The organism is Paraplanobispora takensis (genome assembly GCF_016863195.1).
GTDB lineage: Bacteria > Actinomycetota > Actinomycetes > Streptosporangiales > Streptosporangiaceae > Planobispora > Planobispora takensis.
Map to the genome: position 1 here is coordinate 57485 of NZ_BOOK01000032.1, position 115081 is coordinate 172565.

Below are 115081 nucleotides of genomic sequence, written 5' to 3' on the forward strand. Positions count from 1 at the left end.
AGGCGCGTGAGGAGGGCTTCACGCCCTGCACCACCTGCCTGCCCGAGTTCACCGCCGGGGCCCAGGACACCCCCGTCCGCGCCCAGGAGCCCGCCCGGCCCCAGGGCGTCCGTGAGCCCGGCCCCGCCGAGTCCCGCTCCCAGGCCTTCGGGGAGCCCGGTTCCACCGCTGCCGAACTCCGGCAGGTCCCCGGGGAGTCCGGTCCCGCCGAGTCCCGGCCCCAGACCTTCGGGGAGCCCGGCTCCGCCACCGCCGAACCGGCCGCCCACGAGGCCACCGCCCGGTTCAGTCCCCCGTACGGGCCCGTCACCCCGGCCGCCCGGCGCCCCGGCGCCCAGACCCCCGCGCCGTCCGAGGCGGTCACCTCCTCTCAGCAGGCCGGTGCCGTACCCCCTCCCCAGCCGTCCGGGACCTCCGGCGCCGGCGCCTCCGAGCAGTCGCAGCCCGGCTCCTGGGCGTTCACGCCCGCCACGCAGGGTTCCGCGTCGCCCGACGCCCCGGAGCCCGAGACACCGGTCGCCCGGCCGTACGTCCACAGACCCGAATCGGCGGACGAGACCCCGAAGGAGCCGCCGCGCTCCCAGGAGCCGGCGAGCCCCTCCGCCTCCCCGTCGTTCCCGGTCCAGACGCCCGCGTCGTCACCCGCACCGGCCACGGAGGACCCCGGGGCCACCAGCTGGTTCAGCCGGGACCTCGTACCGCCCCCGGCGTCCGCACCGCAGCCGCCGGCCACGCCGGAACCCGCGGTGACGCCGGAGCCCGAGGCGGCCCCGGCCGCTGAGGACTCCACGGACCCGGCCGAGCCCGCGACCGCCGAGCCGGCCGTGGAGCCGGAGAGCCCCGCCGCGCGGGAACGCACGGCGGCGGAAGTCACCTCAGAAGATCAGCAAGACCCCACCGAGCCGGTGGGGCCGACCGGGATCGTGCCCGGGCGCGCCGGGCAGCCGGTGCCGGTCGGCCCCACCTCTGGGACCACGGACGCCCCGGCGGCGGCCGAGGCGTCCCCCGCCGAGGAGGAGGCTCCCCGGCGGAGTCCCGCTTCCGCACCGGAGGTTTCCGAGCAGGCTTCTCCCGCCCGGGAGGAGACGCTCGCCGAGACCCTGGCCGAGGACGACACGGACACCCCGCCCGAGGGCATTCCGGTCGTCAAGCCCGCCGAGCCGCCGCAGGACGAGGCGCACACCTCCCCCGAGGGGATCCCCGCCGTCCCGGCCGAGCCCTCCCCGGACACGGTGAAGGTCATCGCGGGCACCCGCCGCTTCCACAGCTCCGCCTGCCCCCTCATCAAGGGCGTGGACGACGGCGGCATCGAGACCATGTCCCGGGCCGAGGCCGAAGAAGCCGGCCTGAGCAGCTGCTCGGTCTGCGAGGGCACCACCCCCTGACCGGCCGCCCGCCGCCCACGGCGCCGGGCCTCGCCGTACCCCGTCCCGCCGTACCGGCGTGAGGTGGTGTGCCCTGTCGGCGCGAGAACGGCTCGGTCTGTGCGGGGCGGCACCCCGGTCGTCGTCCACGGCGTGGGGGTCCTGCCGTGCAGATGAGGAAGGGCCCCGGGGAGAGATTCCTCCGGGGCCCTTCGCCGGTGGGGTCAGGCGGTGGTACGGCGGAGCTGGAAGGTGAGGCCGAGGTCGGGGTCCTGGTGGGACGGGACGTCCTCGGCGGTCCCCTCGGTGACGGACTGGGCGAGGACCTCGTCGGCCACGGTGCCGCCCTGGGTGCGCAGGGCCTCGGCCAGGTCGGCGTCGGCGGTGGACCACCACAGGTCGATCCGGTCGGTGATGGACAGGCCCGTGGACTTGCGGGCCTCCTGGACCAGCCTGATCACGTCGCGGATCAGGCCCGCCCGGCGCAGCTCGTCGGTGATGGCCAGGTCGAGGGCGACCGTCTCGCCGGTGCCGGTGTCGACGGCCCCGGTCTCCACCGCCCAGCCGGACTTCGGCTGCTCGGTGACGATCACGTCCTCGGCGGTCAGCTCGACCGTGCCCAGCTCGCCCGCCTCCAGCGAGACCGGCGACCCGCTCCGCAGGGTGCGGGCCAGCTCACCGGGGTCGGCGGCGGACACGGCGGCGGCCACCAGCTTCGTCTGCGACCCGAACCGCTTGCCCAGCGCCCGGAAGTTGGGCTTGACCGTGAAGGAGACCAGGTCGGCCGAGAAGCCCGACAGGTCCTCCAGAGCCTGGACGTTGAGCTCGTCGGCGATCAGCTCGCGCAGCTCGGCGGAGAGCCCGGCCCAGCCGGGGGCGCCGACCAGGGCGCGGCCGAGCGGCTGGCGGGTCTTGACCCCGCTGGAGGCGCGGGCCGAGCGGCCCAGCTCCACCAGGCGGCGCACCAGCGCCATCTGCTCCGACAGCGCCGGGTCCAGCAGGGCGGAGTTCGTCTCCGGCCAGCCGGTCAGGTGGACCGAGACGGGGCTGTCGTCCCCGCGGAGCACGTCCCAGACGTAGTCGGTGGTGAACGGCACCACCGGCGCCATCAGGCGGGTGACGGTCTCCAGGCACTCGTACAGGGTGGCGAAGGCCGAGACGTCGCCCGACCAGAACCGGCGGCGGGAGCGCCGCACGTACCAGTTGGACAGGTCGTCGAGGAACTCGGCCAGGCGCCGTCCCACCCGGGCGGTGTCGAACTCGTCCATCGAGGCGGTGACCTCGGCCACCGTCCGGTGCAGCTCGGCCAGCGCCCAGCGGTCGATCAGCGGGCGCTCGCCGTACGCCGGGGCCTGGCCGAGCATGGACGGGCCCCAGGACTCGGCGCCGGCGTACAGCGTGAAGAACGAGACGGTGTTCCAGTAGGTCAGCAGGACCTTGCGGACGATCTCCTCCAGGGCCGCGTGACCGACCCGGCGGGCCGCCCAGGGCGAGCCGGAGCAGGCCATGAACCAGCGCAGGGCGTCGGCGCCGTGCTGGTCCATCAGCGGCATCGGCTGCAGCACGTTGCCCAGGTGCTTGCTCATCTTGCGGCCGTCCTCGGCCAGGATCAGGCCCAGGCACAGCACGTTCTCGTAGGAGGAGCGGCCGAAGACCAGCGTGCCGACCGCCATGAGCGAGTAGAACCAGCCGCGGGTCTGGTCGGTGGCCTCGCAGATGAACTGCGCCGGGTAGGCCTTCTGGAGCATCTCGCCGTTCTGGTACGGCGCGCCCCACTGGGCGAACGGCATCGAACCCGAGTCGTACCAGGCGTCGATCACGTCGGGCACGCGGCGCGCCTCGGCCCCGCAGGAGGGGCAGGGCAGCGCGACGTCGTCGACGTAGGGCCGGTGCGGGTCGAGCCCGGAGACGTCCTGGCCGGACAGCTCGCTCAGCTCGGCCAGCGAGCCGACGCAGGTGATGTGCGACTCGTCGGCGGAGCAGACCCACAGCGGGAGCGGGGTGCCCCAGTAGCGGGAGCGCGACAGCGACCAGTCGACGTTGTTGCGCAGCCACTCGCCGAAGCGGCCCCACTTGATCGTCTCGGGATACCAGCTGGTCTTCTCGTTCTCGGCGAGGAGCTGGTCCTTGATCGCGGTGGTGCGGATGTACCAGGCGGGCAGGGCGTAGTACAGCAGCGCGGTGTGACAGCGCCAGCAGTGCGGGTAGCTGTGCTCGAAGTGGCTGCCCCGGTACAGCAGGCCGCGCTCGCGCAGGTCCGCGGTCAGGCCCTCGTCGGCGTCCTTGAAGAACTGCCCGCCGACCATCGGGACGCTCTCCAGGAAGCGGCCGTCCGGGCCGATCGGGTTGACCACCGGCAGGCCGTAGCGCTTGCAGGTCGTCATGTCGTCGGCGCCGAAGGCGGGCGCCTGGTGGACCAGGCCGGTGCCGTCCTCGGTGGTGACGTAGTCGCCGAGCACCACGTAGTGCGCGCCGGGGATGTCGACCAGCTCGAACGGCCTGCGGTAGGCGGTGTGCTCCAGCTCGGCGCCCTGGAAGGTGGCCAGCACCTCGGCGTCCTCGCCCAGCGCGGCGTGCAGCAGCGGCGCGGCCACGACCAGCACCTCCTCGGACCCGGCCGGGCGCGCCGCGACGTAGGTCACCTCGGGGTGCACGGCCACCGCCGTGTTGGACACCAGCGTCCAGGGCGTGGTGGTCCAGATCAGCAGGGAGGCGCCCAGCTCGGCCAGCGGGCCGGAGACGACGGGCATGCGGACGTAGACCGACGGGCTGGAGACGGTCTCGTAGCCGCCGGGCTGGCCCAGCTCGTGGTCGGACAGGCCGGTGCCGCAGCGCGGGCAGTACGGGGTGATCCGGAAGTCGCGGAACAGCAGGCCCTTGTCGAAGATCGTCTTGAGCGACCACCAGACGGACTCGACGTAGGAGGGGTCCATCGTGCGGTAGGCCTGGGACAGGTCGATCCAGTAGCCCATCCGCTCGGTCATCTCTTCGAAGGCGTCCACGTGCCGCAGCACCGACTCGCGGCACCGGGCGTTGAACTCGGCGATGCCGTACGCCTCGATGTCCTTCTTGCCCGACAGGCCGAGCTCTTTCTCGATCCCGACCTCGACGGGCAGGCCGTGGCAGTCCCAGCCGGCCTTGCGGGGCACGCTGTAGCCCTGCATGGACTTGTAGCGGGGGAAGACGTCCTTGAAGACGCGGGCCTCGACGTGGTGGACGCCGGGCATGCCGTTGGCCGTGGGCGGGCCCTCGTAGAAGACCCAGGTGGGACCGCCGGCGTTCTGCTCAACCGAGCGCTCGAAGACCTTGGCGTCCCTCCAGCGCTCGAGCACCTCGTGCTCGATCGCGGGCAGGTCGACCTGTGCGGGAAGGGGTCGGAAACGGGCGGACATCGGGACGGAACCTCCACGCTGGCACGGGCACTGGCGTGGAGGGACGAGACCTCGCGGCCCCGCGGTACCACCCTCCTTGACCCCCGCACGGCGGAGGCCCTCTTCCTTCTCGGTCGCTGCCGGGTCTACTGGGCCGCTGGATTCCGTTGGATTCCCGGCCGTTCTTCCGGCGGCTCAGGGGTGATCTTCTCTCCGGGCCCCGCCCCGGGCTCGCACCGTCCCCGGGTCGCTCCTGCGAGGGGGATCGGAGGTACTCGTCCCCATCAACGCCTTGCGAACTCAAACGATAACGCACACACGGCGCCGGAGGCTTCCCGATATCGGGGCGTCGGACGGAATGAGATGAAAGAGAGGGGATAGTACGGGATTAGTAAACAGACCGGTGTGGCGTTTGCCGTTTTGTTATCGGCGACCTAAGCTGCCCGCACCGTTTACCGCCCGGGTAGGGGTCCGATCGAGTGAGGAGGCCGACATGGCCACGACCGTACGCGCAGATAAGAGCGCGGTAGTGCCGGCACAGAACGGTCCCACCGTAATCTGGACGGCGGAGGAGCTGGCGGAGGTCCGCGAGCGGCTGTCCGCGGAGATCGGGGAGCTCACCGCCGAGATCGCCAGGGCGGAGTCGGAGATCGCCTCCAACGACGTCACCGACGGCGCCGGCGACGACCAGGCCGACGCCGGGGCCAGGACCTATCAACGCGAACGCGAGATCGCCCTTACTCTGAATGCGCGCGACTTGGTCGCGCAGAATGAGCGAGCGATCGCCCGGATCGACGCGGGGACCTACGGAGTGTGCGAATCGTGCCACCAGCCGATCGGCAAGGAGCGCCTGCAGGCGTTCCCGAGGGCGACGCTGTGCGTGGCCTGCAAGCAGCGGGAGGAGCGCCGCTGAGCGGTGAGGCGGAGGGCGGGGAGGCCCCGGCCGCCCCGCTCCCGGCGCGGCGGATCGCCGTGCTGGCGACGATCGTCCCGATCGTCTACGTGCTCGACCTGGTCACGAAGACGATCGTGTTGCAGACGCTGGAGGACCGCGATCCGCTGGTCCTCATCCCCGGGTTCCTGCAGTTCAGGGTGATCTTCAACTCCGGGGCCGCGTTCAGCATCGGCGCCGGGATGACGATCGTCTTCACGTTCGTGGCGGCCGGGGTGGTGATCGCGATCCTGCGCACGGCGCGCAACCTGCGGAGCCTGCCGTGGGCGATCACGCTGGGCCTGCTGCTGGGCGGGGCGCTGGGCAACCTGACCGACCGCGTCTTCCGCTGGCCCTCGGGCTTCGGGCGGCCCTCGCCGTTCCAGGGGCACGTGGTCGACTTCATCGAGACCTTCCCCGGCCACTTCCCGGTCTGGAACGTCGCCGACGCCTCGATCGTCTGCGGGGGGATCCTCGCCGTCCTGCTGGCCTGGCGGGGCTACCAGATCGACGGAACGCACGACACCGGGCAGAAGGAGCACAAGGACCGGAAGGGGCGCGAGAGCGATGGCTGAGCGACGGAGCCTGCCGGTTCCCAACGGGCTGGAGGGTGAGCGCCTCGACGCCGCGCTGTCACGCCTGTTCGGACTGTCCCGCACCCGCGCCGCCGAACTGATCGCCTCCGGCGACGTGCTGGTGGACGGCTCACCCGCCGCCAAGTCCGACCGGGTGCAGGGCGGCGAGTGGCTGGACGTCGTCCTGCCGCCCCCGCCCACCGCGCCCATGCCGGTGGCCGAGCCGATCCCCGGGATGGCGATCGTCTACGAGGACGACGACATCGTGGTCGTCAACAAGCCCGTCGGCGTGGCCGCCCACCCCACCACCGGCTGGACCGGGTCCACCGTGATCGGCGGCCTGCTGGGCGCCGGGCACCGGGTGGCCACCAGCGGCGCCGCCGAGCGTCAGGGCATCGTGCACCGGCTGGACGCCAACACCACCGGCGCGATGGTCGTGGCCAAGAGCGAGCACGCCTACTCCCACCTGAAGCGGGCCTTCAAGGAACGCACCGTGGACAAGCGCTACCACGCGCTGGTCCAGGGCCACCCCGACCCGCTGCGCGGCACCGTGGACGCGCCGATCGACCGCCACCCCTTCGGGGACGGCCGGTTCGCGGTCGTGGCCGGGGGCAAGCCCTCGGTCACCCACTACGACACGATCGAGGCCTTCCGTGCGGCGTCGCTGCTGGACATCAAGCTGGAGACCGGCAGGACCCACCAGATCCGGGTCCACATGTCGGCGCTGCGCCACCCGTGCGTCGGCGACATGCTGTACGGCGCCGACCCGACGCTGGCCTCGCGCCTGGGGGTGACCCGCCAGTGGCTGCACGCCGTCTCGCTGGCCTTCGAGCACCCGTCCACGGGTGAGTGGGTCTCCTTCACCACCGACTATCCCGCCGACCTGGCGCACGCCCTGAAGGCCGTCAGAGGCGACTGAGGCGGCGCCCGCGCGTCCCGCCCGGGGCAGCGACCCGTACGGCGCTCAGCGCGGGCCGTCCGTGCGGCGGGCGCCGGCGGCCCCGGGCCGATGAGCCCGGGAGGGACTCACCCCTTGCCCTTCCCCTTGCCCTTGCCCTTGGTCAGGGCCTTGACCGCCTTGGCGGGCTTGGCCTTCTTGCCCTTGGCGGCGCCGGGGCTCAGGGCGTTCACCCCGCTGCCGGGGTTGACCTGGCCGGGGGAGTCGTCGCCCGAACCCGGGTCGGACTCCTGCTCCGAACCGCCGGAGTCGTCCTCCGGCGCGTCGGAGGAGCCGTCCGAGCCGCCGGGGTCCTCCTGCGAGGGCTTCGGCTTCTGGGAGGGCTTGTCCGACGGCTTGCCGGTGGGGGCGTTCTCGCCGCGGTCGTCCCGGGTGGGAGAGGCGGAGGGACGGGTGTCGGCGGGCTCCGGATCGGTGCCGCCGGTCAGCTCCGTCGACTCGGGCTCGCCCGGCGCCTCGTCCTCGGTCGCGGGGACGCTGCTCACCGAGGTGGGCGGCTTGGCCGGATCGGTGCCGGAGGACTTGGAGGTGATCCAGGCCATCCCGCCCGCGCTCAGGGCGATCGCCAGGGCGGCGGCCGTCGCTGCGGTCAGCATGGAGCGGCGGCGGGAGCCGGGACCGCCGGAGGCCGACCACGGGTCGGGGCCGGAGGCGGCCGCCAGCGGACCGGGGGCCGGGACGCCGGGCGGCGTCCCCCCGTCGGCGAGGGCGGGCGCGACGACCGCCGCGGCCGCGGCCGCGGGCGCCGTGTCCCGTGGCGGGAGCGGTGCTCCCGCGACCGCGGCGGGTGGCGGGGCGGCCACGTCCACCGGCATGGTGGGCTCCGGGGCGGTCCCGGCCACGATCGCCGCCAGGTGCGTCTGCACCTCCTGGGTGGACATCCGATGCGCGGGATCCTTGCGCAGCAGCCCGTGGATCACCGGCCCCAGCGGCCCGGCCAGCCGCAGCGGGCCCGGGGCCTCGTGCATGACCGCGGAGAGCGTGGCCAGCGGGTGGGCGCGCTGGAAGGGGGAGTGTCCCTCGACCACCATGTACAGCGTCACGCCGAGCGACCACAGGTCGGAGGCGAACTGCGCGGGCCCGCCCATCGCGCGCTCGGGCGCGATGAAGGCCGGGGTGCCGATGAGCGCGCCGGTCCTGGTCACCGAGGAGTCGCCCTCCAGCACCGCGATGCCGAAGTCGGTCAGCACCGCCCTGCCGTCGGTGGCCAGCAGCACGTTGTCCGGCTTGACGTCACGGTGCAGCACGCCCACGCGGTGCGCGGCGACCAGCGCCCCCAGGACGTCGAGTCCGATACGGGCCACCTGGACGGGCGGCAGCGGCCCGTCCTCCCTGATCACGGCGCCGAGCGTGCGCGAGTCCACGAGCTGCATGACGATCCACGGCCGCCCGCGCTCCTCGATCACGTCGTAGACCGTCGCCACGCCCGGGTGGCCGATCCGCCCGGCCGCGCGGGCCTCCCGGAGCGTGCGGACGGTGAAGACCTCGCGTTCGGGGCCGGTCAGGTCGGGGGAGGGGATGACCTCCTTGACCGCCACCTGGCGGCCCAGGACCTCGTCCCGCGCCCTCCAGACCGTGCCCATGCCCCCTTGGCCGATGTGCTCCAGCAGCCGGTACCGGTCACCGATGAGCTCCTGAGAATCGGACATGCGAATCCGGCTACCCCGGATCGTTCCGGGTAATCCGGACCAGTCAGGCTATCTGCCGCGGCTCCGCTTCCCGGGAGGTCCGTACCGCCGCGGGCGCCCCCTCCCGCCGGGGGAGCGAGGGCTCCACCCGCAGCGGCCGGGCCGCCCAGGCGGGCAGCCACCAGTTCCACCGGCCCATCATCGCGACCGTCGCCGGGACGAGGACGCCGCGGATGAGGGTGGCGTCCAGCAGGATGCCCAGCGCCAGGCCGCTGGCGAACACCTTCACATCCAGCTCGGGCGTCATGGCCAGCGCGGCGAAGGAGACGAACAGGATCAGTGCGGCCGAGGTGACCAGGCGCCCGGTACGGCCCACGCCCTCCACCACCGCGTGGACGGTCTCGCCCGACCTGTCGTACTCCTCGCGCATCCTGGCCAGGATGAACACCTCGTAGTCCATGCTGAGGCCGTACAGGAAGGCGAAGATCGTCAACGGGACGAACTCGCCGATCGAACCGGTCGGCTGGATGCCGAGCAGTTCCCGGGTGCCCCAGCCGTACTGCCACAGCAGCACCATCGCCCCGACCACCGCGCCCAGCGAGAGCAGGTTGAGGGCGATCGCCTTGAGCGGCAGCAGCAGGGAGCGGAAGGCCCGCGCCAGCATCACGAACGTGACCAGCGCGATCAGCGCGAGCATCCACGGCAGGGCTCCGTAGGCGTGCTCGCGGAAGTCCATGCTCTGCGCCGCGGCGCCGCCGACCCTGATCTCCGCGCCGCCGGCCCCGGCCTCCGCCCCGGCGGCCCGCCTGACCCGGGTGACGGTCTCCTGCCCGGCGTCGGTGCCGCTCTCCGCGACCGGCAGCACGGTGACGACCGCGGTGTCGCCGCGCCGCCAGGACGGGTCGTCCGGCGCCAGCACGGCGGACACGCCCTCGACGCCCCCGATCCGCGCGACGGCCCGCGCCGGATCGCCCACGACCAGGACGTCGAAGGGGGTGATGGAACCGGCCGGGACCTCCGCCCGGCGCAGCGCGCTCAGCCCCTCGTACCCCGGGCCCGACGTGCGCAGGTGACCGCTCTCCGGCAGGCCCAGGTCGGCCTCCAGCGCGACGGCGCTCAGCGCGACCAGCAGGCCGCCGGTCAGCAGCGCGGCCGGGCGGCGCAGCCGTACCACCCCGCGTGCCCACGACGACCAGACGCGCCCGGCCCGGGCCTCCCGGCGGTACGGCGGGGCCGCCGCGGCGCCGCGCCCGCGCTCCAGGCGCCGGCCGGTGAGGGCGAGCAGGACCGGCAGCACGGTCAGCGTGACGGCCACGCTCACCGCCGCGATGACCATCCCGGCCAGGCCGAGGCTGCGCAGGAACGGCACCGGCAGCACCACCATGGTCATCAGCCCGGTCGCGACCGCGGCGCCGCTGAACAGCACCGCGCGCCCGGCCCCCCGCATCGCCCGGTGCACGGCCTCCTCGCCGCGGTGCCCGCCTGCCTGCTCCTCCCGCCAGCGGGCCACCAGCAGCAGCGAGTAGTCGACGGCGATGCCCAGGCCCAGCAGCGGCATGGTGGTCAGCGCCACGTCGTGCACGGTCGTCACCAGCGTCAGCAGCAGGATCACGATGAAGGACACGAAGGTCGCCAGGACGGAGACGAGGATCGGCACGAGCGCCAGGGCCGAGCGGAAGACCACCAGCAGCACGGCCACCGCGGCGGCCACGCCGATACCGATCTTGGCGGGGACGTCCACGCCGCCGGCGTCCACGCTCGGAGCCAGGGTGTCCAGGCCGGTGACGTGGACGACGCTGCCCGGCGGCAGGACGGGGGCCATCGCGGCCTTGATCACCGGGCTCTCGTCGGGGACCTCGCCCAGGCCGCCGCCCGGCGGGCTGCCGTCGGAGTAGGTGCCCGGGAAGACCAGGCCGAAGGTGGTGCGGCCGTCGGAGCCGACGAGCCGCGGGTCGCCGGTCCCGGCGTAGGAGACCACCCGGGCCCCGGGCAGCCGCTCCGCGACGGCCGCGAACGCTTTCCCGATCACCTCCCGGTGCTCCTGCGCCCGCATGCCGCCGGGCAGGACCACGACCGGGACGAACGGCCGCTGGTGACCGCCGTTGCCGTAGATCCTGACGATCTCCCGGTTGGCGTCGAAGGCGGGCATCCCGGGGTGGGCGTACTCCTCGGAGAGCCGCTGGATCGCCAGCGGTGTCGCGGCCAGGCCCGCCAGGAAGGCCAGTACGGCCAGCACCATGACCGTCCGCCCGCGCCGCAGTACGAAGAACGAGAGTCTCTGCATGCCGCCAGTGCAGCAAAGCGATCTTCAGCGGCCGTGTGACGGCTCTCAGAGATCTGTGGGAGGCGGGCTTCACAGAGTTCTCCCAGAGCTTTTCAAGATCGGACAGGGGAGACTGGAGGGGTGAGCCGCATACTGGTCGTGGACGACGAGCCCTACCTCGCCGATCTCGTCGCCACCGCGCTGCGATACGAGGGCTTCGAGACGGTGACCGCGGGCACGGGCGCCGCGGCGGTGGCGCAGGCCGGCGCGTTCCGTCCCGACCTGATCGTCCTGGACGTGATGCTGCCCGACGTGTCCGGCACGGAGGTGTGCCGCCGGATCCGCACGGGGGGCTCCGAGGTGCCGGTGGTGTTCCTCACCGCGCGCGACGCGACCGAGGACAAGATCGGGGGCCTGGCGGCGGGCGGGGACGACTACGTCACCAAGCCCTTCAGCCTGGAGGAGCTGATCGCCAGGATCCGGGCGGTGCTGCGGCGGACCAACCCCCCGCGGAGCGGCCGGCTGACCTTCGCCGACCTCGTCGTCGACGAGCGGGCCTACGAGGTACGGCGGGGCGGGCGGCGCATCGACCTGACCCCCACCGAGTTCAAGCTCCTGAGCTTCCTGGCCGCCAACGCCGGCCGGCTGGTCTCCAAGCGGCAGATCCTCGACCACGTCTGGGAGTACGACTTCGGCGGCAACGACGGCGTGGTGCAGACCTACATCAGCTATCTGCGCCGCAAGGTCGACTCCTGCGGCCCGCCGCTGATCCACACCGTGCCCCGGGTGGGCTACGTCCTGCGCCTGCCCCGGGAGGACGACTGATGCCCTCCCGGACCCGCCCCGCCGCCGCAGGCCGCACTCATCCCGCCGCGGGCCGCACCCGCCGGTCTCCCGGGGTTCCGGACGGCTCCCGCCGCCTTCCCGGCCTGCGCCCGCCGGCGTCCCTGCGCGGCCGGCTGGTCGTGACGGTCGCCGGCCTCGTCGCCCTGGCCCTCGGCACGGTCGCCGGGGCCACCTTCGGAGCGCTGCAGGACTGGCGCGGGCACGAGGGCGCCCGGCTGCTGGCCATGGACACCCCGCAGGCCCTGCTCGCGGCCTCCGACGAGCTGACCGGGCGCGTCGCCAACGTCATGATCATCTCATCGGCGGTGGCCCTGGCCGGGCTGACCCTGCTCGCCGCGCACCTGGTCGGCCGGGGCCTGCGGCCACTGGACCGGATCGTGGAGGCCGCGGCGGACATCGGCGCGGGCGACCTCGACCGCCGGATCGAGACGGCCCCGGACGGCAGCGAGGTGGGCCGCCTCGGCCACGCGCTCAACGCGATGCTCGGCCAGATCGAGAGGGCCTTCCGGCAGCGGGAGGAGTCCCAGGACCGGCTGCGCCGCTTCGTCGCCGACGCCTCCCACGAGCTGCGCACGCCCATCGCGACCATCCGGGGCTACGCCGAGCTGTTCCGCCGCGGCGCGGCCGGCCGGCCGCAGGACCTGGCCACGGCCATGCGCAGAATCGAGGCGGAGGCGGCCCGGATGGGGGCGCTGGTGGACGAGATGCTGCTGCTGGCCCGCCTGGACCAGGGGCGCCCCCTGGAACACGCCCCGGTCGAGCTGACCGGGATCGCGGCCGACGCGGTGGCCGACGCCCTGGCCGTCGAGCCTGACCGGCCGCTGTCGGTCGAGCACGACGGGCCGGTCGAGGTGCGGGGCGACGCGGCCAGGCTCCGCCAGGTGGTCGGCAACCTGCTGGCCAACGTGCTCGCGCACACCCCGCCGGGCACCCCGGCCGTGGTGCGGGTGAGCATGACGGCCGGGACCGGGCCGGCGTCCGGGACTGCGTCGGCGTCCGGGACCGGGCCGGTGGACGCCGCCGGTGCCGTGGGCCCGGCCCGGCGGGCGGGGGAGCCGCTGATCGAGGCGGGGGAGGCGCTGATCGAGGTCGCCGACGAGGGGCCCGGCCTGACCCCGGAGCAGTGCACGCTCGTCTTCGAGCGCTTCTACCGCGCCGACCGCACGCGCGAGGGGTCCGGGGACCGGGGCGGAGCCGGTCTCGGACTGTCCATCGTGGCCGCGGTCGCCGCCGCCCACGGCGGACGCGCCGAGGCGGTCGCGCGGCCCGGCAGGGGAGCGGCCTTCCGGGTGCGGCTGCCCGCCGGTGCCGGGCGGCCGGCGCCGCCCGGCACCGTCCCATGACAGGCCGGGGCGGGCGCCGGTATGCGGAGCCGGACCGCGGCGCCGTACGGCCACCGAGCCCGTGCGGTCACCGTGGTCGCGTGATCCGGATCCGCGCGGTCACAGGCCCGCCAGGCGCAGCAGCGCCGTGACGAGGGCCGCCGCGGCGAGCACCACCAGGAACGGCGCGCGCAGCAGCAGGGCCACCACCGCCGCCCCGAGCCCGGCGGTGCGCGGCCAGTCCAGCACCAGGGACTGCCCGTGCGTGAAGGTCTGCACCGCGATCAGTGCGGCCAGCAGCGCCACCGGGACCAGCGCGGCGAAGCGCTGCACGCCCGGGTGGTCGAGGATCCTGCGCGGCGCCGACAGCCCGGCCAGCTTCAGTGCGTAGCAGCCCGCGCAGACGGCGACGACGGCCCACCATGTGGCGCTCACCTCGGCCTCCTGAGGATCACGGCGAGCACGACCACGGAGGCCAGCAGCACGGGCACCCCGGCGGGGGTGAAGGGGGTGGCGGCCAGCGCGACCGCCGCGCCGCCGATCGCGATCGGCCGCAGGGTCCGGGCCTCGGGGTCGTCGCCGGTCAGCCGGGGCCACAGGATCGCCAGGAAGGTGGCCGGGCCGACGGCGTCCAGGCCGAACACCGCGGGGTCGGCCACGCTGGAGGTGCCCAGCGCGCCGAGCAGGGTGGTGGCGTTCCAGGTGAGATAGAGAGTGACGAAGGTGACGAAGAACCCGGTCCTGGCCGACTCCTCGTCCGGCTGGGACATCGCCACCGCGGTCGTCTCGTCGATCACCCCCTGTGCCACGGGAATGCGGCGCCAGCCCCTGATCCCGAGCAGACCGGCCAGGCGCAGGCCGTACAGGCTGTTGCGGACGCCGAGCAGCAGCGCGCCCGCGGCGCCCGCGACGAGGTTGCCGCCGCCCGCCACGACTCCGGCCAGCGCGAACTGGGAGGCGCCGGTGAAGGCGAACAGGCTCAGCACGCACGTCTGGGCCACGCTCAGCCCGGCGGTGACCGCGGCGGCGCCGAAGGCCACTCCGGAGAGTCCGACGGCGATGCCCACCCCCAGCCCGTCCCTGGTCGCTGAGGAACGAGTGGTTGTTTCCATGGAAGTGAGGCTATGTCCGATTCGATAGTGCGGTCTTGTACGTTCCTGCGCGCTGGTACGCGGCCGGGGGCACGCCCACGATCCGCTTGAAATGCCTGTTCAGGTGGGCCTGGTCGGTGAAACCGACCTCGGCGGCGACCTGCGCGGCGGGCGTTCCGGAGTCGAGCAGGCAACGGGCCCGCCGTACCCGCAGCGTGTTCAGGTAGGTGTGCGGGGGGAGGCCGGTGGCGGCCTTGAAGGCGCGGATCAGCGTGAAGGGCCGCACCTCCACCGCCCGCGCCAGGTCCTCCAGCGTCGGCGGGTCGAGGAGGCTCTCGTGCAGGATCTCCCTGGCCCGCCGTACCGCGTCGTCCCCCGCGGACCGCTGCGGCCGGGGCGGGCGGTAGGCGGCGTGGTGGCGCACCAGCGCGCCGAACGCCGTGCGGGCCAGGCTGGAGGACGCCAGGTCGTCGCCGCGCTCGGCGGCCAGATGGGCGGCGCGCAGCAGGGGGGCCGCCTGCGAGCCGGGCACGACGGTCTGCGGGAAGTACGGCGTGCCCCGGCCGGCGAGCAGCTCGTCCGCGATGTCGGCGATCACCTGGACGGACGGGTAGAGCATCCGGTAGGACCAGCCGTCCGGCACGCCCGCGTGACCGGTGTGCACCTGCTCGGGGTCGACCAGGACCACGGACCCGGCGCCGGCGCGGTGCCGGGCGCCCCGGTAGTCGAACTCCTCGACCCCGGACAGGATCACCCCGATCGCGTACTCCTCGTGCACGTGCCGGGTGAAGCGGTGCGTGACGTAGCGGGCCTTGAGCAGGTCCACCCCCGGCAGCGCCGGGTTCCGCCAGAACCGCGCCGCCTCCGCCTCCTCTTTCCCCGCCTCGGGCGTCATGGCCGGAACGTTCTGGTGAACCTGTCGAAGAACGCCCGGTTCCAGGTGGCGTCGGCGCTCTCCCAGTAGATCGCGTACGGCTTGCCGGCGGAGGTGCGGAACCCCCGGTCCAGCACGTGCCTTCGCTCGCCGGCCTTGTCGTAGGTGAACTCCCAGTCGGCGGCGGGCCGGTCCAGATACGTCAGTCCGGTGATGCCGAGGCGCCGGTAGCCGGGCCAGAGGTCGTCCTCGTTACCGCCCTGCTCGACCTTCTCCCAGTGCCTGACCGGATCGGTCTCGGAGTCCTCCGTCGACTCGATCCACAGGAAGCGGTCCGTGCGCGGATCGCGGAACTCCACCCGGTCGCGGCCGGAGGACCGCTTGACGCTCCAGGTCCGCGGCACCGCGACGCTGAAGCCCAGCGGATCCTCGTGCAGCCGCCAGCCCCGCGGGATCACCCGGCCGTCCGGGAGCGTGGCCTCGGGGGTCGCCCGAGTGGCCGAGGGGGTGGGCTCGGGGGTCGGCTCCGGCGTGCTCTGCGGGGTCTGCCCGGGCCCGGTCGTGCTCGTCAGGGAGGCGGAGATCGTGGGCGGGTTCCCCCCGCCCTCCGTGCCGCGGTTCTGGAGCACGAACCAGCCACCCGTGCCGACCGCGAGCACGAGCACCGGGATCCCGACCGCCAGCGCCAGGCGCACTCCCCGGCGCGAGCCCTGCGACGGGCCGCCGGGGTAGGTGTACTCCGGCCGGGCCCGGCGCCCCTGGTAGGGGGGCTCGCCCGGCCGCGTCGCCCGCGCCGGGTACGGCTCGTGTCCGGGGAGGGAGGGGCCGCCGGGGTACGGCTGCTGCCCGAAGGCCGCTCCCGCGGGCAGGGGGTCCTGCTCGGGACGGGTGGGCTGCGCCGGCTGGGGCGCATGGCCGTACGGGACGGGAGGGGCGGGATAGGGGTGCGGCTCGCCGTACCGGGTCTCCTGGGCCGGTGCGAGGGGCGGGGCGGGATGGGGGTGCGGGGGCGCCGGCGCGGGCCCGGCGGGCGGCGGGAGGTCGTCGGGGATCGCCGGCCCGGCGGCGCGGACGAACAGGGCCTCGGCCTCGCCGGTGCTCATACGGGCCGACGGGTCGGTGGACATCAGGCCGAGGATCGCCGTGGCGAGCGGGCCGATGTGGGTCATCGGGCTGGGCTCGCCCCGCAGGACGGCCATCATGGTCGCCGCGGGTGTCGCGCGCTCGAAGGGCGGACGGCCCTCCAGCGCCGCGTACAGCGTCGCGCCCAGTGACCACAGGTCCGACTCCGGGGTGGCGGGCAGTCCGTGCAGGCGCTCCGGCGGCAGGAAGGCCGGGGTGCCGACCATCCCGCCGGTGCGGGTGATCCGGGGCTCCTGCGTCATCGAGGCGATGCCGAAGTCGGTCAGCACCACCCGGCCGTCATCGGCCAGCAGCACGTTCTCCGGCTTGACGTCGCGGTGCAGGACCCCGGCGGCGTGCGCGGCGCGCAGCGCCCCCAGCAGGCTCAGGCCGATGGCCGCCACCCGCTCGGGGGGAAGCGGCCCCCGCTGCCGGACGACCTCGCCCAGCGAGCGCGAGCGCACCATCTGCATGACGATCCAGGGCCGGCCGTCCTCCTCGACCACGTCGTGCACGATGATCACAGAAGGGTGGTCGAGCCGCCCGGCGGTCCTGGCCTCCCGGATGGTCCGCCGGTTCAGATCGGCCCGCGAGGCATCGTCGACCCCCCGGTAGCGGACCTCCTTGACCGCCACCGTGCGGTCGAGAAGCTCGTCGTGGGCACGCCAGACGACGCCCATCCCGCCCTCGCCGATGGGTTCGAGCAGGTGATACCTGCCCGCGACCCTCCGTTCGGTCATCGTTCTCCACCCCTCCCCGGCCCACGAATCGTAGCCCTTCGGGTGGGACTTCACTTTTTCGAGGAAAACGTCTCGGTGAATCCCTCGAACAGCTTCAGGTTCTGCTCCCACTCGGACGCGTAGGTGTGCCAGTAGATGGCGTAACCCCGGCCCTTCCCGGTGAGGAACCCCCGGTTGACCACGCGGGCCCTGCCCGACCTCGCCTGCCAGGTGAACTCCCAGTCGGCCGCGTCCGCCATGTAGTCCACCCTCTTGATCCCGATCAGCTTGTAACCGGGGAAGTTGGCGCGGGCCTGGGGCTCGTACTCGTCCCAGTCCTTCTTCGCGTCGGAGCCGGGGGTGTCGGTGTACTCGATCATGAGATAGCTGAACGAGTCGTCCGGCCCGCGGAAGCGGACCTGCGTGCCCTGGCGCCTCTCGACCTCCCAGCCCTTGGGCAGGCCGACCGAGAAGCCGTTGGGGTCCTTGTGCGTCTTCCAGCCGCTGGGCAGGGCGCCCTTGTCCCCGCCCTCCTTCTTCTTCTCCTTCTCCCCGCCCTTGTCCCCGGCGGTCTCCGACGGGTCGGCGGAGGGGGAGTCGTCCTCCGAGGGCGTGGCGGACTGCGGGGACTCGGAGCCCCCACCGGACGACGAGCCGTCACCGGTCCCGTCCTCCGTGGTCGCCGGGCTCGGGTCCCGGCCGCTCGCGCCGGTCTCACCGCTGTTCATGCCGATCCAGATGCCCAGCGCGCCCACCAGGAGCAGCGCCCCGATGACGACCGGCAGGGCGCGCCGCATGCCGGAGGAGGACAGCAGCGCCGACAGCTGGGTCTGCTCGGCGGGCGTCACGTCCTCGTACGGGACCGCCGGCAGCGGTCCGGGTTCCGGCACGGGGACCGGCTCCGGCGCGGACGGGCGCGCGGAGGACGCGGGAGTGGAGGGAGCGGGACGTGCGGGGGCCGCGGGCGGGGGCGTGGAGGACGCGGACGGGCGCACGGAGGGCATCGGCGGCGTCGGGTCGGCGGCGTCGGCGCCCAGGCCCTTGACGTACTGCCTGGCGGAGGAGGCGGGCGCCTCCTCCGCCGGGGACGGCGTCTCCTGCGCGGGGGCGGGCGTCTTCCCTGACGCTGCTTTCCCGGACGCTGCTTTCCCGGACGCAGTCTTGTCCGCCGGGGTCTTCTCAGCCGGGGCCTTCTCCGAGGGCGTCTGGGCGGGGGACTCCACGGCCGAGGTCTGCGCGGCGGAGGTCTGCGCGGCGGAGGTCTCGGACGGGGCGGGCGGCCTGGCGACGTGCCCGGTCTGCGGGATCGCGGCGGCCGCCGCGGCGCCCGCGGCCTCGGCGGCGTCCTGCGGGCGGGACGCCGGCTCGGCGGGGGCGGCCTTGTCGCCCGCGGGGGCGGCCGGCGTCCGCTTGCCCGCCGGGCTCCCCTCGTCCGCGGGCGCCTTCCCGCCGGGCGCGGCGCCGTACGGCTTGCGCCTGTCCACCCCGCCCGCGGGCGGGGTGGAAGCGGGCCACTCGCCGGCAGGGGAGGGCAGCTTGCGGGTGGCCGCGACGGGGGGCACCGCCCACGGCTGGGTGGAGGAGTGCCCCTCGGCCACCCGGCGCAGCATGGCCGCGGCCTCGGAGTAGGTGAGCCGCTGGATGGGCTCCTTGCGCAGCAGCCCTTCCAGCACCGGCAGCAGCGGGCCCGCGTTGTGCGCGGGGTCCGGCGGGTCGGTCATGACCGAGTGCATGGTGGGCAGAGGCAGCTTGCGGTCGTGCGGGGAACGCCCCTCCACCGCCGCGTACAGCGTCGCGCCCAGCGACCACAGGTCCGACTCCCTGCGGGCGGGCAGGCCGCGCAGCCGTTCCGGCGCGATGAAGGCGGGGGTGCCCGCCACGCCGGTCATGGTCAGCGTGCTCTCCGAGTCCAGCGTGGCGATGCCGAAGTCGGTGAGGACCACCCTGCCGTTGTGGGCGAGCAGGACGTTCTCCGGCTTGACGTCGCGGTGCAGCACGCCGGCGTCGTGCGCGCTGTGCAGCGCCTCCAGCAGGGCCAGCCCGACCTCGGCCACCCGCCGGGGCGGCAGCGGCCCGTCCTCGCGCAGCACCTGTCCCAGCGAGCGGGAGGGCACCAGCTGCATGACGATCCAGGGCTGCTCGTTCTCCTCGATCACGTCGTAGACGATCACGACGTTGGGGTGGGTGAGCCTGGCCGCGGCGCGGGCCTCGCGCATCATGCGCCGGTTGAGGGTCTGGACGTCCTCTCCCAGGGCAGCGGAGTAGCGGACTTCCTTGATGGCGACCGTACGGTCGAGAAGCTCGTCGTGGGCCTTCCAGACCGTGCCCATCCCGCCCCGCCCGATGGGTTCCAGGAGGTGGTAGCGGCCTGCGACACGTCGCCCTTCCTGGGGTCCATCAGACTGCATCACCAGCTTCAAACCTCCCTCACAGTGAAGGAGATCCTCCCATAAACAAGGATCCGCCCGGACCTGTCGCGCGGTTCAGGGTGCCGTGCCCCGGAGGAACGCCCGGCTTGCGCAACTCGTGTCCGATATCTGAGACACCTGTCCGCCAGATGGCGCCTGTGGAGGTGATGGCCTATGGTGGACCGCATGGATCGTTGTTCCGTGTTTACCGAGCCGGCTCCGGAGGGCCGGTCGTGACGACGTGACCTGACGACCATCCGGAGCCGGCTGAGGCAGAGACACCCCGTCTCTGCCTTTTTGTTTCTTACGATTTCGCCGGTTCGCGGGACACGCGCCGGCTGATTATGGGGAGCCGAGATGTCGTTGACCGCACGCGCGGAACGCGGGGCCGTACAGCTGGGGACGCTGGAGGTGGGCGGCGGCCCGGCCGTGGTGATCGGCGGCGCGGGCGCCGACGCCCGCTGGATCAGCCTGCGCGAGCGCCGGGTGCGCGCGGCCGAGGCCGTGGCCGCGATCCGGGCGGAGTGGGCCGGACCGGTCCTGGTGGAGCCGTCCTCCGTCGCAGACCTGCCGCGGATCGCCGCCGGGGCCGAGGGCGTGGTGGTCGGGGAGGCCTGGACGCGTGACCCCCGGCTGGTCGGGGAGGCCGCCCGGCCGGGCCTTCCGGTGATCGTCCGGCGCGGCCCGGCCGAGACCCTGGAGGAGTGGCTCGCCGTCGCCGATCTCTGCGCCGCCGGGGGCAACGACCGGGTGGTGCTCTGCGAGGGCGGGCAGGGCTCGCCCGGGCGTCCCGCGGTCCTCGACCTGCCCCTGCTGCGTGCGGCCCGGGAGAGGTCCGGGCGCCCGGTCCTCGCCTGGCCGGGCGGCGACCCCGCGCTGGCCGCGGCCGCGGTCGCCGCCGGGGCCGACGGGCTGCTCCTGGACCCCGACTCCACGCCGGAGGCCGTCGCCGCGGCCCGGGACGCGGCGACGATCGTCGGCGCGGTCACCCGCAGGGAGGAGCCGGGCACCGTGCTCGCCGCGCGCGCCGCCGTCGACCGCGTGGACGCCGCCCTGGCCGTCCTGCTGGAGCGCCGCGCCGAGCTGGCCGGGACCATCCAGCGCCTCAAGCCCGTGGGCGGCTTCGCCGGCCGCGACATGGACCGCGAGCGCCGCCTGGTCGCGGAGATGGCCCGCCGCGCCCCGGCGCTGGGCGAGGAGCGGCTGGCGCCCATCATGAACGCCGTCATCGAGGCGGGGCTGCGGCTGGCCGAGGAACGCCGGGCGACGCGCCGGGACTGACCTCCAGGAAACACCCGGACCGGCCGTGACGGGATCATTCGCAGAACGCGCGGCGGCACCGGCCCCGGAGTCCGGCAAACGCGCGTAAGCTTCCCTCGCCGACGCGTGACAAGGGGGAGGACGAGGCCGGATGTCAGACTCGTTTGTGCATCTTCACGTTCACACGGAGTACTCCATGCTCGATGGAGCCGCCCGTTTGAAGCAGATGTTCAAGCAGGTCGGAGACCTGGGCATGCCGGCCATCGCGATCACCGACCACGGCAACATGCACGGCGCCTACGACTTCTACAAGCAGGCCACCGGCGCCGGCATCAAGCCGATCATCGGCATCGAGGCCTACGTCGCGCCCGCCTCCCGCCACCAGAAGAAGCCGGTGCTGTGGGGCGAGCCGCACCAGAAGAGGGACGACGTCTCGGCGGGTGGCTACTACACCCACATGACGATCTGGGCGCGCAACGAGCGCGGGCTGAAGAACCTGATGAAGCTCAGCTCCCGCGCCTACACCGAGGGCTTCGTGCGCAAGTGGGCCCGGATGGACGCCGAGATCCTCGCCGAGCACTCCGAGGGCCTGATGGCCACCACCGGCTGCCCCTCGGGCGAGGTGCAGACCCGCCTGCGCCTGGGGCAGTACGACGAGGCCCTGGCCGCCGCGGCGAAGTTCCAGGAGCTCTTCGGCAAGGACAACTACTACCTGGAGATCATGGATCACGGCCTCGACATCGAGCGCCGGGTCCGCGACGGGCTGACCAGGATCTCCAAGGAACTTGGCATCCCCCCGCTGGTCACCAACGACTCCCACTACACCTACGAGTCGGACGCCACCTCCCACGACGCGTTGCTGTGCATCCAGACCGGCAAGCAGCTGTCCGACCCCGACCGCTTCCGCTTCGACGGCTCCGGCTACTACATCAAGACCGCCGACGAGATGCGCGCGGTCGACTCCTCGGACCTGTGGGCCGAGGGCTGCCGCAACACCCTCCTGGTCGCCGAGAAGGTCGAGCCCGAGGGCATGTTCAAGTTCAAGAACCTGATGCCGACCTTCCCGATCCCCGAGGGCATGACGGAGGAGGAGTACTTCCGCCAGCAGGTCTGGGAGGGCATGGCGCGCCGCTTCCCCGAGGGCGTCGACGAGGAGCACCGGGCCTGGGCCGAGAAGGAGCTCGGCGTCATCATCCAGATGGGCTTCCCGTCCTACTTCCTCGTGGTCGCCGACTTCATCATGTGGGCCAAGCGCAACGGCATCCGGGTGGGCCCGGGCCGAGGCTCGGCGGCCGGTTCGCTGGTGGCCTACGCGCTGGGCATCACCGACCTCGACCCGATCCCGCACGGCCTGATCTTCGAGCGGTTCCTCAACCCCGAGCGCGTCTCCATGCCCGACGTCGACATCGACTTCGACGAGCGCCGGCGCGGCGACGTGATCCGCTACGTGACCGAGAAGTGGGGCGCCGACAAGGTCGCCATGATCGCCACCTTCGGCACCATCAAGGCGAAGGCGGCCATCAAGGACGCCGGTCGCGTCCTCGGCCACCCCTACGCCCTGGGCGACAAGGTCTCCAAGGCGTTCCCGCCCGCGGTGATGGGCAAGGACATCCCGCTGGCGGGCATCTTCGACAAGGAGCACCCGCGCTTCAACGAGGCGGGTGAGCTGCGCCGGCTGTACGAGGAGGACGTCGACGTCAAGGCGACGATCGACCTCGGCAGGGGCCTGGAGGGCCTGATCCGGCAGACCGGCGTGCACGCCGCCGGCGTCATCATGTCGTCGGAGGTGCTGACCGACTACATCCCGATCATGCGCCGCGACTCCGACGGCGCGATCATCACGCAGTTCGACTATCCGACCTGCGAGACGCTCGGCCTGCTGAAGATGGACTTCCTGGGCCTGCGCAACCTCACCATCATCGACGACTGCCTCAAGGCCATCGAGGCCAACACCGGCAACAAGATCGAACTGCTCGACCTGCCGCTGGACGACGTCAAGACGTACGAGCTGCTGGCCCGCGGCGACACGCTCGGCATCTTCCAGCTGGACGGCGGCGGCATGCGCTCGCTGCTGCGGCTGATGCGCCCGGACAACTTCGAGGACATCTCCGCGGCGCTCGCGCTCTATCGCCCCGGTCCGATGGGAGCCAACTCCCACACCAACTACGCGATGCGCAAGAACGGCCAGCAGGAGATCACTCCGATCCATCCCGAGCTGGAGGAACCGCTCAAGGAGATCCTCGACACGACCTACGGCCTGATCGTCTATCAGGAGCAGGTCATGGCCATCGCGCAGAAGGTCGCCAACTACTCCCTGGGCGGCGCCGACCTGCTGCGCCGGGCGATGGGCAAGAAGAAGAAGTCCGAGCTGGACAAGCAGTTCGAGACCTTCGAGCAGGGCATGAAGGACAACGGCTTCTCCGCCGCCGCCATCAAGGCCCTGTGGGACATCCTGCTGCCCTTCTCCGACTACGCCTTCAACAAGGCCCACACCGCCGGGTACGGCCTGGTCTCCTACTGGACCGCCTATCTCAAGGCCAACTACCCGGCCGAGTACATGGCCGGGCTGCTGACCTCGGTCAAGGACGACAAGGACAAGTCGGCGCTCTACCTCAACGAGTGCCGCCGCATGGGCATCAAGGTGCTCCCGCCGGACGTCAACGACTCCGACTTCGACTTCACCCCGCGCGGCAGCGACGTGCGCTTCGGCCTGTCGGCCATCCGCAACGTCGGCGGCAACGTCGTCGACGGGATCATCTCCGCGCGCAAGGAGAAGGGGCGCTTCACCGACTTCAAGGACTTCCTGCGCAAGGTCCCGGCGGTCGTCTGCAACAAGCGCGTCATCGAGTCGCTGATCAAGGCCGGCGCCTTCGACTCCTTCGACCACGTCCGCAAGGGCCTGGTGATGATCCATGAGCAGGCCGTCGACGCGATCATCGACATCAAGAAGAACGAGGCGATCGGGCAGGACTCCCTGTTCGGCGCCGTCGACGGCGCCGAGGACCAGACCTTCGACGTGCAGATCCCGCCGGGGGAGTGGGACAAGACCACCCTGCTGGCGTTCGAGCGGGAGATGCTCGGCCTGTACGTCTCCGACCACCCGCTCTTCGGCGTCGAGCACATCCTCGCCGCGGGCGCCGACTGCTCGGTGGCCGCCCTGCAGGACGAGAGCCGCCCCGACGGCCAGATCGTCACCGTCGGCGGCATCCTGAGCGGCGTCCAGCGCAAGGTCACCAAGAAGGGCGACACCTGGGTCCTCACCCAGCTGGAGGACCTGGAGGGCGCCATCGAGGTGATGGTCTTCCCCTCGGCCTACCAGCTGTGCTCGACGATCCTGGCCGAGGACGCGATCGTCTTCGTCAAGGGCCGCCTGGACAAGCGCGAGGACGTCGGGAAGATCATCGCCATGGAGGTGACGGCCCCCGACCTGACGGCCGAAGCGGGCGGCCCCCTCCTGGTCAGCGTTCCCCTGGCCCGGTGCACCCCCCCGGTGGTCGGCCGCCTCAAGGAGGTCCTGACCACCCACCCGGGCACCACCGAGGTCCACCTCCAGGTCCACAACGGCCCCAAGACCACGGTCATGCGCCTCGACGACCGCCTCCGCGTCTCCCCGTCCCCGGCTTTGATGGGCGACCTCAAACAACTCCTCGGCCCCGCCTGCCTGGGCGCCTGAGTCCCGCGCCGGGCACGGGGTCGGCGCCGGGTACGGCGCGGGTTCGAGTCAGGGCATCGGCAGCGGTACGGGGTCGGCGCCGGGTACGGCGCGGGTTCGAGCCGAGGCATCGGCGCCGGTGCGGCGGGACGGGGGGCGGTGGTGGTCGGCGCCTTCGTACGGCGGCCGGGGTGGGTGGTGTGGTCGTGCTGGGCGGGTGGGTGTTCCGGCCGGCCGTCTCAGTTGCTGTCTCGTGCCTTCAGGCCTCCGGCCTGTCCGGGTGCGCGGGGTTGCGGTCCTTTTTCCACGCCGGCCTGCACACCCGCCCGCGCCGCACTCCTGGCGCTCCGCCGTACCCATGCGGGCCGTATGGTGCGGGTCTTTCCCGGACGACCGGGGTGCGGTGGGTGGCTGAAGCGCGGGTGCGGGGCCGTTCAGGGCGGGGCGCCGTCGCCTTGCGGCCATGCTGGCGGGAAGGAGCTCAGGGCGGGCCGCCGTACCCGGCGCCCGACCTTGAGGCGTACCTCATCGGCGGTGCCCTGGGGCCGGGGCGGCAGCGGCGATGACGGGATCGGATGCGAATTCCGGGTTCAGATCCGTTTGATTGTCGCGAGCCAGGCCGGTGCGCCGTCCTCGTGGTATCTCGTTCGGATCCGGGCCGCTTCGACGGCGATGACGTTCCATCCATCGCCGGGGCTGAACGACGTTCTCAACTCTTCCTGGCTGACGGGGTGCGGGCCGGTATCCGGACCTTCGTCGCTGAAGCACAACACATACAGGGTTCCGCCGCGCTCGGTCACCGACGCCAGACTCGTCACATATCCGGACCGCTCGTCAGCGTCGAAGGTATGGAACAGGCCGCAATCCAGCACCGTCTCGAATTTACGCTCCAGACGCTCCAGCCGGAAAGCGTCGGCCACAGCGAATTCGGCCGCGATCCCGCGCCCGTCGGCCTCCGCACGGGCGGTCGCCAGCGCGGTCTCGGCCACGTCGACGCCCAGAACCGGTAATCCCAGCGAAGCGATGTGAAGAGCGTTCTCGCCGGTCCCGCAACCCGCGTCGAGTACCGCTCCGGTGAATCCGCCTTCGGAGGCCAAACGCGCTATCACGGGCTGAGGCCGGCCGATATCCCAAGGTGCGGGCCCGTCGTGGTAGGACGCGTCCCAGGACAGTCCCGTCATCCGTTCGTGGCTGGTCGGGTGCCGATCGCCGAATGGGTTGCCCGCAGGGTTTTCCGGTCGCTCCGACACCATCGCACCCCCGTAACGGATCGTGCCGCCTCGTCGCGGCCCGTCAATTCACGGATCTCGGCTATTCCTATTTCGGTCACCACGTCAGGTCGTTACACGGGCCCCACCCTACTGCTACATGTTTGACTTATATAAGTGGACCTTCGCTGCGAGCCGCCCCGCCTGCTGAAGGTCAGCTGGCTGTACGGCGAGGACCCCGGTTTCTCCGAGGTGGAGGTGCGCCTGTCGAGCCAGGACGGCGGCACCTTGCTGGAGTTGCGCCACACCGCCGAGGTGCCGCCGGAGATGTGGTCGGGTTACGGCCCCGGTGCCGTCGGCGTGGGCTGGGACCTGGCCTTCCTGGGTCTCGGCCTGCACCTGTCGGGTGCGCCCCAGATCGACGAGAACACCTTTCACCGGACCGACGAGGGCCGGCGCTTCATCACCGCCGCCTGCCGGGCCTGGGGCCGGGCCCACGAGGCCGCAGGCGGCCCGCCCGACCAGGTCGCCGCCACGGTCGCCAACACCATCACCTTCTACGCCCCCGAAGGGGAACCGGTCTGACCCGGCAGATCGCGGACAGAGGTTTTCCGGATATCAGCCCGCGCTGCACCAGTAGGCGAGTTGCCTGCTCGTGCTCTTGACCACCCGAGGTACGGACTCCTCTGTGGCCAGATCTGCAGCAGGTAGCGGTCGATGATCTCCCTTGAGACGTCCGTCGTCGCAGCGTCCTCGTAGCCGTCGGTGTCCGCTCCGGGATCGTGATCGGCCACCGTCACGGAGAAACCCACGGTGCCCGTGTGCCGACCCGTGATCAGGAAGGCGCTGTCGTCTTTCACCCGGATGATCCCGACGGGATGCGCGGGGTGGTCGTCGAGCAGATCCCCGGGCCCCACGGCATCGTCGATCTCGTCGATGAGATACGCCTGCCCATAGTGGACGCCGAGATCGAACGACCTGGTCTGTATGGCGGTCATGGTCGGCAGACCTACGGCCGCGGACCGACATCTCCTTCGCCCTTTGCCGAGGTCCCGCCATCGGGCGCCGGGTACGGCGGCCCGCCCTGAGCTCCTTCCCGCCAGCATGGCCGCAAGGCGACGGCGCCCCGCCCTGAACGGCCCCGCACCCGCGCTTCAGCCACCCACCGCACCCCGGTCGTCCGGGAAAGACCCGCACCATACGGCCCGCATGGGTACGGCGGAGCGCCAGGAGTGCGGCGCGGGCGGGTGTGCAGGCCGGCGTGGAAAAAGGACCGCAACCCCGCGCACCCGGACAGGCCGGAGGCCTGAAGGCACGAGACAGCAACTGAGACGGCCGGCCGGAACACCCACCCGCCCAGCACGACCACACCACCCACCCCGGCCGCCGTACGAAGGCGCCGACCACCACCGCCCCCCGTCCCGCCGCACCGGCGCCGATGCCTCGGCTCGAACCCGCGCCGTACCCGGCGCCGACCCCGTACCGCTGCCGATGCCCTGACTCGAACCCGCGCCGTACCCGGTGCCGACCCCGCCGTGTGAATCAGCGGTTCAGGATGTTCTGCCAGGGGCGGAAGCGGGGCTTCTTGCGGAACGGGGACCCGGGGCGGTCGGCGTGGGGGCCCTTGGCCGTGCGGGGTGGGGTGAGGACCGGGGTGTGGCCGCCGCCGAAGCGGGACATGTCGGGGCGCTGGAAGGCCGAGGCCGGGACGCCTTTCAGGGCGGCGGACATGGAGGCCACCCAGATCGGGCCCGGCAGGGCGGCGCCCTCGACCCGGCCGTAGAACCGGTCGCCGATCTTGACGTTCCGCAGCGGATGGCGGTAGGAGCCGCGGATGTCACCGACGCTGACGGCCGCGGCGAGGTCGGGCGTGTAGCCGGCGAACCAGGCCGAGGTGTAGCCGTTGTTGGTCCCGGTCTTGCCCGCGGCGGGCCGGCCGATGCCCTGGCCGCTCATCGTGCCCCGCTGGAACACCCCGGTCAGCACGTAGTTGACCGCGTCGGCGACCTTCGGGTCGATCGCCTGGCGGCAGACCGGCCGGACGGGCACGCGGACACCGTTCCGGTCGGTCATCTCGGTGATCGCGACCGGGCGGCAATAACGACCCCGCGCGGCGAACGCGGCGAAGGCCCCGGCCACCGTCAGCGGGTCCATCTCGTTGATCCCGAGGGTGAAGGTCGGCACCTCGCGCAGCGGCGTGCCGTCCGCCCGGGCGATGCCGAGCACCCGGGCGGTCTTCACCACGGGGCACAGGCCGATCCGGCGCTCCAGCGCCATGAAGAAGATGTTCACCGATTTCCACGTGCCGCTGGAGAGGCTGTACGCGCCGGGGTGGCGCCTGCCGTCGGAGTTGAAGATCTTGGCGTTGGGGGCGTTGACCGGGCGGCCCGCGCAGTCGGCGAAGCCCTTGGCGGGGACGAACACGCCGGGGGTGACGAAGCCCCGGTTGAACCGCCAGCCCTTCCTCAGCGCGGCGGCCAGGGTGAACACCTTGAAGGTGGACCCGGCCTGGAAGCCCATCCCGCCGCCGTGGGCGACGTCGGCGGCCAGGTTGAAGGTGGTGCGCGGGCCGAGGTTGCTGTTGCCGGGGTTGCGGCCGTATTTCTTGCTGGTGGCCAGGGCGCGGATGCGCCCGGTGCCGGGTTCGATCATGGCCTCGGCGGCGACCTCGGTGTCGCGCGGGTCGACCCGTGCGGAGATGGCGCGCTCGGCGGCCCTCTGGGCGGCCGGGTCCAGGGTGGTGCGCAGGATGATGCCGCCCTTGGCCAGACGGGCCTCGCGTTCCTCGCGGGTGCGTCCGAACAGGGGGTTGCCGAGCATCTCCCGCTGGATGTAGACGCAGAAGTAGGGATAGGCGCTGCCGGCGCAGCCGCCGGGTTCGGGCTTCAGCCGGATGCCCAGGGGCGTGCGCCGGGCGGCGTCCGCCTCGGCGCGGGTGACGGCCCCCGTCTCGGCCATCCGGCTCAGTACGAGGTCCCTGCGCTGCTTGAGCCGCTCGCGGTGTCCCGCGCCCAGCGACGGGTCCGTCCCGTACGGCGTGCGCACCGCCCCGGCCAGGGCCGCCGCCTGCGGAAGGGACAGCCTCGAGGCCGGGACCGAGAAGAACCGCTGGGCCGCGGCCTCCACCCCGAACGCGCCGGCGCCGAAGTAGGCGATGTTGAGATAGCGCTCCAGGAGCTCGGCCTTGGTGTACTTGTCCTCCATGGCCAGCGCGTACCGCAGCTCGGTGATCTTGCGCTTCAGGTTGGGCGCCCGGGCCTGGTCGCGTTCGGCGTCGGTCTCGGCGTTCTCGACCAGGATGTTCTTCACGAGCTGCTGGGTGAGGGAGGATCCGCCCTGCCGTACCCCGCCGGCCTGGGTGTTGGTCACCAGCGCGCGCAGCGTCCCCTTGACGTCCAGGCCGGCGTGCTCGTAGAAGCGGGAGTCCTCGATCGCCACGATCGCCTTGCGCATGATCGGCGCGACCGCGTCGAGGCTGACGATCTTCCGGTTCTGCGAGTAGAACTGGGCGAACGGCTTGCCGTGCCGGTCCAGCAGCACCGTGCGCTGCGGGAGCGGGTTCTCCGGCGGGGCGGCCGGCAGGTCGGTGAAGACGCCCGCGACGTTCTTCGCCGTGATGCCCGCCGTGCCGACGACCGGCAGCACGATCGCCGCCGCCAAGAGCCCGCCGGCCGTTCCGCACACCGTCAGGGTACGAAGGCAGGCGACGGGCCCGCGCCTGGTGTCACGTCGGGAAGTCACGCATAGTAAGGTGCAACCGGATGATCAGGTACAAACACCTGATTGCCAATCCTTACCCGTTCCCGACCTTCTCTCGACTGATCTTCAGTCCGAGGGAGGCGAACTGCTCGAACGGCCGGTGGTAACCCCGCTCGATGTGGTGCACCCCGCGCAGCGTGGAGGTGCCCTCCGCGGCGGCGGCGGCGAGCACGGCCGAGAAGCCCGCCCGGATGTCGGGCAGCGTCACGTCGGCGCCGCGCAGCTTGGACACCCCCCGCACGACCGCGGAGTGCTTGGCGTTGGTGTCGTGGTAGCGGCAGGCGGGACCGCCCAGGCACACGTCGAAGACCTCGATCTCGCAGCCCATCTTCTGCAGCGCGGGCACGTAGACCAGCCGGTTCTCGAACACGGTCTCGTGCAGCACCGACATGCCCTGCGCCTGGGTGAACAGCACCATCAGCGGCGTCTGCCAGTCGGTCATGAAACCGGGGTGGGTGTCGGTCTGCACCGCCGCGGCGCGCAGGCCGTCGGGGGCCGAGGCCGACAGGTAGTCGTCGGTGATGTCGAGCTGGGCGCCCATCCTGGCCAGGGTGGTGATGGCGGTGACCAGCCGGTCCTGCGGGCAGCCGTGGACCCGCACCTCACCGCCGGTGATCAGGCCGGCCGCCAGGTAGGAGAACGCCTCGATGCGGTCGCCGTTGAGCCAGGTGGAGGCGCCGTGCAGCTTCTCCACGCCCTCGATCACGATGCGGCGGTCGGGGCTGAGCTCGATCAGCGCGCCCATCCGCTGCAGGAACAGGGCCAGCTCCACCACCTCGGGCTCGGTGGCCGCGCCCTTGAGGACGGTCTTGCCCTCGGCCAGCACCGCCGACATCAGGATCGTCTCGGTGGCGCCGACGCTGGGGTAGGGCAGCTCGATCCGGGTCCCGCGCAGCCGCTTGGCCTTGGCGTAGACGCCGGTGTCGCTCACCTCGATCTCGGCGCCCATGGAGCGCAGCGCCTCGACGTGGAAGTCGACCGGACGCCGGCCGATCGGGTCGCCGCCGACCAGCGGCACGAACGCCTCGCCCGCCAGGTGCAGCAACGGGCCGAGCATCAGGATGGGGATGCGGTTGAGACCGGTGAACGCGGAGGGGACGTGCGGGTTGATCTCGGGCCCGCGCTCGATGGAGATCTCCTTGGGAGTGATCTCCACATTGATGCCGAGCGCCCGCAGCATCTGCGCGGTGATCCCGACTTCGCCCACGTCGGGGGCGTTGTGGATGACACTCTCCCCGGATCCCAGCATGGCCGCCACCATGTGCTTGGAAACGCCGTTCTTGGATCCGCGGACCTCGACGTCCCCGCGCAGCGGGCCGGAGGGCTCGATCAGCCATACCTCTTCGTTCACCCCGACAGAGTAAGGGATCGGATCGATGCCTTGATATTGCGAAAGCGGATGAACGGGTAGCATCGGGCCGGTCCAGGTGAAGTGAGGTGAGACGCATAGTGCGGTACGCGCGCGATGCGGCCGTGACCGTCCTCGTCCTCGCCGTCCTGGGGGCCGCCGCCGGTGTCCTGTGGTCGTTGCTGGCACCCCGCCCGCCGTACGTCGTGACGGACAGGGGCCCGCTGCTGGCCGATCCCTCGACCCAGGCGCTCATCGCCGCCGACGGCTGGTTCGCGCTCGTCACGGGCGTGCTGGGGCTGGCGTGCGGCGCCGTGGGCCACCGCCTGTCGCGCCGGACCCACCCGGCCGTCATGCCACTCGCGCTGACCGCGGGCGGCCTGCTGGCCGCCTGTCTCGCCCTGTGGGTCGGCGGGGCGGTGAGCATCGGCGCCGTGACCGTGGCCGCGGCCGGTGTGCAGGTCCCCGTGGTGCCGGGGCCGCTGCGGCTGACCGCGCAGGGCGTCCTCGTCGCCTGGCCGCTGTTCGCCGTCGGCCTGTGCTTCGCCCTGGAGGGGATCGCGGGCTACCGCGACTCGCCGCTGCGCCGCCCGTTCGGCGGGCACGACCACTTCGGACCGCCCTCCCAGCCGCCGCCCGGACCGCCCTCCCAGCCGCCGTCCGGACCGCCTTCCGCGCCGCCGCGGGAGCCGGACGCTCCCTAGGCGGTCACGGCCGTCACGTCAGGGCGGGCCGGTGGGAGCCGTGCCCGGTGGCCCGCTCGAAGGCGTGGGCCAGCCGCAGCACCCGCAGGTCGGCGAAGGGGCGCCCGACGATCTGCACGCCCACCGGCAGCCCCGCGGAGGTGAAGCCGCACGGCACCGACGCGGCGGGGGCGTGCAGCACGCTGACCCAGTAGGCCGAGCGCATCCACGCCAGATAGTCGGGCAGCTCCTCGCCGTTGATCTCGGTGACGTACGGCGCGTCCACCGGGAACGGCGGCACCTGGCTGACCGGTGCGATCAGGAAGTCGTAGGCGTCGAAGAAGTCGCTCATCCGCCGGTAGAGGCCGCTGCGCAGCCGTTCGGCGCGGGCCAGGTCCGCCCCGGTCACCGCGCGGCCCCGCTCGACGTTCCAGCGCACGTTCTCGCCCAGCTCCTCCTGCGGCAGGTCGCCGTAGGACAGCAGGTAGTACCACGCCCGATAGGTGCGGAAGGCCTCCTCGGCGTCGGACAGGTCGAGGTCGACCCGCTCGACGTGGGCCCCCAGCCCGGCCAGCACCGCCGGGGCGCCGGCGGTGACCTTGGCCGTCTCGGTGTCCACCGGCAGCCCGCCCAGGTCGGGGCTCCAGGCGATGCGCAGCCCGGTCAGGTCCAGCAGGTCCAGCGACTCGGTGAAGACGGCGCCGCTCTCGGCGATCGACAGCGGGGAGGACGGGTCGAAGCCGGCCACCACGCTCATCAGCAGGGTCAGGTCCTCCACGGTCCTGGCCATCGGCCCGGACACGCCCAGGGTGAACCAGGCGGCCGTCGGGGTGGGGGAGGGGACCCGCCCCGGGGTCGGCCGCAGCCCCACCACGTTGCAGAAGGAGGCCGGGTTGCGCAGCGACCCGCCCATGTCGGAGCCGTCGGCCAGCGGCACCATCCCGCAGGCCAGCGCCGCCGCGGCCCCGCCGCTGCTGCCGCCGGCCGAGCGCGACAGGTCGTAGGGGTTGCGGGTGGCGCCGAAGATCTCGTTGACCGTGTGCGAGCCGGTGCCGAACTCGGGGGTGTTGGTCTTGCCGACCGTGATCGCCCCGGCCTCGCGCATGCGCCGGACGATCAGGGCGTCCCGCTCCGGCACGTGCCCGGCGAAGATCCGCGAGCCGTACGTGGTGCGGATGCCCGCGGTGTCGGTCAGGTCCTTGTAGGCGACCGGCAGCCCGTGCAGCGGCCCGCGCCACATGCCCTTGGCCAGGTCGCGGTCGGCGGCCCCGGCCTCGTCGAGGGCGCGCTCGGCCGTGAGCGTGACGATCGCGTTGACCCGGGGGTTGACCTCCTCGATGCGGCGCAGGTGGGCGTCGAGCAGTTCGGTCGCGCAGATCTGCCGGGTGCGCAGCAACTCCAGCATCTCGACGGCGGTCAGGTAGTGCATCCGTCCTCCCGATCCGTACGGCCCGCCCAGTCTGGCCGGGCGGCGGCGGCCGCGCCTCGGCAACCTTCGACAGAACTACCCGGAAGGCACTACCCGGTACGGCCGATGGAAGCCGTGACGGCCTGCGTGAGCCGTACCAGCTCGGCCGGGGCGGTCTCGATCTGCAGCCCGCGCCGCCCGGCGGAGAAGTAGACGGTGGGGAACTCCAGCGCGGAGGAGTCGACCACGGTCGGCAGCCGCCTGCGCTGCCCCAGCGGGCTGATGCCGCCCACCACGTAGCCGGTGACCCGCTCCACCTTGGCCGCCTCGGCCATCGCCGCCCGCTTGCCGCCCAGCGCCGCCGCGAACGCCTTGAGGTCCAGCTTGCCCGCCACCGGCACCACCGCGACGGCCAGCCCGCTCTCCACCTCGGCCACGAGCGTCTTGAAGATCCTCTCGTACGGCACGCCGAGCGCGTCGGCCGCCTCCTCGCCGTAGGCCTGGGCGCCCGCGTCGTGCTCGTAGGGGTGCAGCGTGAACTCCACCCCGGCCTGGGTCAGCGCCACCGTCGCGGGGGTGCCCTGGCCCTTGGTGCCCTTCTTGCTCATGGAGGGCAGGGTAGAGCATCCGGTGAATCTACAACGTAAAGGGCATGGTTCGTCACTCACGACGAATGTCCGGATAGTGGACAAGACCAGACCCGGTGCCCCGGCTCCGTAGACTGTACGGGTGATTTCCCGTACCGACCTGCGCGGTGCCCTCCCCGAGGACCTGCGCGACGTGCTGCCCCGTGCCGAACTCGACGTCGAAGCCGCCCTGACGATGGTCCGGCCCATCTGCGAGGACGTGCATCATCGCGGGGTGGCCGCGGTCCGGGAGCTGACCGCCCGCTTCGACGGGGTGGAGCTGGAGTCCACCCGGGTGCCCGCCGAGGCGATCACCCGCGCGCTGGAGGAGCTCGACCCCCGGGTCCGCGCGGCCCTGGAGGAGTCCATCCGCCGGGCCCGCCTGGTCCACCGCGACCAGCGCCGCACCGACGTCACGACCCGGGTGGTGCCCGGCGGCACCGTCACCGAGCGCTGGGTGCCCGTCGAGCGCGTGGGCCTGTACGTCCCCGGCGGCCAGGCGGTCTATCCCTCCAGCGTGGTCATGAACGTCGTGCCCGCCCAGGAGGCGGGGGTGACCTCCCTGGCGGTGACCTCGCCGGCGCAGAAGGAGTTCGGCGGGCTGCCGCACCCGACCATCCTGGCCGCGTGCGCGCTGCTCGGGGTGGAGGAGGTCTACGCCGTCGGCGGCGCCCAGGCCGTGGCGATGTTCGCCTACGGCACCGAGGAGTGCGCCCCGGTGACCATGGTCACCGGTCCCGGCAACATCTGGGTCGCCGCGGCCAAGCGCCTGCTCAAGGGCCGCATCGGCATCGACTCCGAGGCCGGGCCCACCGAGATCGCCGTCCTGGCCGACTCCACCGCCGACCCGGCGCACGTGGCGGCCGACCTGATCAGCCAGGCCGAGCACGACCAGATCGCCGCGGCGGTGCTGGTCACCGACTCGGTCGAGCTGGCCGAGGCCGTGGAGAAGGAACTGCCCGGCCAGGTGGCCGCGACCAAGCACTCCGAGCGCATCGCCACGGCCCTGTCGGGCCGCCAGTCGGGCATCCTGCTGGTGGACGACATGGAGGCCGGGCTGCGCGTCGTGGACGCCTACGCCGCCGAGCACCTGGAGATCCACACCGCCGACGCGCCCGCGCTGGCCGCCCGGGTCCGCAACGCCGGGGCGATCTTCGTCGGCACCTACGCGCCGGTCTCGCTCGGCGACTACCTCGCCGGGTCCAACCACGTGCTGCCCACCGGCGGCTGCGCCTGCCACTCCTCGGGACTGTCGGTGCAGACCTTCCTGCGCGGCATCCACGTCGTCGAATACACCCGCGAGGCCCTGGCCGGCGCCGCGGCCCACGTGTCGGTCCTGGCCGACGCCGAGGACCTGCCCGCGCACGGCGCGGCGGTCCGCGTCAGGTTCGCCGAGGGCGAGCTGGCCGAGCTCGGTGACTGGGAGGGGCGTTCATGAGGCTGCAGGACCTGCCCCTCCGTGAGGACCTGCGGGGGCGGACGCCGTACGGCGCCCCGCAGATCGACGTCCCGGTGCGGCTCAACACCAACGAGAACCCCTACGGCCCCTCCGCCTCCCTGGTCACCGACCTGGCCGAGGCGGTGCGGCACACCGCGGCCGAGCTCAACCGCTATCCCGACCGCGACGCGCTCGGCCTGCGCGCGGAGCTGGCCGCCTATCTCGGCCACGGGCTGACGACCGGGCAGGTGTGGGCCGCCAACGGCTCCAACGAGGTCATCCAGCAGATCCTGCAGGCCTTCGGCGGCCCGGGCCGCAGCGCGCTGGGCTTCGAGCCGTCCTACTCGATGCACCCGATCATCGCCGGTGGCACCTCCACCGAGTGGATCTCCGGGATGCGCGAGGAGGACTTCGGGATCGACCCGGACAAGGCGGTCGCCGTGATCGCCGAGCACCGGCCCGACGTCGTCTTCCTGACCTCGCCCAACAACCCCACCGGCACCGCGCTCGACCCGGCGGTGATCGCCCGTGTCGTCGAGGCCGCGCCCGGCATGGTGGTGGTGGACGAGGCCTACTTCGAGTTCGCCCGCACCGGCACGCCGTCCGCGCTGACGCTGCTGCCGGACAACCCCCGGCTGATCGTCACCCGGACCATGTCCAAGGCGTTCGCGATGGCCGGCACCCGGCTGGGCTACCTCGCCGCCTGCCCGGCGGTGATCGAGGCCCTGCTGCTGGTGCGGCTGCCGTACCACCTGTCCACGCTCACCCAGACGGCGGCGCGCGTGGCGCTGGCGCACCGCGACGAGCTGCTCGGCACCGTCGACATGCTGCGCCGGGAGCGGGACGCCACGGTGGAGTGGCTGCGGGGCAGGGGACTGACGGTGGCCGACTCCGACGCCAACTTCGTGCTCTTCGGGCGTTTCCCCGACCGGCGCGCGGTGTGGGAGGGCCTGCTGGAGCGGGGGGTGCTGATCCGCGAGGTCGGCCCGCCCGAGTGGCTGCGGGTGTCCGTCGGTACGGCAGAGGAGATGGCGGCGTTCCGCGCCGCCCTGGAAGGGATCTTGTGATGAGTCTTGCCGGAGGCGGGCCGCGCGTCGGCCGCGTCGAGCGCGCCACCAAGGAGACCTCGGTGCTGGTCGAGGTGAACCTCGACGGCACCGGCGTGGTCGAGGTGTCCACCGGCGTCGGGTTCTACGACCACATGCTGAACCAGCTCGGCAAGCACGGGCTGTTCGACCTGACGGTGAAGACCGAGGGCGACCTGCACATCGACTCGCACCACACGATCGAGGACACGGCGATCGCGCTGGGCGTCGCGTTCCGCGAGGCGCTGGGCGACAAGTCGGGCATCCGGCGGTTCGGCAGCGCGTCGTGCCCCCTGGACGAGTCCCTCGCCCAGGTCACCGTCGACCTGTCCGGCCGGCCGTACCTCGTGCACAGCGAGCCCGAGAACATGGCCCCGATGATCGGCCCCGACTACGACACGACGCTGACCCGGCACATCCTGGAGTCCTTCGTCGCGCACGCCGCCATCTGCCTGCATGTGCACGTGCCCTACGGCCGCAACGCCCACCACATCGTGGAGGCGCAGTTCAAGGCTCTGGCGCGGGCGCTGCGCGAGGCGTCGGAGCCGGACCCGCGGGCCAGCGGCGTGCCCAGCACCAAGGGCGTGCTGTGAGTGGCGACGGGTGACGGATGACTGACAACTGGACGGCCATCGCGATGGCCTTCGTCGCCCTGTTCCTGGTGGGCGGCATCATCTCCTTCCTCAAACAGGGCCTGAAGAAGGGCGCGGTGCTGCTGGCCGCCCTCGCGGCCCTGGCGACCACGGCGGCGGTGCTCTGGTGGTGAAGAACATCACGGTCCTGGACTACGGTTCGGGCAATCTGCGCTCTGCGGAGCGCGCGCTGGCCCGGGTCGGCGCGAACGTCACGGTGACCGCCGACTACGAGGCGGCGATGGAGGCCGACGGCCTCGTCGTGCCGGGGGTCGGCGCGTTCGCCGCGTGCATGAGCGGGCTGAAGTCGGTGCACGGCGACCGGATCGTCGGCCGCCGCCTGTCGGCGGGGCGGCCGGTGCTCGGCATCTGCGTGGGCATGCAGATCCTGTTCGAGACCGGCGTGGAGCACGGCGTCACGACCGAGGGGTGCGGCGAGTGGCCCGGCACGGTCGAGCGCCTGGAGGCCCCGGTCCTGCCGCACATGGGCTGGAACACGGTCAAGGCGCCCGCCGAGTCGGTGCTGTTCGCCGGTCTCGACGCCGACGCGCGGTTCTACTTCGTGCACTCCTACGGCGTGCGCAACTGGGAGCTGAAGGCCGGCCCCGGGTTCACCGACCCGCTGGTGACCTGGGCCGAGCACGCGGTGCCGTTCGTCGCCGCGGTGGAGAACGGCCCGCTGACGGCCACCCAGTTCCATCCGGAGAAGTCAGGTGACGCCGGGGCCCAGCTGCTGGCGAACTGGCTGGGGACCGTCGGGTGAGCACGCGTCCGTGAGCGTCCCGACGAACCCGGCCGAACCCTTCCGACGTCCGATTGAACGCTGTGAATTGCCGATGAGTCCCCGATGAGTCTCCGATGAGCAAGGAGCGGGCCCGCAGGCGGGCCGAGCGGGAGGCCGAGCAGGCCCGCCAGGCGGCCGTGCGCGCCGGGCGTGAGGCCCGGCGCGCCCGGCGGCGCGAGCGTGCGGGCCGGCTGGCCGCCCTGTTGCCGGGGCGGCCGGTCCGGATCGCCGGTCAGCGTGGCATCATGGCCCGTCGCCGCCGCACGCAGAACGGGGTCGTGGCGGTCCTGTTCCTCATCGTCCAGGTGATCGCCTGGCTGCTCTGGTCCTCGTGGTCGGCGCGGCTGGGCGTTCTCATCCTGTCCCTACTGCTGGTGCCGGTGCTGGTCACCGTCGCCTTTGACCGGAGGTCCTGATCAGATGTCGCTAGAGCTGCTGCCCGCCGTGGACGTCGCCGACGGCCAGGCGGTCCGCCTGGTGCAGGGCGAGGCCGGCACCGAGACCTCCTACGGCGACCCGCTGTCGGCGGCGCTGGCCTGGCAGGAGGCCGGGGCCGAGTGGATCCACCTGGTCGACCTCGACGCCGCCTTCGGCCGGGGGTCGAACCGGGAGCTGCTCGCCTCGGTCGTGAAGGCGCTCGACATCAAGGTCGAGATGTCCGGGGGCATCCGCGACGACGCCTCGCTGGAGGCGGCGCTGGCCACCGGCTGCCGCCGGGTCAACATCGGCACCGCGGCCCTGGAGAACCCGGCCTGGTGCTCGAAGATCATCTCCGAGTACGGCGACCGCATCGCCATCGGCCTGGACGTGCGCGGCACCACCCTGGCCGCCCGCGGCTGGACCCAGGAGGGCGGCGACCTGTGGGAGGTGCTGGAGCGCCTGGAGGCCGACGGCTGCCCGCGTTACGTCGTCACCGACGTCACCAAGGACGGCACCCTCCGGGGCCCGAATCTGGAGCTGCTGCGCGAGGTCTGCGCCCGTACCGACAAGCCCGTGGTCGCCAGCGGAGGCGTTTCCTCCCTCGATGACCTGCGCGCTCTCGCTTCCCTGGTTCCGATCGGCATTGAGGGGGCAATCGTGGGCAAAGCCCTGTACGCCCAGGCCTTCACACTCGAGGAGGCCTTGGCGGCGGTTTCCTAGCTTTCCGCGCGCACAGAGGAGACAGGGTGATTCACCGGACGGGTTCCAGGGTGTTCAGCGGGGGCGTATGGGAGGAACGGTACGGCTACGCCCGTGCGGTGGTCGCCGGCCCATGGGTGATCGTTTCCGGCTGCACCGCGACCGTCGACGGTGAGGTCCTTCACGTCGGTAACCCCTACAAGCAGGCGCTCACGGCGTTCGGCGTCGCGCTGGACGCCATCGAGAAGGCGGGCCTGACGCGGCACGACGTCGTCAGGGTGCGCTACTTCGTGGTCGACGACGACCACTACGACGAGGTCGGCCGAGCCCATGCGGAGCTCTTCGGCCAGGTCCGCCCGACCTGCACCGGTGTGCGGGTGGCGGGCCTGATCGATCCCCGGATGCTGGTCGAGGTCGAGGTCGAGGCCTACAGAGAACGATAGACAACGATGAGGAACCCCACGTGAGCGTCGCTGTACGAGTGATCCCCTGCCTGGACGTGGACGCCGGGCGGGTGGTCAAGGGCGTCAACTTCGAGAACCTGCGCGACGCGGGCGACCCGGTCGAGCTGGCCCGGCGCTACGACGCCGAGGGGGCCGACGAGCTGACGTTCCTCGACATCACGGCGTCGAGCTCCGACCGCTCCACGATGTACGACGTGGTGCGCCGTACGGCCGAGCAGGTGTTCATCCCGCTGACGGTCGGCGGCGGGGTGCGCTCGGTGGAGGATGTGAACCTGCTGCTGCGGGCGGGGGCGGACAAGGTGTCGCTGAACACCGCCGCCATCGCCCGCCCGCAGCTGCTGACCGAGGCCTCGCGGCGGTACGGCGCGCAGTGCGTGGTGCTGTCGGTGGACGCCCGCCGGGTCGTGGACGGCCCGCCGACGCCCTCGGGCTTCGAGGTGACGACCCACGGCGGCCGGCGCGGCACCGGCATCGACGCGGTCGAGTGGGCCCGCCGGGGAGAGGAGCTGGGCGTGGGGGAGATCCTGCTCAACTCCATGGACGGCGACGGCACCCGCGACGGCTACGACCTGGAGATGATCCGCGCGGTGCGCGCGGCCGTCTCCGTCCCGGTGATCGCCAGCGGCGGCGCGGGCGCGCTGGAGCACTTCCCCCCGGCGGTCGAGGCGGGGGCGGACGCGGTCCTGGCGGCGTCGGTGTTCCACTTCGGCCAGCTCAAGATCTCCGACGTGAAGGAGACCCTCCGCGCGGCCGGTCACCCCGTCCGCTGAGCGGGACCCGGCGGCCCCGCGGCCCGGGACCCCGCGAACCGGTCCCGGGCCGCGAGGGGTCTCAGGACGTCAGGGAACGGCCGAGGTCGGCGATGAAGCGGGCCAGGCCGGCGCGCTTGCGGAACAGCTCGTGCAGGCGCGGGGTGGGCTGCTCCTCCAGGTGGTCCAGGGGCAGCGCCGTCCAGGCGTTGCGCAGCACGAGCGTGGCCGCGTAGCCGAACGCCACCTGGTCCGGGGCGGCGTCCACCTCGGCCGCGTAGGCGGGCTCGATGGCCTCGTGGATCGCCGGCAGCTCGGCGGGTTCGGTGAGGCCCGCGTGGGCCAGGCCCACCAGGAGCTGGCCCAGATCGAAGCCGATCGCCGCCGGGCAGCCCCAGCCCCAGTCGACGGCCACGAACTGCGCGGAGCCGTCGGCGGGGACCAGCAGGTTCTGCGGGCTGGCGTCGCCGTGGCCGAGGGCGTGCGGGAGCCGTTCGACCGCCGCCAGCAGCGGCCCGATCCGGTCGCCCAGCGCCAGCAGGTCGGCCCGGAGCAGGTCGTCGGCGTAGCGGGCCACCAGAGGATGCCGCCACGTCGCGGGATCGCGAAGGATCGACAGGAAGTGCTGGACCGGCCCGGCGCAGTAGACCCGCAGCCCCGGATCGGGCGGGGTGCCCGGTCCGTCCGGGGGGCCGGTCGCCGGCCGCATGGCGGCCAGGGCGCCCAGCAGCCCGGCCGCGCGGCGGTAGCGGTCGAGGTCCCAGGCCGCCGGCGCGGTCCGCACGTCCTCCAGCCACAGCACCAGGCGGTCGTCGCCCAGATCGTCGACCCGGTACAGGCGCGGCAGCCGGAGCCCCTCGGGCAGCGGGGGCCCGGCCAGGTAGGTGTCGGCGTCCGCCCGCCAGGGGAAGCGCGCGATGATCTCCGCCCGCACGGGTGCGGGGACCGTCCCTATCAGCGGCCAGTGCTTGAGCGAGTGGATCGACTTGACGAAGAACGACCACGGCCGTCCGTCGGTCGTGGTGCCCCGGACGCGGTGGAGCCCGGTGGTGGAGATCGACGTGGTGTCGTGGCCGACCGGCTCGACGTACCGCCGGGCGATGTCGGCCAGCGGGTCGCCCAGGCTCTCCCGGACGAGGTCCGTCACGTCGGCGGCCAGCGCCGTGGTCATGTGTGTCGTCGTCATGTGCGCCGTCATGTGCGTCGTGTGGGTCGTCATGGGGCCACCGTGCTCCCGGGCGGCTGCTCTCGCATGAGCACGCCCTACTCAAATATCCTCCAGTGATGCGCAGCTCGTGGCCGTTCGCCGGCCGGGCGACCCAGCTGGCGGAGATCCGCTCGGCCGCTTCGGGCGTGGTCGTGGCGGGCGAGGCCGGGGCGGGCAAGAGCCGCCTGGCGGCCCAGGCCGTGCTGGAGCTCGACGGGGTCGCCTGGGCGCGCGGGACCGAGGCCGCCGCCGAGATCCCGTTCGGGGCCTTCGCCCACCTGCTGCCGCCCGCGCCGCCTGCGGGGAACCCGCTGGGCTGGGCCGCCGCCGCGCTCGGCGCGCGGGTGCTGGTCGTGGACGACGCCCACCTGCTCGACGCGTCCTCGGCGGCCCTGGTGCACCACCTGGTGGCGCAGGAGCTGGCCAGGGTGATCGTGGTGGTCCGCGGCGACGCGCCCGCGAGCGACGCGGTGCGGGCGCTGTGGAAGGACGGCCTGCTGCCGCGGCTGGACCTGGGTCCCCTCTCCGCCCGGGAGGTGGGGGAGGTCCTGGAGGGGGCCCTGGGCGGGCGGGTCGAGCCGGAGGCCGCGGAGCGGATGTGGCGGGTCAGCCAGGGCAACGCCCTGTACGTGCGGGAGCTGGTGCTGTCGGGGGCGCTGCGGGACGAGGGCGGGGTGTGGCGCTGGAACGGGTCCGGCGGATCGGCGGCGCCGTCGATGACGCCGTCGCTGCGGGAGACGGTCGCGGCCCGCATCGGGGAGCTGGCCGCGGGCGAGCGGCGGGCGCTGGAACTGCTGGCGTACGGCGAGCCGCTCGGCGCCGACCTGCTGGCCGGGCTGGTCTCCGCCACGGTGGTCGAGCGTCTGGAGGACCGCAGGCTGGTCACCGTCGCGCGGGACGGGCGCAGGCTACGGGTACGGCTGGCGCACCCGCTCTACGGGGAGGTGATCCGGGCCGGATGCGGCCTGCTGCGCGAGCGCGCCACGGTGCGTGAGCTGGCCGGCGCGGTCGCGGCGACGGGGATGCGGCGCCGCGAGGACGTCCTGCGGGTGGCCGTGTGGCGCCTGGACGGCGGCGCGCCCGGGGATCCGGTGCTGCTCATGGCCGCCTGCGACCGGGCCAGGGCCATGCGGGACCTGCGGCTGGCCGTACGGCTCGGGCACGCCGCGGTCGCGGAGGGCGGCGGGGCCGGGGCGCACCTGCTGCTGGCCAGGGCCCTGTACTACGCCGACCGTCACGAGGAGGCGGAGGCCGAGTTCCTGGCCGCCGGGGGGCCGCAGACCGACCGCGACAAGCGGATCGAGCTTCCCCTGGCCCGGGCCTTCAACCTGTTCTGGGGACTGGGCCGCACGGCCGAGGCGGGCGAGGTGTTCGATGAGGCCTGCCTGCTGGCCGCCGACGTGGAGACGCGCCAGGGCGTGCACATCACCCGGGCGGCCTTCGAGTGCTTCGCGGGCGATCTCGCGGCGGCCGGGGCCTCGCTGGAGCGGGCCCGGGGGATGGGCCCCTACGGCCCGCGCAACACGCTCGCCGCCGGCTCGGTCCGGGCGAGCCTGCTGGCGATGCAGGGCCGTGCCCGGCCGTGCCTGGCGCAGGTGGAGGAGGTGCTGGGCGGCACGGCGGAGCTGTCCCGCTCCTACCCCAGCATGATGGCCGGGCTGATGGACGCCCGTCTGCTGGCGTCCCTGGTGCTCGGCGACCTGGACGACGCCGAGCGGTGCGCCGATGCCGGTTACCGCCTGCACGGCGACTACGGGCAGTGGAACAGCGCGATGGCCCGCTTCGGCGCGCGCAGGGGCGAGGTGCTCCGGCTGCGGGGCCGGGTCCGCGAGGCGGCCGGGCAGTGCCGGCGGGCCGCCGGGCGGCTGCCGTCCCCCAGCTTCCTGGCGGGACTGTGCCTGGGGGAGCTGGCCCACGCCCACGCGCTGCTGGGCGAGGTGACGGCGGCCGAGGAGGCGCTGGCCGCCGCGGAGAGCGCCGCGCTGCCGATCGGCCCGCTGGTGGTCCTCCCCCTGCGGGCGGCCAGGGTGTGGACGCTCGCCGCGCGCGGCGACGTCGCCGGGGCGGTCGCGGCGACGCTGGAGGCGGCGCGGGTGGCCGCCGCCGAGGCGCCCGCGTACGCGCCGTTCTTCCTGCACGACGCGGTACGGCTCGGCCGCGCGGACCTGGTGGCCGGGCGCCTGGCCGGCCCGGGGGCCGAGGGGCCGCTGGCGTCGCTGTTCGCCCGGCACGCCGCCGCCCGCGACCCCGAGCCGCTCGAGGAGGTCTCCCGGGACTTCGAGGGGCTCGGCATGGTGCTGTACGCGGCCGAGGCGGCGGCCCAGGCGGCCGTGCTGTACCGGGAGGCGGGACTGCGCCGGGGCGAGCGGGCCGCGCAGACCCGGGCGGCGGTCCTGGCCGGCGCGTGCCAGGGGGCGCGCACGGTGGCGCTCATGGAGCCGGCGGCGCCCCGGCTGACTCCGCGGCAGCGGGAGATCGCGACTCTGGCCGCCCAGGGGCTGAGCAACCGGGAGATCGCCGAGCGGCTGGTGGTGTCCGTGCGCACCGTCGCCAACACGCTCTACTCGGTCTACGAGAAGGTGGGGGTGGGCGATCGCACTCAGCTGGCCCGGATTCTGGGGATCACCTGATCGACTCCGGGCGGGACTCTCCGGCGGGGGCACGGGGGCCGGCGCGGACGTCCGCGGTGACGTCTGCGGGGATGCCGGAGGAGACATCGGGGGTGAGGTGCCGTGCTCCCGCGCGGGCCGGACGGGAGCACCGGGGACAACAGGTCAGGGGCGGGGCAACCCCCCGCCGGCGGTCAGCTCAGCACTTGCGTGACGAATACAGCCAGTTGGTCGGCGCCACGGACGATCCCGTCGAAGACGCCGTTGACCGCGCTCGCCGCCTCGGCGGGCTTGGTGAAAAGGTAGAAGACCACGAACGCCACCGCTAGGTAGGTGAGGACCTTCTTGACCTGCATGGGGGCCTCCTGCAGTTCCATTCCCAGCCGTATATACCCGGATTTTAAAGACCTTTGGCATTCTGGACCCGAGTGGCTCCCGGATATGGTGATCATACCCGGCAGGTCCGGGGGGACCATCGACCCTTCGGGGGATTGCTTGGACCGCTCCTGCCATGGTGCGGGGCGAGGCCGCCCATGTCCAATGCGGCGTACTTCCCTGATACGGACAGGCTGGTACAGAGAGCACGATGGCGGAAAGGTGTCCGCCCGCCGACGGGCCGCGCCGTGTCGCGGATCACTCCGCGCGGCGCCCGGGGACGGGCCCGGGGGCGGTGATCACACGCCCAGGGAGGCGTCCATCAGCCGGGCCACGGCGGCCTCGTCGCCGCTGAGGTCCACCTTGGCGTGCGCCTGGCGGCCGAAGCAGAACAGCAGCAGCTCGCCCGCCGGGCCGGTCACCTCGACCTTGGGGCCGTCCTTGGCCCCGCCCAGGGCGACCCCGCCGCCGATCCGGTGCAGCACGACGGCCACCGGCGCCTTGCGCAGGAACAGCCCGCGTCCCGCCCGCACCCGCTTCCAGAAGCTCTCCTCCAGGTCGGCGGGCATCTCCCGGGGCTCCCAGACCCGCTGCGCGCGCCGTACGTCCTCGTGGTGGATGAAGAACTCCATGGTGTTGACGGCCTGGTCGAGACCGGGCACCAGGCCGTAGACCCCGCCGGGGCCGGAGCGCACCAGCTCCACCAGTCCCTCGAAGCCGTGCTTGGCCTTCAGCGACTCCTGCACCTTGGCGGTGTATCCGGCCAGCGGGGCCAGGGCGATGCCTCCGGCGGCGTCGGGCCTGCGCTCGCGCAGGACGAGGTGGGCGGCCAGGTCGAAGGTGGTCCAGCCCTCGCACAGGGTGGGGGAGTCCGGGCCGAGCCGGGCGAACAGGTCGCTGAGCGCGGCGCGTTCGGCGCGGGCGTGTGTCATCCCCCGATCCTAACAATGCCGTTGCGCGAGCAACCAGAGCAGGACGAGACTCGCTGATCATACGGGCCGATCACCCGGTATCGGGAATAAGCGTTCGATCCAGCGTGATACTCACTTATGTAGCAATCTCCCCGACGAAAGGACACACCCCGAGTGGCGAGCAAGGTGACGTCCACCGTCATGCGTAAGGGGCTCCGCGTACTCGGGGTGGCCATCCGGGCCGAGAAGGCCGTGTTCACCGCGGCCGTGCTGTCCAGCGGCGTGTACGGCGCGATGACGGTCGCGTCCGCCTGGGCGCTGGGCTGGGCCACCGAGAACGTCGTGCTGCCCGCCTTCGGCGCGGGGGAGACCGCCGCCGGGGCGATGTCCCTGGCGCTGCTCCTCATCCTCGGCACCGCGCTGCTCAAGGCGCTCGGGGTCGCCGGGCGGCGCTACTTCGCCGGAGTCATGCAATATCGCATGCAGGCCCGTTCCCGCCGGGACGTCACCCGGCAGTACCTGCGGCTCCCGCTGGCCTGGCACCACCGTCACCCGACCGGCCAGCTGCTGTCCAACGCCAACGCCGACGCCGAGGCCGCCTGGGCCCCGCTGGCCCCGCTGCCGATGGCGGTCGGCGTGATCGTCATGCTGTTCACCGCGGCGGTCGCGATGGTGATCACCGACCCCGTGCTCGCCGTCGTCGGCTTCCTGATCTTCCCGGCGATCGCCCTGATGAACCTGGTCTACCAGCGCAGGCTCAGCCCCCTGGCGACCCGCGCCCAGCAGCTGCGCGCCGAGGTCAGCGAGATCGCGCACGAGAGCTTCGACGGCGCCCTGGTCGTCAAGACCCTCGGCCGTGAGGAAGAGGAGACCGTCAGGTTCCGGGCCAAGGCCGAGGAACTGCGCGACGCCAACATCGCGGTGGGGCGCGTGCGCGGCCTGTTCGACCCGGTGCTGGAGGCCCTGCCCACCCTCGGTGTGCTGGCCGTCCTGCTGGTCGGCGCGGCGCGGCTGGAGAGCGGCGCGATCACCGCCGGCGTCCTGGTCCAGGTCGCCTACCTGTTCACCCTGCTCGCCTTCCCGATCCGCGCCCTGGGCTGGGTGCTGGCCGAGCTTCCCCGCGCCGTGGTCGGCTACGAGCGGATCCACGCCGTGCTCTCGGCCACCGGCTCCATGGAGTACGGCGCCGCCGCGCTGGCGGCCGACGGCCCGGCCCGGCTGCGGGTGAGCGACCTGAGCTACGCCTACGGCGACTTCACGGTCCTGCACGGGGTCGACTTCGAGGTCGAGCCCGGCCGTACCGTCGCGCTCGTCGGCCCCACCGGCTCCGGCAAGTCCACCCTGGTCCAGACCTTCGTCCGCCTGGTCGACCCGGCGCGCGGGGCCGTCCTCGTCGACGGCACGGACCTGCGCGAGGTCGCGCGCGGCGGGGTCAGCGACGTGGTGTCGCTGGTGCCCCAGCAGACGTTCCTGTTCGACGACACGGTGCGCGGCAACGTCACCCTCGGCCTGCCGATCTCCGACCAGGACGTCTGGCAGGCGCTGCGGCTGGCCCAGGCCGACGGCTTCGTCAGCGCCCTGCCCTCCGGCCTGGACACCATGGTCGGCGAGCGCGGCACCAGCCTGTCGGGCGGCCAGCGCCAGCGCCTGGCCCTGGCCCGCGCGCTGGTGCGCCGCCCCCGGCTGCTCGTCCTGGACGACGCCACCTCCAGCGTGGACCCGCAGGTCGAGGCCAAGATCCTGTACGGCCTGCGGGACGCGGCCGCGATGTCGTCGGCCTCGACCGTGGTGGTCGTCGCCTACCGGATGGCCACCATCGCCCTGGCCGACGAGGTCGTCTACCTCGAACACGGCCGGGTCGCCGACCGGGGCACCCACGACGAGCTGCTCGCCCGCTGTGAGGGTTATCGCAACCTGGTCACCGCCTACGAGCGCGAGGAGGCCGAGCGCGAGGCGCTGGAGTCCGACGAGGAGGTCAGCGCGTGAGCGGGCCGGCCGAGACCCGGGCACGGCGGACGGGGCCCGCCGGGCGGGCGCGGCGGACGGGGCTTACGGGATGGCAGGGCGGTTCGGGGATGACGGCGACGGAGGAGAGCAAGTGAGTGCGCTTCAGGGGGTGGAGCGGTCGGCGCTGGCGACCGTGCGACGGGGCCTGTCCCTCACCCCGGAGTTCCGCAAAGGACTGGCCGGGACGTTCGCGCTGGCCATGCTCGCCACCGTCGGCAAGGTGATCGTGCCGATCGCCGTCCAGCAGACCGTCGACCGCGGGCTCAAGGACGCGGTGCCCGACGTGCCGTTCATCCGCGACATGGTCCTGGTGTGCGCCGCGGCCGTGGTGTTCACCGCGCTGTGCGGCTATCTGATGAACGTCCGCCTGTACAGGGCGACCGAGTCCTCGCTGGCGACGCTGCGGGTGCGCGGCTTCCGGCACGTGCACGACCTGTCGGTGCTCACCCAGAACTCCGAGCGGCGCGGCGCGCTGGTCTCCCGGGTCACCGGGGACGTCGACCAGATCAGCGCCTTCATGCAGTGGGGCGGACTGATGATCATCGTCGCCCTGGGCCAGCTGCTGGTCGCCAGCGTGGTGATGTTCCTCCTGTCCTGGCAGCTGGCGCTGCTGGTGTGGGCCTGCTTCCTGCCGCTCATGATCGTGCTGCCCCGTTTCCAGCGGTGGCTGTCGGCCGCCTACACGCGGGTCCGCGAGCGCACCGGCGACATGCTCGCCGCGGTCAGCGAGTCGGTCGTGGGCGCGGCGGTGATCCGGGCCTACGGCTCCGAGTCCCGTACCGCCGAGCGGCTGGACACCGCGATCGACGCCAACAAGGCCGCCCAGGCGCGCACCCAGCGGATCGTCGCCACGGTCTTCCCGCTGACCGAGATCGTCGCCGCGATCACCCTGGCCGCCATCGTGCTGCTCGGCGTCCGCCTCGGCGTCGGCGGCGGCATCACCAAGGGCGACCTGATCGCCTTCCTGTTCCTGATCACCCTGTTCGTCTCGCCGCTGCAGATCGCCACCGAGGTGCTCAACGAGGCGCAGAACGCGATCGCCGGCTGGCGGCGCATCCTCGGCGTGCTCGACACCCCGCCGGACGTCGCCGACCCGGGCCCGCAGGGCGTGGAGCTGCCGCGCGGCCCGATCTCGGTCGCCTTCGAGGGCGTCGGCTTCGCCTACCCCGGCGGCCCGCCGGTGCTCAGCGAGGTCACCGTGGACATCCCGCCGCGCTCGCGGATCGCGGTGGTGGGCGAGACGGGTTCGGGCAAGACGACCTTCGCCAAGCTGCTGACCCGCCTGATGGACCCCGTCTCCGGGCGGGTCACGGTGGACGGGGAGGACCTGCGCCGGGTGCGCTTCTCCTCGCTGCGCGAGCGGATCGTCATGGTGCCGCAGGACGGCTTCCTGTTCGACGGCACGCTGACCGACAACGTGCGCTTCGGCCGGCCGGACGCCACCGACGAGGAGATCGCGCTGGCCATGACCGAGCTGGGCCTGACCGACTGGGTGGAGGGCCTGCCCGCGGGCCTGGACACCCCGGTCGGCCAGCGCGGCGAGTCGCTGTCGGCCGGCGAGCGCCAGCTCGTCGCGCTGGCCCGCGCCTACCTGGCCGATCCCGACCTGCTCCTGCTGGACGAGGCCACCTCCGCGGTGGACCCGGCCACGGAGGTACGGCTGGCGCGGGCCCTGGAGGGCGTCACGCGCGGCCGTACGGCGGTCTCCATCGCCCACCGGCTGTCCACCGCCGAGGCGGCCGACGAGGTGCTGGTCTTCGAACACGGCCGGATCGTCCAGCGCGGCCCGCACGCCGAACTGGTCGCCGAACCGGGCGTCTACGCCGACCTGCACGCCTCCTGGGTGGCCGCCGCCCACTCCTGAGCGCCGGGGCGGGGCCTTCCGCGGCTCCGGCGGGCCGGATCCCGGCGCCGCGAGGGGTTAGCGGGGGCGCGCAGGTGGCAGAGATCAGGCATGGACGCGAACCTGTTGCCGCCGGGAGTGCAGTCGGCCGTGGCCGAGACCGACCTGATGGAGGATATGGAGAACCTCCTGGTCGACGACGACGACGATGACGACCCGGTCCTGCGGCGGCTGGACGGCAGTCCCGTCGACACCTGGCGGGAGCACTACCCCTACAGCGAGCGCATGTCCCGCGACGAGTACGACAAGGTCAAACGGCTGCTCCAGATCGAGCTGCTCAAGCTCCAGTACTGGATCAAGGACACCGGCGGGCGGCTGGTGATCCTGTTCGAGGGACGTGACGCGGCGGGCAAGGGCGGCACGATCAAGCGGTTCATGGAGCACCTCAACCCGCGCGGGGCCGGCGTGGTGGCCCTGGAGAAGCCCAGCGAGCGCGAGAGCACCCAGTGGTACTTCCAGCGCTACATCGCCCACATGCCCTCCGCCGGGGAGATGGTCTTCTTCGACCGCTCCTGGTACAACCGCGCCGGGGTGGAGCGGGTCATGGGGTTCGCCACCGAGGAGCAGTACCTGGAGTTCATGAAGCAGGCGCCCGAGCTGGAGCGGATGCTGGTGCGCGACGGGATGCACCTGGTGAAGTTCTGGTTCTCGGTCTCACGCAGGGAGCAGCGCACCCGGTTCATCATCCGCCAGGTCGACCCGGTCCGGCAGTGGAAGCTGTCGCCGATGGACCTGCAGTCGCTGGACAAGTGGGATGAGTACACCGAGGCCAAGGAGGACATGTTCCTGCACACCGACACCGGCGAGGCGCCCTGGACGGTGATCAAGAGCAACGACAAGAAGCGGGCCAGGGTCGAGGCCATGCGCTACGTCCTGAGCCTGTTCGAGTACGACGGCAAGGACCACGACATCGTCGGCGACCCCGACCCGAAGATCGTGGTCAAGGCCGCCGACGTGCTCGACGCCGACCGCAGCCGATAGCCGCGGCGCCCTCGGTGACCGGTTCCTACCGGGGGCCCGCCTCGCCGCCGGACAGGCGCTGGGCGAGATAGATCGGGACGACCGACAGCACGATCAGGGCGGCGGCGACCACGTTCACCACCGGGGCCTGGTTGGGGCGGAACAGGTTCTCGAAGATCCACAAGGGGAGGGTCTTGACCCCGGCGCCCGCGGTGAAGGTGGTCACGATGATCTCGTCGAACGACAGCGCGAAGGCCAGCAGCCCGCCCGCGAGCAGGGCCGAGCGGATCATCGGGAAGGTGACCAGCCGGAAGGTGGTGAAGACGTCGGCGCCCAGGTCGGCCGAGGCCTCCTCCAGTGACGATCCCGTACGGCGCAGCCGGGCCAGCACGTTGTTGTAGACGGTCACCACGCAGAACGTGGCGTGCCCGACGATCACCGTGAACATCCCCAGCCCCAGCCCGAACGGCTCCAGCACCGCGCGGAAGGCGTTGTTCAGCGCGATGCCGGTGACGATGCCGGGCAGCGCGATCGGCAGGATGATCAGCAGCGAGACCGCGTCCCGGCCGAAGAAGGAGTGGCGCTGCAGAGCGAAGGCCACCATGGTGCCCAGCACCAGGGCGATCGCCGTCGCGCCCAGCGCGGCCTGGATCGAGGTCCACAGCGCCTCGCGCACGCCGGTGGAGTTCCAGGCCGCCTCCCACCAGCGCAGGGTGAACCCGGGGGGCGGCCAGCCGAAGGTGCGGTCGGCGTTGAAGGAGTTGAGCAGCACGATCAGCAGCGGCACGTAGACGACGGCCAGGCCGCCGGCCAGCGCGGCCCAGAGCATCGCGCGGGCCGTGCGAGAGAGGTTCACAGGTTCTCCAGGGCTCCGGTGCGGCGGACCGCGGCGAGGTAGGCCAGCATGATCAGCACGGGGACGGTGGCGACCGCGGCGGCGAACGGGAGGTTGTTGGCCGCGCCGATGTTGTCGTAGACGACGTTCCCGATGAGCTGGGACCTGCCGCCGACGATCTTCACGGTGATGTAGTCGCCGAGAGACAGGGAGAAGGTGAAGATCGACCCGGCGACCACGGCCGGGAACGTCAGCGGCCACACGACCGTGCGGAAGGTCCGCCGGCCGCGCGCCCCCAGGTCCCCCGCCGCCTCCAGCAGCGAGTTCGGCAGCCGCTCCAGGCCCGCGTAGATCGGCAGGATCATGTACGGCAGCCACAGGTAGGAGAGCGTGATGATCGTGGCGGTCAGGCCGTACCCCCAGCCCAGCAGGCCGTCGGCCGACAGCAGGACCCGCCAGGCGTAGGCCTTGACCAGGTAGGAGGCCCACAGCGGGGTCAGCACCGCGATGACCAGCCAGCGCTGCGCGCGCGGCGGGGCGAGCTTGGCCATCGCGAACGCCATGGGGAAGGCGATCACCAGGTCGATCAGCGTCACCGCGGCCGCCACGCCCACCGAGCGCAGCGCGATCGTGCGGTAGACCTCGGTGGTGAGGAGTTCCCGGAAGTTGGCCCAGGTCAGCTCCCTGACCAGGTCGCCGGTGAAGGTGTCGGTCCGCCACAGGGCCGACACGAACAGGGCGGCCAGCGCGCCCAGGTAGGCGACGCCGAGCCAGAGCATGGGCGCCGACAGCAGCAGCGACAGCCGCAGCCGGGCGCGCCGGTGCAGGATGGCGGCCAGGCGCCGCCGGGGGCCGCCGGGCGCGGGGGTCGTGCCGCCCCGCGGGGCGGACGGCGCGGCGGACGGCGGGGGGCCTGGCGGGGTGGTGTTCGCGGTGGTGTTCAACGACGTGCTCGTTCCTGTGCCGGTACGGCGTGCTCGTTCCCGTGCCCGCGGCGCGGGCGGTCGGGGGTCCGGGACCGCGGAGGGCCGGTCGGGGATCGGGGGCGGAGCGGCGCCGGCGGGGCCCGCCGGCGCCGCGGGGGTCAGCCCTTGATCTCGGTCCAGGCGCGGGTCCACTCCGCGTAGTCCTTGCACTTCACATCGGTGCGGCCGTCCAGGCACTGGGCGATCGGGGTCGTCCAGTACCAGACCTTCGAGAAGTACTCCTCGTCGGTGGCGTGGAAGGTCTCGCAGTGCTTGGGGTCGGCGGTCATCTCACACGACTTGGCGTTGGACGGCGCCTCGCCGAAGTACTCGGCGACCTGGGCGTTGGCCTTGGGGGAGATGATCCAGTCGAGCCACTTGTAGGCGCAGTTGGGGTTCTTGGCCCCGGCCGCGACCATCCAGGTGTCCGACCAGCCGGTGGCGCCCTCCTTGGGCAGCGTCACCTCCACCGGGGTCTTGTCCGCCTGGGCGACGTTGGCGATGACCTGCCAGGTGGTGCCGGCCACCGAGTCGCCGCTCTTGAAGGCCTGGACCTCCTTGGTGTAGTCCGACCAGTACTCGCCGATGATCTGCCGCTGCTGCTTGAGCAGGTCCACCGCCGCCTGGAACTGCGTGTCGTCCAGCGCGTAGGGGTTCTTGATGCCGAGATCGGGCTTGGTGGCCATCAGGTACACCGCGGCGTCGGCGATGTAGATGGGGGAGTCGTAGGCGGTGATCTTCCCCTTGTACGGCGAGGCCGGGTCGAAGACCACGCTCCAGGAGTCGGGCGCGGGCTTGACGACGTCGGTGCGCCACATGAGGAGGTTGGCGCCCCGGCCGTGCGGCACGCCGTAGGCGACCCCGTTCACCGAGTTCCACGGCTTGTCCTTCAGGCCCTCGAAGACGTCGGCGTAGTTGGGGATCAGCGCCGTGTCGACCGGTGCGACGTCCCCGCCGGCGATCAGCCGGAGCGAGGCGTCGCCGGAGGCGGAGACCGCGTCGTACTCGCCGGTCTTCATCAGGTTCACCATCTCGTCGGAGGTCCCGGCGACCTTGGAGTTGACCTGGCAGCCGGTGGCCTGCTCGAACGGGGTGACCCAGTCGACCTTGGGGTCGTTGGAGCCGTCCTCGACGTATCCGGCCCAGTGGACCAGGTTGACCTGGCCCTCGCCCGTGCCGAGCGACTGCAGCGCCTCGATCTTGGGCGGGGTGAAGCCGCTCTGGCCGGGCGCGGCGGAGGCGCCGGTCGGTTCGGAGCCGGAGCCGCAGGCGGCGACGGCGAGGGCGAGCGCGGAGAGCACGACCACGAGGCGGGGGACGGCCGGCCCGGGGGTGGCCGAGCGGGAGGTGGCCGGGCGGGAGGTGGCCGGGCGGGGGGTGGATCGCATCAGATGACGACCTTTCTCACGAGACGATCGCGAACTCGTGCCGGCGGTGCCAGACGAGCCGGACCCTGGTGCCGCGCAGGCTCATCACGTCCATGGACGAGACCTGCAGGTTCTGCTGGAGCGCGATGAGCCGGCCGCCCGCGTCGAGTTCGACCACGAACCGGGTCGCCGGTCCGGCGTAGACGACCTCGCTGACGGTGCCGGTCGCGCTGTGCTCGGCGCCGTCCACCGATTCGCCGAGCCCGGCCACGCGCAGCTTCTCCGGCCGCACGCTGAAGGTGCCCTCCTTGCCGAGTACGGCCTGCGCCGCCTCGCCGGAGATGAGGTTGGAGGTGCCGACGAACCCGGCGACGAAGGCGGTCGAGGGCCGTTCGTAGATCTCGGCGGGGGTGCCGACCTGCTCGACGCGGCCCTCGTTGAAGACCGCGACCCGGTCGCTCATGGTCAGCGCCTCCTCCTGGTCGTGGGTGACGAACAGGAAGGTGATGCCGACCTCGCGCTGGATGGACTTGAGCTCGACCTGCATCTCCTCGCGGAGCTTGAGGTCCAGCGCGCCGAGCGGCTCGTCCAGCAGCAGCACCCGGGGCCGGTTGACCAGGGCGCGGGCCAGCGCGACCCGCTGGCGCTGGCCGCCCGACAACTGCCCGGGCCTGCGCCCCCCGTAGCCCTCCAGCCGGACCGAGGCCAGCGCGGCCAGGGCCCGCTCGTGCCGTTCGGCCCGGGGGACGCGCTTGACGCGCAGGCCGTACTCGACGTTGTCGAGCACGTTCATGTGCGGGAACAGCGCGTAGTCCTGGAAGACGGTGTTGACGTCGCGCTCGAAGGGGGCCAGCCGGGTGACGTCCGCGCCGCCGAGCTCGACCGTGCCCGAGGTGGGGGTCTCGAAGCCGGCGATCATCCGCAGCACGGTCGTCTTGCCCGAGCCCGAGGGCCCGAGCATGGCGAAGAACTCACCGTCGGCGATGTCGAGGTCCACGCCGGTGACGGCGTGGACCGCGCCGAAGCTCTTGCGGAGGCCGCTCAGCCTCACCGCTGGGTCTGACATGACCGGAAACATATGGGTTTAAATGTTTAACTGCAAGAGCGGATCCGGTATCACTGGGGCGGACTCCGGGAGATGAGGTGTTCGCGGGTGGGCGAGCCGAGAACGACGAGGCGGTGGCCCCGCCGGGCCGAAGACGTGCCCGCGGGCCGGGTGTTCACCGGCCGGGCGTCCGCGGGTGGCGGGGTGGCCGCGGGTCCGCCTCCCGCGGCCGGTTCGCCGGGTGAGAGGGGCGCGGGGCCGTGACGGAGATCTCCGGCGGTGCCAGGCTGGCCGCCTTCGCCCCGGTCGACAACACCGCCCGGGTGGACGCCGTGGTCCGCAGGCTCACCGACGCGATCGTCCTGGGCCTGCTGGCCGACGGGGAACAGCTGCCGAGCGAGGCCGAGCTCGCCGCCCAGCTCGGCGTCTCCACGGTCACCCTCAGGGAGGCCCTGATGGCCCTGCGGCAGCAGGGCATGGTCGAGACCCGCCGGGGGCGGGGCGGGGGCAGCTTCGTGCGGGTGCCGCGGGAGGCCCCCGCGCTGCTGGACCGGCTGCGCGACCTGACCGTGGAGGAGCTGCGCGACCTGGGCGACCACTACGCGGCCATCGCCGGGGCCGCGGCCCGGCTGGCCGCCCAGCGGGCGCTGCCCGGCGACATCGCCCCGCTGCGGCGCACGCTGGAGGAGATGGCCGCCACCCGGGACGAGGCGCACCTGCGCAGGCTGCACGGCCGCTTTCACATCGAGGTCGCCGCGGTCTCGCAGTCCGCACGACTCACTCGGGAGGAGATCCGGTTACAGGCCGACATCGGACCGTTGCTCTGGCTCGCCCACACGGGAGAACATGGGCCGTCGGCTCAGCACCGCGCCATCGTGGGGGCCATCCAGCACGGCGACGGTGACCGGGCCAGGGAACTGGCGGAACGGCACGTGCTCGACGCGGTGGAACACCTCATCGAACTGCGGCTGCGCGAGCCGTGAGCGTGATCGTGGCTAAGGCGGTGGATCGACGTGGGTGACTTCCGGACATCGCCGGCACCCGGTACGGCGGCCGGCGGGATGACCGGCACCGTGAGTGCCACCGCGAACGGCGTCGCGAGTGCCGTCGTGGACGGCACGCCGACCGGCGCGGCGGGCCGTACGGCCGGCACGGCGGCCGGGGCGGCCGACGCCGTCGCCGGCATCGTGGAGGGGGTCTTCGAGGAGCTCCACCGGGTACGCGAGGCGGTGGTCCGGATCATGGGGCCGGAGCCGGTGAGCGGCGACCTGGCCGCGCTGCGCCCCCTGCTCCTGCCGCGCCTCGGGGGCCTGATCTCCGGCATCGGCTTCATCGCCGAGCCCGGTCTGCTCGCCGACGCGCCGTGGTTCCTGGAGTGGTGGCAGGAGGGCCCCTCCGGTGAGCCGGTGCGCCTGGTCAGGGACATGGACCCGGCCAGCAGCGCCTTCTACGACTACACGCACTGGGAGTGGTTCGCCGGGCCGCGCTCCGGCGACGGGCACACGATGGCGGGGCCGTACGTCGACATCCTGTGCACCGACGAGTACTCCCTCACCCTGGCCGTGCCGGTGTGCGCGGAGCGGGGCTTCGCCGGGGTCGCCGCGGCGGACGTGTTCGTGCGCCGCTTCGAGGTCGCGGTGCTGCCGGTGCTGCGCGCGCTGCCGGGCCCGGCGTTCCTGGTCAACCGGCAGGGCCGGGTGGTGGCCTCCACCACCGCCAGGCAGCTCACCGGATCGATCTTCCGCGGGGCCCCGGGAACGGCGTCGCACCCATGCCGGGAACTGCCCCTGTCCCTGGTTGCGGCACAATTGCCGCATGCCCCTTGACCCCGCGATCGCAGCCCGGCTGAAGCGCACCGCCGACGGACTGGTGCCCGCCGTCGTCCAGCAGTACGACACCGGCGAGGTCCTCATGCTCGCCTGGATGAACGACGAGGCCCTGCATCGCACACTGACCACCGGCCGGGCCACCTACTGGTCGCGCAGCCGGGCCTCCTACTGGGTGAAGGGCGACACCTCCGGTCACGTCCAGCACGTCAAGTCCGCGGCCCTCGACTGCGACGGCGACACGATCCTGCTCAAGGTCGACCAGGTGGGCGCGGCCTGCCACACCGGCGACCGGACCTGCTTCGACGCCGCAGAGCTGGCGGTGGTCCCGGAGTGAACGCCAGGCGGGCACTGTGGAGGTGGGTGCTCGCGTGCGCGGCGGGCGCCGGGCTGGTCCTGCTGGCCGCCGGGCGCGGATGGGCCACCCTCGACCCCGAGGGGGCCGGGACTTCCGAACCGCCCGTCCTGACGGGCTCGGCGACCGCGTCCTTCCTGGGCCCGGTGGCGCTGGCGGCCCTCGCGGCGACGGTCGCGGTGCTCGCCGCGCGCGGGTGGCCGCGCAGGGCCGTCGGCGCGGTGATCGCGCTCTGCGGGCTGGGCGTGCTGGCCGGCGTCCGGCACGGGACCGGCGCGGGCGCGCTGGCCGCGGCGACGCAGTCGAACCTGGGCAGGGGCGTGGCCGCCGGCGGCGAAACCGATCTCACCGCCTTCACGGTCCACTGGACCTGGCCGGCGGTCGCGGCGGCCGGCGGCCTGCTCCTGCTGGCGGCGGGGGCGGTCGCCGCGCTCCGCGGCCACCGCTGGCCGGGGATGTCCGACCGCTACGACCGCACGGAGTCGTCCTCCGGCGGCGCTGCGAGCGGTCCGGCACAGGGGCCGGTGAGCGAGCGGGCGCTGTGGGACGCGATCGACCGCGGCGCCGACCCGACGGCCGGGCCGCGCGACGGCGAGGGCTGAGGCCGCACCGCAAAAGCGGAGCAGTGGCGGACATGTCAGTGATGTGTCTGCCATATCCGTTTTATGGTGGTCACAACTTGTCCACAGACTGGCCGTGGACCTTCCGTGAGCGCAGGCAGTCGCTAAGCTTCCGCCCGCGACTCGGATAAAGGGGAATCATTTATGAGCTATGGCAATCACTCAGGCGGTTACGGGCCGCCGCAGGGAGGCGGCTACGGGCCTCCCGGGGGGTACGGCGGCGGCGGTTACGACCCCTACGGCTATGGCGCCCCCCAGCCCCGTCCCAACAACGGCATGGCCATAGCCACGCTGGTCATGGGCATCGCCGGCCTGTTCGTCTGCGGCGTCACCTCCCTGGTGGGCATCGTGCTCGGCCACGTCTCGCTGGGCCAGATCAAGCGGACGGGCGAGGAGGGACGGAGCATGGCCATCGCGGGCCTGGTCCTGTCCTACTTCGGCGTCGCCTGCTGGGTCATCGTCCTGCTGGTCTGGCTCGGGCTGCTGGGCGTCCTGTTCGGCGGGGCCGCCGTCTCCTCCTACTCGGGCGCCTGACCGGTCCCCGCCGGCCGGATAGCGTGACCGGAGACGGGTGGCCGCCGGCGGGGAACCCGGAGGGAGGCGGGTCCATGGGGGAGACGGCACGGGGACAGTCGACACGGGGACGGACGACGCGGGGAGAAGCGGCGCGGGAAGGGACGGCGCGGGCGCGGCGGCGCGGGATGCGGGTCCTCGCCCCCCTGGCCACCGCCGCGGCGGCCGCGGCGGCGGTCTCCTACGTGGCCGCCGTGGACCCGAACGAGCCCGGCCACTATCCCTCCTGTCCGTTCCTCCTGCTCACCGGGCTCTACTGTCCCGGCTGCGGGGGCCTGCGGGCCGTACACGCCCTGGCCCACGGCGACCCGGTCGCGGCCCTCGGCCTGAACCCCCTCCTCGTGCTCACGGTCCCCGTGCTGGCCGTGCTGTGGGGGCACTGGGCGCTGCGGTCGTGGAAGGGTGAGCCGTTCGCTCGGAAAGCTCCGCGTGCGGTATACGCCTGGATTCTTCTGGCTTTAATGATCGGTTTCTGGATAGCGAGAAACCTGCCTTTTGCGGATTTTCTGGCCCCATAGGGTCCTATACGGCTCACCCCCGTGGCCGAGTGACCTCGGCAAGGCCGATACCATCGGCGGGACAAGGGCAATCGATCGGGAGGGACCTGTCTCGTGCGCGAGCGGAGCGAGCGGACCGCGGACACGGCGGTGTTCGCGAACTTGATCGACGAGCTTCACGAGGAGGCCAAGTGAGCGTTCTGGACGACATCATCGAAGGGGTCCGCGCAGACCTGGCCGAGCGGCAGAAGGTCGTCTCCCTGGCCGATCTCAAGGAGCGCGCCGAGCGCGCGCCCGCGCCCCGCGACGTCTACAGGGCGCTGGGCGGCGACCAGGTGGCGGTCATCGCCGAGGTGAAGCGTTCCAGCCCCTCCAAGGGCGCGCTGGCCGCGATCGCCGACCCCGCGGCGCTGGCGGCCGACTACGAGGCCGGCGGCGCGCACGTCATCAGCGTGCTGACCGAGCAGCGCCGCTTCGGCGGCAGCCTGGAGGACCTGGCCGCCGTGCGCGCGGTCGTCGACATCCCGGTGCTGCGCAAGGACTTCATCGTCACCTCCTACCAGCTGTGGGAGGCCCGTGCCCACGGCGCCGACCTCGCGCTGCTGATCGTGGCCGCGCTCGACCAGAACGCGCTGGTCTCCCTCATCGAGCGCGCCGAGTCGATCGGGCTGGCGCCGCTGGTGGAGGTGCACACCGCCGAGGAGCTCAGGCGGGCGCTCGACGCCGGGGCGAAGATCATCGGAGTCAACGCGCGGGATCTCAAGACCCTCGAGGTGGACCGCGAGGTGTTCGCCAAGCTGGCCCCGGAGATCCCCGAGGGCGTCATCAAGATCGCGGAGTCGGGTGTGCGCGGCCCCCACGACCTGCTCGCCTACGCCAGGGCCGGCGCCGACGCCGTCCTCGTCGGCGAGAGCCTGGTCACCGGTAAGGACCCCCGCGCCGCCGTGGTGGACCTGGTCACCGCCGGTGCCCACCCCGCATCCCGACCCGAGGGACAGTGAGACAAGTGACATCGACAGAGGGAACCCTCCTCACCGCCGCCGACCTGGCCGGCAACGGCGTCCACGGTGACGACCCGGACGTGCACGGCAAGTTCGGCATCTTCGGCGGCCGCTACGTGCCCGAGGCGCTCATCCCGGCGCTGGACGAGGTCGCGGCCGAGTACGAACGCGCCAGGAACGACGTCGCCTTCCTGCGGGAGTTCGACCACCTGCTGCGCACCTACGCCGGCCGGCCGACCACCCTCACCGAGGTGCCGCGCTTCGGCGAGCAGGCGGGCGGCGCCCGGATCATCCTCAAGCGCGAGGACCTGACCCACACCGGTGCCCACAAGATCAACAACGTGCTCGGCCAGGCCCTGCTGACCAAGCGCCTGGGCAAGAACCGGGTGATCGCCGAGACCGGCGCCGGCCAGCACGGCGTCGCCACCGCGACCGCCGCCGCCCTGATGGGCCTGGAGTGCGTCATCTACATGGGGGCCGTCGACTGTGAGCGCCAGGCGCTGAACGTCGCGCGGATGAAGCTGCTCGGCGCGACCGTGGTCCCGGTGCACAACGGCAGCAAGACCCTCAAGGACGCCATCAACGAGGCCTTCCGCGACTGGGTCACCAACGTCGACACCACCCACTACCTGTTCGGCACGATCGCGGGCCCGCACCCGTTCCCGGAGATCGTCCGCGACTTCGCCCGCATCATCGGCGTCGAGGCCCGCCGCCAGATGCTGGAGCTGACCGGCGCCCTGCCCGACGCCGTCTGCGCGGCCGTCGGCGGCGGATCCAACGCGATCGGCGTCTTCCACGCCTTCATCGAGGACAAGGACGTCGCGCTGCACGGCTACGAGGCCGGCGGCCGGGGCCTGGAGACCGGCGAGCACGCGCTGACGCTCACGGCCGGCTCGGTCGGCGTGCTGCACGGTTCCCGCACCTACGTCCTGCAGGACGAGGAGGGCCAGACGATCGAGTCGCACTCGATCTCCGCCGGCCTCGACTATCCCGGCGTCGGCCCCGAGCACGCCTGGCTGAAGGACAGCGGCCGCGCCACCTACCACGGCATCACCGACGCCGAGGCGATGGAGGCCTTCTCCCTGCTGGCCAGGACCGAGGGCATCATCCCGGCGATCGAGTCCTCGCACGCGCTCGCCGGAGCCCTCAAGCTCGGCCGCGAACTGGGCCCCGAGGCGACCATCCTGGTCAACCTCTCGGGCCGGGGTGACAAGGACATGGGCACCGCGATGAAGTACTTCAACCTCTGACGACCGTACGGAACATACGATGACGACTCTCCAGACGGCGTTCGCCAAGGCCAAGGCGGACGGCCGCGCCGCTCTCGTCGGATACCTGCCCGCCGGGTTCCCCACCAAGGACGGCGCGATCGCGGCCGCCACCGCCATGGTCGAGGCGGGCTGCGACGTGATCGAGATCGGCCTGCCGTACTCCGACCCGCTGATGGACGGCCCGACGATCCAGGACGCCGTCCACCGGGCGCTGAGCAACGGCACCCGCATCGCCGACGTGCTGCGCACGGTCGAGGGGGTGGCCAAGACGGGCGCCGCCACCCTGGTCATGACGTACTGGAACCCGATCGACCGCTACGGCGCCGAGCGCTTCGCGCGCGACCTGGCCGGCGCAGGCGGGACGGGCACCATCACCCCCGACCTGACCCCCGAGGAGTCCGGCCTCTGGCGGCAGGCCAGCGCCGAGGCCGGGATCGACACCGTCTTCCTGGTCGCCCCCAGCTCCACCGACGAGCGCATCGAGGCCGTGGCCGACTGCTGCACCGGCTTCGTTTACGCGGCCTCGCTGATGGGCGTCACCGGCGCCCGCGAGTCGATCAGCTCGGGCGCCAAGGGCCTGGTGGAGCGGACCCGCGCTCACACGGACCTGCCGGTGTGCGTGGGCCTGGGCGTCGGCACCGGCAAGCAGGCCGCCGAGGTGGCCGGCTACGCCGACGGCGTCATCGTGGGCTCGGCCTTCATCCGCCGCCTCCTGGACGCCCCCGACGAGGCCTCCGGCCTGGCGGCGGTCCGCGAACTGGGCGCCGAGCTCGCGGCGGGCGTGCGCGCCTGACGCACCCGGCGACCCGGGCCGGATAGTCCCGATCGGGCCGGGTGGGCCCGGTCGACGTCGCCGGTCCGCACCCCGTGGTTCTCCGGGGAGGCGGAGCCGGCCGTCCGGGCCGCCGTGTCGTCGCATCGGCCCGCGGGCAGGGGGTTCCCGTCCGCGGGCCGGCTTATTCGGCACTTATCCAGCCCATGATGAGGTTTCCCTCAGATACTCTGCCCATCCGCGGGGGCTGCCGCGACCACGGGACAGGGAATGGGAGACGATGGTGCTCGTGACTTGCGACGAACCGGCCTGCGGCGGCGGCGCGTGATCCGTACGGCGCTGCCCTGGGTGACGACCGTCTCGCGGCTGGTGCTGGCGGGCGTGCTGATCGTCGCCGGCTGGGGGAAGATCGCGACTCCGGTCCTGTCGGTGCAGGCGGTCAAGGCCTACCAGCTGCTGCCCGAGTCGGTCGCCACGGCGGTGGGCTACGGCCTGCCGATCATGGAGATCGTCGTCGGCGTGCTGCTGGTCGTGGGCCTGCTCACCCGGGCCGCGGGCGTCGTCTCCGCCCTGCTCATGCTGGCGTTCGTCATCGGCATCGCCTCCGCCTGGGCGCGGGGCCTGCGGATCGACTGCGGCTGCTTCGGCGGCGGCGGTCAGCTCCCGGCGGGGGAGGAGCCCAGCTATCTCATCGACATCCTGCGGGACTTCGGTCTGTTCGCGCTCGGTGTGATCATCGCCTGGTTCCCGCCGGGACGGTTCGCGCTCGACTCGGTCCTCGGGCTGACCCCCGGACGGGACCCCGGGCCATACGATGATGATCTTGAGGGCGACGACGAGGAGCCCGTGGTGAAGGAGAGCGACTGATGGGCAAGGCCGCGCGAGACTCGGCCCGCGAGCGGATGAAGGCGCAACGCGAGGTGGAGCGCAGACAGGAGCAGCGCAAGCGCATCGCCACCATCGTCACGGTGGCGGTCGTCGCGATCGTCGCGATCGGGGCCGGCTGGTGGTTCGCCGCCCGCAGCAGCGAGTCCGAGCAGGCGACCGCGGCGCTCGCGCCGATCACCCGGGCCGCCGACGGCTCGATCGTGATGGCCAAGGCGGGCGTGGAAAAGCCGGTCATCGACGTCTACGAGGACTTCCAGTGCCCGGCGTGCAAGTCGCTGGAGGAGGTCAACGGCGCCACTCTGAAGAACCTGGCGGCCGAGGGCAGGGCCAAGGTGGTCTTCCACACCGTCACGATCTTCGGCAAGGAGACCGGCGTCATCCACGCCAACTCCGTCCGGGGAGCGGCCGCGGCCCGCTGCGTGCCCGCCGGGCCGGCGTGGATGACCTTCCACGACAGGCTCTACAGGGAGCAGCCGACGGAGGGCGCCGAGGGCTTCGCGGTCGACGACCTGATCGCCTGGGGCAAGGAGGCCGGGGTCACCGACCCGGGCTTCGAGACGTGCGTGCGCAACCAGCAGCACGCCGACGCCCACCTCACCCAGAGCGACCAGACGCTGAAGGCCGCGCAGATCCAGGGCACCCCGACGCTGAAGCTCGACGGCACCGACGTGGAGCAGGAGACGGCTTTCAACCCGTCGGCGCTGCGTCAAGCGGTGCTTGATGCCGCCAAGTAGCCGCCGACACGGTAACGTCACCTGACATGCCCCTCGCCTCGATTCCCAGCCCTTCCCAAGGGGTCTGGCATCTGTTCGGCGTAGTCCCCATCCGGGCCTACGCGCTTTGCATCGTGCTCGGTGTCGTCGTCGCCGTCGTCATCGGCGAGCGCCGCTGGCGTGCCCGGGGCGGCGCCCCGGGCACCATCGTGGACCTCGCCGTCTGGGCCGTGCCGTTCGGCCTGATCGGCGGCCGCCTCTACCACGTCATCACCGACTGGCAGCTCTACTTCGCCGCCGACGCGCCCAACCGGCCGATCGAGGCGCTGTACATCTGGAACGGCGGGCTGGGCATCTGGGGCGCCATCGCGCTGGGGGCCGTGGGCGTGTGGATCGGCTGCCGGACCCGGGGGATCTCCCTGACCGCGGTGGCCGACACCGTCGCCCCCGGCATCGCGGTGGCCCAGGCCATCGGGCGCTGGGGCAACTACTTCAACCAGGAGCTGTTCGGCAGCCCGACCGACCTGCCGTGGGGTCTGGAGATCGACCCCGACCGGCCGGGCACGATCCCGGGCGAGGACACCTACCACCCCACGTTCCTGTACGAGTCGATCTGGGACCTGGGCCTGGCCCTCGTGCTGGTCTGGGCGGGCCGCAAGTTCGCGCTGCGCCACGGCCGGCTGTTCGCGCTCTACGTCGCCGGTTACACCGTCGGCCGCTTCTGGATCGAGGGGCTGCGCGTCGACACCGCCCACCACATCCTGGGCCTGCGGCTCAACCAGTGGACCTCGATCATCCTGCTGGTCGGCGCGCTCGCCTACTTCTGGCTGAACCGCGACAGGACCGACGAGGAGTCGCTCGGCACCGTGCCCGAGGACGAGAACGAGAAGGCACTCGTCGGCGCGGGCGTCGCCGCCGGGTCCTCCGCGGCCGGATCCTCCTCCGAGCCGGCCGGTACGGCTGCCGCGTCGACCGGCGCGGCAGCCGACGACGACCCCGTCGACCCCGCGCACCCGGCCGACCAGGCCGACGCCGGGGCCGCGGACGGGGACGGGGACGGGGACGGCGGCGAGCCCGTCGGGGAGAAGACGGCCACGGCGGAGACGGGTGAGACGGCGCCGGAGGAGTCCGCTCCGGCTGAGCCCGCCTCGGTTGAGGCGGCACCGGGTGAGCCCGTGGCGGACGGGACGACGCCGGACGAGAGCGCGGAGAGCGCGGCGGACGAGACGGCATCGGACGAGACGGCGCCGGCTGAGGCTGAACCCGCGGCCGGGGTGAGCGCCGCCGCGGCGGACTCCGCGTCCGAGACGGCCGCGGACCCCACCGACCCGGCCGACCCCGCGCACCCGGCCGACCAGGCCGACGAGGCCGAGGGGCAGGGTGCGGCCCCCGCCGAAGCCCCGTCCGCGCCCGCCGGTGAGAAGGGCAAGACCCCCCAGCGGGCGAACGCGACCGCAGAGGGTGAGAAAGGCACATCGTGAGCGAGGGCGGTTCGGGGGAACGCGCCGAGATCCATCACGAGCACCGTGATGTCAACGGCGGCTGGCTGCGGCCGTCGGTGTTCGGCGCGATGGACGGGCTCGTCTCCAACTTCGCCCTGATCGCGGGCGTGGCCGGCGGCACCGAGGACACCAAGGTCATCGCCCTGGCCGGGGTGGCCGGGCTGGCGGCGGGCGCGTTCTCCATGGCCGGGGGCGAATACGTCTCGGTGGCCAGCCAGCGGGAGCTCGCCCTCGCCGAGATCGACGTCGAGCGGCGCGAGCTGCAGCGTCACCCCGAGTCCGAGGAGCAGGAGCTCGCGCAGATGTACCAGGCGCAGGGCGTCGAGCCCGGCCTCGCCGCCGAGGTCGCCCGGCAGATCTCCCGCAACCCGGGGAAGGCGCTGGAGGTGCACGCCCGGGCGGAGCTCGGCGTCACCCCCGGCGACCTGCCCTCGCCGCGCACCGCCGCGGTCTCCTCGTTCCTGTCCTTCGCCGTGGGAGCGCTTCTGCCGCTCCTGCCCTACCTTCTGGGGGTCACCAGCCTGGTGACCTCGGCGGTGCTGTCCTGCCTGGCGCTGTTCGGCGCGGGCGCGCTGGTGTCCAGGGTGACCGCGCGCAACTGGTGGTACAGCGGGCTGCGCCAGCTCGTCGTGGGCGCGGTCGCCGCCGCACTGACCTTCGCCCTGGGCAACCTCCTGGGAGGGATCAGCCTGTGACCACCCCCCCGCGTCCTCCCCGCAAGCGCCGCCGTACCTCCCCCCGGCCGCAGGAGCACCCCGCCCCCACGACGGCCGGGCCGGCCGTGCGCCCGGTCCCTCCCGGACCGCGGGAGCGGACCACCCAGGGCGGGCCCAGGGAGCGGCGTCCCGCCCAGGAGGAACTGTGGGAGCGGTCCTCACAGGGCGGGACCTGGGAGGGGTCCCCGCAGGCCGGGCCCCGGGTGCAGCACCCCGCCCAGGCCGGTGGGCAGGAACGGCGGGCCACCGCCACGCGGGAGCGCCGTCCCGCCAGGCAGCGGGAGCGGCGGGCCCAGGCGGAGACGGACGACTGGAACGTCTCCTGGCTGGGCGCGCGGGGTCTGAGCCGGCGCCAGCAGAAACTCGTCGTGTACGGCGGTTCGGCGGCCGGGCTGGTGCTGGCCCTGGCCGCGTTCATGTTCGTGGTCTCGATGATCGGCAGCGACTACGTGCCGGAGCAGGACGCCACCTCGGCCGTCGGCACCCAGCCCCGGCCCGACTCCTACCAGGGCTGGGTCTCCTCGAAGGTGTTCGCGCCGATCGCGCGCCGGGCCGACAACTCCAAACCGCTGACCCTGAAGGAGGTCTTCGGCGAGAAGACCCTGAAGGAGGGGCGGATCACGCTGAAGCTGACCGACAGCGCGCTCGACACCGGCTGCTCGACGGCGGTGTGGGGCCAGGCGCTCGCCCAGCGGCTCACCCAGGCCGGGTGCCTGCAGGCGGCCCGCGGCCTGTACGTCAGCGCCGACGGCCGCTACGTCGCCCAGTACACCCTGTTCAACCTGCGCGACGTCGCCTCCGCCGACGCGCTGACGACCTCCCTGAAAACCCTGCACCGGGGCGGCTGGCCGCTGGCGCTGAACCCCGAGGCCTTCCCCGCGGGCGGATACACCGAGGGCAGCGGGCACGCCATGGGGCACTACGCCGGTCTGGTCTGGATCGGACGGGCCGACGGCGCCGAGCCCACCGCCCAGGACGACTTCATCTCGCTGGCGCTGACCGTCAGGGGCGCGGAGAAGGGTGTGTTCCGCCGCGTCGTCACGGCCACGCCCACCTCCGCGCCGACCTCGTAGGACGGCATCGCCTCCGGTCGCCCGAGGACGGCCCGCTCCCCCCGGGTGGGGCGCCGCGGTCATGGGCCCGGACTCCGATTGAGGTGCCGCGGTCGTGGCCCCGGCCTTCGAGCGAGGTGTCGCGGTCATGGCCCCGCACCCGGCGGATCGCCGCCGGTCCGGGCGCCGGCCCAGGTAAGCTCGGTGCCCATGCGCAAGTGGATCGCCGTCGTCGCCGTGCTCGTGGCCGCAGGGGCGGCGGCGTTGTGGTGGTCGGCGGCGCAGGGTGAGGACAGCCCGCGCGCGGCCGTCCTCCACACCGAGGCGACCACCGGCCACTACGCCCCGATCGCCACCCGCGCGCTCGACCCCGAGCCGCTGACGGTCGGGGAGATCTTCCCCGGCGACACGGTCACCTCGGGCGGGGTCACGCTGGACAGGAAGGGCACCGAGGCCCTGACCGACTGCGCCGAGGCCGTGTGGGGGAGCGCGCAGAGCGCCGTCGCCGGATGCACCCAGGCGCTCCGCGCCCACTACGCGACCCCGGACGGGCGGATCTCCGGCCAGTTCCTCATCTTCAACCTGGCCGACTCGACCGCCGCCGACAGGCTCGTGACCGCCCTGAAGGACGGCGGTTTCGTACGGCCCGCGCCCGGCACCCCCGAGGCCTTCGACGGCTCGCGGAGCTGGGCCTACGCCCGGGCGCTGGGCCACTACGCCACCGTGAGCTGGGTCGCCCCCGTGGGCGCCGCGGCACACGTGGACCTGACCTACCCGCAACTGGCCGTCGACGGCCTCACCCTGGTGATCCAGAAACGCCTGATCTGACGGCGGTGAGGGCCCGGCCCGTCAGGAGGAGGGCTCGGCCGGGGGCTCGGCCGGGGCGGACAGGGACCGGGCCACGGCGGCGGGGAGCTCGGCCAGGCGGTGGGCGGGCAGTTCCAGGACGGTGACGTCCTCGCTCCAGGGGGCCGTCTGAGCGACGATCGCCCGTGCCTGCTTCTTGGTCAGGCCGTCGCGCGCCTTGATGAGGGCCTCGCGCCAGGTGTTGGCGATCTTGCCGTGGGCGTTGTCGAGGACGCGGCGCAGGAGGCGCTCCCCGTCCGCCGCGGGAAGCGGCCGCCGTACGGCATGGATCGTCGAGCCGGTGACGGTGAGGTCGTAGACGGAGGCCAGGAGCGCGGTGGGCAGGTCCTTCGGCGGGGCGGCGAGGGTGACCCGGACACGGCGGGCCCGGGCGGCCAGGAGCAGCCGGGGCAGCACGGCCTCCAGCCCGGCCGGTACGGCCACCGCGACGTCGGCGGGATCACCGGCGTACGGCTTGGCGAGCCAGGTCGTCAGCCGCGCCCGCGGCACCTTCGGCAGCACGTCCCGCGGCCACTCACCCACCAGCACCGCCGGCCGGAACACCCCCTCGGCCCCGGCCTCGGACCCCTCTCCCGCCTCGGGCGCGGAAGAGCCCGTCCCGGCGGCGGGGTGGGACGTGCCCGAGCCGGGGGAGGGCGTCCCCGGGGCGCCGGAGGCGGGGTGGGACGCGACCGGGGTTTCCCGGGTGGGGTGGGATTCGATGGATTGGGGGCCGTGGGTGTAGATGGCGGTGCTGAGGGCGTCGACGCGGGCGGCGACGGCGGGCCAGGTTTTGGTGGTGGGGCGCAGGATGTACAGGTCGGCGGCAGAGCCGATGGCTTCGGCGCCGAAATAGCGGTTGAAGTCCGGATAGATCGCCTCGTTGACCAGATTGAGCGCCGACAGCGCGTGCTGGACCTTCAACGCCAGCGCCGGGGTGTGCTCGCCGGCGCCGTACGCCAGCAGGATCCGCCCCCGCTCGCGGTCGCCGAGCCCCTCCACCGCGCGGGCGGCGAACAGGCCGATGCCCTCCGGGGTGTACGGCGGGTCGGTGACGGCCAGGTCGGCCCAGCCCCGGACCGAGGGGGGCAGGCCCAGGCGCAGGTCGGTCCAGCGGGTGCGGATGTTCAGCCCGAACCGGTCGGCCTGCTCGGCGATGTAGGCCAGGATGCGCTCGTCGATGTCCACCACGGCCACCTCGGCGCGCGGCTGCAGCATCGCCGTGGCCAGCGAGGTCAGGTCGTGGTCGCCGACGCACAATACCCGGGCCCCGGGCAGCCAGAACCGGGCCTCCATCAGCAGCGCCCGCCGTACCACCGTGTCGGCGGTGGCGGCCACGTGGTCGAGGGCCTGCCGCCCGCGCGGAGCCTTGGCGATCAGCTCCTCCATCCGGGCGAGCAGCTCGCCGTGCCCGTCGAGCAGGTGCGCGACCGGGTCGGCCGGGCCCGGGGCGCCGGTGCCCAGGCCGGGCAGCGGCTCGCGGAGCCGGAAGCGGTCGCCGGAGCGCTCCAGTTCGACCGCCCGCAGCAGGGCCTCGATCGCCCGCCGCGAGGTCGCGGTCTCCCGTACGAGCTCGGCCAGCGTCCACCACCGTCCGCCGCCGAGCAGGGCCAGCGCCGTCCGCAACCGCCTGCCGTCCACGCCCGCCCGTTCGAGCAGCTCATCGATGCCGTTCATGGGCCCAACCCTAAAGGTCCGCCCCGGAATAACCGCTCCTCACCACTCGTTGGCCAAATCGCTGGAAGCGGTGTGAAATGGTCGCTATGTGGACCGGGTAGGCAGCTTTCCGGCAGGGTACGGTAATGTCTACACACCACGCAGCAGGGCCAACGTCGTCCCTTCGCTTGCCAAGCCAAAGCAGAAGACGACGGGAGGGATTCAATGCCTGCTGCCCGCCTCGGCTTTCCCGAGCCCCAGGGCCTCTATCACCCTTCGCACGAGCATGACGCCTGCGGTGTCGCCATGGTCGCCGACGTGGCCGGACGACGCAGCCACGACATCGTCACGAAGGCCCTGACGGCGCTGTGCAACCTTGACCACCGGGGGGCCCAGGGTAGCGAACCGGACACCGGTGACGGTGCCGGCATCCTGACGCAGATTCCCGACAGCTTCCTGCGCGCGGCCGTGTCCTTCGAGCTGCCCGCCGCCGGCCACTACGCCGCCGGCATGGGCTTCCTGCCGATCGACCCCGAGGCCCGCGCCACCGCCGAGCGGATGATCGAGGAGATCGCCGCCGAGGAGGGCCTGACCGTCCTGGGCTGGCGCGACCTGCCGGTCACCCGCGACCTGCCCGGCCCGAGCGCCCGCGCCGTGATGCCGTTCTTCCGCCAGCTGTTCGTCTCCTCCCCGGACGGCGAGTCCGGCCTGGCGCTGGACCGGCTGGCCTTCTGCCTGCGCAAGCGGGCCGAGCACGAGGCGGACGTCTACTTCCCCTCGCTGTCGTCGCGGACGATCGTCTACAAGGGCATGCTGACCCCCGGCCAGGTCGAGCCGTTCTTCCCCGACCTGAGCGACGAGCGTTACGAGACCGCGATCGCGCTGGTCCACTCGCGCTTCTCCACCAACACCTTCCCGTCGTGGCCGCTGGCGCACCCCTACCGCTACATCGCCCACAACGGTGAGATCAACACGGTCAAGGGCAACCGCAACTGGATGCGCGCCCGCGAGGCCATGCTCGCCACCGCGAACATCCCCGGCGACCTGTCGCGGCTGTTCCCGATCTGCGACCCCGACAGCTCCGACACCGGCTCCTTCGACGAGGCGCTGGAGCTGCTCCACCTCGCCGGCCGCTCGCTGCCGCACGCCGTGCTGATGATGATCCCCGAGGCGTGGGAGAACCACACCGAGATGGACCCCGCGCGGCGGGCCTTCTACGAGTTCCACGCCTCCCTGATGGAGGCCTGGGACGGCCCCGCCTCGATCACCTTCTCCGACGGCACCCTCGTCGGCGCCGTCCTGGACCGCAACGGCCTGCGTCCGGGCCGCTTCTGGGTCACCGACGACGGTCTGGTCGTCCTCGGCTCCGAGGCCGGCGTCCTGGACATCGCCCCCGAGCGCGTGGTCCGCAAGGGCCGCCTGCAGCCCGGCCGGATGTTCCTGATCGACACCGCCCGCGGAAAGATCATCGAGGACGACGAGATCAAGTCCGAGCTCGCCGCCGAACTCCCCTACGAGGAGTGGCTGCACGCCGGGCTGGTCCGCTTCGAGGAACTGCCCGCCCGCACCCGCGGCGTGCAGCCCGACGGCGTCGAGGGCGACACCCGCGAGGCGCTCGTCAAGCGTCAGCAGACCTTCGGCTACACCGAGGAAGAGCTGCGCATCATCCTGGCCCCGATGGCCAAGACCGGCGCCGAGCCGATCGGCTCGATGGGCACCGACACCCCCGTCGCCGTGCTCAGCGAGAAGCCCCGGCTGCTGTTCGACTACTTCAGCCAGCTGTTCGCCCAGGTCACCAACCCGCCGCTGGACGCCATCCGCGAGGAACTGGTCACCTCCCTGGCCAGCACCCTCGGCCCCGAGGGCAACCTGCTCGACCCGGGCCCGGCCTCCTGCCGCCAGCTGGTCCTGCCGTACCCGGTGATCGACAACGACGAGCTCGCCAAGATCATCCACATCAACGACGAGGGCGCCCTGCCCGGCTTCCAGCCGCACGTCGTCTCCGGCCTGTACGAGGTCTCCGGCGGCGGCGAGGCCCTGCTGCGCCGCCTGGAGGAGATCCGCACCGAGGTCTCCCAGGCCATCGGCGACGGCGCGCGCATCATCGTGCTGTCCGACCGCGGCTCCACCGAGACGCTCGCCCCCATCCCGTCGCTGCTGCTGACCGGCGCGGTCCACCACCACCTCATCGCCGAGAAGACCCGCACCCGCGTCGGCCTGGTCATCGAGGCCGGCGACGCCCGCGAGTGCCACCACATGGCGCTGCTCGTCGGCTACGGCGCCGGCGCGGTCAACCCCTACCTCGCCATCGAGACCGTCCAGGACCTCGTCGACTCCGGCGCCCTGGCCGTCGACCGGCACAAGGCCGTGCGCAACCTCATCAAGGCGTACGGCAAGGGCGTCCTGAAGGTCATGTCCAAGATGGGGGTGTCCACGGTCGCCTCCTACACCGGCGCGCAGATCTTCGAGGCGCTCGGACTCGGCCAGGAGGTCGTCGACGCCTGCTTCGCCGGGACCACCTCCCGCCTGGGCGGCGTCGGCTTCGACGTCCTGGCGCGCGAGACCGCCGAGCGGCACCGCCGCGCCTACCCGCGCGCCGGCAACGCCCACCGCCGCCTGGAGGTCGGCGGCGAGTACCAGTGGCGCCGCGAGGGCGAGCCCCACCTGTTCAACCCCGAGACCGTCTTCAAGCTGCAGCACGCCACCCGCACCCGCCGCTACGAGATCTTCAAGGAGTACACGAACCTCGTGGACTCCCAGGCGGAGAAGCTGATGACGCTGCGCGGCCTGTTCCGCCTGCGCGAGGGCCTGCGCCCGCCGATCCCGGTCGACGAGGTCGAGCCGGTCAGCGAGATCGTCAAGCGGTTCTCCACCGGAGCCATGTCCTACGGCTCCATCTCCCGGGAGGCCCACGAGACCCTCGCCATCGCCATGAACCGGCTGGGCGGCAAGTCCAACACCGGTGAGGGCGGCGAGGACCCCGAGCGCCTCTACGACCCGGCTCGCCGCTCGGCCATCAAGCAGGTGGCCTCCGGCCGCTTCGGCGTCACCAGCGAGTACCTCGTCAACGCCGACGACGTGCAGATCAAGATGGCCCAGGGCGCCAAGCCCGGCGAGGGCGGCCAGCTGCCCGGCCACAAGGTCTACCCGTGGGTGGCCAAGACCCGGCACTCCACCCCCGGCGTCGGCCTCATCTCGCCGCCGCCGCACCACGACATCTACTCCATCGAGGACCTCGCCCAGCTCATCCACGACCTGAAGAACGCCAACCCGGTCGCCCGCGTGCACGTCAAGCTCGTGGCCGAGGTCGGCGTCGGCACGGTCGCGGCGGGCGTCAGCAAGGCCCACGCCGACGTCGTGCTCATCTCCGGCCACGACGGCGGCACCGGCGCCTCCCCGCTGACCTCCCTCAAGCACGCCGGCGCCCCCTGGGAGCTCGGCCTGGCCGAGACCCAGCAGACGCTGCTGCTCAACGGCCTGCGCGACCGCATCGTCGTCCAGGTCGACGGCCAGCTCAAGACCGGCCGCGACGTCGTCATCGCCGCCCTGCTCGGCGCCGAGGAGTACGGCTTCGCCACCGCTCCGCTGGTCGTCTCCGGCTGCATCATGATGCGCGTGTGCCACCTGGACACCTGCCCGGTCGGCGTCGCCACCCAGAATCCCGAGCTGCGCAAGCGCTTCGGCGGCAAGCCCGAGTTCGTGGTCAACTTCTTCGAGTTCATCGCCGAGGAGGTGCGCGAGTACCTCGCCCAGCTGGGCTTCCGCTCCCTGGACGAGGCCATCGGCCACGCCGAGCTGCTCGACACCGCCTCGGCCGAGGACCACTGGAAGGCCGCGGGCCTGGACCTGTCGCCCATCCTGCACCGGCCCGAACTGCCCGAGAGCGCGGCGCTGCGCCGTACGGTCGAGCAGGACCACGGCCTGGCCGCGGCGCTGGACAACACCCTGATCCAGCTCGCCGAGGGCGCCCTCAACGAGGGCCGCCGGGTCACGCTGGACCTGCCCATCCGCAACGTCAACCGCACGGTCGGCACCATGCTCGGCCACGAGGTGACCAAGCGGTACGGCGGAGCCGGCCTGCCCGACAACACCATCGACGTGCGCTTCACCGGTTCTGCGGGCAACTCCTTCGGCGCCTTCGTGCCCAAGGGCATCACGCTGCGCCTGACCGGCGACGCCAACGACTATCTCGGCAAGGGCCTGTCCGGCGGCCGGATCACCGTCCAGCCGCACGACGCGGCCCCGCTCGACGGCCACATCATCGCCGGAAACGTCGCCCTGTACGGCGCCACCTCCGGCGAGGTGTTCGTCCGCGGCGTCATGGGCGAGCGCTTCTGCGTCCGCAACTCCGGCGCCACCGCGGTCGTCGAGGGCGTCGGCGACCACGGCTGCGAGTACATGACCGGCGGCAAGGTCGTCGTCCTCGGCCCCACCGGCCGCAACTTCGCGGCCGGCATGTCCGGCGGCGTCGCCTACCTGCTCGACCTCGACCCGGCGCGGGTCAACCGCGAGATGGTCGAGATCGAGACGCTGAGCGAGGCCGACGCCGAGGGGCTCCGGGAGATCGTCGAGACGCACCTGGCCGAGACCGGCTCCACGGTCGCCAAGCGCCTGCTCGCCGACTGGGACCCGGCCCGCTTCAGCAAGATCATGCCGACCGACTACAAGCGGGTTCTGCGGGCCGCCGAGGCCGCGCGGCTCGAAGGCCGGGACATCGACGAGGCGGTCATGACCGCTGCGGTCCAGGGATAAGGGAGGTAACACCGATGGCTGACCCGAAGGGTTTCCTGAACCACGGGCGCGAGCTGCCGGCGCGCCGCCCGGTGGACGTCCGCATCCGCGACTGGCGGGAGGTCTACGAGGACTTCCCCGCCCCGAAGCTGACCAAGCAGGCGTCCCGCTGCATGGACTGCGGCATCCCGTTCTGCCACAACGGCTGCCCGCTCGGGAACCTCATCCCCGAGTGGAACGACCTGGTCTACCGCGACGACTGGCGCGAGGCGATCGAGCGGCTGCACGCCACCAACAACTTCCCGGAGTTCACCGGCCGCCTGTGCCCGGCTCCGTGTGAGGCGGCGTGCGTCCTCGGCATCAACTCCGACCCCGTCGCCATCAAGCGGGTCGAGGTCGAGATCATCGACCGCGCCTTCGACGAGGGCTGGGTCACCCCGCAGATCCCGGCCTCCAGGACCGGCAGGCGCGTGGCGGTCGTCGGCTCGGGCCCCGCGGGCCTGGCCGCCGCCCAGCAGCTCACCCGCGCCGGGCACGACGTGGTGGTCTTCGAGCGGGCCGACCGCATCGGCGGCCTGCTGCGCTACGGCATCCCCGAGTTCAAGATGGAGAAGCGGCACATCGACCGCCGGCTCGAGCAGATGCGGGCCGAGGGCACCGAGTTCCGCACCGGCGTCAACGTCGGCGTGGACGTCACCGCCGCCCAGCTGCGCGAGGAGTTCGACGCCGTCGTGCTGGCCGGTGGCGCCACCCAGTGGCGGGACCTGCCCGTCGCCGGGCGCGACCTGGCGGGCGTCCACCAGGCGATGGAGTACCTCCCCCCGGCCAACAAGGTCCAGGAGGGCGACTTCGCCGAGTCCCCGATCTCGGCCCAGGGCAAGCACGTGGTCGTGATCGGCGGCGGCGACACCGGCGCCGACTGCATCGGCACCGCCATCCGCCAGGGCGCCGCCTCGGTGACCCAGCTGGAGATCATGCCGCAGCCCCCGGCCTCCCGCCCCGGCAGCCAGCCGTGGCCCACGTTCCCCATCCTGTTCAAGACGGAGAGCGCCCACGAGGAACTGGCCGACGGCGGCGGCGACCGGGTCTACGCGGTCTCCACCACCGAGTTCGTCGGCGACGCCGACGGCAACGTCCGGGCGCTGCGCCTGGTCGAGGTCGAGGGCCCGCAGAACGGTTTCAAGCCGATCCCCGGCACCGAGCGGGAGATCCCGGCCGAGCTGGTCACCCTGTCGATGGGCTTCCTCGGCCCGGAGAAGGGCGCGCTGCTGCAGGACCTGGCCGCCGAGGGCGGCGAGGACTTCTACGACGCCCGCGGCAACGTCGCCCGCGACAAGGGCTACCAGTCGAAGGTGGAGGGCGTCTTCGTCGCCGGTGACATGGGCCGCGGCCAGTCGCTGATCGTCTGGGCGATCGCCGAGGGCCGCTCGGCCGCCGCGGCGGCCGACCGCTACCTCACCGGGCAGAGCGCCCTGCCGGTGGCGATCCCGCCGACCGCCCGTCCGCTGGTCTGACGTCCCGGGGTCCCCTCCGCCGGACCCCGGACCTCGGCTTCCGGCTCGCCGAACCCGTCCCCACGCTCCATCCCGCCGTCCGGCGAGGGAGCGCGGGGACGGGTTCTCGCGTTTCCCGAGGGGACGGCCGCCGGGACCCGCCAGGCGCGTAAGGTCGGAGATATAGCTATATCTCGGGTTCGAATTGCTTTGGTGGCTATATGCCTGAAAGATGCTTCTTCTTGGTTCCGGCAGGCATGGAGAGTCGATGAAGCGCGCAATCGGGCGTCTGGCAGCCATGGTGACCGCCGTCACCGTGGCCGGCGCCCTCACCACCGGCGGCACGGCCAGCGGAGCGACGGTCGCAGCCCCGCAGGTCCGCGACTATCTCGTCTTCTACGCCGACGGCGCCCACGCCGGAGCGATGCGGGCCATCACCGACGCCGGCGGCACCGCCCTGTCGACCGAGGGCAAACTCCGCTACATCATCGCCAGAGGCCCCGGCCCCCGCTTCGTGGAGAGCCTCGCCGACGACGACGCCGTCGCCGGGATCTCCTCCGACCGCAGGATCGGCCGCGCCACCGCGTTCCCCGCCGCCTCACCGGCCTCGATCGGCCCGGCCGCCACCGCCTTCCCCGACAGCGAAGCCCTGTCCGTCGCCTCCGGCCGCGCCGAACCGCTCGCCGGCCGGCAGTGGGACATGAAGATGATCGGCGCCACCGCCGACCGCTCCCACGCCGCCGCGCCCGGCCACCGCAAAGTACGCGTCGGCATCATCGACACCGGCGTCGACGGCAACCACCCCGACATCGCCCCCAACTTCGACCGCGTCCTCAGCCGCAACTTCGTCACCGACCGGCCCAACGACCCCAACGGCGCCGAACTCGACGGCCCCTGCGAGTTCCCGGGCTGCAAGGACCCCGTCGACTGGGACGACGACGGCCACGGCACCCACGTGGCCAGCACCATCGGCTCCCCGGCCAACGGTCTGGGCATCGCCGGCGTCGCCCCCGACGTCACCCTCGTCAACCTGCGCGCCGGCCAGGACTCGGGCCTGTTCTTCCTCAAGCCCAGCCTCGACGCCCTCACCTACGCCGCCGACAACGGCATCGACGTGGTCAACATGAGCTACTACGTCGACCCGTGGCTGTTCAACTGCGCCGCCAACCCCGCCGACTCCAAGGCCGAACAGCTCGAACAGCGCGGCATCATCACCGGCATGCAGCGCGCCCTCGACTACGCCCGCGACCACGGCGTCACCCTGATCAGCGCCATCGGCAACGGCTCCACCGACCTGGGCAAGCCCAAGCGCGACACCAGCAGCCCCGACTACCCGCTGGAGACCGAGCGCGACCGCAAGGTCGACAACTCCTGCCTCAACGTCCCGGCCGAGTCCAAGGGCGTCATCTCCGTCACCGCCCTGGGACCCAGCAAGCGCAAGTCCTACTTCTCCGACTACGGCATCGAGCAGGCCGACCTGTCGGCCCCCGGCGGCGACGAGTACGACGGCAGCTCCAGGCCGGACGTCAACAAGCTCATCCTCGCCGCCGTCCCCAAGCGCCTGCTCGACAAGCAGGGCCTGCTCGCCGCCGACGGCGCACCGAGGACCCCCACGGTCGTACGCGACTGCCGGCGCGGCGTGTGCGCCTACTACCAGTACCTGGCCGGCACCTCCATGGCCGCCCCGCACGTCACCGGCGTGGCCGCCATCCTGATCGGCCGCTTCGGCGCCCCCTCCACCGACGGCGTCACCATGCCGCCCGCCGACGTCCAGCGCCTGCTGTACGCCAGCGCCACCAAGAAGGCCTGCCCCTCGCCCCGCAAGTACGTCTACCGCTTCGAGGACCAGAAGACCACCCACACCTGCCAGGGCTCCAAGTCCCGCAACGGCTTCTACGGCCACGGCATCGTCAGCGCCGCCAAGGCCGCCACCATCCACGCCGACGGACCCGTCACCCCGATCGGCAAGGGCAAGTAGTCAGGCGGCGACGGCGGCCGGCCCGGCCGGGAGTCCTTCCCCGCCGGGCCGGCGCGCCGGACGGGCGGCGTACCGGACGGGCGGCGTACCGGAACCGGGCCTGCCGCCCGCCCGGCCGTACCGCTTAGCGTGGAACCATGACGTATCACCTCATCGGGCAGGCCGCGATGGTGGTGCACTTCCTCTTCCTGGCCTTCATGGCCGTCGGCGGCTTCCTCGCCTGGCGCCGGCCCCGCCTCATCTGGGCTCACCTCGCCGTCGCCGCCTGGGGCGTGCTCTCCGTCGTCACCGGCGTGGAATGCCCGCTGACCGTCGTGGAGGACTGGGGGCGGCGCAACGCCGGAGAGCAGGGCCTGCCGCCCTCCGGATTCATCGACCACTACATCGAAGGGGTGATCTACCCGGAGGAGCACACCGGCCTCGCCAGAGTGGCCGTCGCCGCCCTCGTGATCATCTCGTGGGCGGGCTTCCTGCGGCTGAGGGCGAGAGCCGGCTCGCCACCCCCCGTCACCCGGGAGTAGCATCATGTCACCGAGTTTTTCACCGGTGATATGACCCTCGTCACTCCCCAGTGGTCTGTACCAATTAAGGTGGGACCCGTGACTCGTCGCGCGAAAATCGTCTGCACTCTCGGCCCCGCCACATCCTCACCCGAACGCCTGCGTGAACTCATCACGGCCGGCATGGACGTGGCCCGTTTCAACCTCAGCCACGGCAGCCACGAGCTGCACAAAGAGGTCTACGACAGGGTGAGGGAGGTCGCCGCCGAGCTCGGCCGCGGCGTAGGCGTGCTCGCCGACCTGCAGGGCCCCAAGATCCGCGTCGGCAAGTTCGCGGAGGGTCCCGTCCGCCTCGGCTTCGGCGACGTCTTCACCATCACCACCGAAGAGGTCCCCGGCGACCGCGAACAGGTCTCCACCACCTACCTGGGCCTGCCCAAGGACGTCCGCCCCGGCGACAGCATCCTCGTCGACGACGGCCGCGTGCACCTGGAGGTCACCCGCGTCGACGGGCCCCGCGTCACCACCCGCGTCGTCATCGGCGGCATGATCTCCGACAACAAGGGCCTCAACCTGCCCGGCGTCAACGTCAGCGCCCCCGCCCTCACCGACAAGGACGAGGCCGACCTCCGCTGGGCCCTGCGCACCGGCTTCGACCTCATCGCCCTGTCCTTCGTGCGCCGCCCCTCCGACGCCGACGTCGTGCGCAACATCATGGAACAGGAGGCCGTCCGCCTCCCGCTGCTCGCCAAGATCGAGAAGCCGCAGGCCGTCGAACGCCTCCCCGAGATCATCGAAGCCTTCGACGGCATCATGGTCGCCCGCGGCGACCTCGGCGTCGAGCTCCCCCTCGAAGAGGTCCCGATCGTCCAGAAGCGCGCCATCGAACTGTGCCGAGAGAAGGCCCGCCCCGTCATCGTCGCCACCCAGATGCTCGACTCGATGATGAACGCCCCCCGCCCCACCCGCGCCGAGGCCTCCGACGTCGCCTACGCCGTCATGGACGGCGCCGACGCCGTCATGCTCTCCGGCGAGACCTCCGTCGGCAACTACCCCATCGAGTCCGTCGCCACGATGAGCCGCATCGCCACCGCCGCCGAGCGGTCGGTGCTGGAGGCCACCCACAGCCTCGACCGGCTCCCCGAGACCACCGGCGGCGCCATCGCCCGCGCCGCCGCCGAGGTCGGCGCCATCGTCGGCGCCAAGGCCCTGGTCGCCTTCACCATGTCCGGCGAGACCGCCCGCCGCCTGGCCCGCTATCGCTCGCCCATCCCGCTGCTGGCCTTCACCTCCTCGCCCCACGTGCGCAACCAGCTCGCCCTGACCTGGGGCGTGGAGACCTTCGAGGTCCCCTTCGTCCACCACACCGACGACATGGTCCGCCAGGTCGAGGCCTCCCTGCTCGCCCACGCCCGCCTGGAGAAGGGCGACAAGGTCGTCATCGTCGCCGGCTCCCCGCCCGGCACCGCAGGCTCCACCAACGCCCTGCGCGTGCACACCATCGGCTCCGCCGTCGCCCACCCGAGCTGACCTCCGCCGGGTACGGCTCCCGCATCCCGCCCCCGAGCCTGCGCCGTCCGACGGACGGCGCAGGCCCAGGTGCTCCACGCCCCCAGACGGGTGAGTCCTGACGGGGTGGAGCCGTGACCCACGGCGGCCGGCAGGCCCCCCGCGGGGCGCGTCCGGGGCAGGGCGGGTGTCGCCCACCCGGGCTGCGCCGCATGGCAGAGGGGTCCGGTCTCGAGGTGGGTGTGGAAGCGGTGCAGGGTGCGAGGGCGATGTGCGACCGGCGGGCGCAGCCCTTTGGGCGTCGAAGCCCGCGCCCTTCTGCCGAGAAACGCGGACCCCGACGCGCATCCCTGGGCGGCGCCCCACAACGGGTCAGTACTTCGGCCCCACGAACTCGTCCAACCGCTCCACAGCCTCCCTCCGGGCCACGGAGATGGTGTTGTACCGGGAGTAACGCCAGTCCACACCAAGCATGGTGAGCGCCTCTCCGCACAGTTCAAGGATGTCCTTGGACTCGTTGGTGAACAGATAACGGGGGTACTCGTAGCAACGATCACTGCCGTTGGAGTGGCGGCGGATGCGGTTCATGCCTCGGTAGCCGTCGGAGTGCATCAGGCCTCGGACGAAGAGTCCCGGGTGCTTCTTGAAGATCTCCCTCTGCCATGGCTCCAGCGCGATTCTGCGCTTGTGTTTTCGGCCAGGACCATGCTGAGGAAACAGGCAGAGCCAGTGCTTGGAGTAGCTCTTGACCTCCGTGCAGCCTTGGAGGTGACGGCGACTCACAGATGAGGTCGGCATCACCGCTGCCATGGTCTCTGCTGCGGCTTCTATCAACCCAGGCCAGTCATCCCCACAGAAGACAGAGAGTTGATAGACCGCTTTTCGGCAGAGCGCGACGTGCCCGTCGCCTAGGTAGAGGCCGAGTAAATAGGCATAGGCCTCATGATCCAACTCTCGCTTGTGGCAGCGAGGGCATGAATGGTGTCTCCTTAGATCTTCCGCATAGCTCGTCCGGCGGGATCCCGTTCGCCATTTCTGCACCGCGCCGAGGGAGACACCGCAGAGCTCGGCGACTTGACGATCAACCAGCCCGAGGGCGGAGAGGCGGAGCGCGCGGTCAACGGTTTCCCGGGGGTGCATGGTCCAACCATGCCAGCTGTCACCGACAGTTTTTTGCCGACTACAGAAAGTGCCTGATGTGTCAGAGCCGTCCGATCTTGGATCGGACGGTTCTGCTGCTTGTGCCCCGAGTGGGATTCGAACCCACACTGAATGGATTTTGAGGCCATCGACTCTGCCGATTGGTCTATCGGGGCAGATTTCTGGACTTGTCCAGATTGCCAGCAGCTCAGAGCTTACCTGGAAGTAGATCACTCGGCGGCACCGGCGTGGTCCTAATCTAGCGGACGTCGGTACTCTCTTGCTCGTGAGTACGCAGCGGCGAGTGGTGATCGCGGAAGACGAGGCGTTGATCCGCCTCGACCTCAAGGAGATGCTGGAAGAGGACGGGTATGCCGTCGTCGGTGAGGCCGGGGACGGTGAGGCGGCGGTCAAGCTGGCGCTGGAGCTCAGGCCCGATCTGGTGATCCTGGACGTGAAGATGCCCATTCTGGATGGGATCTCGGCCGCTGAGCAGATCGTCTCGCAGCGGATCGCGCCGTGTCTGATCTTGACGGCGTTCTCGCAGCGGGATCTGGTGGAGCGGGCAAGGGACGCGGGGGCGATGGCCTATCTGGTCAAGCCGTTCACGAAGTCCGATCTGGTTCCGGCGATCGAGATGGCGGTGAGCCGCCATGAGGAGATCGCCGCGCTGGAGCGGGAGGTCGGCTCGCTGTCGGAGCGGCTGGAGACGCGCAAGCTGGTGGAGCGGGCCAAGGGGCTGCTCATGGCCGAGCACGGGTGGAGCGAGCCGCAGGCGTTCCGGTGGATTCAGAAGGCGTCGATGGACCGCCGGCTGAGCATGCGCCAGGTGGCGCAGATCGTGGTCGGTGAGGCTTCCGGGACGAAGGAGGCTTGACAGGAGGCCCTGACAAGAGTCTGTCGGGTGCCCGTACGGCGCCGCCGTGGCGGGGAGTGACGTCGGCAAGCCCGTGCCCGTCTCGCAAGACGAGATCGGCACGGGCTTTCGCGTCTCCGGTGTGTCGGGTTGGAAAGATCGCAGGTCGGCGGTGACCATGGCTTTTGTACCTAGTAGCCGAAATGAATCGGTGTAATAACGAAGCGGTAACGTAGGCCTCTACTGTATCGACCTGTGACATCCGCTGGCTGTACTAACCGACACACCCCCTGGCCACTCCGCCAGGGGAGGGCATCTGTGAACCTGGTCCTGACAGTGGACCGGGTGAAAGGAAGGCAACCTTGCGGCCTAAGACTGCTCGCCTCGGTGGAGTTCTTGCTGCCGGTGTGGCGCTCACCCTTGGCCTCGCCGCCTGCAGCAGCGGGAGTGACACGGGGACCACGCCGGAGGGCGGCTCCAGCGCTGCTGCTCCTGGCACCATCAAGATTGGCTTCATGGGTGACCTGACCGGCCCCAACTCCGGCATCGTCATCCCGCCCCGGAATGGTGCCAAGCTCGTCATCGACGAGTACAACAAGACCAACCCGGCTGTGAAGATCGAGCTGGTCGAGTACGACAGCCAGGGTGACGGTTCCAAGGCCGTCGCTCTTGCCCAGCAGGCCATCAAGGACGACAAGATCGTCGGTCTGGTGGGCCCGGCCTTCTCGGGCGAGTCGGCCCAGGTCGCCCCGGTGCTCGAGGAGGCGAAGATCCCGAGCATCTCGGCTTCCGCCACCAACACGAAGCTGGCCGAGAACGGCTGGAAGTTCTGGCACCGCGTCCTGCCGAACGACGGTGTCCAGGGTCCGAGCATCGCCGACTTCATCGCCGACGGTGCCGCCGCCAAGAACGTGTTCGTCATCGACGACAAGTCCGAGTACGGCAAGCCGCTGGCCGACGCCGTCCGTGCCCAGCTGGGCACCAAGGGCGTCCAGGTGACCAACGACTCGCTGGACCCGACCGAGAGCGACTTCTCCTCGGTCGTGAACAAGGTCGCGGCGGCCAAGCCGGACGCGGTCTTCTTCGGTGGTTACTACGCGGCCGGTGGCAACCTGCTCAAGCAGCTGCGTGACAAGGGCGTCAAGGACGCCAAGTTCTTCTCCGGTGACGGTTCGCTGGACAAGGGCCTGATCGAGGGCGCCGGTGCGGCCAACGCCGAGGGCGCGCTCGTGGGCTGCCCCTGCTACATCGCCACCCCGGACGTCACCGACGCCAAGGTGAAGGGCTTCGCCGACGCCTACAAGGCCGCTTTCAGCGCCGACCCGGCGATCTACGCCGCCGAGGGTTACGACGCCGCGACGGTCTTCGTGGAGGCGGTCAAGGCCGGCAACACCACCCCGGAGAAGATCAACGAGTTCATCGCCTCGGCGAACATCGCGGGTGTCTCCAAGCAGATCAAGTTCCAGGCCAACGGTGAGGTCGAGGCCAAGGACATCTACATCTACCAGGTCAAGGGTGGCGCCATCACGCTGCTCGGCAAGGCCGCGGAGGCGAAGCTGGGCTGAGGTCCGGAGCTCTGAGAGAGTAGGTAGTCGACGCGCGGGGAGCGGGACGCCGTGATGCGGTCCCGCTCCTCGTGTGGTTGCCGGTCGGTCCACGAGACCGGGCCGGCAGGGAGCTACCGGACAGTGCAGGCGATCCCCGCTAGAAGTGGTAATCCCTAGTGTTCAATGACTTCATCAATCAGTTCTGGCCGGCGACAATCGACGGCCTGGCGTTCGGTTCGATCTACGCCCTGATCGCGCTCGGGTACACGATGGTGTACGGCGTGCTCAGGCTGATCAACTTCGCCCACTCCGAAGTGTTCATGATCGGCACTTTCGGTGCGATGTTCGTGCCCTTCACGCTCGGCATCGACTCCGCGCTCACGGGTCTGACGCTCGTGGGTGTGATCATTCTGATGATCCTGGCCGGCATGCTGGCCTCCGCCGGTACCGCGGTGGCGCTGGAGCGCATCGCCTACCGGCCGCTGCGCAAGCGCGGCGCCTCCCGGCTCGCGGCCCTGATCTCGGCGATCGGCGCCTCGATCTTCCTGCAGGAGTTCTTCGCGCTCATCGTCATCCCGAACGTCTTCGACCGCCCCCAGCAGGGTCGTATCCAGATGGGCCTGCCCCGTCTGATGGAGCGCACCGAGCTGTTCTCGATCTTCGGTCACACGGTCCGGGTGGACCAGGTGCTGGTGATCGTGGCGGCGCTGGCGATGATGGTCGTGCTCGACCGGCTGGTGAACCGCACGAAGATCGGCCGTGGTATCCGCGCCACCGCGCAGAACCCCGAGTCGGCCGTGCTGATGGGCGTCGACATCGACAAGATCATCCGGATGACGTTCCTCATCGGCGGCGCCATGGCGGGTGTGGCCGGCGCGCTGTATCTGATCTCGTACGAGAACACGAACTACTTCATCGGGTTCCTCTTCGGAATCAAGGCGTTCACCGCGGCGGTCCTGGGCGGCATCGGCAACCTGCGCGGCGCCCTGGTCGGCGGGCTCGTCCTCGGCCTGGTGGAGAACTACGGAGCCATCTTCTTCGGCTCCGACTGGAAGCATGTGATCTCCTTCACCATCCTCGTCTTGGTCCTGATGTTCCGTCCCACCGGAATCCTCGGTGAATCACTCCAGCAGGCGCGCGCATGAACGAGAAGAATCCCCTGGCACGCTTCCGGAACCAGCTCGGTCATTCCGGTGACGTGATCCGCGACCGCTGGGCGCACACGCCGGGCTGGCAGCGCTGGATCGTCTACATCGCCCTGATCATCGGGGCTCTTCTGCTGCCTTCGGAGTCCATCGGCAGCTTCATGTCGCCGGACACCGACTGGGCGAGCATCCTGTTCTTCCCGATCGGCACCTACGTGCTGCTGGCCATCGGCCTGAACGTCGTGGTCGGCCAGGCCGGTCTGCTGGACCTGGGCTTCGTGGCCTTCTACGCGGTGGGCGGCTACGCGATGGCGTTGCTGGGCACCCGGCTGGGCTGGAACTTCTGGATCATCCTGATCGTGGGCATCGGCATCTGCGCCCTGTCGGGCATCACCCTGGGCGCGCCGACGCTGCGGCTGCGCGGTGACTATCTGGCGATCGTCACGCTGGGTTTCGGTGAGATCATCCGCATCACCGCGCGCAACACCGACGAGATCGGCGGCCCGAACGGCATCCGCGGCATCCCGCACCCGCCGAGCTACGAGGAACTCAACCTGTTCGGCATCAACTTCGCCGACACCTTCGGGGTGGACCCCCTCAAGTACGGCGTGCTGGACCCGCGGCCGTACTACTACCTGCTGGTGGCCCTGGCCGTCGTCGTGATCATCCTGGTGAAGCGCTGGGAGAAGAGCCGCGTCGGGCGCGCCTGGGCGGCGATCCGCGAGGACGAGGACGCGGCCGAGGTCATGGGCGTGCCGACGTTCCGCTTCAAGATGCTGGCCTTCGCCATCGGCGCCTCCATCGGCGGTGCGATGGGCGTGCTGTGGGCGGCGAAGTCCATCTCGATCAACCCCAACGACTTCCAGTTCCTGCTGTCGGCGACGATCCTGGCCGCGGTGGTCATGGGCGGCGCGGGCAACCTGCCGGGAGTCATGCTGGGCGCGTTCATCGTGGCGTGGCTGCCCGAGCGCTTCCGCGGTCTGCAGGAGTACCGCATGCTGATCTTCGGCGCGGTGCTCGTCGCGCTCATGATCTTCCGCCCCGAGGGTCTGCTGCCCTCGCGCCAGCGTAAGGCGGAGCTGAAAGAAGGAACGGGCGGAATGGGTACGCTCGGAGCTGAGGTTCCCGGGCCTGAGTCGCGGGGCGAGGAGGTGGCGTCCAAGTGAGCACCGAAACGAGCGTCGCGGTGGGTCAGGAGCGCAGCGGCCGGCCGATGCTGGAGCTGCAGAACCTCGTCATGCGCTTCGGCGGCGTCACGGCCCTGCGCGAGGTGAACCTGCGGGTCGACGAGGGTGAGATCTTCGCGCTCATCGGCCCGAACGGCGCCGGCAAGACCACGGTGTTCAACGTGGTGACCGGTGTCTACCAGCCGACCGAGGGGCAGGTCCTCTTCCAGGGCCAGAAGATCAGCGGCACCAAGCGGTTCAAGATCACCAAGCAGGGTGTCGCCCGGACGTTCCAGAACATCCGGCTGTTCCACAACATGACGGCGCTGGAGAACGTCATGGTGGGCTCCGACGCCCACCACCGCGCCGGCATGGTCAGCGTGGCGCTGGGCCTGCCCTGGCACCGCAGGGCGGAGCAGGACGGCCGCAAGCTGGCGATGGAGCTGCTGGAGTTCGTCGGCATCGGGCACCGTGCGGACGACCACGCCAAGAACCTGCCCTACGGCGACCAGCGCCGCCTGGAGATCGCCCGGGCGCTGGCCACCAACCCGAAGCTGCTGCTGCTCGACGAGCCCGCCGCGGGCATGAACCCGGCGGAGAAGGAGGCGCTGCAGCAGCTCATCCGCGACATCCGGGATTCCGGGCGGACCATTCTGATCATCGAGCACGACATGAGCCTCATCATGGGCATCAGCGACCGCATCGCGGTGCTGGACTTCGGCCAGAAGATCGCCGATGGCCTGCCGGACGAGGTTCGCAACGACCCCCGGGTCGTCGAGGCGTATTTGGGGGCTCCCGCAGATGCTTCTTGAGGTCAAGGACATCCACGTCCACTACGGAAAGATCGCCGCTCTCAAGGGCATCTCCGTCGAGGTGAACGAGGGCGAGATCGTCACCCTCATCGGGGCGAACGGGGCCGGCAAGACCACGACCCTGAAGACCATCTCGGGTCTTCGCGGTCTGACGTCGGGCAAGATCTTCTTCGACGGCAAGGACATCAGCAAGATGCCCGGCCACAAGAGGGTCGTCGCGGGCCTGGGGCAGGCGCCCGAGGGCCGCGGCATCTTCCCCGGCATGACGGTCCACGACAACCTGCTGATGGGCGCCTACGCCCGTTCGGGGAACTTCGACAAGGAGCTCGCCGAGGCCTACGAGCTGTTCCCGCGGTTGGCCGAGCGCAGGAACCAGGCGGCCGGCACCATGTCCGGCGGCGAGCAGCAGATGCTGGCCATCGGCCGGGCCCTGATGGCCAAGCCGAAGGTGCTGCTGCTGGACGAGCCGTCGATGGGCCTGGCGCCGCTGCTGGTGCAGCAGATCTTCTCCATCATCGAGGAGATCAACCGGCGCGGCACCACGGTGCTGCTGGTGGAGCAGAACGCGCAGCAGGCGCTGAAGCTGGCGCACCGGGCCTACGTCCTGGAGACCGGCTCGGTGGTCAAGAGCGCTCCGGCCGCGCAGCTGCTGGACGACCCCGACGTGCGGGCCGCCTACCTCGGTGGCGGGCTCGGGCACGAGGCGCCGGGCGAGCGCGCGTGAGCCGTACGGCGTGAAGGCGGGCCCGCCGTGCGTCGCGCGCGGCGGGCCCGGCCTGTCGTACCCCGGGCCGGACGGGCCCGCTCTGCCGTACCCGCACCGGGAGGGGTCCGTCCCGCCCGGTGCGCCCGGCCGGGGACCGCTTGAGCCGGGTCAGGGCAGGGGGACCGTGACGCCGTCCGTGGCGGCCAGGCCGAGCGGCGGGTCGCCGAACAGTTTCACGGAGGCGGGCCGGGCGTCCTTCGGGATGTCGAACCACAGGTCCATCTCCACCCTGACCCCGGCGCCCAGCAGGAACCTGTCCGGCTGCCGCTTGGTGGCCTGGGTGAAGGGGTCGATCGCGTAGGCCGCGCCGTCGGCGGCGACCAGCCGCTGCTTGCCCGCCTCGAAGCGGGAGTTGGTGCGGCCGGGATTCTCCATGAGGATCCGCACGACCACGTACTGGCCCTTGGCCTGCCACTCGGCGTGGCTGCCGAAGAACCCGCTGAGCCCCTTCTGCAGGCCGATGACCTGGAAGCGGATCTCCCCGTCCTGCGCGGGCGGGGCCGTCACGGCGATCTCGCCCGGCCGGACCGCGCGGGCGGGCAGGTCGTAGGTGGGGGAGGGCGTGGCCGCCGGGGTCCGCGTGACCTGCTGCGGCTCGCCGGAGCAGCCGCCCGTCAGGACGGTGATTATCACGGCGATCACGGGGAATGCGGCGAGGCGCGACATGAAGATCACGCTAAGCAGTGACAGGCTGAGAAAGTACTTGTGACAGTGCTTGTTGTCCGAATTGTGTCACAGCGGTGACCCTGGTGGTCACGGACATAGGGCAGCATCACGTGCACTGAGGTATCCATACAAAGAAGCGACGTTGACCGAAGGAGGCCGTTGTGGGCCTGAGTTTTGTTTCCCGTCGCGCGCTGGCGGTGGGCGCGATGGTCGTCGCCGGTGCGCTCGGCCTGTCGGCCTGCGGCGGGGGTGGCGACACCACCGGCGCGAGCCAGAGCGCGGGTGCCTCGTCCGCTCCGGCCGCCGCGGGCGGGCCCAAGCTGGTCGCCGCCGGCAAGCTGACGACCTGCACCAACATCCCCTACGAGCCCTTCCAGTTCAAGGAGGGCGACAAGATCGTCGGCTTCGACGTCGACATCGTCGACCTGGCCGCCAAGAAGCTCGGCGTGACGCAGGAGATCGTCGACATCGACTTCGCCGTCATCAAGAGCGGCGCCGCGATGGCCGCCGGCAAGTGCGACCTCGCCGCCGCGGGCATGACCATCACCGACGAGCGCAAGGCGAACATCGACTTCTCCGTGCCGTACTTCGACGCCACCCAGGCGCTGATGGCCAAGAAGGGCACCGGCGCCACGTCGCTGGACGACGTCAAGGCCAAGAACCTCAAGCTCGGCGCCCAGGCCTCGACCACCGGCCTGGACTACGTCAAGGAGCAGGGTTTCAACCCCCGCGAGTTCGCCGACTCCTCCAAGGAGCTGCTGGGCCTGCAGTCCGGCCAGGTCGACGTGATCGTCCAGGACCTGCCGGTCGTGCTCACCTGGCTGAAGAAGCCGGAGATCGCCGAGAAGTTCGAGCTGATCGCCAGCCTGGACACCGGTGAGCAGTACGGCATCGGCCTGAAGAAGGGCGCCGACCCGGTCATCCTCAAGGCGGTCAACGACGCGATCGCCGAGGCCAAGGCCGACGGCACCTACGAGCAGATCTACGTCAAGTGGTTCGGCAAGAAGCCCGGCGAGCTCGGCTGATCCATGACCGACCAGTCAACCGCGACTGAGCCGTCCGGCCCTGGCGGGCCCCCTCCCGCCAGGGCCCGGTTCAGTCCCCGTAAAAGGCAGCAGATCAGCCGGGCCGTCCAATACGTCGTGCTCGTGGTCGCGGCGATCGCCGTCGTGCTGTTCGTCGACTGGGCGAGCCTGGCCCAGAACTTCGCCAAGCCCGAGGTGGCCCGGGAGACGCTGCCCGAGCTGTTCACGATCGCGCTGAAGAACACGCTCATCTACTCGATCGGCGGCTTCGTCTTCGCGTTCCTGATCGGTCTCGTGCTGGCCCTGATGCGGCTGTCGTCGGTGCGGCCGTACCGCTGGCTGTCGCTGGCCTACATCGAGGTCTTCCGGGGCCTGCCGGCGCTGCTGATCTTCCTGATGATCCTGTTCCTGCCGCTGGCGCTGCCCGGCTTCGAGGTGCCCGGCGGCCTGTACGGCCAGGGCATCCTGGGCCTGACCATCGTCGGTTCGGCCTACATGGCCGAGACGCTCCGCGCGGGCCTGCAGGCGGTGCCGAAGGGGCAGATGGAGGCGGCCCGCTCGCTGGGCATGTCGTACAGCAGGGCGATGATCACGATCATCATCCCGCAGGCCGTGCGCATCGTGATCCCGCCGACGACCAACCAGTTCGTGTCCCTGCTCAAGGACTCGTCGCTGGTGCTGTTCCTCGGCGTCTCCGGCGAGTACGTCGAGCTGACGAAGTTCGGCAACGACCTGGCCTCGACGTACGCCAACGCCACGCCCATCCTGGTGGTCGGCGTGACCTACCTGCTCGTCACCATCCCGCTGGGCTATCTTGCGGCCCGGCTGGAGAAGCGTCAGGGGAAGGGACGGTGACCCCGGTGAACCACGCGGTCGAGATTCGCGATCTGCACAAGCACTTCGGCAGGCTCGAGGTGCTCAAGGGCATCGACTTCACCGTCGAGCCCGGACAGGTGGTCTGCGTCATCGGCCCGTCCGGGTCGGGCAAGTCCACCCTGCTGCGCTGCGTGAACCTGCTGGAGCAGCCCACCGCGGGCAAGGTGTTCGTCGAGGGCGTCGAGCTGACCCACGTCGACGTCGACATCGACGCCGCCCGGCGCCGGGTCGGCATGGTCTTCCAGCAGTTCAACCTGTTCCCCCACATGACGGTGCTGGAGAACGTGACCATCGCCCAGCGCCGGGTGCTCAAGCGCGGCAAGACCGAGTCCGAGCGGATCGCGCGGGACAACCTGGACAGGGTCGGCCTCAGCGAGAAGGCGGACTCCTACCCGGCGCAGCTGTCCGGCGGCCAGCAGCAGCGCGTGGCGATCGCCCGCGCGCTGGCCATGAGCCCCTCCCTGATGCTCTTCGACGAGCCCACCTCCGCGCTCGACCCGGAGCTGGTCGGCGACGTGCTCACGGTCATGCGCAAGCTGGCCGAGGAGGGCATGACCATGCTGGTGGTCACGCACGAGATGGCCTTCGCCCGTGACGTGGCCGACCGGGTGGTGTTCATGGACGGCGGCGTCATCGTCGAGGACGGCCCGCCGGACCAGGTGATCGGCGCGCCGCAGCACGAGCGGACCAAGTCGTTCCTGCGCCGGGTGCTCGACCCGACGCACACCGACGTCTGATCCCGCCCGGGAGCCTGCGGCGTCCCGGTGCCGACCCGCCCGCCCCTGTCACGGCCCGCGCCCGCCCGGCGCGGGCCGTACGGGTCTACGGGGGCGTCCGGGGCCGCGAAGGACCGGGCCGGAAAGAGTTCGCGAAGGACCGGGGTCGCGAGGAACCGGCGTCACCGGGAGCCCGGCCCGGGAGAGAACCCTCCGGAGATACGAAAGAACCGGGACCACCCCCGGCACTGGCGTGTGCGGGGCATGTGGTCCCGGTTCCACGAGTGGGCCCCGGATCCGAAGGAGCCTTTGGCGCCGTACAGAGCTTCCCCGACCCTGTACGTTTTCTACTCGGTCTCCTCACGGACACCGGAGCCACTCGCGTTGATTCCCCTACCCCTCTTCACGGAGCGGGAATCCTCCGCATCGCGGTTGAGTTTTCGCGATTCCTCCCGCCCACGCGGCGAGGATTTCGGTCCCACTATAAGCATGCCGCCCGCGATCCGGAGGGCATTCGCGCATGAGCGTTTCCCCGCGCGCGGCGCGACGGTCAGGCGTCGCGGAGCATGCAGGTCAGCCGGGAGGTGCACACGCGGCGCCCCTGCTCGTCGGTGATCTCGATGTCGTAGGTGGCGACCGTCCGGCCGCCGTGCAGGCGGGTGGCCACGCCGGTGACGCGGCCGGAGGTGGCCGAGCGGTGGTGGGTGGCGCTGATCTCGATGCCGACGGCGATGCGGCCGGGACCGGCGTGCAGCGCCGCCCCGGTGGAGCCGATGGTCTCGGCGAGCACGCAGGAGGCGCCGCCGTGCAGCAGGCCGTACGGCTGGGTGTTGCCGTCGACGGGCATCGTCGCCACGACGCGCTCGGCGCTCGCCTCGGTGATCTCGATGCCCATCCGCTCCACGAGGCTGTTCTTGTACGAGGCGCCCATCAGCTCCTCCAGGCGGGTGGCGTCGTCGGGGCCGGTCAGAGTCAAGGGGGCGTCTCCTGTCGTGCGAGGTCGAGTTTTCTGTCGCACCAGGAGACTAGGCTTCTGCTGTGCCGAAGAGCGAAGCGACCCCCACTCGTCCGTGTCTCCTGCTCCTCGATGGGCATTCACTGGCCTATCGGGCGTTCTACGCGCTTCCCGAGGAGAACTTCTCCACCTCGACGGGGCAGACCACCAACGCCGTCTACGGTTTCACGTCGATGCTGGTCAACGTGCTCCGTGACGAGCAGCCCACCCATGTGGCGGTCTGCTTCGACCGGTCGGAGCCGACCTTCCGGCACGAGGAGTACACCGACTACAAGGCCAACCGCAGCGCCAGTCCCGACACCTTCCGCAGCCAGATGAGCCTGATCCACGAGATGCTCGACGCGCTGCGCGTGCCGCACCTGTCGATGCCGGGCTACGAGGCCGACGACCTGATCGCCACGCTGGCGACCCGGGCCGCCGGGCAGGACATGAGCGTGCTGATCGTCACCGGTGACCGCGACGCGCTGCAGCTCGTCGACGAGCGGATCACGGTGCTGATGACCCGGGTGGGGATCAGCAACATGACCCGGTTCACGCCCGAGGTGGTGGTGGAGAAATACGACCTCACCCCGGCGCAGTACCCCGACTTCGCCGCGATCCGCGGCGACGCCAGCGACAACCTCAAGAACATCCCCGGCGTGGGGGAGAAGACCGCGGCCAAGTGGATCCGCGAGTTCGGCTCGCTGGAGGAGCTGGTCAACCGGGTCGACGAGGTCAAGGGCAAGGTCGGCGACAAGCTCCGTGAGCACCTCGACCAGGTGCTGATGAACCGCCGCCTCACCCAGCTGATCCGGGACGTCCCGCTGGAGCAGGAGGTCTCCCGGCTGAAGGTCGGCCAGTGGGACCGCGAGGAGATCGACAAGATCCTGGACGCCCTGGAGTTCCGGGGCGAGATCCGCGACCGGCTCTTCAAGACCCTCGGCTCGCCCGAGCCCGAGGCCGCCGACGGCTTCGAGATCGAGGTCGTCGTGCTGGGCGCGGACGAGGTGGCCGGCTGGCTCGGCGGGCTGCCCGGGGGCCGGGCCGGCCTGGCCTTCACGGGCGCCTACGGCAGCGGCACCGGCCGCGTCGAGGGCATCGCGATCGCCGCTCCGGACGGCGCGGACGGCGGGCCCCGGGCGGCGTTCGTCGATCCGGCGACGCTGACCGAGGGCGACGAGGCGGCGCTGCGCGCCTGGCTGGCCGACGAGTCCAGGCCCAAGGCCGTGCACGACGCCAAGGGTCCGATGCTGGGGCTGTGGGCCCAGGGGATGGAGCTGCGCGGGCTGTCCTGTGACACGGCCCTGGCGGCCTATCTGGCCGCGCCCGGCCAGAAGTCCTTCCCGCTGGAGGACCTCGTCCGGGTCTACCTGCAGCGTGAGCTGCGCGGGGGGACCGGCGACGGCCAGGTCAGCCTGTTCGAGGACCAGGAGGCCGACGCGGCCCGCGACCTCGGCCTGCGGGCCCTGGCCGTGCGCGACCTCGCCCTGGCGCTGGAGGCCTTCCTGGAGCCGCGCGGCGGTGCCGGCCTGATGTGCGACGTGGAGCTGCCGCTGGTGACCGTCCTGGCCGAGATGGAGCGCGACGGCATCGCCGCCGACCGCGCCCACCTGGAGGGCCTGGAGGCGGAGTTCCGCGCGGCGGTCAGGCAGGCCGTCGAGGCGGCCCACGCCTCGGTGGGCGAGCAGTTCAACCTGGGCTCGCCCAAGCAACTGCAGGAGATCCTGTTCACCAAGCTGGCGCTGCCCAAGACCAAGAAGATCAAAACGGGCTACAGCACCGACGCCGAGCAGCTGGCCTGGCTGGCCGCCCAGACCGACCACGAGCTGCCGACCATCATGCTGCGCCACCGCGACCAGGAGAAGCTGCGGGTCACGGTGGAGGGCCTGATCAAGGAGATCTCCGACGACGGCCGGATCCACACCACCCTCAAGCAGACCGTGGCGGCGACCGGGCGGCTGAGCTCGGAGAAGCCCAACCTGCAGAACATCCCGATCCGCACGGCCGAAGGGCGCCGGATCCGGCAGGGCTTCACGGTCGGCTCCGGCTACGAGACGCTGCTGACGGCCGACTACAGCCAGATCGAGCTGCGCATCATGGCGCACCTGTCGGGCGACGAGTCGCTGATCGCCTCCTTCGAGTCCGGGCACGACTTCCACCAGGCGACCGCGGCGCGGGTCTTCGACATCGCGCCCGACGAGGTCAACGGCGAGATGCGCGCCAAGATCAAGGCGATGAACTACGGCCTGGCCTACGGCCTGTCCGACTTCGGGCTCTCCGCGCAGCTGGGCATCCCGGTGGCGGAGGCCAGGTCCCTCAAGGAGGAGTACTTCGAGGAGTTCGGCGGCGTCCGCGACTTCCTCAACGCGATCGTCGCCCAGGCCCGCCAGGACGGCTACACCGAGACCATCATGGGCCGCCGCCGCTACCTGCCCGACCTCAACAGCGACAACCGCCAGCGCCGCGAGATGGCCGAGCGGATGGCCCTCAACGCGCCGATCCAGGGTTCGGCGGCCGACATCATCAAGGTCGCCATGCTCCACGTGCGCGACGCGCTCAGGGAGGCGGGCCTGACCTCCAGGATGCTGCTGCAGGTCCACGACGAGCTCGTGTTCGAGGTGGCCCCCGGGGAGCTGGAGCCCCTGCGCGAGCTGGTCCGCGACCGGATGAACGCCGCCTACTCGCTGCGCGTCCCGCTGGAGGTCTCGGTGGGCGTGGGCCGCACGTGGGAGGACGCCGGCCACTGACGCCCCCGCCCGCCGGGCGCCGCCGTACCCGCTTTCCGCCTCGGGGGTTGCCCGCCGGGGCGGCCGGGGGAGGCCCGTCCGGGAGGCGGAAGTGCCGGAAAGCGTCCTCTGGGACGGCTGGGGCGGCCTCCGGCGGCGTACCGCCCTCGGCGTTCGCCCAGGTGGCGGGCGTTTCGGGGGTGTCCGCGGAGTGGGTGTCCGCTGGTGGGGATGGCCGGGGAAGTGACCGGGCTTGTCCGGGTCTGTTCTAGGGTTGGAAGGCAGCCGACACCTCGACGGGCAGCGGGAGTCTTGTGCGGAGTCCAACCCTTCTCACGCGGATCCTCATGGTGGCCAACGCCGTGGTGATCGTGATCGCCCTTGGGGTCCTGCTGCTGCTTCCCACCCCCGGCGAGGAGCCCGCCCGGCGCACCTCCGCCGCGGTGGAACCTGGGGAGACCCCGCCGCCGCCGAAGGCCGAGCTGCCCTCCGCCGACCTGCCCGAGGCGATCATCGCCACGCCCGAGTTCGCCCGGCAGGTGGGGGCCAACGAGCTGGGACTGGTTCCGGTGATCATGTACCACCGGATCGTGAAGAAGCGCACGGCCTCCATCGACCGCACCCCCGGCCAGGTGCGCGGGGAGATGGAGAAGCTGGCCAGGGACGGCTACGTGCCGATCACCGCCAGGGAGTTCGCCACCGGGAAGATCAACATTCCGGCCGGCAAGCACCCGGTCGTGCTGACCTTCGACGACGGCCACCCCAGCCACTTCGCCCTGGACGAGACGGGCATGCCGGCGCGCGACACCGCCGTCGGGATCATCTACGAGGTGGCGCGCCAGTATCCGGAGTTCCGCCCCGTGGCCACCTTCTGGGTCAACCGCGAGCCGTTCGGCCTGAAGGACCGGGGCGACCAGGCGCGCGCCGTGCAGTGGCTGGCCGCACGGGGCTTCGAGGTGGCCAACCACACCTGGAGCCACCCGTTCCTGCCGTCGCTGTCCAGGAAGCGGATCGCCGAGCAGCTCGTCCGGGTCGAGCGCATGCTGGGGAGCTTCGGGCTGGGCCCCTCCGAGACGCTGGCGCTGCCGTACGGCGGGATGCCGCGGGCCAGGTCCACCGTGCAGCAGGGCAAATGGGACGGGACCCGGTTCGGGTTCAAGGGGGTCTTCCTGGCCGGTGCGCAGCCGTCGGTGTCGCCCTTCGACAAGTCCTACGACTGGCGCTCGATCCAGCGGATCCAGAGCAACGGCAAGAAGGGCGAGTGCCGCAGATGGTGCTCGCAGTACTGGCTCGAATGGCTCGGCAAGCACCCCGAGCAGCTGTACACGGCGGACGGGGATCCGGAACGCATCTCCATGCCGGGCAAACTTCGGGGTAATATCAGCTCCAAGCGGAGGCAGCAGGTCAACGCCTATTAGGCGTCCCTGCCGTCGGTTTCGTCCCTGTGCGTCCCGTGGCGTCTGTCGTCCTCGGATTGACCAGGCCCGTCCAGTCTCATATGCTGATCGCTGCGCTGTGGGCTCGCGCGTGTCTCGGACGGAGTGGGCTCGCGCTCGATCACGTCGATGTCAAAACTCCTTCGGCTGAACGATAAGAGGCCTGCTGCGCGTTCGCCCACATCGACATCTGTCCGCGTTCGGAGCAATTCCACACATGACGAGCAGCACTGAGGCCACCTCGAGCACCCCGCAGGTAGCGGTCAACGACATCGGGTCCGAGGAAGAGTTCCTCGCAGCGATCGACCTGACCATCAAGTACTTCAACGACGGCGACATCGTCGAGGGCACCGTCGTCAAGGTCGATCGAGACGAAGTTTTGCTCGACATCGGCTACAAGACCGAGGGTGTCATCCCCTCGCGTGAGCTCTCGATCAAGCATGATGTCGACCCGGCGGACGTCGTCGAGGTTGGAGAGCACGTCGAGGCCCTGGTCCTCCAGAAGGAGGACAAGGAGGGTCGCCTGATCCTGTCCAAGAAGCGCGCCCAGTACGAGCGCGCCTGGGGCACGATCGAGAAGATCAAGGACGAGGACGGCATCGTCACCGGCACCGTCATCGAGGTCGTCAAGGGTGGTCTCATCCTCGACATCGGCCTGCGCGGCTTCCTGCCGGCCTCCCTCGTCGAGATGCGCCGCGTGCGAGACCTGCAGCCGTACGTCGGCCGCGAGCTCGAGGCCAAGATCATCGAGCTGGACAAGAACCGCAACAACGTGGTCCTGTCCCGCCGCGCCTGGCTGGAGCAGACCCAGTCCGAGGTCCGCCAGACCTTCCTCAACACCCTGCAGAAGGGTCAGGTCCGCAAGGGCGTCGTCTCCTCGATCGTCAACTTCGGTGCGTTCGTGGACCTCGGCGGCGTCGACGGTCTGGTCCACGTCTCCGAGCTGTCCTGGAAGCACATCGACCACCCGTCCGAGGTCGTCGAGGTCGGCCAGGAGGTCACGGTCGAGGTCCTGGACGTCGACATGGAGCGCGAGCGCGTCTCCCTGTCGCTCAAGGCGACCCAGGAAGACCCGTGGCAGCAGTTCGCCCGCACCCACCAGATCGGCCAGGTCGTGCCGGGCCGCGTCACCAAGCTGGTGCCGTTCGGCGCGTTCGTCCGGGTCGAGGAGGGCATCGAGGGCCTGGTCCACATCTCCGAGCTGGCCGAGCGCCACGTCGAGATCCCCGAGCAGGTCGTCCAGGTCGGCGACGAGATCTTCGTGAAGATCATCGACATCGACCTCGACCGTCGCCGGATCTCGCTGTCGCTCAAGCAGGCCAACGAGGGTGCGATGGGCGCCGACGTCGAGTTCGACCCCACGCTGTACGGCATGGCGGCGACCTACGACGACCAGGGCAACTACATCTACCCCGAGGGCTTCGACCCGGAGACGGGCGAGTGGCTCGAGGGCTTCGACCGTCAGCGCGAGGAGTGGGAGCGGCAGTACGCCGAGGCCCAGACCCGCTTCGAGGCTCACAAGAAGCAGGTCGAGGAGGCCCGCAAGGCCGAGGCCGAGGCGGGCGAGGCCGCCCCGACGTCCTACTCCGGTGAGACCCCGGCCTCCAGCAGCAGCAGCGGCTCCTCCGCTCCGGCGGGTGGCGCCCTCGCCTCCGACGAGGCCCTCGCGGCTCTGCGCGAGAAGCTCGCCGGCGGCCAGAGCTGAGCCTCTGAGCGACGGGGCGCGTCTGCGGAGCACTCGGGACTGAGTCCCTGAGCGTCCGGAGGCGGGCCCGCCGAGCACCATCTGTTCCACCCGAGGGCCCCGCTACGGCGGGGCCCTCGGTGTTTTCCCCGCCGTGCCGGGGACTTCCGGGCCGGGCGGGATCGGCGGTCGGCCGCGTCCCCGTCGGGCTCGGCGAGCACGGCCTCAAGGGCGGGAAGCATTCCGTGAATGCCGGAAAGTATGACCATGCGCATCTTCCGGCTGTCTGTCAGGGATGGTGGGCCGCCGCGGGAGTTCGCCCGGGGGCGTACGGCAGGCCCTAAGGTGATCCCGTGAAGGAAGACGGTCCCGTGACGGTGATCGAGCGGGCGGAGCCCGGGGACGCGGGTGAGATCCTCACCGTGCAGCGCGCGGCCTACGTGAGCGAGGCGCAGCTGTACGGCGACCCGTTCATCCCGCCCCTGGTCGAGTCGGTGGAGCAGGTGCGCAAGGCCGCCGAGGCCGGGGCCGTGCTCGTGGCCCGCGACGGCGGCCGTGTGGTCGGGGCGGTCCGCGGTCAGCTGTCCGGGACGACCTGCCTGGTGGGACGGCTGGTCGTCGCCCCCGACATGCAGGGGCGGGGGATCGGCGGGGCGCTGCTGGCGGCCCTGCACGAGGAGAACCCCGGCGCCCTGGCGTTCGACCTGTTCACCGGGCACCTGTCGGAGGGCAACCTGCGGCTCTATCGCCGCCACGGCTACCGCGAGACCCGCAGGGAGCGGATGAGCGACCACCTGACCCTGGTGCACCTGCGCCGCCGGGTCTGACGCCTCACGGGCTTCGCGCCGGCCACCGATCGCCTCGGCTCCTCCCGAGGCGTTCGAGAACCGCCTCGACCGCATCAGCCGTCCCGCCGCCGTATCCGGCGCGAGATAGTCCTCTGCCCGACCACCTTGTCACCGGGGCGGCCGGGCCGCGCCACGGGGCGCCCCGTACCCGTATGCTGCCGCTCATGGTGAAGGTGGGGCTGACGGGCGGGATCGGGTCGGGCAAGAGCGAAGTGTCGCGGCGGCTGTCGGCCCGGGGCGCGGTGGTGATCGACGCCGACAAGATCGCCCGTGAGGTGGTGGAGCCGGGGACCGAGGGACTGGCGCGCGTCGCCGGGGTCTTCGGGGAGGAGGTGATCCGCCAGGACGGTTCGCTCGACCGGGAGAGGCTCGGTTCGATCGTCTTCGCCGACTCCGAGAAGCTGGCCGCGCTCAACGGCATCGTGCACCCCCTGGTCGGGCGGCGCGTCGCCGAGTTGCAGGAGCAGGCCGACGACCGCGCGATCGTCGTCTACGACGTGCCGCTGCTGGCCGAGAACAAGCTCGCCCCGATGTACGACGTGGTGATCGTCGTCGACGCCTCCGACGAGGTGCGGCTGGAGCGGCTGGTGCGGGTGCGCGGCATGAGCGAGCAGGACGCCCGGGCCCGGATCGCCGCCCAGGCGGGCCGGGAGGAGCGGCTCGCGATCGCCGACATCGTGATCCCCAACGAGGGCTCCCTGGAGGAGCTGGAGGACCGGGTCGAGGAGGTCTGGCGACGGCTGTCGGTCACCACGCCGTAGCCGGGCGGGCCGTGCCTCCCGGGGCCGTGTCTCCCAGGGCTGTGCCCCCGGGGCCCGGACCCGCCGAGAGTGCGAGGACCCCGCGTACGGCAGCGGCCCGGCCGTCCGGGGACGACCGGGCCGCGCGCCGTACGGCGGCGGGAGATCAGAACCAGCCGCGCTTCTGGGCCATCGAGTGCAGGCCCGCGCGCAGCGACTGCTCCACCTGCCCGGGGTGGTCGTTGTAGTGGACGGTGAAGCGGTTGTAGGTGTCGTGGCTGGAGTTCAGGAAGCCGCCGCGCGTGTCGGCCTCCAGGATGACGTCCATCGCGCTGGGCCCGGCGATGAAGGTCAGCTCCAGCTCGTTGAAGTGACGGGCGTACTCGTGGCCCGCGTAGTACTCGATCTCCTGGAAGAACGGCATGCGCGAGCCGTGCAGGGTGCCGCGCTCCAGGTCGGCCTTCTTGAAGCGGAAGCCCATGTGGTCCAGCGCGGCCAGGACGTGGTCCTGGGCCGGCAGCGGGTTGACGAACAGCGCGTCGAGGTCGCCCTTGTCGAGCGCGCCGGCCAGGGCCAGCTCGGTGGAGACGCCCAGCTGCATGCCGCGCAGCGGGTGGCCGGCGATCGCGCTGATCGGGGTCTCCCACGGGACGGGGATCTCGAAGGGAACCGACTGGGCGGCGCCGGAGGGCAGGTGGAACGGCCCCGCGACCTGCTGGCGCAGGAAGCTGTAGGTCGTCTTGTACTCGTTGTCGCCGCTCTCCACCTCCACGACCGCGGTGAAGTCGATGAAGATGCCCTCGACCTGGTAGTCGGAGCTGCTGCTGCGGAAGTTGACCTGGCCGCGCAGGATCTCGCCGGGCCGGACGTTGGAGTTCTGCAGGACGGTGTCGACCTCGACACCGGCGCCGAACGCGGCCTTCAGCTTACGGAACACCATCGGGAGACTCCCAGAGGTAGAGAAGGTTTCAGTGGGTTTCAGTGTTTCCAACGGAGGGCTTGAGCTGGCCGTTCCCGCCGAGCTGCGGCAAGATCTGCGCCATGAGGAGGGTGGACAGGGCCGATGAGTCGCCCTGCCCGCTGGCGGTGCGCACCACGACCGGCCGCGGCGCGCTCTCGGCGAGCCGGGCGCCCACGTCCAGCCGGCGGCGGGCCAGCTCGTACTTGAGCACCGCCCGGTTGTCACGGTAGGACTCGGCCAGGCGGCGCAGCGCCTTGGCCTCGTTCTCCGCCGAGGTGAGCTCGGCCCTTCCCCGGGCCTCGATCTCCCAGCGCACCCGCTGGGCCTCGGTCTCGTGTTCCTCCAGCATGCGGGCCACGTCCTTGCGTGCGGTGTTGGCGGCCGCCCTCACCTCGACGATACGTGCGTCCCGCGTCTTCTTGGAACGCTCGATCTCCATGAGCAGCGTGTCGATGCGCCGCTTGCGGGTCAGCTCCCACTCCCGCTCGAAGGCCGACAGCTCCTTGGCGACCTTCTCACGGGTGGCCAGGTGCTGCTGGTAGGTGTCGGGGAGCTGGACGTCGGGGATGTTGGCGCCGGTGATGCGCACGCCGTACCGGCCGAGCTGGCCGTTCAGCGCGTCCTGCATGTCGTCCACGTCGGAGCCGCGCAGGTCGTAGGCGTGCTCGGTGTGCACCCTGCGGCTGCGCTGGCGGATGGCGTCCTGTACGGCGCTGCTGAGCACGAGGTCGAAGTTGCCCGCCCCGATCGTCCGGACGAAGGCGACCGGGTCGACGATGCGGAACTTCAGGAAGAACTCGATGGACTTCAACGGCACGTTCTCGGCGGTCGGGCAGGCGACGATGGGCGCCGAGTAGGGGATCTCGGTGGAGGTGTCCACCACCGCGTCGACCCGGTCCCACGGCAGCCACAGGTAGTGCCGGCCCGGCGGCAGGGTGCCGGTGATCGCACCCCAGCGGCTGCGCACGCCGGTGGTGCCCTCCTCGATCTCGATGATCGCCCGGCGCCAGAGCCAGACGGCCGCCACGAGGAGGGAGAGCACCGCCCCGGCGGCGGCCAGGGTGCGCAGCGCCCCGTCGGCGAACGCCGCGGTGCCGGCCAGGTACAGGGCGAGGAACAGCAGCGTCACCCAGGCGAATCCGCGGCGGTCCTTGGGGATGACCACCGGGACGAGCTGCCCGGCCTCGCCGCCGCGCAGCAGCTGGCGGATGTCGGACCAGGCCGCGAGCGATTCCTTGATCTTCGAGAATTCCCTGCTCATCGGTCGCTCACGTCCTTCGTCTCATCGTCGTTCGGTACGGCGGGCGTCACGGGTTCGGCGACCGGGTTGAGAAGGGCGGAGATCTCCGCCTCCCGGGACGCGACCCGGTCGCCGATCTCGGCGACCCTGGCGCGGATCGCGGCCATGTCGGCCTCGGAGAACAGCGCCGTCTCGCGGCTGCCGACGAGCTGCTGGGCCAGTGCCAGCAGGTCGAGGTCGACGGTCTCGCCGACCTGCACCATGCGGGGCAGGTGCGCGGCCACGGACTCCAGCTTGTCGAGCATGTCCTGCTGGAAGCGGTAGTCCAGGATCTCCGGCGCCTCGGCGGCGCTCAGCGCGCGGATGTCCAGCGCCTGGGCCTCCAGCAGCGCCGCGTTGGCCTTGGCGGTGGACTCGGCCTCCACCAGCCGCTGGCCGGCCTGCGCCTTGGCCTGGTGGGAGGCGCGCTCCAGGGCGGTGTCCATCCGCGCCTGGTAGCCGGCGATCTCGGCGTGGATGGCCGACAGCTGCTCCTGCAGCCCGGCCAGCTCCTTGATCAGGTCGCCCTCGTTCTGCTCCTTGCGGAGCTGGAGCTCGTACTCGTAGGTGTAGGCCTCCTTGGCCACCCGGATCATCTCCGGGGCGGCCAGGTCCATCCGGTACTCCTGGCTGGAGGGCTCGGCGTGGGTGATGTTCACATCGGTGAGCCGTACGGCCGGCAGGAACTGCTGGTTGAGGCTCTCCAGCATGCCGAGAGTGCTCTCGCCCACCAGGTCGTAGATCTCCTCGGCCCGCTGGGAGTAGATCAGGGAGCGGGTGACCTCGCTGATGGCGTTCTGCAGCTTGGCCTGGAAGCCGCTGACCGAGCCGAGCACGAAGATGAACTCGGCCGGGTTCTCGATCCGGAACTGCAGGAACAGGTCGACGCTGGCCTTGACGCCCTGCTGGGTCGGGGCCTCGCGGATGGGGGCGTTGAAGGGGTACTCGCGCGTGGTGTTGACGATGTAGCTGACCCGCTTCCACGGGTTGAACAGCGTCACCCGGCCGGGGTCGGCGGTCTGCACGAGCTTGCCGAACTTGGTGATCAGGGCCTGGCAGCCCTCCGGCACCATCACCACGCTGCGCCGCCACCACAGGAAGGCGGCGGCCAGCACCAGCACGACCCAGTAGTGCACGCCGAACAGCACCCGCGCGCTGTCCGGGAGCCCGGTGGCGACCAGGCCGACCACGCCGAGCGCGGCCAGCAGGATCAGCGGCAGGACGACCCGCGCGGTGGTCCCCTTGGGGATCACGACGGGGGAGATCACGTGGACGGCCTCGCCGTTCTCGCCGCGCTCGCTGAAGCTGCGGTTGACGATCTCGCCGGCCTCGTTCAGCGACGCGCTGCGGGCCTCGATGATCGTGCCGGTGGACACGCCCTGGTCGCGGGCGGCGAGGAAGTCGGCCGGGTTGAGGGCGAAGCCCTTGTCTCCGGGGGCCTGTCCCGGAATCTGCCCGGCGATCTGCCCCACGGCCTGCCCGATGACCTGGCGCGGGTCGTTGCCCTGCGCGATCGCCTGGGCGGCCGCCATGGCCGACTGCCGGACGGCCTCTCGTGGCCGGGACATCACACCTCCGAGGTGGTTATGTGCTGAAAGCCCGATGTGTGGCTTGTGTGGCTCATGTGGTTCTCGATGAGACGAGGTACGTGCGGAAGTCAAGAGCATCGGGCTTGCGAGCCGCTTGCTGAACGGTTGAATAAAGATTGTCGGTCCCGCCGCCTACAGTGGAACAGGTGAGGCCGGTAACAGATTTGCAGCGTAAGGTGGCCCCCTTCGAGGTCATCACCGACATGACCCCCTCGGGTGACCAGCCCGCGGCCATCGCCGAGCTGGAGCGGCGCGTCACCGCGGGCGAGAAGGACAGCGTCCTGCTCGGCGCCACGGGGACGGGCAAGACCGCCACGATCGCCTGGCTGATCGAGCGGCTGCAGCGCCCGACGCTGGTCATGCAGCCCAACAAGACGCTCGCCGCGCAGTTCGCCAACGAGCTGCGCGAGATGATGCCCAACAACGCGGTCGAATACTTCGTCTCCTACTACGACTACTACCAGCCGGAGGCGTACGTTCCGCAGAGCGACACCTACATCGAGAAGGACTCCTCGATCAACGACGAGGTCGAGCGGCTGCGGCACTCGGCGACCAACTCCCTGCTCACCCGGCGGGACACGATCGTCGTCGCCTCGGTCTCGTGCATCTACGGCCTGGGCACCCCGCAGGAGTACGTCGACCGCATGACCCGGGTGAAGGTCGGCATGGAGGTCGAGCGCGACCAGCTGCTGCGCCGCCTGGTCGACATGCAGTACACCCGCAACGACCTCGCCTTCACCCGCGGCACCTTCCGGGTGCGCGGCGACACGATCGAGATCATCCCGAAGTACGAGGAGCTCGCCGTCCGGATCGAGATGTTCGGCGACGAGATCGAGCGGCTGTCCACCATGCACCCGCTGACCGGCGAGGTGATCACCGAGGACGAGGAGCTCTACATCTTCCCGGCCTCCCACTACGTCGCCGGCCCCGAGCGGATGGCCGGGGCGATCCGGGGCATCGAGGCCGAGCTGGCCGGGCGGCTGGAGGAGCTGGAGCGCCAGGGCAAGCTGCTGGAGGCCCAGCGGCTGCGCATGCGCACCACCTACGACCTGGAGATGATGCACCAGATCGGCACCTGCTCCGGCATCGAGAACTACTCGCGTCACATGGACGGCCGCCCCGCCGGCAGCGCGCCCAACACCCTGCTCGACTACTTCCCCGAGGACTTCATGCTGGTCCTGGACGAGTCGCACCAGACCGTCCCGCAGATCGGCGCGATGTACGAGGGCGACGCCTCCCGCAAGCGCACCCTCGTCGACCACGGCTTCCGGCTGCCCTCGGCGATGGACAACCGCCCGCTGAAGTGGGAGGAGTTCCTGGAGCGGATCGGCCAGACCGTCTACCTGTCGGCCACCCCCGGCCCCTACGAGCTGGGCCGGGTCAAGGGCGAGGTGGTCGAGCAGGTCATCCGCCCGACCGGCCTGGTCGACCCCGAGGTCGTCGTCAAGCCGACCAAGTCCCAGATCGACGACCTGGTCCACGAGATCCGCCTGCGCACCGAGAAGGACGAGCGGGTCCTGGTCACCACGCTGACCAAGAAGATGGCCGAGGACCTCACCGACTACCTCCTGGAGCTCGGCATCCGGGTCCGCTACCTGCACAGCGAGGTCGACACCCTGCGCCGCATCGAGCTCCTGCGCGAGCTGCGCGTCGGCGAGTTCGACGTCCTGGTCGGCATCAACCTGCTCCGAGAGGGCCTCGACCTGCCCGAGGTGTCGCTGGTGGCCATCCTCGACGCCGACAAGGAGGGCTTCCTGCGTTCGGAGACCTCGCTGATCCAGACCATCGGCCGCGCCGCCCGTAACGTCTCCGGCCAGGTGCACATGTACGCCGACCGGGTGACCCCCTCGATGGAGCGGGCGATCGAGGAGACCAATCGGCGCCGTGCCAAGCAGGTCGCCTACAACCAGGAGCACGGCATCGACCCGCAGCCGCTCCGCAAGAAGATCGCCGACATCCTCGACTCCCTCAACCGCGAGGATGCCGACACCGCCCAGCTCCTGGGCGGCAGCGGCCGCCAGCAGTCCCGCGGCAAGGCTCCCGTCCCCGGCTTCGGGACCAAGCAGGCGGCGGGCCAGCACGCCAAGGCGATCGCGGGCGAGATGCCCCGCGCCCAGCTGGAGGCGCTGGTGGAGTCCCTCACCGAGCAGATGCACCAGGCCGCCGCCGACCTGCAGTTCGAGGTCGCCGCCCGGCTCCGCGACGAGATCAAGGAGCTCAAGCGCGAGGTCCGCGACATGCGCGAGGCCGGGGTCTCCTGACGCCCGGACGCGCTTCCCCGGTGCGCCGTGCTCTCCCTTCCCCCACGGGAGCACGGCGCACCGTTCTCGTCCCGGGCCCGCACGCGGTCACCGGGGAGCGGCGACGGACAGATCGTGGTCACGGATGCACGGCCGTACGGCGGGTGAAGGCAGGCCGTGATGCGCGTCATGCTCGTGGGTGCGTGGGTGCGTGGGTGCGTGGGTGCGTGGGTGCGTGGGTGCGTGGGTGCGTGGGTGCGCGGGTGCGCGGGTGCGTGGGTGCAGGCAGGGCGCGGTGCGCGTCATGGTCGTGGATGGGCGGCCGTACGGCGAGTGGAGGAGGGCGCGATGCGCAGGTGTGCCGAGTGCGGGTGCCGGGAGTACGGCGGAGCCCCCGGGTGCGCCCGGTGCCTGGCCCTCCTGGACGCCCTCGTCGAGGAGGGCTGGCGCGCGTTCCTGCGGCGCGAGTTCGGTACGGCGGAGCCGCCGGGGAAGGACGAGACGGTGATCGCCGAGATGGTCGTGCAGGAGCCCGCCCGGCATGACTGGCGGGTCGTGGACGCCGCCCTGGACCGGCTGACGTGCGCCGGATGCGGTTCGCGGCTGGGCCGCGGCCCCCGCGGTTGCCCGGCGTGCGACCTGGCCGACGGATTCCGCTACTCGGCGATCGAGACCGACCGCCCCGGCGTGCCCCCGGGCAACGAGCACGCGATCCGGGTCGGCGTCTCCGTGGTCCGCGCCGCGCACCGGCAGTCACCCCGCGCGGTGCTCGGCTGGCGCTCGGGACTGCCCGCTCTGCTGGAGGGCTTCCTGCCGACCACGGCACAGGCGCAGGCCATGCGGGCGATGATCAACGCCGGCGCGGCCTACGAGGAACTGGCGGAGACCTACGACGCGCTCAGTCGCGGATGAACCCGCCGAGGTCGAGGTCGATGTCCACGTCGAAGCCGATGTTCGTCCGCAGCCGCCCGCGGTGGATTCCGGTGGGGACGTAGGCCTTCACGGCCGGTTCGAGCTCGAAGGTGTAGACGACGGGTTGTTTGTCGTCCTGCTCGACCCTCCAGAAGAACCTGATGCTCGCGTCGGAGTATTTGATCGGCTTGGTCGTCCTGTCCCTCTCCTCTGACTCGGGAGAGACCACCTCGACCACCAGGAGCACGTCCTCGGGCTTGAACGTCGTCATCTCCATGGCCGACACCGCCGAACTGCGGACCACCATGATGTCGGGTTCCGGGCGCTGCCTGCTCAAGGCGCCTGAGCATGAACATATGGAAGGCGGCCTGCGGCGACATCATGATGAGGGCTCCATCGATCAGCTCGACGTGCCGGGGCGCGTCGGCGGGGAGGCGATCGAGCATGTCGGCCGTCCACCCGCCGGGCGGGCCCGGATAGAACCACTCGGGAAGCGCGGCGGTCATCCGTGAACCCCCTCCGAGACGAAAGTCAGGGGCAACACGACGTGCCCATAATGGCACAGCCGGTAATCGTCAGCGGGGCTCTTCGGGGCGGGCGCGGTCGATCATCGTGCGGTTGTAGAGCTCGTCGATCTGGTCCAGGGGGTCGGGGATCGGGGCCTGGCGGCGGGCCTCGATCTCCAGGTCGGTGCGGCTCTGGATCTCGCTGATGCCGGTGGCCGAGTGGGTCATCTGGTCGTTGATCAGATCGGCGCGGATGCGCGCGCAGGCCGTGGTCAGCTTGGAGTAGTGCTCGCGCAGCCGGGCCAGCGTGGCGTGGTCGACGTAGGGCGAGGTGCGGCTCTGCCGGGCGTAGAGGCCGAGCTGGCCGTCGAGCTGGTCGGCGTGCATGCTGATCTCGCCCACCAGCTGGGGCAGCTCGCCCAGGCCCCAGCCGTCCCGCAGGGCCTGGTCCACGGCCTGGCGGGTGATGGAGATCTCACGGCGCAGGTCCAGTCGCATGCGCTCGGCCTCACCCGCGTCGCCGGGGTCCATCGCGGCCATGTGGGAGACCGCCCGGTTCGCCACCTTCCGGGCCTTCTTCGTGGCCTTCTTGCCCACCTTGACCAGCAGGTAGATCCCGGCCCCTCCCAGGATGAGAAGGAACAGCAGGATCACCAGGACGATGATGAGGAAAGTGCTGATCGGAGCCACCTCCCGGTGGGGTTCGTTTGAGGTGTTTCGAGCATATCCCGCATGCCCGCCTGCACGTGGTCCGCGGACCTGCGGGGGTCAGCCGGCGCGCGCCCGGTCGCGGCGGCGGCGCCGTACCTTCCTCCTCATCCACCAGGCGAGCAGGCCCAGGACCACCACGATCACGAGGACGAAGATCGGCAGGAAGATCGCGACCAGGCTGATGCCGAGCGAGCCGGCGTCCTCCACCGTGCTCACCACGGGCGCGCCCACCCCGGCGGTCGAGGCGTTCACCACGGGCCTGGCGGTGGTCTTCATCACGTGGACGGCCAGTGCGACCCCGATCCCCAGCACCCAGCTCACCCAGGGGCGCTCGGCCATCCAGGTGGACCCGTCGAGCCGGGCCGCGGCCTCGGTGGCGCTGAACACCACGCCCCCGGAGGCCGGGCGGACCACCGTCTGGATCATGTCGTTGACGCTGTCGACCACCGGGACCTTGTCGAGCACGATCTCGGCCAGCAGCAGGACGGCGACGATCGCCAGCACCCAGCCGTCGGCCAGCCAGGCGAACTCCTGCGGCAGCCGTATCTGGTCGGTGAAGTTGGCCAGCAGGCCCACCACCAGCAGCGGGATGTAGGCGTTCAGCCCGGCCGCGGTGGAGAGACCCAGGCCGGTCAGTGCCGCGAGCATCACACCTCCGTCGTTCTCGTCATCCTTCCAACGATCCCCGATCGCCGATGGATCCCACCCGGCGGTGAAGATTCCATGAGATTCGGCGAGGTCCGGCAGGACCCGGCGAGAGGCGGGGGAGGACGGCGCGGGCGCGTCTCAGCGGAGGTCGGGGGCGGGCGACTCCTTCACCGTGACGGCGAGGGCGCGCTCGACGGCGGCGGCGAACTCCTCGGCCATGTCGTGGACGACCCGCCTGGCGGGCCTGACCTGGTTCAGCTGGCCGACGACCTGGCCCACGAAGTAGCCGGCGAGTTCCTGGGCGCCCGTGTTGCCGCTCTCGGCGGCCCGGCCGATCCTGGTCATCGCCGCCTCGGCGAGCAGCATCTGCAGCGGCATCGGCAGCGGGCCCGGGCTCTCCGGCGCCTCGTCCCACTCCCGGGTCCAGGCGGAGGCCAGCTGCCGGGCGGGCTTGCCGGTCCGCGACCGCGACCGCACGGTGTCGGAGGAGGTGGCGGCCAGCATCTTGCGCTTGACCACGGGCGGCGTCTCGGCCTCCTCGGTGGTCAGCCAGACCGACCCGCACCACACCCCCTCGGCGCCCAGCGCGAGCGCCGCCGCCACCTGGCGGCCGTCGGCGATCCCGCCGGCGGCCAGCACCGGGACGTCCACGGCGTCGACCACCTGGGGGACCAGGACCATGGTGGAGATCTCACCGGTGTGCCCGCCCGCCTCGGAGCCCTGCGCCACTATCAGGTCCGCCCCGGCGGCGACCTGGCGCCGGGCGTGCTCGACGGTCCCCACCAGCGCGGCCACCGGCACCCCGGCCTTCCTGGCCTGGGCCGTCATCTCGGGCGGCGGCGGGCCCAGGGCGCTGGCGATCAGGCCGATCGGGTGGCGCAGGGCCACCTCGACGAGCCCGCCCGCGCCCTCGGCCGTCACCCGCCGCCCGAACTCGTCGGCGACGGCGGACATCGAGACCGGGACCGGGTCCAGCCCGCTCACGCCGTACTTGCGCAGCAGGTGGGCCACGAAGTCGCGGTGGCGTTCGGGGATGGCCTCGGCCAGGCGGGCGGCCGGGTCGGCGACCGAGGTGTCGAGCCGGGCGGGGACGAGCACGTCCACGCCGTACGGCCGGCCGCCGACGCGCTCGTCGATCCAGTTCAGCTCGGCGTCCAGGCGCTCGGGGGAGTAGGCGACGGCGCCGAGCACGCCGAAACCGCCCGCGTTGGTCACCGCGGCGACCACGTCGCGGCAGTGGCTGAAGGCGAAGACGGGGAACTCGACGCCGAACATCTCACAGATCGCGGTCCGCATGCCGCGACCGTACGGCCAGAATCTTGTTCGGTCCAGAGTCCGGATCAGACGGCGTCGAGCGCGGTGCCGTTCACGAGGCCGTCCACCGGCGACCGCGAGCCGTTCAGGTGGGGCGGCAGCCAGCCCTCGCCGGGGACGTACCGGCGCACGACCCTGGCCGGGACCCCCGCGATCACGCTGTGGTCGGGGAACTCGCCGCGCACCACCGCGCCGCCCGCGACCACGCACTGACGGCCGATCCGGGTGCCGGGAAGGATGATCGCGCCGGTGCCCAGCCACGAGCCGGAGCCGATCGAGACCGGCTTGTTGCGCGGCCACTGGCGGCCGATCGGCGCCTCGGGGTCGTCGTAGACGTGGTTCTGGTCGGTGATGTAGACGTACGGGCCGGTGAACACGTGGTCGCCGATGTCGATCGACTGGTGGCCGACGATGTGGCTGCCCCGGCCGATCGAGCAGCTCCCGCCGATCCGCACGATCGAGTTCGGTCCCAGGTCCACCCCGGGGCCCATGCCCGCCGAGATGGACACGCGCTCGCCGACCAGGGTGTACTCGCCGATCTCGATCCAGGCCTCGCCGAAGATCGCTCCGACGGGGAAGGAGAGGCAGGCGCCCTCGCCCAGGTGGCGGAAACGGTAGCCGCCGGGGCTGGCGGGGCTGATGGCGCCGGCCGCGCGGATCGCGCCCCAGCCACGGTGGATGAGGGTGCCGGCGGCTCGCCGTACCACGTCACGAAGCGACATAAAGGCTCAAGTTACCGCTTGGTCAGCTAACAGCGGAACGCGGGGGTAGGAGCCTTAGGGGCACCTGACGGGCACTTTTGATAATCTGAGAGCCCGTGGACCTGTAGGCCCTCATCAGGACGAGCTTACTGATCTGTCACGACCACGGGAGACTCCTTGCGCAGCGCCGCACATACCAAACACCTCTTCGTCACCGGCGGCGTCGCCTCCAGTCTCGGAAAGGGACTGACCGCCTCCAGCCTGGGGCGCCTGCTCAAACTGCGTGGCCTCCGCGTCACCATGCAGAAGCTCGACCCCTACCTCAACGTCGACCCCGGGACGATGAACCCGTTCCAGCACGGCGAGGTCTTCGTCACCGACGACGGGGCCGAGACCGACCTCGACATCGGCCACTATGAGCGCTTCCTCGACACGGAGCTGCACGGCTCGGCCAACGTGACCACCGGCCAGGTCTACTCCAACGTCATCGCCAAGGAGCGCCGCGGCGAATACCTCGGTGACACCGTGCAGGTCATCCCGCACATCACCAACGAGATCAAGGACCGCATCCGGTCCATGGCCGGCCCCGACGTCGACGTGGTCATCACCGAGGTCGGCGGCACCGTCGGCGACATCGAGTCGCTGCCCTTCCTGGAGGCCGTGCGCCAGGTCCGCCACGAGGTCGGCCGCGACAACGTGTTCTTCCTGCACGTCTCGCTGCTGCCGTACATCGGGCCGAGCGGCGAGCTGAAGACCAAGCCGACCCAGCACTCCGTCGCCGCGCTGCGCAACATCGGCATCCAGCCCGACGCGATCGTGCTGCGCTCCGACCGGCCGGTCACCAACGCGATCAAGCGCAAGATCAGCCTGATGTGCGACGTCGACGAGGACGCCGTGGTCTCGGCCACCGACGCGGCCAGCATCTACGACATCCCCAAGGTGCTGCACTCCGAGGGCCTGGACGCCTACGTCGTGCGCCGGCTGGGCCTGCCCTTCCGCGACGTGGTCTGGAAGGAGTGGGAGCAGCTCCTGCGCCGGGTGCACCACCCGGCCAAGGAGGTCACCATCGCCATGGTCGGCAAGTACATCGACCTGCCCGACGCCTACCTGTCGGTCACCGAGGCGCTGCGCGCCGGCGGCTTCGCCAACGACGCCCGGGTCAACATCCGCTGGGTCAAGAGCGACGACTGCGAGACCCCCGAGGGCGCCGAGCGCGAGCTGGACGGCGTCGACGGCGTGGTCATCCCCGGAGGCTTCGGGGTGCGCGGCATCGAGGGCAAGCTCGGCGCGGTCCGCCACGCCCGCGAGAACCGCATCCCGCTGCTGGGCCTGTGCCTGGGCATGCAGTGCATCGTCATCGAGGCCGCCCGCAACCTGGCCGGCATCGAGGACGCCGGCAGCACCGAGTTCGACCCCGACACCGCCCACCCGGTCATCTCCACCATGGCCGACCAGGAGGACGTGGTCTCCGGCGAGCGCGACATGGGCGGCACCATGCGCCTGGGCCTGTACCCCGCCAAGCTCGCCGAGGGCTCCCTGGCGCGGCAGCTGTACGGCAAGGCCAAGGTCGACGAGCGCCACCGCCACCGCTACGAGGTCAACAACTCCTACCGCGAGCAGCTGGAGAAGGCCGGCCTGGTCTTCTCCGGCCTGTCGCCCGACGGCCGCCTGGTCGAGTACGCCGAGCTCCCCGTCGACGTGCACCCCTTCTTCATCGGCACCCAGGCGCACCCGGAGCTCCGCTCCCGGCCGACCCGCTCGCACCCGATGTTCAAGGGCCTGGTCTCCGCCGCCCTCACCTACGCCGACGAGCGCGGCACCGTCGCCAGGGCCGGGCGGGGCAAGTGAGCGATCAGCACGACGGGACGACCGGCGTGACCGGGCAGACCTGGGAGATCGAGGACGTCGCCGAAGAGTGGAAGGTCCTGTCCACCACCCGGCACTTCAGTGCCCGCGTCATCTCCGGCGTCACCGACTCGGTCGTCATGCCGGACGGCGAGGCGGTCGACCGCGACTACGTGACCCATCCCGGGTCGGTGGCCGTGGTGGCGCTGGACGATCAGCAGCGGGTGCTGCTGATCCGGCAGTACCGCCACCCGGCCAGGCACCTGCTGTGGGAACTGCCCGCCGGGCTGCGCGACGTCGAGGACGAGCCGCTGCACCTGGGGGCGGCGCGCGAGCTGGCCGAGGAGGCGGGCTACCGGGCGGCGACCTGGCACACCCTCGTCGACGCCTTCACCTCGCCCGGGATGTCGGACGAGCGGACCCGGATCTTCCTCGCCAGGGACGTCAGCCCGATCCCCGACGGGGAGTTCGACTTCGTGCGAAAGCATGAGGAGACCGACATGCCGGCGGTCTGGGTGCCGTTGTCCGACGCGGTTCGGCGCGCCCTGGGAGGAATGATCCACAATTCCCAGGCCGTGGCCGGTATCCTCGCCGCATACGCCGCCTCGGCGGACGGCTTCGCCTCACTGCGACCCGCCGACGCACCGGAGGCATGACGGGAGGACACCCTGAGCGAGACGGAGGCCGTGCTCTCCAGCTACCTCGCCCATCTGGCGGTGGAGCGGGGTCTGGCCGCCAACACTCTGGCCTCCTACCGCCGTGACCTCGTGCGGTATGTGGAGCACCTGAAGAACCGCGGGCGCGTCACCTTCGGCGAGATCGCCGAGGCCGACGTCGCGGCCTTCCTGACCGTGCTGCGCGAAGGCGACGAGGACCACCAGGCCCTCGTCGCCAGCTCGGCCGCGCGCGCCGTCTCCGCCGTGCGCGGCCTGCACCGCTTCGCGCTGCGCGAGGGCGTCTCCGGGCACGACCCGGCGGGGCGGGTACGGCCGCCGCGCCAGCTTCGGCGCCAGCCCAAGGCGATCGGCGTGGAGGAGGTGGAGCGGCTGATCGCCGCCTCCGGGCCGGACGGGGCGCCCCTCACCCTGCGCAACCGCGCACTGCTGGAGCTGCTGTACGGCACGGGCGCGCGCATCTCCGAGGCCGTCGGCCTGGCGGTGGACGACCTCGACCTCGACCCCGGGGCCCGTCAGGTCAGGATCCGCGGCAAGGGCGGCCGGCCCCGCCCGGTGCCGCTGGGCCGCTTCGCCGGGGAGGCGCTGGAGGCCTATCTGACCCGGGCCCGTCCCGGCATCGCCGCCCACGGACGCGGCTCCACCCCGGGGTTGTTCCTCAACGCCCGCGGCGGCAGGCTCACCCGCCAGGGCGCCTGGGAGGTCCTGCAGGCCGCAGCCGAACGCGCCGGGCTGGCGGGGGTCTCCCCCCACATGTTGCGCCATTCGTTCGCAACGCACCTCCTGGACGGGGGCGCGGACGTTAGGGTGGTGCAGGAGCTTCTCGGCCACGCTTCGGCGGCCACCGCCCAGGTGTCCACCCCGGCCGCGGCCGACAGGATCCGAGAGGTATACGCCGCGGCGCACCCGCGCGGACGGCGTTGACTGCCGGTGTGGCAGGGCGTGCCGCCTTGCCGCATACGTGTTGTCGTCATAGTGTCCGTCCGGACGGTCCGGTTCGAGGCCGTCAGGGAGGTTCGACTGGTGACTGTGACCACCGACGGTTCTATTCGGGAAACGACCCCGGGAAACCCCGAGAATCCCTGGGGGGACACCAAGACCGCCGGGACCCCCCGAGTCGGGGGAGTGCTCGGCCCGACCGGGCGTCCCCGTCCGGTCTTCCCCGACCCGCGCCCGCGGACGGTCCACGGACCGGCCCGCGTCGTCGCCATGGTCAACCAGAAGGGCGGCGTCGGCAAGACGACCACCACCATCAACCTGGGCGCGGCGCTGGCCGAGGCCGGGCTGAAGGTGCTGCTGGTCGACTTCGACCCGCAGGGAGCCCTCTCGGTGGGCCTGGGGATCAACCCGCTCCAGCTCGACCTGACGGTCTACAACCTCCTGATGGACCGCCAGGTCACCGCGGAGGACGTGCTGCTGGAGACCGGCGTCGAGAACATGGACCTGCTGCCCAGCAACATCGACCTGTCGGCGGCGGAGGTCCAGCTCGTCACGGAGGTCGCCCGCGAGCAGGTGCTCGGCCGGGTGATCAAGCCCCTGCTGCCCGAATACGACGTGTGCCTGATCGACTGCCAGCCCTCCCTGGGCCTGCTCACGATCAACGCGCTGGCCTGCGCACACGGCGTCATGGTGCCGCTGGAGTGCGAGTTCTTCGCGCTGCGCGGTGTCGCGCTGCTGATGGACACCATCATCAAGGTCCAGGAGCGCATCAACGACGAGCTGGTGATCGAGGGCCTGCTCGCCACGATGTACGACGCGCGCACCCTGCACGGCCGCGAGGTGCTGGCCCGGGTGGTCGAGGCGTTCGACGAGAAGGTCTACCACACGGTGATCAACCGGACGGTCCGCTTCCCCGACGCCACCGTGGCCGGCGAGCCCATCACCAGCTTCGACTCCTCCTCCCTCGGCGCCAGCGCCTACCGCGAGCTGGCCCGTGAAGTCCTCGCCCGGTGGGACGCGCAGCAGAAGTGACCCCGGTCCCGGTGCGGGACAATGCTGGGATGACCGAGCAGGGGCAGGCGGCCGACGACGGCACCTTCAGGGTGCGCCTGGAGGTCTTCGAGGGCCCCTTCGACCTGCTGCTCGGCCTGATCTCCAAGCACAAGCTGGACATCACGGAGGTCTCGCTCAGCCAGGTCACCGACGAGTTCATCGCCTACATCCGGGCCAGGGGGCCCGAGTGGGACCTGGACCAGACGAGCCACTTCCTGCTGGTCGCCGCGACCCTGCTCGATCTCAAGGCCGCCCGGCTGCTGCCCTCCGGCGAGGTGGACGACGAGGAGGATCTGGCCCTGCTGGAGGCCCGTGACCTGCTGTTCGCCCGGCTGCTGCAGTACCGGGCCTACAAGGAGGTCGCGAAGGTCCTGTCCGGGCGGATGGCGCAGGAGGCCCTGCGCTTCCCCCGCACCGTGCCGATGGAGGCGCGCTTCGCCAACCTCCTGCCGGAGCTGGTCCTGGGCATCGGCCCCGAGCGGCTCGCCCGGATCGCCCAGCGGGCCTTCGCGCCCAAGGTCCCGCCGTCGGTCTCGGTCGCCCACATCTACCAACCGCTCGCCAACGTCCGCGAGCAGGCCGTTATCCTGGTCGAGCGGTTGCGCCGGCTGCGCCGGGCGACCTTCCGGGCACTGACCTCCGACTGTGCCGGCACCTTCGAAGTCGTGGCGCGGTTCCTGGCCGTCCTGGAGCTCTTCCGGGAGGCGGCGGTCTCCTTCGACCAGGTGGAGCCGCTGGGGGAGCTGCACGTGACCTGGACCGGCAGCGACGACGGGGACGTCGTCGTGGCCGACGACTACGACGAAGCGAGGGAGGAGCCCGCCGATGACCGAGGCGGTGCCCGCCGGGACGCCGGCGGGTGAGACGGCGGGCGCGGTGACGGGGGCGGCGGAAGCGGCGGATCCTCCGGCGACGCCGCCCGCGCAGGACGGTCCCGGTCTGCGCGCCCACCTGGAGGCGATCCTGCTCGTGGTCGACGAGCCGGTCGCCGAGGTGACCCTCGCCCAGGTGCTGGAGCGGCCGGTGCCCGAGGTCGCCGCGGTGCTGCGCGAGCTGTCGGCGGAATACACCGCCGACGGCCGTGGTTTCGATCTGAGAGAGGTCGCCGGCGGCTGGCGGTTCTACACGCGGGCCGAGTGCGCCTCCTCCGTGGAGCGTTTCGTCCGCGACGGCCAGCAGGCGCGGCTCACCCAGGCCGCCCTGGAGACCCTGGCCGTGGTCGCCTACCGGCAGCCCGTCAGCCGGGCGAGGGTGGCGGCCATCCGAGGGGTCAACAGCGACGGCGTGATGCGGACGCTGGTGGCCCGGGGGCTGGTCGAGGAGGCCGGCACCGAACCGGAGAGCCAGGCCGTGCTCTACCGGACGAGTTCGTATTTTCTCGAGCGGATGGGCCTGAGGAGCCTCGACGAGCTCCCCGAGCTGGCCCCATTCCTGCCCGACGACGTGGAAACCCTAGAGGAGCACAGACAGTGAACAACAGGCGTAGCACCCCGTCCGGTGATGGACGCGGTCGAGGCCGCGGCGGCGCCCCGCGCGGTGGCAACCCGCGCACCGGAGGCACCCCCCGTGGCGGCGGATCCCGTGGCGGGTTCCGCGCCGACAGCCGCGGCTTCCGCTCAGACTCCCCCCGGCGCGACGACCGCGGCGGGTTCCGCGACGAGCGCCGTGATGACCGGGGTGGGTTCCGTCCCGAGCGTCGTGACGATCGCGGCGGGTCCCGCGAGGACCGGGGCGGGTTCCGCCCCGAGCGCCGCGACGACCGGGGCGGCTTCCGGGACGACCGGCGTGACGATCGCGGTGGGTTCCGTGCGGAGCGCGGTGGTTCCAGGAGCCGGTACGGCAGGCCCGCCGGTGAGGACCGGGGCGGGTTCCGCGACGAGCGCCGTGATGACCGGGGCGGGTTCCGTCCCGAGCGTCGTGACGACCGGGGCGAGCGCGGCGGGTTCCGTGAGGATCGGCGTGACGATCGCGGTGGGTTCCGTGCGGAGCGCGGTGGTTCCAGGAGCCGGTACGGCAGGCCCGTCGGCGAGGACCGGGGCGGGTTCCGCGACGAGCGCCGTGATGACCGGGGTGGGTTCCGTCCCGAGCGTCGTGACGACCGGGGCGAGCGCGGCGGGTTCCGCGAGGAGCGGGGCGGGTTCCGTGAGGACCGGCGCGAGGAGCGCGGCGGGTTCCGGGACGACCGCGGCGGGTTCC

Annotated in this window: 98 protein-coding genes, 1 tRNA gene and 1 pseudogene (2 of these 100 cut by a window edge); 66 read left to right on the forward strand and 34 right to left on the reverse strand. The window is 71.7% G+C overall.

Annotated elements, in window-relative coordinates:
* A protein-coding gene (locus Pta02_RS21965; RefSeq protein ID WP_203876775.1) for a hypothetical protein crosses the window boundary here: on the forward strand, window positions 1-1385 show its 3' portion. 511 nt of this gene lie to the left of the window's left edge; 1385 of the gene's 1896 nt are visible here — the last part of the coding sequence; its start codon lies off the left edge, out of view; its stop codon occupies window positions 1383-1385.
* 203 nt (window positions 1386-1588) lie between these two features.
* On the opposite strand, the gene ileS is transcribed toward Pta02_RS21965, so the two are convergent.
* On the reverse strand, window positions 1589-4756 hold the full coding sequence (gene ileS, locus Pta02_RS21970; protein WP_203876776.1) for an isoleucine--tRNA ligase: 3168 nt from the start codon (window positions 4754-4756) through the stop codon (window positions 1589-1591).
* Window positions 4757-5228: 472 nt separating this feature from the next.
* On the opposite strand from ileS, the gene Pta02_RS21975 reads away from it, so the two are divergent.
* The 3 genes from Pta02_RS21975 to Pta02_RS21985 are packed head-to-tail and all read left to right on the forward strand — an operon-like array spanning window position 5229 to window position 7160.
* On the forward strand, window positions 5229-5648 hold the full coding sequence (locus tag Pta02_RS21975; protein ID WP_203876777.1) for a TraR/DksA family transcriptional regulator: 420 nt from the start codon (window positions 5229-5231) through the stop codon (window positions 5646-5648).
* On the forward strand, window positions 5612-6241 hold the full coding sequence (locus tag Pta02_RS21980) for a signal peptidase II (protein ID WP_307837488.1): 630 nt from the start codon (window positions 5612-5614) through the stop codon (window positions 6239-6241). Before Pta02_RS21975 ends, Pta02_RS21980 begins: the two co-directional genes overlap by 37 nt.
* On the forward strand, window positions 6234-7160 hold the full coding sequence (locus Pta02_RS21985) for an RluA family pseudouridine synthase (protein WP_203876778.1): 927 nt from the start codon (window positions 6234-6236) through the stop codon (window positions 7158-7160). The genes Pta02_RS21980 and Pta02_RS21985 overlap by 8 nt, the downstream gene beginning before the upstream one ends.
* Before the next feature lie 107 nt (window positions 7161-7267).
* On the opposite strand, the gene Pta02_RS21990 is transcribed toward Pta02_RS21985, so the two are convergent.
* A complete protein-coding gene (locus Pta02_RS21990; protein ID WP_203876779.1) occupies window positions 7268-8848 on the reverse strand; it encodes a serine/threonine-protein kinase in 1581 nt (526 codons plus the stop codon).
* A gap of 43 nt (window positions 8849-8891) precedes the next feature.
* Entirely contained in the window at window positions 8892-11111 is a 2220-nt protein-coding gene (locus tag Pta02_RS21995; protein ID WP_203876780.1) for an MMPL family transporter, read from the reverse strand.
* A gap of 120 nt (window positions 11112-11231) precedes the next feature.
* On the opposite strand from Pta02_RS21995, the gene Pta02_RS22000 reads away from it, so the two are divergent.
* Window positions 11232-11915, forward strand: a complete 684-nt coding sequence (locus tag Pta02_RS22000; RefSeq protein ID WP_203876781.1) for a response regulator transcription factor — start codon at window positions 11232-11234, stop codon at window positions 11913-11915.
* On the forward strand, window positions 11915-13279 hold the full coding sequence (locus Pta02_RS22005) for a sensor histidine kinase (protein WP_203876782.1): 1365 nt from the start codon (window positions 11915-11917) through the stop codon (window positions 13277-13279). The genes Pta02_RS22000 and Pta02_RS22005 overlap by 1 nt, the downstream gene beginning before the upstream one ends.
* Before the next feature lie 99 nt (window positions 13280-13378).
* Here Pta02_RS22005 and Pta02_RS22010 read toward each other — a convergent pair whose 3' ends face one another.
* Genes Pta02_RS22010 through Pta02_RS41975 form a run of 5 tightly spaced genes read right to left on the reverse strand, consistent with a single transcriptional unit; the run spans window position 13379 to window position 19472 of the window.
* Window positions 13379-13693, reverse strand: coding sequence for an AzlD domain-containing protein (locus Pta02_RS22010; protein WP_203876783.1), 315 nt, complete (start codon window positions 13691-13693; stop codon window positions 13379-13381).
* Window positions 13690-14370 carry an AzlC family ABC transporter permease gene (locus Pta02_RS22015; RefSeq protein WP_203876784.1) on the reverse strand — a complete coding sequence of 227 codons (681 nt, stop codon included), beginning with the start codon at window positions 14368-14370 and terminating at the stop codon, window positions 13690-13692. Before Pta02_RS22015 ends, Pta02_RS22010 begins: the two co-directional genes overlap by 4 nt.
* A 10-nt stretch (window positions 14371-14380) precedes the next feature.
* Window positions 14381-15244 (reverse strand): AraC family transcriptional regulator, encoded by an 864-nt coding sequence (locus Pta02_RS22020; RefSeq protein ID WP_203876785.1) that lies wholly within the window; start codon window positions 15242-15244, stop codon window positions 14381-14383.
* Window positions 15241-17085, reverse strand: a complete 1845-nt coding sequence (locus Pta02_RS22025; protein ID WP_203876786.1) for a serine/threonine-protein kinase — start codon at window positions 17083-17085, stop codon at window positions 15241-15243. Before Pta02_RS22025 ends, Pta02_RS22020 begins: the two co-directional genes overlap by 4 nt.
* 50 nt (window positions 17086-17135) lie before the next feature.
* Window positions 17136-19472 carry a serine/threonine-protein kinase gene (locus Pta02_RS41975; protein ID WP_203876787.1) on the reverse strand — a complete coding sequence of 779 codons (2337 nt, stop codon included), beginning with the start codon at window positions 19470-19472 and terminating at the stop codon, window positions 17136-17138.
* 972 nt (window positions 19473-20444) lie between these two features.
* Between Pta02_RS41975 and Pta02_RS41350 the strand changes: the two genes are divergently transcribed.
* Window positions 20445-20753: a chorismate mutase gene (locus tag Pta02_RS41350; RefSeq protein WP_239131158.1), complete on the forward strand. Its 309-nt coding sequence runs from the start codon at window positions 20445-20447 to the stop codon at window positions 20751-20753.
* A gap of 130 nt (window positions 20754-20883) precedes the next feature.
* Complete coding sequence (gene dnaE / locus Pta02_RS22040; RefSeq protein WP_203876789.1) at window positions 20884-24405, forward strand: DNA polymerase III subunit alpha; 3522 nt, start codon at window positions 20884-20886, stop codon at window positions 24403-24405.
* Window positions 24406-24974: 569 nt separating this feature from the next.
* On the opposite strand, the gene Pta02_RS22045 is transcribed toward dnaE, so the two are convergent.
* Window positions 24975-25565, reverse strand: coding sequence for a class I SAM-dependent methyltransferase (locus Pta02_RS22045; protein ID WP_239131137.1), 591 nt, complete (start codon window positions 25563-25565; stop codon window positions 24975-24977).
* 204 nt (window positions 25566-25769) lie between these two features.
* Between Pta02_RS22045 and Pta02_RS22050 the strand changes: the two genes are divergently transcribed.
* Window positions 25770-26177 (forward strand): SRPBCC domain-containing protein, encoded by a 408-nt coding sequence (locus Pta02_RS22050; protein WP_203876791.1) that lies wholly within the window; start codon window positions 25770-25772, stop codon window positions 26175-26177.
* Here the strand turns inward: Pta02_RS22050 and Pta02_RS22055 are convergent.
* The 3 genes from Pta02_RS22055 to murA form a co-directional block, all read right to left on the reverse strand.
* Complete coding sequence (locus Pta02_RS22055) at window positions 26150-26590, reverse strand: hypothetical protein (protein ID WP_203876792.1); 441 nt, start codon at window positions 26588-26590, stop codon at window positions 26150-26152. The genes Pta02_RS22050 and Pta02_RS22055 overlap by 28 nt on opposite strands.
* A gap of 544 nt (window positions 26591-27134) precedes the next feature.
* Complete coding sequence (locus tag Pta02_RS22060) at window positions 27135-29333, reverse strand: transglycosylase domain-containing protein (protein ID WP_203876793.1); 2199 nt, start codon at window positions 29331-29333, stop codon at window positions 27135-27137.
* A 52-nt stretch (window positions 29334-29385) separates the two neighbouring features.
* On the reverse strand, window positions 29386-30702 hold the full coding sequence (murA, locus tag Pta02_RS22065; RefSeq protein WP_203876794.1) for a UDP-N-acetylglucosamine 1-carboxyvinyltransferase: 1317 nt from the start codon (window positions 30700-30702) through the stop codon (window positions 29386-29388).
* Window positions 30703-30788: 86 nt separating this feature from the next.
* Here murA and Pta02_RS22070 point away from each other — a divergent pair, with 86 nt between their 5' ends.
* Window positions 30789-31403 (forward strand): hypothetical protein, encoded by a 615-nt coding sequence (locus Pta02_RS22070; RefSeq protein ID WP_203876795.1) that lies wholly within the window; start codon window positions 30789-30791, stop codon window positions 31401-31403.
* A gap of 13 nt (window positions 31404-31416) precedes the next feature.
* On the opposite strand, the gene Pta02_RS22075 is transcribed toward Pta02_RS22070, so the two are convergent.
* Both Pta02_RS22075 and ybaK read right to left on the reverse strand, forming a co-directional pair.
* Window positions 31417-32811, reverse strand: a complete 1395-nt coding sequence (locus Pta02_RS22075) for an amidase (RefSeq protein ID WP_203876796.1) — start codon at window positions 32809-32811, stop codon at window positions 31417-31419.
* Window positions 32812-32900: 89 nt separating this feature from the next.
* Window positions 32901-33398: a Cys-tRNA(Pro) deacylase gene (gene ybaK / locus Pta02_RS22080; protein ID WP_203876797.1), complete on the reverse strand. Its 498-nt coding sequence runs from the start codon at window positions 33396-33398 to the stop codon at window positions 32901-32903.
* Window positions 33399-33519: 121 nt separating this feature from the next.
* On the opposite strand from ybaK, the gene hisD reads away from it, so the two are divergent.
* The 9 genes from hisD to hisF all read left to right on the forward strand — a co-directional run bounded on the left by hisD (window position 33520) and on the right by hisF (window position 39708).
* Entirely contained in the window at window positions 33520-34854 is a 1335-nt protein-coding gene (hisD, locus tag Pta02_RS22085) for a histidinol dehydrogenase (RefSeq protein ID WP_203876798.1), read from the forward strand.
* The gene (locus tag Pta02_RS22090) at window positions 34851-35921 is read left to right on the forward strand and encodes a histidinol-phosphate transaminase (protein WP_203876799.1); all 1071 of its coding nucleotides are present in this window, start codon (window positions 34851-34853) and stop codon (window positions 35919-35921) included. Before hisD ends, Pta02_RS22090 begins: the two co-directional genes overlap by 4 nt.
* Window positions 35921-36532, forward strand: coding sequence for an imidazoleglycerol-phosphate dehydratase HisB (gene hisB, locus Pta02_RS22095; RefSeq protein ID WP_203876800.1), 612 nt, complete (start codon window positions 35921-35923; stop codon window positions 36530-36532). Before Pta02_RS22090 ends, hisB begins: the two co-directional genes overlap by 1 nt.
* A gap of 17 nt (window positions 36533-36549) precedes the next feature.
* Window positions 36550-36705 (forward strand): CG2302 family histidine operon protein, encoded by a 156-nt coding sequence (locus Pta02_RS22100; RefSeq protein WP_203876801.1) that lies wholly within the window; start codon window positions 36550-36552, stop codon window positions 36703-36705.
* Window positions 36699-37334 (forward strand): imidazole glycerol phosphate synthase subunit HisH, encoded by a 636-nt coding sequence (hisH, locus tag Pta02_RS22105; RefSeq protein WP_203876802.1) that lies wholly within the window; start codon window positions 36699-36701, stop codon window positions 37332-37334. Before Pta02_RS22100 ends, hisH begins: the two co-directional genes overlap by 7 nt.
* A 95-nt stretch (window positions 37335-37429) precedes the next feature.
* Entirely contained in the window at window positions 37430-37771 is a 342-nt protein-coding gene (locus Pta02_RS22110; protein ID WP_203876803.1) for a hypothetical protein, read from the forward strand.
* Between the two features lie 4 nt (window positions 37772-37775).
* Entirely contained in the window at window positions 37776-38495 is a 720-nt protein-coding gene (priA, locus tag Pta02_RS22115; RefSeq protein WP_203876804.1) for a bifunctional 1-(5-phosphoribosyl)-5-((5-phosphoribosylamino)methylideneamino)imidazole-4-carboxamide isomerase/phosphoribosylanthranilate isomerase PriA, read from the forward strand.
* A 26-nt stretch (window positions 38496-38521) separates the two neighbouring features.
* Window positions 38522-38917, forward strand: a complete 396-nt coding sequence (locus Pta02_RS22120) for a RidA family protein (protein WP_203876805.1) — start codon at window positions 38522-38524, stop codon at window positions 38915-38917.
* 20 nt (window positions 38918-38937) lie between these two features.
* Window positions 38938-39708 (forward strand): imidazole glycerol phosphate synthase subunit HisF, encoded by a 771-nt coding sequence (gene hisF, locus Pta02_RS22125; protein ID WP_203876806.1) that lies wholly within the window; start codon window positions 38938-38940, stop codon window positions 39706-39708.
* A gap of 61 nt (window positions 39709-39769) precedes the next feature.
* Here the strand turns inward: hisF and Pta02_RS22130 are convergent, their stop codons facing one another.
* Complete coding sequence (locus tag Pta02_RS22130) at window positions 39770-40906, reverse strand: phosphotransferase (protein WP_203876807.1); 1137 nt, start codon at window positions 40904-40906, stop codon at window positions 39770-39772.
* 65 nt (window positions 40907-40971) lie between these two features.
* On the opposite strand from Pta02_RS22130, the gene Pta02_RS22135 reads away from it, so the two are divergent.
* A complete protein-coding gene (locus Pta02_RS22135; RefSeq protein WP_203876808.1) occupies window positions 40972-43524 on the forward strand; it encodes a helix-turn-helix transcriptional regulator in 2553 nt (850 codons plus the stop codon).
* Window positions 43525-43697: 173 nt separating this feature from the next.
* On the opposite strand, the gene Pta02_RS22140 is transcribed toward Pta02_RS22135, so the two are convergent.
* Window positions 43698-43880 (reverse strand): hypothetical protein, encoded by a 183-nt coding sequence (locus Pta02_RS22140; protein ID WP_203876906.1) that lies wholly within the window; start codon window positions 43878-43880, stop codon window positions 43698-43700.
* Window positions 43881-44177: 297 nt separating this feature from the next.
* Entirely contained in the window at window positions 44178-44810 is a 633-nt protein-coding gene (locus Pta02_RS22145; protein WP_203876809.1) for a TIGR03085 family metal-binding protein, read from the reverse strand.
* A 180-nt stretch (window positions 44811-44990) separates the two neighbouring features.
* Between Pta02_RS22145 and Pta02_RS22150 the strand changes: the two genes are divergently transcribed.
* The 3 genes from Pta02_RS22150 (at window position 44991) to ppk2 (ending at window position 49680) form a co-directional block, all read left to right on the forward strand.
* Window positions 44991-46775, forward strand: a complete 1785-nt coding sequence (locus tag Pta02_RS22150; protein ID WP_203876810.1) for an ABC transporter ATP-binding protein — start codon at window positions 44991-44993, stop codon at window positions 46773-46775.
* Between the two features lie 70 nt (window positions 46776-46845).
* Window positions 46846-48660: an ABC transporter ATP-binding protein gene (locus Pta02_RS22155; RefSeq protein WP_203876811.1), complete on the forward strand. Its 1815-nt coding sequence runs from the start codon at window positions 46846-46848 to the stop codon at window positions 48658-48660.
* Window positions 48661-48750: 90 nt separating this feature from the next.
* Window positions 48751-49680 (forward strand): polyphosphate kinase 2, encoded by a 930-nt coding sequence (ppk2, locus tag Pta02_RS22160; protein ID WP_239131138.1) that lies wholly within the window; start codon window positions 48751-48753, stop codon window positions 49678-49680.
* Between the two features lie 25 nt (window positions 49681-49705).
* On the opposite strand, the gene Pta02_RS22165 is transcribed toward ppk2, so the two are convergent.
* From Pta02_RS22165 to Pta02_RS22180, 4 genes are all read right to left on the reverse strand, one after another.
* Complete coding sequence (locus Pta02_RS22165; RefSeq protein ID WP_203876812.1) at window positions 49706-50515, reverse strand: ABC transporter permease; 810 nt, start codon at window positions 50513-50515, stop codon at window positions 49706-49708.
* A complete protein-coding gene (locus tag Pta02_RS22170) occupies window positions 50512-51438 on the reverse strand; it encodes an ABC transporter permease (RefSeq protein ID WP_239131139.1) in 927 nt (308 codons plus the stop codon). The genes Pta02_RS22165 and Pta02_RS22170 overlap by 4 nt, the downstream gene beginning before the upstream one ends.
* Before the next feature lie 140 nt (window positions 51439-51578).
* The gene (locus tag Pta02_RS22175) at window positions 51579-52847 is read right to left on the reverse strand and encodes an ABC transporter substrate-binding protein (protein WP_203876813.1); all 1269 of its coding nucleotides are present in this window, start codon (window positions 52845-52847) and stop codon (window positions 51579-51581) included.
* A gap of 16 nt (window positions 52848-52863) precedes the next feature.
* Window positions 52864-53892 (reverse strand): ABC transporter ATP-binding protein, encoded by a 1029-nt coding sequence (locus Pta02_RS22180; RefSeq protein ID WP_239131140.1) that lies wholly within the window; start codon window positions 53890-53892, stop codon window positions 52864-52866.
* 239 nt (window positions 53893-54131) lie between these two features.
* On the opposite strand from Pta02_RS22180, the gene Pta02_RS22185 reads away from it, so the two are divergent.
* The 15 genes from Pta02_RS22185 to Pta02_RS22255 all read left to right on the forward strand — a co-directional run bounded on the left by Pta02_RS22185 (window position 54132) and on the right by Pta02_RS22255 (window position 66485).
* Window positions 54132-54854, forward strand: coding sequence for a FadR/GntR family transcriptional regulator (locus Pta02_RS22185; RefSeq protein ID WP_203876815.1), 723 nt, complete (start codon window positions 54132-54134; stop codon window positions 54852-54854).
* 90 nt (window positions 54855-54944) lie between these two features.
* Window positions 54945-55697, forward strand: coding sequence for a cache domain-containing protein (locus Pta02_RS22190; protein WP_203876816.1), 753 nt, complete (start codon window positions 54945-54947; stop codon window positions 55695-55697).
* Window positions 55687-56034, forward strand: a complete 348-nt coding sequence (hisI, locus tag Pta02_RS22195) for a phosphoribosyl-AMP cyclohydrolase (RefSeq protein ID WP_203876817.1) — start codon at window positions 55687-55689, stop codon at window positions 56032-56034. The genes Pta02_RS22190 and hisI overlap by 11 nt, the downstream gene beginning before the upstream one ends.
* A gap of 26 nt (window positions 56035-56060) precedes the next feature.
* Complete coding sequence (locus Pta02_RS22200; protein ID WP_203876818.1) at window positions 56061-56654, forward strand: TIGR02234 family membrane protein; 594 nt, start codon at window positions 56061-56063, stop codon at window positions 56652-56654.
* Window positions 56655-56816: 162 nt separating this feature from the next.
* Window positions 56817-57206 (forward strand): DUF4190 domain-containing protein, encoded by a 390-nt coding sequence (locus Pta02_RS22205; RefSeq protein WP_203876819.1) that lies wholly within the window; start codon window positions 56817-56819, stop codon window positions 57204-57206.
* 167 nt (window positions 57207-57373) lie between these two features.
* Window positions 57374-57763 (forward strand): DUF2752 domain-containing protein, encoded by a 390-nt coding sequence (locus Pta02_RS22210; RefSeq protein ID WP_203876820.1) that lies wholly within the window; start codon window positions 57374-57376, stop codon window positions 57761-57763.
* Between the two features lie 170 nt (window positions 57764-57933).
* Window positions 57934-58743 carry an indole-3-glycerol phosphate synthase TrpC gene (trpC, locus tag Pta02_RS22215; RefSeq protein ID WP_203876821.1) on the forward strand — a complete coding sequence of 270 codons (810 nt, stop codon included), beginning with the start codon at window positions 57934-57936 and terminating at the stop codon, window positions 58741-58743.
* A gap of 44 nt (window positions 58744-58787) precedes the next feature.
* Window positions 58788-59993 (forward strand): tryptophan synthase subunit beta, encoded by a 1206-nt coding sequence (gene trpB, locus Pta02_RS22220; RefSeq protein WP_239131159.1) that lies wholly within the window; start codon window positions 58788-58790, stop codon window positions 59991-59993.
* A gap of 19 nt (window positions 59994-60012) precedes the next feature.
* Window positions 60013-60807, forward strand: a complete 795-nt coding sequence (gene trpA, locus Pta02_RS22225) for a tryptophan synthase subunit alpha (RefSeq protein ID WP_203876823.1) — start codon at window positions 60013-60015, stop codon at window positions 60805-60807.
* 273 nt (window positions 60808-61080) lie between these two features.
* Window positions 61081-61653 (forward strand): MauE/DoxX family redox-associated membrane protein, encoded by a 573-nt coding sequence (locus tag Pta02_RS22230; protein ID WP_239131141.1) that lies wholly within the window; start codon window positions 61081-61083, stop codon window positions 61651-61653.
* Window positions 61653-62408 (forward strand): DsbA family protein, encoded by a 756-nt coding sequence (locus tag Pta02_RS22235; RefSeq protein WP_203876824.1) that lies wholly within the window; start codon window positions 61653-61655, stop codon window positions 62406-62408. The genes Pta02_RS22230 and Pta02_RS22235 overlap by 1 nt, the downstream gene beginning before the upstream one ends.
* A 113-nt stretch (window positions 62409-62521) precedes the next feature.
* Window positions 62522-63868 (forward strand): prolipoprotein diacylglyceryl transferase, encoded by a 1347-nt coding sequence (gene lgt, locus Pta02_RS42195; protein ID WP_373872409.1) that lies wholly within the window; start codon window positions 62522-62524, stop codon window positions 63866-63868.
* Window positions 63865-64584, forward strand: a complete 720-nt coding sequence (locus tag Pta02_RS22245) for a VIT1/CCC1 transporter family protein (RefSeq protein ID WP_203876825.1) — start codon at window positions 63865-63867, stop codon at window positions 64582-64584. The genes lgt and Pta02_RS22245 overlap by 4 nt, the downstream gene beginning before the upstream one ends.
* Window positions 64581-65678 carry a proline-rich domain-containing protein gene (locus Pta02_RS22250; protein ID WP_203876826.1) on the forward strand — a complete coding sequence of 366 codons (1098 nt, stop codon included), beginning with the start codon at window positions 64581-64583 and terminating at the stop codon, window positions 65676-65678. Before Pta02_RS22245 ends, Pta02_RS22250 begins: the two co-directional genes overlap by 4 nt.
* A 189-nt stretch (window positions 65679-65867) precedes the next feature.
* A complete protein-coding gene (locus Pta02_RS22255; protein ID WP_203876827.1) occupies window positions 65868-66485 on the forward strand; it encodes a hypothetical protein in 618 nt (205 codons plus the stop codon).
* A gap of 21 nt (window positions 66486-66506) precedes the next feature.
* Here the strand turns inward: Pta02_RS22255 and Pta02_RS22260 are convergent, their stop codons facing one another.
* Window positions 66507-68180 carry a bis-aminopropyl spermidine synthase family protein gene (locus Pta02_RS22260; protein ID WP_203876828.1) on the reverse strand — a complete coding sequence of 558 codons (1674 nt, stop codon included), beginning with the start codon at window positions 68178-68180 and terminating at the stop codon, window positions 66507-66509.
* Between the two features lie 204 nt (window positions 68181-68384).
* Here Pta02_RS22260 and gltB point away from each other — a divergent pair, with 204 nt between their 5' ends.
* From gltB to pyk, 5 genes are all read left to right on the forward strand, one after another.
* Window positions 68385-72911, forward strand: coding sequence for a glutamate synthase large subunit (gene gltB, locus Pta02_RS22265; RefSeq protein ID WP_203876829.1), 4527 nt, complete (start codon window positions 68385-68387; stop codon window positions 72909-72911).
* Window positions 72912-72925: 14 nt separating this feature from the next.
* Complete coding sequence (locus Pta02_RS22270; protein ID WP_203876830.1) at window positions 72926-74404, forward strand: glutamate synthase subunit beta; 1479 nt, start codon at window positions 72926-72928, stop codon at window positions 74402-74404.
* A gap of 247 nt (window positions 74405-74651) precedes the next feature.
* Window positions 74652-76361: a S8 family peptidase gene (locus Pta02_RS22275; RefSeq protein ID WP_203876831.1), complete on the forward strand. Its 1710-nt coding sequence runs from the start codon at window positions 74652-74654 to the stop codon at window positions 76359-76361.
* A 137-nt stretch (window positions 76362-76498) separates the two neighbouring features.
* Complete coding sequence (locus Pta02_RS22280) at window positions 76499-76882, forward strand: DUF2784 domain-containing protein (protein ID WP_203876832.1); 384 nt, start codon at window positions 76499-76501, stop codon at window positions 76880-76882.
* Between the two features lie 78 nt (window positions 76883-76960).
* Window positions 76961-78391: a pyruvate kinase gene (gene pyk / locus Pta02_RS22285; protein WP_203876833.1), complete on the forward strand. Its 1431-nt coding sequence runs from the start codon at window positions 76961-76963 to the stop codon at window positions 78389-78391.
* A 351-nt stretch (window positions 78392-78742) separates the two neighbouring features.
* On the opposite strand, the gene Pta02_RS22290 is transcribed toward pyk, so the two are convergent.
* Window positions 78743-79510: a hypothetical protein gene (locus Pta02_RS22290; protein ID WP_203876834.1), complete on the reverse strand. Its 768-nt coding sequence runs from the start codon at window positions 79508-79510 to the stop codon at window positions 78743-78745.
* A gap of 102 nt (window positions 79511-79612) precedes the next feature.
* Window positions 79613-79686 (reverse strand) — tRNA-Leu (locus Pta02_RS22295).
* A 110-nt stretch (window positions 79687-79796) separates the two neighbouring features.
* Between Pta02_RS22295 and Pta02_RS22300 the strand changes: the two genes are divergently transcribed.
* The 6 genes from Pta02_RS22300 (at window position 79797) to Pta02_RS22325 (ending at window position 85760) form a co-directional block, all read left to right on the forward strand.
* On the forward strand, window positions 79797-80387 hold the full coding sequence (locus Pta02_RS22300; RefSeq protein ID WP_275423600.1) for an ANTAR domain-containing response regulator: 591 nt from the start codon (window positions 79797-79799) through the stop codon (window positions 80385-80387).
* A gap of 386 nt (window positions 80388-80773) precedes the next feature.
* Window positions 80774-81931, forward strand: a complete 1158-nt coding sequence (locus Pta02_RS22305; protein ID WP_275423601.1) for a branched-chain amino acid ABC transporter substrate-binding protein — start codon at window positions 80774-80776, stop codon at window positions 81929-81931.
* 158 nt (window positions 81932-82089) lie between these two features.
* Entirely contained in the window at window positions 82090-83058 is a 969-nt protein-coding gene (locus Pta02_RS22310; RefSeq protein ID WP_203876836.1) for a branched-chain amino acid ABC transporter permease, read from the forward strand.
* Window positions 83055-84224 carry a branched-chain amino acid ABC transporter permease gene (locus tag Pta02_RS22315; RefSeq protein WP_203876837.1) on the forward strand — a complete coding sequence of 390 codons (1170 nt, stop codon included), beginning with the start codon at window positions 83055-83057 and terminating at the stop codon, window positions 84222-84224. The genes Pta02_RS22310 and Pta02_RS22315 overlap by 4 nt, the downstream gene beginning before the upstream one ends.
* Before the next feature lie 47 nt (window positions 84225-84271).
* Window positions 84272-85036 (forward strand): ABC transporter ATP-binding protein, encoded by a 765-nt coding sequence (locus Pta02_RS22320; RefSeq protein WP_203876894.1) that lies wholly within the window; start codon window positions 84272-84274, stop codon window positions 85034-85036.
* Entirely contained in the window at window positions 85026-85760 is a 735-nt protein-coding gene (locus tag Pta02_RS22325; RefSeq protein ID WP_203876838.1) for an ABC transporter ATP-binding protein, read from the forward strand. Before Pta02_RS22320 ends, Pta02_RS22325 begins: the two co-directional genes overlap by 11 nt.
* Window positions 85761-85910: 150 nt before the next feature.
* On the opposite strand, the gene Pta02_RS22330 is transcribed toward Pta02_RS22325, so the two are convergent.
* Complete coding sequence (locus Pta02_RS22330; protein WP_203876839.1) at window positions 85911-86468, reverse strand: DUF4352 domain-containing protein; 558 nt, start codon at window positions 86466-86468, stop codon at window positions 85911-85913.
* A 161-nt stretch (window positions 86469-86629) separates the two neighbouring features.
* Here Pta02_RS22330 and Pta02_RS22335 point away from each other — a divergent pair, with 161 nt between their 5' ends.
* The 3 genes from Pta02_RS22335 to Pta02_RS22345 all read left to right on the forward strand — a co-directional run bounded on the left by Pta02_RS22335 (window position 86630) and on the right by Pta02_RS22345 (window position 89106).
* Window positions 86630-87493, forward strand: a complete 864-nt coding sequence (locus tag Pta02_RS22335; RefSeq protein WP_203876840.1) for an ABC transporter substrate-binding protein — start codon at window positions 86630-86632, stop codon at window positions 87491-87493.
* 117 nt (window positions 87494-87610) lie between these two features.
* Window positions 87611-88348, forward strand: a complete 738-nt coding sequence (locus Pta02_RS22340; protein ID WP_239131143.1) for an amino acid ABC transporter permease — start codon at window positions 87611-87613, stop codon at window positions 88346-88348.
* Window positions 88345-89106 (forward strand): amino acid ABC transporter ATP-binding protein, encoded by a 762-nt coding sequence (locus Pta02_RS22345; protein WP_203876842.1) that lies wholly within the window; start codon window positions 88345-88347, stop codon window positions 89104-89106. Before Pta02_RS22340 ends, Pta02_RS22345 begins: the two co-directional genes overlap by 4 nt.
* Before the next feature lie 529 nt (window positions 89107-89635).
* Here the strand turns inward: Pta02_RS22345 and Pta02_RS22350 are convergent.
* Entirely contained in the window at window positions 89636-90016 is a 381-nt protein-coding gene (locus Pta02_RS22350; RefSeq protein ID WP_203876895.1) for a PaaI family thioesterase, read from the reverse strand.
* 107 nt (window positions 90017-90123) lie between these two features.
* Here Pta02_RS22350 and polA point away from each other — a divergent pair, with 107 nt between their 5' ends.
* The 5 genes from polA to coaE all read left to right on the forward strand — a co-directional run bounded on the left by polA (window position 90124) and on the right by coaE (window position 97534).
* Window positions 90124-92826: a DNA polymerase I gene (gene polA / locus Pta02_RS22355; protein ID WP_203876843.1), complete on the forward strand. Its 2703-nt coding sequence runs from the start codon at window positions 90124-90126 to the stop codon at window positions 92824-92826.
* 326 nt (window positions 92827-93152) lie between these two features.
* Window positions 93153-94223: a polysaccharide deacetylase family protein gene (locus tag Pta02_RS22360; RefSeq protein WP_203876844.1), complete on the forward strand. Its 1071-nt coding sequence runs from the start codon at window positions 93153-93155 to the stop codon at window positions 94221-94223.
* A gap of 235 nt (window positions 94224-94458) precedes the next feature.
* Entirely contained in the window at window positions 94459-95946 is a 1488-nt protein-coding gene (gene rpsA / locus Pta02_RS22365; RefSeq protein WP_203876845.1) for a 30S ribosomal protein S1, read from the forward strand.
* A gap of 332 nt (window positions 95947-96278) precedes the next feature.
* Complete coding sequence (locus Pta02_RS22370) at window positions 96279-96752, forward strand: GNAT family N-acetyltransferase (protein WP_239131144.1); 474 nt, start codon at window positions 96279-96281, stop codon at window positions 96750-96752.
* A 185-nt stretch (window positions 96753-96937) separates the two neighbouring features.
* On the forward strand, window positions 96938-97534 hold the full coding sequence (gene coaE, locus Pta02_RS22375) for a dephospho-CoA kinase (protein ID WP_203876846.1): 597 nt from the start codon (window positions 96938-96940) through the stop codon (window positions 97532-97534).
* Window positions 97535-97679: 145 nt separating this feature from the next.
* On the opposite strand, the gene Pta02_RS22380 is transcribed toward coaE, so the two are convergent.
* From Pta02_RS22380 to Pta02_RS22390, 3 genes are read right to left on the reverse strand one after another with little or no spacing between them, the layout of a single operon-like run.
* The gene (locus Pta02_RS22380; protein WP_203876847.1) at window positions 97680-98453 is read right to left on the reverse strand and encodes a sporulation protein; all 774 of its coding nucleotides are present in this window, start codon (window positions 98451-98453) and stop codon (window positions 97680-97682) included.
* A gap of 28 nt (window positions 98454-98481) precedes the next feature.
* Window positions 98482-99735, reverse strand: a complete 1254-nt coding sequence (locus Pta02_RS22385; RefSeq protein WP_203876848.1) for an SPFH domain-containing protein — start codon at window positions 99733-99735, stop codon at window positions 98482-98484.
* On the reverse strand, window positions 99732-101321 hold the full coding sequence (locus Pta02_RS22390) for an SPFH domain-containing protein (RefSeq protein ID WP_203876849.1): 1590 nt from the start codon (window positions 101319-101321) through the stop codon (window positions 99732-99734). The genes Pta02_RS22385 and Pta02_RS22390 overlap by 4 nt, the downstream gene beginning before the upstream one ends.
* 167 nt (window positions 101322-101488) lie before the next feature.
* On the opposite strand from Pta02_RS22390, the gene uvrB reads away from it, so the two are divergent.
* Window positions 101489-103603 carry an excinuclease ABC subunit UvrB gene (gene uvrB / locus Pta02_RS22395; protein ID WP_203876850.1) on the forward strand — a complete coding sequence of 705 codons (2115 nt, stop codon included), beginning with the start codon at window positions 101489-101491 and terminating at the stop codon, window positions 103601-103603.
* A 327-nt stretch (window positions 103604-103930) separates the two neighbouring features.
* Window positions 103931-104494: a hypothetical protein gene (locus Pta02_RS22400; protein ID WP_239131145.1), complete on the forward strand. Its 564-nt coding sequence runs from the start codon at window positions 103931-103933 to the stop codon at window positions 104492-104494.
* Here Pta02_RS22400 and Pta02_RS42340 read toward each other — a convergent pair.
* The 5 genes and pseudogenes from Pta02_RS42340 to Pta02_RS22425 all read right to left on the reverse strand — a co-directional run bounded on the left by Pta02_RS42340 (window position 104481) and on the right by Pta02_RS22425 (window position 108395).
* A pseudogene (locus Pta02_RS42340) lies at window positions 104481-105000 on the reverse strand (Uma2 family endonuclease). The gene Pta02_RS22400 and the pseudogene Pta02_RS42340 sit on opposite strands and share 14 nt — an antisense overlap.
* Before the next feature lie 69 nt (window positions 105001-105069).
* Window positions 105070-105690: a hypothetical protein gene (locus Pta02_RS22410; RefSeq protein ID WP_203876851.1), complete on the reverse strand. Its 621-nt coding sequence runs from the start codon at window positions 105688-105690 to the stop codon at window positions 105070-105072.
* 78 nt (window positions 105691-105768) lie between these two features.
* Window positions 105769-106359 (reverse strand): DUF4126 domain-containing protein, encoded by a 591-nt coding sequence (locus Pta02_RS22415; RefSeq protein ID WP_203876852.1) that lies wholly within the window; start codon window positions 106357-106359, stop codon window positions 105769-105771.
* 138 nt (window positions 106360-106497) lie between these two features.
* The gene (locus Pta02_RS22420; protein WP_203876853.1) at window positions 106498-107655 is read right to left on the reverse strand and encodes an NAD(P)H-dependent flavin oxidoreductase; all 1158 of its coding nucleotides are present in this window, start codon (window positions 107653-107655) and stop codon (window positions 106498-106500) included.
* Between the two features lie 44 nt (window positions 107656-107699).
* Window positions 107700-108395: an acyltransferase gene (locus Pta02_RS22425; protein WP_203876854.1), complete on the reverse strand. Its 696-nt coding sequence runs from the start codon at window positions 108393-108395 to the stop codon at window positions 107700-107702.
* A gap of 156 nt (window positions 108396-108551) precedes the next feature.
* Here Pta02_RS22425 and pyrG point away from each other — a divergent pair, with 156 nt between their 5' ends.
* The 7 genes from pyrG to Pta02_RS22460 form a co-directional block, all read left to right on the forward strand.
* Complete coding sequence (gene pyrG, locus Pta02_RS22430; protein WP_203876855.1) at window positions 108552-110222, forward strand: CTP synthase; 1671 nt, start codon at window positions 108552-108554, stop codon at window positions 110220-110222.
* Window positions 110219-110875 carry an NUDIX domain-containing protein gene (locus Pta02_RS22435; protein WP_239131146.1) on the forward strand — a complete coding sequence of 219 codons (657 nt, stop codon included), beginning with the start codon at window positions 110219-110221 and terminating at the stop codon, window positions 110873-110875. The genes pyrG and Pta02_RS22435 overlap by 4 nt, the downstream gene beginning before the upstream one ends.
* A gap of 12 nt (window positions 110876-110887) precedes the next feature.
* Window positions 110888-111817 carry a site-specific tyrosine recombinase XerD gene (locus Pta02_RS22440; RefSeq protein WP_203876899.1) on the forward strand — a complete coding sequence of 310 codons (930 nt, stop codon included), beginning with the start codon at window positions 110888-110890 and terminating at the stop codon, window positions 111815-111817.
* A gap of 99 nt (window positions 111818-111916) precedes the next feature.
* Window positions 111917-112864, forward strand: coding sequence for a ParA family protein (locus tag Pta02_RS22445; protein ID WP_203876856.1), 948 nt, complete (start codon window positions 111917-111919; stop codon window positions 112862-112864).
* Between the two features lie 29 nt (window positions 112865-112893).
* Window positions 112894-113748, forward strand: coding sequence for a segregation and condensation protein A (locus tag Pta02_RS22450; protein WP_203876857.1), 855 nt, complete (start codon window positions 112894-112896; stop codon window positions 113746-113748).
* Window positions 113711-114358, forward strand: coding sequence for an SMC-Scp complex subunit ScpB (scpB, locus tag Pta02_RS22455; protein WP_239131149.1), 648 nt, complete (start codon window positions 113711-113713; stop codon window positions 114356-114358). Before Pta02_RS22450 ends, scpB begins: the two co-directional genes overlap by 38 nt.
* Window positions 114355-115081, forward strand: the beginning of a protein-coding gene (locus Pta02_RS22460; protein ID WP_203876858.1) for a pseudouridine synthase. The gene runs 1049 nt beyond the window's last position; 727 of the gene's 1776 nt are visible here — the first part of the coding sequence; it begins with the start codon at window positions 114355-114357; its stop codon lies beyond the right edge, outside the window. Before scpB ends, Pta02_RS22460 begins: the two co-directional genes overlap by 4 nt.

What these genes read in the sequence shown, in the direction of transcription:
- ileS (WP_203876776.1), bottom strand. Translation starts at nt 4,756, where the DNA reads ATGTCCGCCCGTTTCCGACCCCTTCCCGCACAGGTCGACCTGCCCGCG.
- Pta02_RS21975 (WP_203876777.1), top strand. Translation starts at nt 5,229, where the DNA reads ATGGCCACGACCGTACGCGCAGATAAGAGCGCGGTAGTGCCGGCACAG.
- Pta02_RS21985 (WP_203876778.1), top strand. Translation starts at nt 6,234, where the DNA reads ATGGCTGAGCGACGGAGCCTGCCGGTTCCCAACGGGCTGGAGGGTGAG.
- Pta02_RS21990 (WP_203876779.1), bottom strand. Translation starts at nt 8,848, where the DNA reads ATGTCCGATTCTCAGGAGCTCATCGGTGACCGGTACCGGCTGCTGGAG.
- Pta02_RS21995 (WP_203876780.1), bottom strand. Translation starts at nt 11,111, where the DNA reads ATGCAGAGACTCTCGTTCTTCGTACTGCGGCGCGGGCGGACGGTCATG.
- Pta02_RS22005 (WP_203876782.1), top strand. Translation starts at nt 11,915, where the DNA reads ATGCCCTCCCGGACCCGCCCCGCCGCCGCAGGCCGCACTCATCCCGCC.
- Pta02_RS22015 (WP_203876784.1), bottom strand. Translation starts at nt 14,370, where the DNA reads ATGGAAACAACCACTCGTTCCTCAGCGACCAGGGACGGGCTGGGGGTG.
- Pta02_RS22020 (WP_203876785.1), bottom strand. Translation starts at nt 15,244, where the DNA reads ATGACGCCCGAGGCGGGGAAAGAGGAGGCGGAGGCGGCGCGGTTCTGG.
- Pta02_RS22025 (WP_203876786.1), bottom strand. Translation starts at nt 17,085, where the DNA reads ATGACCGAACGGAGGGTCGCGGGCAGGTATCACCTGCTCGAACCCATC.
- Pta02_RS41975 (WP_203876787.1), bottom strand. Translation starts at nt 19,472, where the DNA reads ATGCAGTCTGATGGACCCCAGGAAGGGCGACGTGTCGCAGGCCGCTAC.
- dnaE (WP_203876789.1), top strand. Translation starts at nt 20,884, where the DNA reads ATGTCAGACTCGTTTGTGCATCTTCACGTTCACACGGAGTACTCCATG.
- Pta02_RS22045 (WP_239131137.1), bottom strand. Translation starts at nt 25,565, where the DNA reads ATGACGGGACTGTCCTGGGACGCGTCCTACCACGACGGGCCCGCACCT.
- Pta02_RS22055 (WP_203876792.1), bottom strand. Translation starts at nt 26,590, where the DNA reads ATGACCGCCATACAGACCAGGTCGTTCGATCTCGGCGTCCACTATGGG.
- Pta02_RS22075 (WP_203876796.1), bottom strand. Translation starts at nt 32,811, where the DNA reads ATGCACTACCTGACCGCCGTCGAGATGCTGGAGTTGCTGCGCACCCGG.
- ybaK (WP_203876797.1), bottom strand. Translation starts at nt 33,398, where the DNA reads ATGAGCAAGAAGGGCACCAAGGGCCAGGGCACCCCCGCGACGGTGGCG.
- Pta02_RS22090 (WP_203876799.1), top strand. Translation starts at nt 34,851, where the DNA reads ATGAGGCTGCAGGACCTGCCCCTCCGTGAGGACCTGCGGGGGCGGACG.
- hisB (WP_203876800.1), top strand. Translation starts at nt 35,921, where the DNA reads ATGAGTCTTGCCGGAGGCGGGCCGCGCGTCGGCCGCGTCGAGCGCGCC.
- Pta02_RS22100 (WP_203876801.1), top strand. Translation starts at nt 36,550, where the DNA reads ATGACTGACAACTGGACGGCCATCGCGATGGCCTTCGTCGCCCTGTTC.
- Pta02_RS22110 (WP_203876803.1), top strand. Translation starts at nt 37,430, where the DNA reads ATGAGCAAGGAGCGGGCCCGCAGGCGGGCCGAGCGGGAGGCCGAGCAG.
- priA (WP_203876804.1), top strand. Translation starts at nt 37,776, where the DNA reads ATGTCGCTAGAGCTGCTGCCCGCCGTGGACGTCGCCGACGGCCAGGCG.
- Pta02_RS22130 (WP_203876807.1), bottom strand. Translation starts at nt 40,906, where the DNA reads ATGACGACCCACACGACGCACATGACGGCGCACATGACGACGACACAC.
- Pta02_RS22135 (WP_203876808.1), top strand. Translation starts at nt 40,972, where the DNA reads ATGCGCAGCTCGTGGCCGTTCGCCGGCCGGGCGACCCAGCTGGCGGAG.
- Pta02_RS22140 (WP_203876906.1), bottom strand. Translation starts at nt 43,880, where the DNA reads ATGGAACTGCAGGAGGCCCCCATGCAGGTCAAGAAGGTCCTCACCTAC.
- Pta02_RS22145 (WP_203876809.1), bottom strand. Translation starts at nt 44,810, where the DNA reads ATGACACACGCCCGCGCCGAACGCGCCGCGCTCAGCGACCTGTTCGCC.
- Pta02_RS22150 (WP_203876810.1), top strand. Translation starts at nt 44,991, where the DNA reads ATGCGTAAGGGGCTCCGCGTACTCGGGGTGGCCATCCGGGCCGAGAAG.
- Pta02_RS22155 (WP_203876811.1), top strand. Translation starts at nt 46,846, where the DNA reads ATGGCAGGGCGGTTCGGGGATGACGGCGACGGAGGAGAGCAAGTGAGT.
- ppk2 (WP_239131138.1), top strand. Translation starts at nt 48,751, where the DNA reads ATGGACGCGAACCTGTTGCCGCCGGGAGTGCAGTCGGCCGTGGCCGAG.
- Pta02_RS22175 (WP_203876813.1), bottom strand. Translation starts at nt 52,847, where the DNA reads ATGCGATCCACCCCCCGCCCGGCCACCTCCCGCCCGGCCACCTCCCGC.
- Pta02_RS22180 (WP_239131140.1), bottom strand. Translation starts at nt 53,892, where the DNA reads ATGTCAGACCCAGCGGTGAGGCTGAGCGGCCTCCGCAAGAGCTTCGGC.
- hisI (WP_203876817.1), top strand. Translation starts at nt 55,687, where the DNA reads ATGCCCCTTGACCCCGCGATCGCAGCCCGGCTGAAGCGCACCGCCGAC.
- Pta02_RS22205 (WP_203876819.1), top strand. Translation starts at nt 56,817, where the DNA reads ATGAGCTATGGCAATCACTCAGGCGGTTACGGGCCGCCGCAGGGAGGC.
- Pta02_RS22210 (WP_203876820.1), top strand. Translation starts at nt 57,374, where the DNA reads ATGCGGGTCCTCGCCCCCCTGGCCACCGCCGCGGCGGCCGCGGCGGCG.
- trpA (WP_203876823.1), top strand. Translation starts at nt 60,013, where the DNA reads ATGACGACTCTCCAGACGGCGTTCGCCAAGGCCAAGGCGGACGGCCGC.
- Pta02_RS22235 (WP_203876824.1), top strand. Translation starts at nt 61,653, where the DNA reads ATGGGCAAGGCCGCGCGAGACTCGGCCCGCGAGCGGATGAAGGCGCAA.
- Pta02_RS22255 (WP_203876827.1), top strand. Translation starts at nt 65,868, where the DNA reads ATGCGCAAGTGGATCGCCGTCGTCGCCGTGCTCGTGGCCGCAGGGGCG.
- Pta02_RS22260 (WP_203876828.1), bottom strand. Translation starts at nt 68,180, where the DNA reads ATGAACGGCATCGATGAGCTGCTCGAACGGGCGGGCGTGGACGGCAGG.
- gltB (WP_203876829.1), top strand. Translation starts at nt 68,385, where the DNA reads ATGCCTGCTGCCCGCCTCGGCTTTCCCGAGCCCCAGGGCCTCTATCAC.
- Pta02_RS22270 (WP_203876830.1), top strand. Translation starts at nt 72,926, where the DNA reads ATGGCTGACCCGAAGGGTTTCCTGAACCACGGGCGCGAGCTGCCGGCG.
- Pta02_RS22275 (WP_203876831.1), top strand. Translation starts at nt 74,652, where the DNA reads ATGAAGCGCGCAATCGGGCGTCTGGCAGCCATGGTGACCGCCGTCACC.
- Pta02_RS22280 (WP_203876832.1), top strand. Translation starts at nt 76,499, where the DNA reads ATGACGTATCACCTCATCGGGCAGGCCGCGATGGTGGTGCACTTCCTC.
- Pta02_RS22290 (WP_203876834.1), bottom strand. Translation starts at nt 79,510, where the DNA reads ATGCACCCCCGGGAAACCGTTGACCGCGCGCTCCGCCTCTCCGCCCTC.
- Pta02_RS22315 (WP_203876837.1), top strand. Translation starts at nt 83,055, where the DNA reads ATGAACGAGAAGAATCCCCTGGCACGCTTCCGGAACCAGCTCGGTCAT.
- Pta02_RS22320 (WP_203876894.1), top strand. Translation starts at nt 84,272, where the DNA reads ATGCTGGAGCTGCAGAACCTCGTCATGCGCTTCGGCGGCGTCACGGCC.
- Pta02_RS22325 (WP_203876838.1), top strand. Translation starts at nt 85,026, where the DNA reads ATGCTTCTTGAGGTCAAGGACATCCACGTCCACTACGGAAAGATCGCC.
- Pta02_RS22330 (WP_203876839.1), bottom strand. Translation starts at nt 86,468, where the DNA reads ATGTCGCGCCTCGCCGCATTCCCCGTGATCGCCGTGATAATCACCGTC.
- Pta02_RS22350 (WP_203876895.1), bottom strand. Translation starts at nt 90,016, where the DNA reads ATGGGCGCCTCGTACAAGAACAGCCTCGTGGAGCGGATGGGCATCGAG.
- Pta02_RS22360 (WP_203876844.1), top strand. Translation starts at nt 93,153, where the DNA reads ATGGTGGCCAACGCCGTGGTGATCGTGATCGCCCTTGGGGTCCTGCTG.
- rpsA (WP_203876845.1), top strand. Translation starts at nt 94,459, where the DNA reads ATGACGAGCAGCACTGAGGCCACCTCGAGCACCCCGCAGGTAGCGGTC.
- coaE (WP_203876846.1), top strand. Translation starts at nt 96,938, where the DNA reads ATGGTGAAGGTGGGGCTGACGGGCGGGATCGGGTCGGGCAAGAGCGAA.
- Pta02_RS22380 (WP_203876847.1), bottom strand. Translation starts at nt 98,453, where the DNA reads ATGGTGTTCCGTAAGCTGAAGGCCGCGTTCGGCGCCGGTGTCGAGGTC.
- Pta02_RS22385 (WP_203876848.1), bottom strand. Translation starts at nt 99,735, where the DNA reads ATGAGCAGGGAATTCTCGAAGATCAAGGAATCGCTCGCGGCCTGGTCC.
- Pta02_RS22390 (WP_203876849.1), bottom strand. Translation starts at nt 101,321, where the DNA reads ATGTCCCGGCCACGAGAGGCCGTCCGGCAGTCGGCCATGGCGGCCGCC.
- Pta02_RS22400 (WP_239131145.1), top strand. Translation starts at nt 103,931, where the DNA reads ATGCGCAGGTGTGCCGAGTGCGGGTGCCGGGAGTACGGCGGAGCCCCC.
- Pta02_RS22415 (WP_203876852.1), bottom strand. Translation starts at nt 106,359, where the DNA reads ATGCTCGCGGCACTGACCGGCCTGGGTCTCTCCACCGCGGCCGGGCTG.
- Pta02_RS22420 (WP_203876853.1), bottom strand. Translation starts at nt 107,655, where the DNA reads ATGCGGACCGCGATCTGTGAGATGTTCGGCGTCGAGTTCCCCGTCTTC.
- Pta02_RS22425 (WP_203876854.1), bottom strand. Translation starts at nt 108,395, where the DNA reads ATGTCGCTTCGTGACGTGGTACGGCGAGCCGCCGGCACCCTCATCCAC.
- Pta02_RS22450 (WP_203876857.1), top strand. Translation starts at nt 112,894, where the DNA reads ATGACCGAGCAGGGGCAGGCGGCCGACGACGGCACCTTCAGGGTGCGC.
- scpB (WP_239131149.1), top strand. Translation starts at nt 113,711, where the DNA reads ATGACCGAGGCGGTGCCCGCCGGGACGCCGGCGGGTGAGACGGCGGGC.